This is a genomic window from Sporocytophaga sp., assembly GCF_017745095.1.
Taxonomy (GTDB): Bacteria; Bacteroidota; Bacteroidia; order Cytophagales; family Cytophagaceae; genus Sporocytophaga.
Window position 1 is genome coordinate 173015 of the sequence record NZ_JAGHZZ010000002.1, and the last position, 115343, is coordinate 288357.

A 115343-nucleotide genomic window follows, 5' to 3' on the forward strand; every position below is an offset into this window, starting at 1 on the left:
ATTTTGTCATAATATAAATTATTGTATTTCTTACACAAAAACACTTGGTTAGTTAGGGTAAGTAACTTATCTTTACATAACAATACTCGTGCCCTTTAAAGGCAGCTACTACACGAACTCATTTTCTTATGAGACTTAGTGACTAACAATCTTCCGGAAACAATCTCGTTTCCTCCAATCCTCTCAATAAAAGGATCTGCAAAGCTTCTAGACTGTTCGGATAAATTTATATTTGATCTGATAAAAGCCGGAGCGCTAAAGCCCTATTACTTCGGAGATAGAGTCTACATCTTTACTGATCAACTACTAGAATCACTAAAAACACATGATTCTAAATGGTTACTCAAAAAAGAGCCTGGTGTTCATCCAGCTAAAGATTCATACTTAAAAATATGAGTGGGATCGATTGGCGTTTTTACATCAATGATCAGCTCATAGACGAGCCGATAGGTTGGGATGCAGTTGAACTTTCATTGCAAAGGTCATCTACATATTATGGTTTAGACATCATTTATGGGAAAGATCTAACCTTTACTGGAATTGGTGCGGAGCTAATAAAGGAAGCTTTCTCAATAAATGATATAGACGCTGAATTAAACTTCTTAGTAACTTCTACATGTGACGACTGGAATACATCTTCATTATTTTTTGATGGAATAATTAATTGCACGTTCTATAAGGAATCAGAAAGCGAAGTATCTATCTTAATTGAAAGCTCAGGATTGCAGAGAGATTTTAAAAACAATCTTTCTATTCCTGTAAGCATGGATGCTTTCGAATCTCTTAATGGTAGCACACTGACAAGCATTTATCCTTATGATATAGGACTCCATTCTAAAGACCTAATAAAACGAACCAAACTAGCTGGAGGGTATAATTATTCCGATTCTTATACAATAATTAATCCTGATAACTTATTTTGTATTTTGCCTTTCGGAGAGATACAAGGAGATGAACTTGATGGAGCAAACCTGGCTTTATTCCCAACTATAACAAGTGATAGACAAAATACTAATCCCGGCTATGTCTTTAAAGCTAAGGAAGCTGTTGACCTAGAAATATCCTATGATTTTGTCGGATCTATTAGAGAGAGATTTGCAGCAGATCGAAGCTATTATTTAGCTATTCATTATCGCATAGGCCCTCCTTTTGAAGGTCCTCATCCAACTTTAATTGACTTGGGATTAAAAGATTTATTTGGCAATACAACAATGAATCAGCCTATAAATTCTCAGGGCACTTTAAATATTTCATTACCTGAAGGAGGTGAATTTTATATTTTCATTCAATTCTTTCATTTTTTCTATTCAACATCGGTTGTTCTGAATTCGACCATAACTGTAAACTTTTCAAAATGTGATCTTACATTCAAGGCTGTTACTAAAGAGAAACCTTCTATAACAAAAGGAATTCAATTATATGAAGCCTTTTATAAAATATCAGAATACATCACAGGAGTTACAGATTGTTTTAGATCTAATTTCTTCGGCCGGTTAAACTCAGTTATTCCTTATTCTCAAAATGGTTGCGGGGCTTGGGTCGCTTTAACTAATGGTTTGAACATTCGGAATATGTTAGATAAGGAGGGTAATAAATTCCCTATTGTTTGCAGCTTTGAAGATTTATACAATGCATGTAATGCTATTTGGCCACTTGGCTTAAAGATTGAAAGAGAGAACGGAAAAGAATACATAAGAATTGAGCCAAGATCTTACTTCTTTAATCCACAAGCTATTATATCTCTGCCAAATGTCTCCGGGATAACGACAAGCCCAAATCCTGAAGATTACTATAATCAATTTGAATGTGGCTATTCTAAAACTAACCTAAATACAGGAGGAATAAATGGTATTGACGAATTCAACTCAATAAGAAATTACTCTATTCCAAAGAATAAAGCTCAGAAAAAATTGAGTGCTGTTTCTGATATAGCAACGTCTGGCTATTTGATTGAACAAACTCGCAGAGCTCAATTTTCAGAATTGCCAACAACAGATTTTGAAACTGATAATGATCTTTTCTTTATCTGCTTAAACACTAGTGAAGTTACCTCTGACCTTTACACTGACCCTCCAGAAGTCACAACATATCAGGCCGGAGAAGTCTCTGAAAGAGATGAGAATTTCTCTTCTATTACAAATTTGATAAGCCCAGAGACGGTTTATAACCTCAGAATTTCTCCTGTAAGGATGGCTAAAAACTGGTATCCTGTAATTAGGGGGACGATAGTAAATAAAACTAATCCCGTACTTAAATTTCTTTCAGGCACATTTAACTATCAGGTTGAATCTACATTGCTTTATGCATGCAACAATTCAATAGGTACTGACAAAGAAGACCAAGACCTAAACGATTCTGTAGTTGAAGATAGTACCCCAATATATGAGCCCATCATATATGAGTTTGAATACCCGCTTTCTTTTCCTGAATTCAACTCAATTGCAAACAATTCTGAAAAAGCTATTGCATTCTCGTGTAACGGTTCAAACTATCAGATTGGTTTTATAAAGAGCTTATCATATCAACCAAATACAGAAGGTGGAATAGCTTCATTTAAGCTCATAAAAGGTTCGTGTGCAGTGGGCTCTTTTGATGAAGGGTTTGATGATGGATTTAACATTGGAAATTGCTAAAACAATATGAATAAATTAAAAATCAATAACAAAGAATCTGACTTCATCCAGGTGGATGATAAAGATGCAACTTTCGGCTATAGCATGAGGCCAGATAATAGCTACCTAATTTACGGACAGGATCAGGGAGGTAATGTTTCAATTGAAATCCATGATGATTTAAACAATGGTATTGCAGCCATGAAAGGAAACTTTAAGGCAAAGCAAGAGCAATTGACAAAAAGTATCTCTGACGCTTTAAGAGCCGAAGCAGAAAGGCAAGAAAGATCAAAAGAATCTTATGCTATGAAAACATTTAGAGAACAACTAAAAAAATCTATTGAAGACCAAAATGAAAAAGCTTATTTACAAAAATGAGAAAGGAGCCTCGGCTCTTCTTTCTTCTCTTAATGAAAGAGCTGCAAAATATAACGCAGCATATCAAACATTTTCAAGATTAAACCTTGGAGACACCACTCTTGAAGAGATTCAATTTGCAATTGCAAACTTTTCTAGAATAGAGACATCTGAATTTATCAGAGAGAAAATTTATGAAAAGAATTCAACACTTAAGGCACTTCCTTTAAATAAAGTAGATATCCTTAAGATGATTGAACTGCCAGAGGGGTTTAAAAACTTTGCTACAGCTGTTGAGTCCTTGGTTCTCCCTTTCGGTTCTAAATATCCTCCTATTGCATTCTTTAAAATTGAGGATGACAAGGTTATACTAAATGAGGAGTTTTTGAATAACTACATTGATTCTAAATTCTGCTACTACCTTGAAACAAAGGAAGAAGAGGATGCATATGAGTTAATGGTCGAAATTCAAAATCTTCTCAATAGAGCTAAGCCACATTTTGAAGATCAAATGGCAAATATCCTGATAGGAAAAGGAATCACTGCGGTCCTTAGTGATGCAGAAAAAGAGATAAAATTCCAACCAAAAGCATTCTTGTACCACATTAAGAAAATAAAAGATATACACAATGAATAACGAAATGATTGTTGCAAAACCAGTTCTCGGAAAAGATAAGAGAATTGAATCGTATGTTGAAGTTTCTGTACCACGTGAATTAGCAGAATACCAATTATCCTTGCCTATTGAAAAAAGGAACTCACATTGGCGGGAGGTTAAGACTGTTGAAGATTTGAAAGCTGAGAGAGCTAAGATAAAAGAAGAGATCATAAACAGCCTCTCTGAAGATGAGCTCCAAAGGCAATTAAACGAAATAAAAAAGCAGAAAGGTAAGTAATGGAAAGAGCTTATAAAATAGCCAACCTGGAAGTTGCCTTCGATGACACCGGAGACCTTCTAACTAAACTCGAAGAAACAAAAGCCTCAAGACTTAAAAAACTTGGGGCTAATGCTGATCTAAAAAGGTTAGATGAAAAGCTTTTGAAGTTAACTTCATTGAGAAACGAGATAGAGAAGCTTATTGAATCTTATTATAAAGGTCCCGTGCTTAATGCTAGTCCGGAACTCAAATTCCATTTAAATATGATCTATAAGCCTAATATTTATAATGGAGACAAATACTGGTATGATAAAGTATAACTATGCCAAAGTACAAAAAGAAAACAGTCGATCAGATTTGCAGCCTATTATCAACTGGGTTATATACTATTGAATCAATTTGTAATCAGGTGGGAATACATCCGGACACCTTCTACGATTGGCAAAGGAATAAGCCAGAGTTTGCAAATCTAGTTGAAGAAGCCAGAGCGGAAAGGATCAGCTCTCTCAGAGAGATTGCCCTTTCCAGTCTGGTTAAAGGATTAACTGGATTTAATTACGATGAGGTTACATCTAAAAATGGTAAAGTTGTTAGGACTGTGACAAAGTTTGTTGCACCTAATCCAAACCTAATTATGTTCACTTTAAAGAATACGGCTCCGGAGCAGTTTAATAAAATGGCCCCTGTTGGCGACACTCCTATACAATTACCTCCTGTGAGAGAAATAGAGGATGCGCCAGACAAGCCGGACGGAAGCAATAGAGATTAAGAAACCCCATGAAGGACAAAGACAAGTTCTCGATTCTCTCTCCAGGTTTAAAGTTGTCTGTTGCGGTCGGCGATTTGGTAAAACTGAACTTGCAAAACGTCGACTGATACTTCAAGGGTATCAGAATGGAAAATCTGTAGGATATTTCTGTCCAACCAATAAGATGCTATCAAAGCAATGGAACGCCATTGTAAAAACCTTAAGTCCTGTGATACTTAAGAAAGATGAGCACTTTAGATCCCTCCTTCTAAAAACTGGAGGTATTATTGATTTTTGGTCTCTTGAAAACTTTGATACGATTAGAGGTCAGGCTTATCACGAAGCTATTATTGATGAAGCTGCCTATGTAGAAGATCTCCTAGATATTTGGGAGAAAACAATTAGACCAACTTTAACCGATTACCGAGGTTCTGCAACATTCCTATCTACCCCAAACGGTTTTGATAACGACTTTAAAAAGCTCTTTGACTTTCAGGAAAAGTTTAATAATTGGGAATCCTTTAAAATGCCAACCTGGACAAACCCTAGAATTCCTATTGATGAGATAGAAGAAGCTAAATTACAATTACCCCTAGACGTTTTCAGACAAGAATATGAAGCTGACTTTATTCTATTTACTGGGAAGTTATTCATGGATCATTTCCGTCCTGATGTTCACATTGATGCTGATGTTACTCTAATTCCTCATCTTGAAGTATACTTGGCTTTCGATTTTAATATTACTCCTAGTTGCCTGATAATTCAAAAGTCACAGGGCTCTTTACATGTTATCAGAGAAATTCACGAACCTGGATGGGATCTTTTTAGGCTCTGCTCAGAGTTAAGATCTGATTATGGAAATCATAATTTAATAATTAATGGGGATGCTTCGGGTTATGCGAGAAATGCATTAACCCAAGGTAATATAAATGCCTATGATATTATCTCATCCGAACTAGGAAGAGACTTTGAAGATTTTAACGTACCGTCTCATAACCCAAGTTACATTAATAGTCGTCTTCAGTGTAATTGGGTCTTAAAGAATATATCTGTTAAAATACATCCTTCTTGTAAAAGATTGTTACATGATATTCAAAGTTGTAAAATTGATGAAAAACAAAGTATTGAAACATGGAAGAAAAAGAATCCTGAAGATGGACATGTTTTCGACTGTTACAGGTATCATATAAACGCCGAATGGGCAGATAGACTCCAATATGTGAGAAATGATCTATAAGTGGTTGGAATAGTTTTTCGTGACTCACTCACACATGAATTATTGAACCTGTTTTAGAGCTTCCCGAATAAAAGAGTTCGATTCCTCGTGGGAATAACCATAATCCACTTAATGCACTATAAATAACCCAATTAATAAAAGATTATTTCATTTAGTTATGGAATAGGTCGAGCTATACCCAAAAATAAAGGGGCACATTAGGCCCCCATCTTAGTCTAAAAATGATTCATTTCTGCTTATCCTCCCATCAAAACAGCAAGGAAATAGTCCATTGCAAGCTGTTTTAGGTCTTCATCCGATGGTTCACTCCAGATCAGTGGAAGAAGCGTTTATAAGGCTTTATAATAGGATTCTGGACGTGATATAGTTTCTTCTATTTCTGGAGTGACTCCAAAAACCCCTACTCTTAAATCTCTTTCATTAACATATACCACTATATCAAAATCCTTGTTAGCATAAAAATCCTTAAAGGGATATATTCCACATGCATTAAGGAATGCAGGCAAATCAAAGTATTCTTCTAAATCTTCTAATCTCATTGTATTTCGTTTATTATTGTTTGTAAATCTGTTTTAAATGCTTCAAAGTCTTTAGCTATTAGATAATAGCCTCCAGACTTGATTATCTCCTCTTGACGAGCTTTTTGATGTTCAGACTGCCTATCTTTACCTATTTTGATTTCAACCCCTATAAAGCGACCTAATAGAATAATCTGAATATCTGCTAACCCTTTCTTCATTCCGGAGTATCTCCACTTTTTTGTTCGTGGATCATATTGCCCTTGGCTGTTTATTCTATAAGCCTGACCTCCTAATGATTGTACATACTTTATAATCTGATAAGTCAGTTCATTTGCTGGGCTCTTCTTCTTTCTGGTTGTTGGGATTCCCCACTTAGGCACAGAAGGATATTTATTAATTAAATATTCTATTTCTTCTTTAGTCTTTTTCATAATAGATAGTAATAATATATATAGGAAGTAATGGAAGTATAGATAGTAAAGGAAGTGAGGGAAGTGAGGGAAGTAAACTTAATATCCACTTCCCACTTCCGTTACTTCCCATATCCCCCTTTACTTCCCATTTTTCTATATTCGTTTACTTGAGCTACCACTTTTGGAGAAACATGGAGTAGGTCCTGTATCTCTTTGTATTTTTTACCTTGGTCTAATAGATTAATAATCTCATCTGTCTTTTCGTGCGATGGCTTAGAACCATTAATAAAGTCCTCTTCATTAATATGTTCCTCTATTAATTGGAAGAACACTGAGCCGTCAATATCTTCATCCAGACTTATCAGCTTATTATGCCGTCCTCGCTTAAGGAATCTTGCCTTATCAATGATCAATAACCTTTCCGTTCTTTCTTGATCATAGGCATAGCGAAGAAATATCTGATAATCCATAAAGTCTCTAATAGCACTTGGGCCAAATCCTAAATCTCCAGATGTTTTCTGGTTCTTAGCGCCTTTGTTGGTATGGTTGATAGTAAGTGTTGTTACTCCGTGCTTTTCCCTCCAGGAATTCAATACATCAAAATAAAGGTCCGCATTAAGGTTATTTAATTCTCTCTGTTTTCTATCTCTCATAAGGCGGGATACACAAGCTTTAAAGCTGTCTATTATCACCAGCTTTATTTTCCTGTCTTCTATGATTTGAGATACTTCGTCAATAGTAAGGTTTCTGTTTTTGGCAAAACTGAGAATAAATAGCTCGTTAATTTTACGTGGTGATTTCTGGATAAAATTACGTTCAATTGGTTCAACCATTTCTTTGAATAAGTCTTCAGTTATCTCATAATTCAAGTAAAGAACGTTACCTTCATGGTCCAATTTGTTTCCCAAGTATTCACTATAGCCATATTTCAGAGCCATTGCAAGACTTAGTCCTAAACGTGTTTTCCCAGTTCCTCCTTCTGCAGTTAAAAAGTTGTTTGCTCGTTGGACAATAAAATTCTCCCAGGTAAAACGCAGTTGAAAGTCTTTGTACTTTTCATAAAGTTCCTCAGTAGTTAGAGTGCAATTATTAAACTTAGAACTAGTATCATTTTTAAGTTCTTTTATTTCAGGCAAACACCCTTCAATTATTGCATCTGCCAAATCATAACTATCGGTTCTTCCCTGGAATAGGTCTACCACTGAATGATCTATTTTATATGACTGTAATTTCTTTATGGTCGAGTTTTCTCTACCTGCCTTGTCTGCATCTTGGATATAAAAGACTTTTCTATTAAAGAGTATATGAATATTCTTATCTGTAAGTCCATTACTTCCGCCAGTTGCAAGCCAATCAAATTGAGGATAAGACTTTCTAGCAATGATTGCAGTCTTTTCACTTTCTACGAGACATATAGTTTTATTATCAGAAAGTAGATGTTCCAGGAATAAACAGCTTTGAAACTGTTCCCCTTCTTTTGGCTTAAGAGAAAATGGATTCTTAGATTTGTTCCGCTTTATCTCATTGTATTCAATGAATTTTACATTAACATCTTTGCCGTCCTTGCTCTTATAAATGAAGGCCGTTAATGTATCTTTTGTGCCAACTCCAATTGATTCCCATTCCTTCCTATTGAAGCCAAGGTTAGATTCACAATAAAGATGGAAAGGTGAGGTAATATCATTCTTGATCCTTAAAATATCTTTTGGATCTGGATACACTACTTTCTTATCAGGCTTTGGACTAATTATAGGAGCTTCCTGAATCTTGCCGCGTGGATCGTTATGATAACCGCAATTATTGATTCTCTCACATTTACCGTATTCATGCGAAAGACCTTTATAATAGCGAAACTCTTTATTATGGCCACACTTAGGACATTGACCTTTTGGAGAAGGGGATTCTTCAAACTCAAATCTCATTTGTCTGCCCCTCCTCAGCAATGATTAAGTTAATATCATTGTTAGTGCAATATTCAGCAATCATTGAATAAAGCACTTTCGGACTGACCTCAAGTTGAGAACAGATATCGAGCAAATCAGGAAGAGAAAATGAATAGTCTTTGCCTTTAGTTATAGCCGTTAACCATTGGCAAATAGCATGGAATTTTGTATCTTGCCCTTGCTTAGGAGACAAGAATACTACAGGGGTAATATCCATAAGGTGTTACTCCTTTTTTATTTATAAGGGTCTTTGGGAGATTCTGAAAGTGCGGCTATCACATCAGAAATTAGAAAATAGGGCTTACGAAATCCGGGGAAGTATCTAGGTTTTAATACTCCAGTTTCGATTAAACCATAAACTGCCCTGCGGCTCATTAGAACCGTTAAGTCTTCGACATTAACAATGGGAAGGGCTCTGTTTGAAAAAGGATTGTTGTTTGATTGGGTTAAATCCAGCTCTTTTGCAGAATTTAATTGGACTGAGAAAGTCCCTGAATTAATACTCTTAGACATTGATTGTTCATATGCTAAAAGGTTTGGTCGAGTGTCGCTCGTACTTCAATCCTGAAGAAGTCGTTATGCCAAGCTAATCTAAAAAAGTTGTCACTTTTCACAGTGGGTTATTACTAGTTCTTATCAGCTAGAAAGTACATACTATTAATATAGTTCAGGCATATACTTCCTTACACAATTATACAAGTTTGTGCCGAGCTTTCATAATATTTGTAATAGTTTTTAACCTCATTATTGAAAGAAAATTATTTAAAAGTGCCTTTAAGGCTTTCGGAAGGTTTTTCCGAAGTGGTTAGAACCTTTTCCATTACTTATAAGCCAATTTACTTTCTTTGCAACTCGCTTCTAAATCAGATATAATCTTTTTTAACTGCTGATTTGTAACACTTGTATAGCCGCTAGAGTATTTTTCAATTGAGTCCAAAATTAAATATTTACTTCCCCCTGCCTGCGCTGTCGTTATTGTTAAACCGTCAAAAGTAATGCTTACTCCTTTGGGTTCTGTATTTAGAACTTCCAGGCACTTGGTTAATAACAAATGAATATCTTTTAGACCTCCATACTTTAAGGTAACTGATTCATAAATCTGAGTATATCTGCTATCTCGTCCAAACATATAGTATGTTGTATCGACCGGCTTATTTGAATTATCATATTGAATAGCCCCGTGAACTGTTATACATCGCCCCTCCACTAAATCAAATCGAGCTACTTTTTGGCTTTGTGCTTTAAATGACAAACCTGTAATAAAAATAATAAAAAGGACTAGTCTCATAATATCAATGCATTTAGTATTAAACAATTTAATGGTCAATATAAACGATTGGTTATTAATTACATGAAGAACTTTAAAAAAATCTTTGTTTTGTAATATAACTCTTTAAAAAGTGATATTAGAATAGCTAAGTATTTTATTTTTCACTTTCCTTTTCCGTCATAACCTCCAAAATATTACTGATCATAAAGTAAGGCTTCCTGCCAAGATACTTAGGTTTTAACTTCCCTTCCCGAATAAGATCATAAAGAAATGTCTTGGAACAATCTAACATTTCGATTGTCTTATTAATTGACCAAAAAGGGACTGTATGATTATCTAGCCCCATAAGTGATGAAGGCTTATTTTCAAGTCGGCTTACAAAAGCCTCTACAAGCTCACCGACTGTTACGTCGATGAGCCTTTTAGATTTTATTTCTTCGTACATAGTTTTCATCTGGAAGCAGTAAAGAAGCTTAATTTACCATTTTGTTTCTTAAGTGCCCTTTTTTCTTCCTTAAGCTTAATCGTTTTAGCTCTATATTTCGATAGTTCGTCCAGCGCATCATTTCTTTCTTTTATCAAGTACCTCTGATTATCTTTTAGTTTTACTATCTCCTTTTCTAGAAAGAATACCTTATTTACTAGAAGGTCAAAATCCTCTGTTCCACTCTCTACATTTGGAGTATTATGGGTATTGGTTCTCAGATTTTTCATTTTCGTTTGATTCTTGAGTCTTTTACAACACGCAAATGATTTATACTCGGATCTAATCCCCGTGCAGCTAATCGCCGTTGCAAGTCAATTACAACATTCATATAAAAAATAAGCTCCCGTTGAGTTTCTAGCAACTTGTCTATTGAATACTCTTCGTTTTCAGATTGAATGTTAATTTTATTTACACTCATTTTTGATTTGATAGCCTTAGTCATAAATTCAAAATTTAAGTATGAGTTAAATTCCCCCGAAATCGAGGGAATTAATTTAATTAATGCGGAATGATACCTTACAGAAGCCAAGTTTAACCTAGAGTATATCTCTATAATTGGCCCTCTCAGCCTTTGATTACTTTTTAGGCGTAATTATATTTGCCCCATGTTTGTCGCCACTTTGCGAAGGCTTCTTTTGTTATCCTTCTTTTCTTTGGCGTCCCCTCCATAGGTAAAGGGTTGATAGGGCTTTGCAGGAGTTTATAAAATGTTGTGTTGCATACTCCCAATTCTTTCTTCACCTCTTCTGAAGTCAAATATTCCTCTTGGACAGGCTTCACATTGAGCTTCTTTAATGTTGAGGTAATTAAATCTTCTCCAAATTGACGAAGTTCATCCATTGTCATTATGATTGTTTCTCCTGATTTGACTGGCATAATTTTTTTATAATTATAGGATTATCTAGTAATCTTTAAAGGGGTTATTGGTATATTATTTAACCTTTGATATAATTGTATAACTTGATCTTTAAGCTCATTAATTTCCTCTAAATCTTGTATTCTCTGTCTTCTCAATCTTACTGTTTCACTAATTAGATCTAATACCTCAGGATTTTGGTATACCACCAAATGGTTACCATTTGGACGGTTTTCCTTCATAAATTCCTTTCTTCCCTCAATCATTTTGTACTCCTTCCTTTGTTTGATTACGGATATCGTATAATACCTCTCCTTTAATTGAAAATAAATGAGCTATATCAATGAGACATTTTAGTGCAGCAACTTCATTATCTTCTGAGAACATTGTTTCTGCTAAAAAGTATTTTACAATATTTTTTGTGTTATACTTTACTGTCAGATTACAAAAATTAGTATGGTCGAATTCGTCACAACGCACATATCCTCCCGAATAAATGCTGGCCAAGTCCTCTTTGAATAGTATAATTCCTATAAGAAGAGATTTTAAGTCTGTCGACTCTGAATTGCCATATGCTAATTTTTGTAAAACATCATCAATTACTTTATGCAGACAGTCTTGTGAATACAGGGAGAGTATTTTATCAAACGTAATTCTAATTGCTTTGCCTTCGTCTGTTATATCTTCAGGCCAATTCTGTAGTGCAATTGCGTTATTTGATTTCATTAGCTCCTCCTTTCTGTTTATCTAATGATCTCAGTAGTTTGGTATAAAAATAAAGATCTTGGTTATGGATTGTTAAGCCGTCAGCAGAACAGGCAAGACTCAAAATTTCATAAATGGATTCTTTAATTTTATCAAACTCTTCTTCACAGCCATCAATTTGAATTGTGATTAAATCGTTTTTTTTATCGAACATTACCATTACTCGACTCCTCCTTTCTTCACTCTGGTGGATTCAAAAATTTCAAGAAGATCTAAAAAGAAAGGAATACAGTCTTTGTCATAATTTTCAATTAACCCTTTTAATAATGCTTTAATGGCCTTACATAAGGATTGATTTTCGTCAAAGTCATAATCTACTCCGTAACTTTCTTTAATTTTATAATCGTTGAGAATCTCCCACATCATCCAGGAGTAACAATTAGTTTCGTGTGAATCTGCACTGCCGTCAGTTACTAAAGAGGTAAAATATCCATTAATAAATAAGGCGGGAGGATCGGGGTATTTAGAGAAGAACGTAGCAAGTTTTTGTTCTACTTCCTCTTTATAGGAAATATTTTTTGGTTTTTCTTTGGCAATAACGTTGCCTTTCGCTAATTTTACCATTAGTTAGATTTGTTTAGTGACAGTTTAACAGAACCCCTAAAAGTTGCCGCTTGTAGGGGTTATTTTTTTATGTATAAATAAGATTACATATTCTTATCTGCAAAAAAGATATTTTTCTATTTCACTCAATTTTACATGATACTTATTGTCTCTCCCTTTCATCCCTACTTTTCCATTGTATGCCCATTCTTTTAATCGCCGTGGTGTTAAATCAGGGAAAGCCTCAAAAATCTTCGCATCATTAATAAGGTACGACCTTTCACGAACTGAAATTTTAGACTTTAAGACTTTTGCAATTGCTCTTTCAGCTACCAATTCCGCAAACTGCATTATTTCAGGGGTTACAATAAATTCCTTCGTTTCCATAATTGTTTATTTTACCACCAAACTATACCGCTTTTAACTGAGATTCAACAGCCCCGAAAGCACGCTGCATTTCCATTTCAATAACTTTGTTAGTGGTACCGTAATAATGATCTAAAAGGACCTTTACAGTCTTTCCGGTTATTTCAGCCGCTACTTTAGGGCTAATTCCTCTTTCAGCGCAATGGGTGATAAATGTTTTAACTGCAACGTGTGTTGTTACAAGTTCAAACTTGAAATACTTTTTATATTCTTTCTTTCCTCCCTGATAAAAAGGCACTTCAACTTTAGAAGTTAGGCCAGCATCAGAACATAACTCTTTTAAATACTGATTTTGGAGTTGCTCAGAAATTACCGGGAGTTCATAATTGTACTTATCTAAAATTGCCAAAGATCGCGGCGTTAAAGGCACCTGAATATCCTTCTTTGTTTTGTGTGCTTTCAGCCTGATCACGTTATCTGAAATATGTTCAGAACCCACCCTTTTAATATCGGAATACCTCAAGCCTGTTGAGCATTGAAAAACAAATAGGTCTCTTACCCGATCCAGCCTCTCACAGTTTGACAAATCCATATTGCATAGAATCTCTAGCTCCTCCTGAGTAAGATAAATGACAGTCCCCTTTTCTTTGTTAGCTTTAAATTTCTTGTATGAGTCATTCACTTTGAAACCCATTGTTTCCATATAACCCAGGAAGGTTTTTAGATTCTTTATGAGGTTACCAACACTATTATTCTGTAAACCTGCTCTTTTAACCAGCTTTCCGGATCCATCCTTTCTTTGAATATCTTTATACATGAACTGTATGAAGTTTTCATAGAATTTATGATCAATGTTTTCCAGGGTTATTTTAAACCTGTGCATCTCGCTATAATCTTTAAGATGTCCCCTTAGGGTTTTATAGTGCTTATAGGTAGAAAGTGCCTTCAGATTCTTTGTTACACCTAAATATTCATCATAGTGAGTAAAAAAGTCCTTTTCAACAATCCTTTCCTGCCTATATTGCTTTTCAAACTCCTCCTTTACTACGTGGATGGTTGGATCCTTCTCTTCATACTGTATCTTCCTCACTATTCCCTCAACTTTTGCACGTAATGATTTTAAAAGTGCATTGGTAAAAGTATCAGTTCGCCCCAGGTCCATTAATAAATCCTCGTTTGCTCTAGTATTCTTAATCCCCCTTTTAGAATCAACTATTTGTTTCTTTTCATTCCAGTACTCAGGATTAATTTTTACACCTGTTGAAATCAATGTTGTTTTAGCATGATGACCATATTGTATATATATAATAGTTTCCCCATGCTCATTAACTAAAGGCTTTCCTTCCCTTCTTCTAATTATTGTTCTAAGCGTTGCCATATCTGATGTTCCTAATTTTCATCTAAATTACGGCAGGTAATATATTAGGTCAAGCGCACCGCTGCGCAAGTATGTAACACGGGAGACTTTTATTTAATATAAACCTTTAATATTGTGCATGTTCGAGCATGCCCGTAACGCTTTTTTCCTCCCTGCGGCTCCACAATACATTTGTAACAGTAAACAGTAAGACACTAACTGTTTACTGTTACTGTTTTTGCAATTCAACCTATTTCATTTTTTTTTTACAACCTAAGCCATTTTCCCATTTGAAAAACTTTTAGTTTATTAAAAAGCCTCCCAATTAAATACATCCATATTTAAATACATAAAAGATTCCCCTCAATTGCCCGGCTGTTTAAAAATCAGTTAAAAAGCAAGTCTAAGTATAATGCTGAACGTTTGCTGAAGGCATTGGATAAAGAACTCCTAAAGATCTGGAGAATTTCTGATTTTTTTTACAAAGAATCAGCCTTTAAAAGCTGTTGGTCTAGTGCAATTCATAGGTGTATCAAGGAATATAAACAGTGAAGGTTAAGAATACACTTGATAACAGTTTCTTTTCACTGTTAATGTTAACGGATTACTCTATTTCAACTCTCTCACTCTACCTTAACACCCCATTAACATTACGTTTACCTGCTGTTAAAAATCCTGTTAAAAGTCTGTTAAGTTTTCGCTTCATAATAAATTGCTCTCCTATAACAACTACATTTGTCCTGTCAATCATATAACTTTTTCAAATATAACCACGAACCACAAACGCCACTAAAATGAAGCATCGCGTTATACTTACTGCAAGCATTCTTTTTTTTCTCTGCTTAACCCTATTCACAGGATGTAAAAAAGAAAATGTAAATGAATCTAATGATGAAGTCAATGAAGAAGTCTCTGATGAACTCGCATTTGAAATAGAATCGAATTTGTCTTTAATAGATGTAGAAAAACTGATCGAATATACGGCTGCATCTAATTTAAGAACTGAAGGTGACTCTACAGTAGGAGAATCACTAATAGGCATCTGTGATCTTTTAAAGATGAAACAATCAAATGCTCGAATCGGAGAAGACGAGACTCCAGGATATACAATAAATTTTAGCGGTATTACATGCGACAGCAGAAGACAAAGAGAAGGTAGCATGATCATTAATTATCCATCAGGATCAAAATTCAATCTTCCAGGTGGTGCAATACAAATAACGTATGTCAACTATAAAATAACTCTGCTCAATACGAACAAATCTTTTACGATCAACGGAACGAAAAAAATTACTAACCTTACCGGAGGATTAGTAAAAAACCTGCAACCGACATCCCCTCCTATCAGGCACATGGTTGCTGGAAATATAACCATTACTTATAATGATGAAACACAAAGAACTGTTAACCTTTCAAAAATCAGAACTTTGAATTCTCTTAATGCTGGTAACTGGCAAGTAGCTCTGACCGGTAATGGCAGCTATAATGGTAATGATAGCATATCTGAATATGGTGTAAATACAAAGGGACAAAACTATTACGTAAAAATACTTTCACCAATAGTTTTAAACACCTGCGGATCTTTTTGTAAGCCCATAAGTGGAGTAAAATTCCATAAAGCTATTTCTTCCGGAGTTACTACGCTCTATGGACTTGATAAGGATGGAAATGTAAAAAATGATTGTTCTTCCAGAGCCTACAAAATGACTTGGGTAAATAAAGATGGTATTGCAAAAGAATTAATAAAGAAATATTAGTCCTATAAGAAGAGTTAATTTCTATGAAATTACCAAAGCTAAATTTGTTAATTATATGTTTCCTGTTTCTAGGAATACTAGTTAATTCAGGCTGCAAAAAACATCGCGATAAGGTTGAACCCGGCACTGAAGACCCAGAAGATCCTGATAATGAAAACAACATGGATTTTCTCTCTCAGGATGTTGAAATATTCTTTTCCTCGGGAAAATTTAATCCTTCTGACAATGGATTCTTCTGTGGATTAAGCACAATAGATAGTACAACCAAAAGCATCTGGAAAATAAGCTTTAATGGCACTTCCTGCAATAGCAAAAAGAAAAGAGAAGGTATGATAATAATCTCAATTGAAAAAGGTACAAGATGGGAAGATAAAGGGGCTATTATGTCTGTTCAGTTCATAAACTATAAAGTAACGGATTTATCGACTAACAGAACTGTAGAAATGGTAGGCACACAAAAAATAATGAATGAAACTGGAGGATCTATTGTGAATATGATAGATAACAAGCTAGTCCATGTCATAAGAACCATTGGTTTAAAATATTTCTTTGATGGCAAACCTAAAACAATTAATGAAGCTAAAAGAAGAACTTTTTATAAAGTAGGAATAGACTATCATATTGAGAACTCCGGAGATACTATAATTAAAGGTTATCCATATCCTGATGTTGCTGAGTGGGGAACTACAGTGAAACTAATTCCTTATCAAGTAAGTTATCTGGAGCCTTTAATAGCAAATACATGTGGGGGAAAAACAAAATTTATTTCAGGAAAAAAATTCCATAAAAGCTCATCTTCCGGTACAACTACCATATACGGTGTCACAAGGGACGGTGATTTAGATCATACATGCGATGCATGGGGATACAAGGTGACATGGATAGACAAATCCGATGTCACAAACAAAAGGATATATAAATACTGATACTTTAACAAATCCTTAACGCTATCATAATCTCAAAAGTAAGCTGGTAGTGCAGATTTAAATATCTTTGTATAACCTTTAGGTTTAAAGTTATGCAAAGATATTTTATTTTTTTAGTATTTGCAGTTATACTGACTTCATGTATTACCAGAAAAAAAGTGGTCTATTTTCATAACCAGGACAAGACCCAGCTGATAGATACTCTCAATAACAATTCATATACTATTAGCTCCGAATACAAAGTCAAAACCGGTGACATCTTATATATAAAAATTAATGGTATAGAAGGTAAAACATCTTCTTATTTTAATATTGACGGAGACGGAACATATGCATCATATAATGAGGCATATGTTTATCTTAATAGTTATACTGTTAATGACAAAGGCGAAATTTCAATTCCTGTCTTGGGTTCATTAATTGTTAAAGAAAAAACTCCTGATGAAATAAGAATAAATGTAGAAACTATACTCAAGCAACAGCTAACAACTTCCTCTGTAATTGTAAAACTTATTTCTTTTCAAATATCGATACTTGGTGAAGTAAATAAACCTGGTACTTTTACGATCTATGATGATAAAATTACGATTGCAAAAGCGCTTTCACTGGCAGGTGATCTAACTGAATTTGGCAATAGAAAAAAAATAAAGATCGTCAGAGAAAACAATGGAGTAAATGAAATACATTTTGTCGATCTGACACAACAATCCACTATCAATTCCCAACTATTCTATCTACGCCCGGGAGATATAGTATATTCCCAACCAATGAACATTAAATTGCTCAGTACTAACCTGGCTCCTATAAGGACAATTTTACTAGGTGGTTCTCTTCTGATATTAATTTTACGACTTTACAAATACCTATAATGAAACCGAATATTCACCAGGAAGAATTTATAAGTATAAGATCAGTTTTAAACAAGCTGATCAAAAACAAAAAGTATTACCTCCTATCCATAGGTATCTGTATAACGCTTGCAACTATTCTAATCCTTTACATATCGCCTCAATATGCTGTTAACTCAAGCATACTATTGAGGCTTGACTCCAAAAACACACCCAATATAGAAACTTATCTTAGTGGTACAGACCTCTTCAAGAGGGATAAAAATCTAGAAAATGAACTCGGCATCATTACGTCATACAACCTAATATATAAAACAATTGATGAGTTAAACTTTAGAGTCTCCTATTATCAATCCGATCTCATTAGAATCAATGAAATTTATAAAAAATCCCCATTTGAAGTTATAGTAGATACATCACATAATCAAATAGTAAATTTTGAATTTACACTTACACCTCTTGGAAATAATAAAATAAGAATTCAGACAGATGGAAGTGATCTTAACATGTACAATGCTCAAAATAAGAAAGTAATTAAAGAATATATTTCTGAGTTTTCACTAGATGATACATTAACCTACGGAGATGAAATTAAAAATGAATATATCTCATTTAAAATAATCAAATCTATATACAATTATGATTTCTCTGAAGCTATAATTTTTAAGATTAATGATCTTAATAAAATGACTGAGGATTATAGAAAAAACTTATCAATCCAGCCTCTTAGCAAGGAATCAACAATATTAAAACTATATCAGATTTCCAGCACTCCGGACAAGACTATAGATTTCCAGAATAAACTATTGAATAACTATTTAAATAATGACCTGAATGAAAAAAGGCAAATTGCAGTCAATACAATTGCATATATAGATACCCAACTTGAAGGCATATCTGATTCATTAAATCTGGCCGAGGGTGATCTTGAAAGATATAGAAGTGCAAACACGGTAGTAGATCTCAGCTATGAGGGCAAAAGTCTTTTCGATAAGTTTAAAGAACTTGAAACCGAAAAAAGTAAAGAAATATTTAAGGAAAAGTATTACGAATACCTGTTGAATTACCTTATAAAAAATACAGATATCAATAGCATGACGGCTCCATCAACTATTGGAATTATGGATCCTTTATTGAATACCCTTGTAAGCGAACTGACCTCATTGAATAACGAAAAAGCTGCATTGAGTTATAGCACAAGGGCCGATAACCCAACCATAGCCATTACAAACCTTAAAATTGAAAACATAAAAAAAGCACTTACCGAAAATTTAATCAATATAAAAAACTCTTCCAGAATTTCTCTTGACAATGTAAACAAAAGAATGGCAGAGCTACAGTATCGTATGCAGAAACTTCCTTCTAAAGAAAGAGCTCTACTGAATATACAAAGAAGGTTTGCATTAAATGATCAGACTTACAATTTTCTATTGCAAAAAAGAACTGAGGCAAGTATTGCACAGCTCTCAAATATAATGGAAAACAAAGTCATTGATTATCCAAAGACTAATACCGAAGGCCCAGTTTTCCCCAATAATAAACTTTTATTTGCTGTAGCAATTATTCTCGGATTCATTATCCCTACAATTGTCATACTTTCAAGATCTCTATTGACCAGGAAGATAAAAACAAGGAATGAATTGATGAAACACACCAATATTCCTGTAATTGGAACAATTGAAAATTTCAGATATAAAAGTCCAAAGGAAGCAATTAATATAAATGATTTTTTTACAGATCAATTCAGAAACCTAAGACTTAAGATTAAAAATGATTATGGCCAAAATCTATTGATTCTCGTAAGCACGCCACAATCGAATCAATACAACCTTCCAACCACTATGGCCATAGCAGGGATCAATAATGCAGCCTCAAAAAAGACATTAATGATTGATGGTAATTTTAACCAACCGACTTTGTCTAATTTATTTTCAGTTAAATCAGAAAGGGGACTATCAAATTTTTTGAATTGTAGTTCGGATGGCAACGATATAATTGAAACAACTTCATTTACCTATCTTGATTTAATAGCACCTGGGATAGCATTAAATAATATACCTGAATTAGCTGAACAATCAGAACTTAAAAGCTATTTCAACATGCTAAAAATTCGTTATGACCTGATCATAATTGAAATAGATGGGGTAAACAAAAATCCAATTTATAATATTCTCAAAAAATATGCTGATGTAATTCTTATCAATGTAACCTCTGACTTATCTATAGATGAACTAGGCGAAATAGTAGAATCAATAGATAAGTCAGAAGAGAATAAGACAGGTATTGTATTTTACACTAGTTAAATCTTCATCAGAATAAACTGACCGTTTTTAATCATAACAACTTTAACTTTTCCGGAAGCAACAAACTCGTCTACAGCTTTATTAACTCCATCTTTCCACCATCTGTCCGAAATGTAGTCGTCACCGGCAATGAAACCACCTTTTTTAACTTTAGGATAATAACATTCAAGATCCATTTTAACATATTCATAAGTGTGGTTACCATCGATATAAACCCAGTCGAAATAATCATTATTAAAACTCTTACTAACAGCATCTGAAAGCCCTCTGTTTATAACAACTGAACCACGAAGTATATCGATATCAAATCTACGTTTCACATTATTAAAAATAGCTTCCATTATATCCTGGGAACCTGCTTTACCTCCATACAAAGCATCTTCATATTCCTGCATATATTTCCAAGGATCAATAAGATGAAGTCTTGAGGGCTTTACAGTACGAAGTATATCTTTGGAAAAATCACCTTTGTAAACTCCGATTTCAGCACAAACAGAGCCCTGAGGCATCGTTTTCAATAAAAAGTCTCTTGAATTATTAGTACCAAGAACAGACCTCTTTGCTTTCTTTATTAGATCTAAAATCATAATAATAACATTTTTAATTTAAGTTAAACTTGCTAAAGTAAACTTAAACAAAAAGGGGTAATGAATTAAGTACATGAACGTTTATTAACCAATACTTAACACTTCATTAACCATAGTCTTTTCAAAAGAAGTAACTTTGTAGTCTAATATTAAACAATAATTAACCACCATGTTGTTTAACACTATCCTGTCAAAATCCGGCATAAAAAAGGCACTGCGCAGTGATAAGGACCTGTCAGAGCTATTTTGGGGAAGTGCTACATCATTGATAATAAAAATATCTTCTATTGGTATTAGTTACCTCTTCACTCTTTTAGTATTATACCTATATAATCCATCAGAATGGGGAATTTTTTCACTATCACTGGCATCCATGATGATTTTCGCAATACCAGGCAGACTTGGCCTTGATACGGCTATCGTCCGATTCACTTCTGAATATCTGACAGAGTCAAACGTAAATAAACTTCAGGACTATTATCAAAAATCCTTCATATTAGTATTATTAAGTAGTATTGCCTGCACCATACTTATGTATTTCTTTTGTGGATTTTTGGCAGAATCTTTATTCAAAAAGCCAGTAGTAACACAAAGTCTGAAAATAATGTCATTGGGAATTATACCAATGAATATATTATTTCTTAATGCTGAATCATTAAGGGGACATAAGGAAATAAAATTATATTCATTTTATAAAACAGTTGCTTCATATGCATTCTGCATACCCTTATTGTATGTCATAACAAAAGCTGCTGATATAAAATTTAACCCAGAAATAAGTTATGTTATTGGATTATGGATTTCAATGGTTCTAAGTATAATATCATGGAATAAAAAACTGAAGTTAAATTATACATTAAAAAATCAGGAACATTCTTTTTCCGAGATAATAAAGGTCGCATTTCCAATGCTTCTAACCACCTCTTTAATTTTCTTATTAGGATGGACAGGCTCATTTGCCATTGGAATATTTCGGCAAGATCCGTCCGAAGTTGGAATATATCAGGTAGCATTAAGACTTTCAGCCCTGACTAGTCTTCCAGTCTTAGCAATCAACTCTATTGCTGCTCCGAAGTTTGCTTCACTGAACTCATTAAAAGATACAGAAGGCTTAGAGAAAGTGATCAGGCAATCGACCAAAATGACGTTCTGGGTATCACTTCCCATTTTATCAATCTTCATAGCATTTCCAGAATTTATTCTTAGCCTTTTTGGCAAAGAATTTAAGTCAGCTGCCCTGGCTTTAATATTTATATCAATAGGGCAATTTATAAGTTCAATTTGCGGATCCGTCGGTAATCTACTCCAGATGACCGGCCACCAGAATAAGATGCAAACGATAATTTTAATAGGTACAGCAGTCAATATATACCTGAACTATCTCTTGATTCCAAAATATGGTATTGCTGGGGCAGGCTTTGCAAGCATGATAGGAGTTGCTGTGTGGAACCTATCTGCAGTTTATGTCATCTGGAAAGAGATGAACATTACGACCATATATATTCCAAACATCAAGAAGATAGGCAAGAGAATAAAAAACTTTATTTAAACAAAAAAATATGCGATTACCAGATTTCCTAATTGTTGGCGCTCCTAAGTGTGGCACTACTACAATGCACGAAATATTAAAACAACATTCACAAATCTTTCTTCCATCAGAAAAAGAAATTCATTTTTTTGATAATAATAAAAATTTCAGCAAAGGAATAAACTGGTATAAAAATTACTTTAAAAATGTCGCCCATGACAAAGTTGCAGGAGACATAACACCTTCATACATGTACTACGACTATGCAATAAAACGTATCTATGATACATTCGGAAGTAATGTCAAAATAATATTTATGTTGAGAAATCCAGCTGACCGTGCATTTTCAGAATATTCATATAATTTATCCAGAGGACTGATCAAGGAACAGAACTTCGAAAAAGCGTTAAGTCTTGAAGTTATAAACAAAGATCTGCCTCCATTTGAAAGAAGATATTTTAGCTTTATATCCAGAGGCTATTACGGTCAATATATACAAAACTTTCTTGAATATTTTCCAGAGAAAAATTTACACTTCATTTTATTTGAAGATGAATTTCTAAAGGATCCTCAAAAATGTGTTAAAGAATTACAGGAGTTCCTAGGTGTAAAATATGAAAAGTTAAACACAGATCTGAAGAGTAACACGGGTTTTGTTCCTCATTATCCAGGAATAAATAAGTTAATATATGATCCAAATCCTATACGATCTGTGCTAAAGAAAATGATACCTGTATATACTTTGAGAAAAGAATTAAAAGAACTGGTCAAAGAAATAAATTCTAACAAAAAGGTGAAACAGGCAAAACTTTCAATAGAAGTAAAAAACAATCTGTTACAAGAATATTACCAACGTGATATAATAGCTACAGAGAAGTTAATATCAAAAGATCTATCGTCCTGGGGTATAAAAAATAAGGGATATGAAAGTTAATACTATAATAATCGGAACACAAAAATCCGGTACTACTTCCCTTTACTATTATCTAAAGCAACATCCTGATATTTATTTTTCAGAAGTAAAAGAGATAACATATTTTGATAATGATAAATTTTATGAAAAAGGAATTAATTACTTTCATTCCTTTTTCCCAAATTTTAAAAATCAAAAAATAATCGCAACGGCAGATGTCCATTTACTGCCATCTGCAACTGCACCAGGAAGAGTATTTAAATATAATCCCAATATTAAAATAATTGTCCTGCTTAGAGAGCCCGTAGACCGTGCGTACTCTGCATTTAATTATGCTAAAAAAAATGGATGGGAAAATTCTGAAATATCTTTCTTAAAAAGTCTTGAGAAAGAAGAAGAAATAAGAAATAATAAAGGGCTAATCCGAAAAAACGACCTCTTGTATTTCTGGAATGGCTTATATCATCATCATTTAACCAACTGGTTTAAGTATTTTCCCAAAGACTCATTTTTCATATTTAAAGATGAAGAGCTTAGAAATAATGGTTATATTAAAATAAAAGAACTATTCCAATTTCTAGGAATATCAGAAAATCAAGAAATCAATACAAGCAAGGAATATAATAAGGCGGGAAATGTGAAGTCAAAATTTATTCAGAAATATATTCTAAGCAAAGGATCACCGTCAAAGAAATTCATAGGAAGTATTTTACCTTCTAAAATTAAAGTATTTATAAGATCAAAAGTATTCAAAAAATTAATCGAGCTAAATAAGATAGATAAAGAGAATGAGCCTCTTCAAGCACAGGATAGAGTAAAAGCAAGACAATACTTCAGAGATGATCTGCTCAAACTTAAAGAAGAATTATCAATCACATTTAATGATTGAATATGAACAAACTGATCTTAATTATCATTTCTGTAGCATGCTTTCTTTTTGTTAAAGAGGAAGAAAAATATGAGCTATACAATCCTTCAAAAGAGATCATTCAACAATCCAAATTCAAACAAGTAGAATTTGGCTTTAACCTTGGCTACCTTGCAAGAATAAAGAGCTCTGAAGTGGCATTAAACAAAATTTCTAGCTCCGGACAATTCAAGTATATAAGAATTTATGAGCCTTTCGGAAGGACATTATACAATAATTTTGATGATATCTATTCCAAGATTAATCAAATAACGTCAAAAGGATTTACCCTATTGATTTCACTTTCTGATTATCCATACGAATCAGAAGTTAAATCAGATATCAATGAAAAATATGAATATGAAGGTTTAAATGACGAAGCTATAGAAAAAATCTATAGATACTCTAACAGATATCCTCCTGCAGACCTAAATAAATATAAAGTATACTTAAACAAGTTTCTTTCTGGTCTACAGAATAAAAACTTATTGGATAAAGTTTATTTCGAAATAGGTAATGAACCGGATTCAAAAAAATACTTCTGGGGAACCCCAGAACAGTTTGAAGAAATCAGAAATGAAACAGTTAAAATCTTAAATCAATATAACACAAAAATCATCTGTTGCGGATATACCGCATCCTTATTAACAAGCACGCCGGATGACAGGAGAAAAAAATATATAGAATCCATCAAGCGGAAAAATTCCATTAACCATCCTCCTCTATCTTTTCATATATATTTCAATTCAAACAATCAAAACAGAGACTTTGACACCATCACTTCTACATACATAAAAAATGGAACGATCACTGAATACGGCATATTCAGCAAAATTACCGACCAGACAGTAAATAAAAACAAAATATACAACTCTTCAGAATACATGTATTGGTTTGGAAAACTATTAAACTTTACATACAAAAATGACATCTTAAGAGTTTTTCTATGGAAGCTAGCTGATGATCCGTCACAAAAAGGAATGCCCGGTTACTTTGATGGCAAAGGATACGAAAAAGAAAATTATAGATATCTTAATATTGCTCTTGATGTAATAAAAGATGGTTACTATGTTGAAACAGATGATTCAAAACTAAAAATTACGGGAAAGAATAAAACAATACTAATAGCTTTGAAGCCTATTGAACTTGACAACATTCAAAGCTCCACATACTCTGAAGTAGCGAAAATTCAAAACAAAAGCATCCGGCTAACAGAGAAAAATTGGATCATTTACAACAATAAATAAAGTTGAAAATGATAAATAAAGATAAGCTCATTATATTAATCTTCCTTCTTGGTCCATTTTTTATTGATCAGGCCAATGGCTTGATTAAAGAAAAACTTAATCTGGATATATCCATTAGCGTCTATTACAAATTTTGTATCTATATAATTCTAATTGTTTATATCTTCATTAATGACCAGAAAAAAAAATATAGTCTTGGTATTCTGATTTTATTCTTACTTTTTATCATAAGTGTATTTGCCAATTTAATAACATCTCAAACCGACATCTCCACAATTTCAAAGGATTTCACGTTCATAGTAAAAATCGTTATCCTGCCTCTCACCTACTTCGCTGCCAATATTTACTTTAGCAATAACACAAAGTTACTGAATAATGATCAAGCTACTTATAACCTATTTACCTTTCTTTTAACTATGTTATTTATTGCACAGATCCTTACTCCATATGGATTTGGCCTGTCAACATATGGAGAAAACAAAGAAGGAGAAGCAATAGGCTGGTCTGGATTTTTTATTTCGGGAAATGAGCTAAGTGCATTTTTTATTCTAATATATTCCTTGACCAGCTTTTTCGCTTTATATAATTATCATAAAATAAAATCACCACTGATCATAGTTATGGGCATAATGTCGGGAGCCTTCCTTGGCACAAAAACCGCTATACTTGGATCATTTCTAATATTGTTTATGAATTACGCTTTAATCAAGGCATATAACAGAACCTTACTTAACATTACAAAATTTGACATCACTCTTATCAAACTCCTATCAGTCGGTATCTTGATGGGAATGATATTCATTGGAAAAATAATCGAATTAATGACTCCTCTGTACAACCGATATGTTTATTTCTCTGCTATTAAAGAAAATGCAGTATATGGAAGTAGGATTGAAAGGTTAGAACCTATCATTACAGAATATAAAGATTTTTCATTATTACAACAACTCTTCGGGAGAGGATTTGCATTTGCCAAAAGCAGAACAATTGGAGAAACCAGATTCACAATAGCTGAAATAGATATCATAGATCTATGGTATACTTTCGGATTTATAGGCATGTGTGCCATATATGGAGTATGGATATATTTATTTATTAAAACTGCTGGTTACTTCTTTTATAAAAAAGATATCCTTGCAATTCCAATAGCTATATCGCTAATTATACTCATCATGAACAGTGTAGTTGCCGGACATATAATGTATGCAACCCTCACTCATATTTTTCTGGGATACATTCTAGGATATCTTTATAAATCCTTTGAAAACAAACAGTTAATTAAAGCCAATGAAAATTCTACTAATTTCTAATATGTACCCTTCCGAAGAGAAGCCATATGCAGGAATATTTATAAAGAACCAATATGAAAGACTTAAAACAATTATGCTCAATGATGAGATACATTTGTTTTATATGAAAAGGAAATATACCAATACATTGAGTAGTATTTTAAAATATGCCAATACATTTATAAAGTTTATTCCAAATCTATTTAAGAAATACGATATCATCCACGTCCACTTTTTTTATCCTTTGATCATACTCGCAATACTTTACAAAAAGCTCCATAGAAAAACAAAAATAGTAGTGACATTTCATGGAACAGATATTACACAACATGTTCAATCGAGGATCAATAAAAAAATATATTCAGTATTTGCAGCACAGGTAGACATCATTATTGCCGTAGGTAGAGACCTTGCAGAGGAAATAGAAAATAAACTACGGGTAAAAGTCAATGTAATCCTAAGTGCGGGAATAGATGAAAACACATTTTACAAGGAAGAACAAACAAACAAGGAATTCGACTATCTGTTTGTAGGATCATTCATTAGCAGAAAAGGTACGGATATATTGATTGAAAGCATTAAACAAATAACCAATACAAATATCAAATACTGCTTTGTCGGATCAGGAGAATTTATAGGTGAATTACAAAAATTAAACAAAGAGCAGGTAAAAATATATCAGAATTTAAATCAGCAACAGTTAAGAACAATTTATAATAAGTCAAGGTTCTTTGTCTTGCCTTCTCGGAATGAACCTTTTGGACTAGTAGTAACTGAATCTATGTTCTGTGGCACTCCAGCTATCGTTGCACCCAACGGAGGGCTTACAGAACAGGTTATTGATAATAAGAATGGCTATATAATGAAAGAAAATACACCTGAAGTACTTTCGGAAATTATTAATAAGACTATTGCAATGAACGAAGATGAATACAAAAACATTTCTGAAAATGCTTATCGTTCAAACAAAACCCATAGTCTGAATAACATTTGCATGGAACTCAAAGAAATATACAAAAACATTTATGTTAAATAAAGTCTCCTATTTCTTTTATTATTTAATAATAAAACAGCTTCCACATAGCCGGTATTTAACTTTATCAAATACCATAAGAGTTTTATACATGAGCAAGGTAATGAAAATAATGCCTTACGATTCTAAATCAATGATACAAAACAATGTTTATATCAGTTCTCCCGGAAAAGTTAGAATTGGGAATAATTGCCAGATCAATGAGAACGTTTTCATACAAGGAGCTACAATCGGGAATCATGTGATGATTGCTCCAAATGTTGCATTAATCTCTAATATGCATAATCATAACCTGACTGATATTCCAATGAACCTTCAAGGAAAGGTAACTGGTAATAAAATAACAATTGAAGATGATGTTTGGATTGGTAGAAATGCTATAATAATGCCAGGAATAGTAATAGGCAAAGGAGCAATTATTGCAGCCGGAGCAGTTGTAACTAAAGATGTCCCGCCCTACACCATTGTAGGTGGAGTACCAGCAAAACAACTTAAAAGGAGAAAATAAAATGAGACTGGAAAAGCCAACTATACCTGAAAAAAAAACAATTGTGTATATCATTGGAGCCGGAAGAAGTGGAACTACACTGCTAGACATACTGCTTGGAAATGGCGCAGAATATACCAGCTTAGGAGAAATTAACAGATTTCCCAAACGGGATGGTATTCCACCCAAAACTTCCACTGCATCTGATAAATATTACTTTTGGTTGCAGATAAGAGATATTGTCATGGCCCAAAACAATCAGGTGAAGCTGAGCTATATTCATACATTACATAAAAAGTTTGAGTATCATACCGGATATCTGTTTAACATTTTATTAAAAAAGTTTAAAAAACACGAATACAGGATATACACAAAATTTTTAACGAATCTCTATGATGAAATTTTCAAATATACTAAAGAGAATACTATCATAGAGTCTTCCAAATATCCGGGCAGAGCATGCAATCTTTCCGAAATATTACCATATGAAATGAAGTACATTTACCTACAAAGAGATCCAGTTGCTGTTGTAAATGCTTTTATGAAGAAAAACATAGAACAACCTTCCAAATCATGGCTATTGGCAAATATCTATTACTTCTTTGTAAACCTACTATGTAAGAGAACAATCAGGAAACTTGGCAAAAAACACAATGTTATAACCATCAAATATGAAGATCTGCTCGCCCATCCAGTTAGGGTATTGACAGATATTGAGAAAAAACTATCGATGGACTTATCCTTGGTTAAAGAAAAACTAGAAAAAAAAGAAGCCCTTAAAGTAGGGTACTTATTTGATGGAAACAGAATACGCACCAATGATGTTATTTCATTTCAGCCAAGCAGGTATGATTATGAAAAAACTTTTAAAAATAAAATTACGAGATATATTAACCTTTCACTTTATTCATAATGTTAACTTTTGTTAATATTCACTTAATATCCAAATAATTTGTTTTCTATACCTTTACATCAGAAAATAATATTAACCACCTGATATTTTTTGAAATGAAAATAAGTGTATTTGGTTTAGGTTATGTTGGTATTGTATCCTGCGCATGCTTTGCTAAATATGAGCATGAGATAATAGGGGTTGATACCAATGAAGAAAAAATAAAGCTTATTCAGAATAAAAAGTCAACTATCGTTGAAGAGGGTTTAGACGAGCTCCTTATTGAAGGAATAAACAAAAACCTCATCACGGCTACCAATGATTTTAATTATGCAATATTGAACACTGATATTTCTATCATATGTGTTGGTACTCCAAGTCAGCAAAATGGGAATATCGATTTGAGCTACATCTATAACGTAGTGGATCAAATAGGTCAAAGCCTTAAAGAGAAGGACACATTTCATACTGTGCTTATCAGAAGTACCGTTGCCCCTGGCACAGTAAGACACTCAATAAATAGGATCGAAGCCATATCAGGAAAAATATATGAACAGGACTTTGCAGTTGCCTCTAACCCAGAATTCCTGAGAGAAGGTTCTGCAATTGCAGACTTCTTCAATCCACCATACACCATTATTGGAACAGATTCAGACAAATGTGCTAAAATAATTACTTCCCTATACAGCAGTATAGAGGCCCCGATATATACGCTACTCCCTGAAGAATCAGAAATGATTAAATATGCGAACAATAATTTTCACGCTTTAAAAATTACTTTTGCTAATGAGCTTGGGAATATATGTAAAGCATTAAAAATAGATGGAGAAAAGGTCATGGATGTAGTATCGAAAGATACCAAACTAAATCTTTCCCCTTATTATATGAAACCAGGCTTTGCATTTGGAGGGTCATGTCTACCGAAGGATGTAAGAGGTCTCTCCTATCAGGCAAAAGTTCTCGATGTTAAAACGCCTTTGTTGAATAGCATACTTGAAAGCAATGATCATCAAATCCAAAAAGGCCTTCAATTAATTTACGCAACAGGAAAAAAAAGAATCGGAGTATTGGGTTTTGCCTTCAAAGCTGGAACAGATGATTTAAGAGAGAGCCCAATGGTTACTTTAATTGAAACACTAATTGGAAAAGGCTATGAATTGCTGGTTTACGATAAAAGTGTAAACCTGAGTAATCTACTTGGTAAAAACAAAGAATTCATCAATTCTCATATCCCTCATATTTATAAATTAATAAGAGATCATATTGAAGATATAATAGAACATTCAGATGTAATAGTTATTGGAAACAAATCATCTGAATTTAAAAGCGCGCTTCATTGTAATCAAGACAAAACCATCATTGATCTGGTTAGAATAGATAAGGCGAAGACAACAGAAAAAGGATATGTCGGCATTTGCTGGTAGATCTTCTAAAGGTTCAATCGCTAACAAAGTCTGAATAGAGCTTATCCAATCCATATTAAACCACCAAACCACCAAGAGTATGGAAATTACAAGTAATTTAACCGACATATCCTTTAAGGTAGCTATTCCTCAGGTTGCACAATCTGAATTTAAAGACAAACATATATTAATCATAATTGAAAACCTTCCCGCTCCTTTTGACAGAAGGGTTTGGCAGGAAGCATCCTCATTAAAAAAATATGGAGCTAATGTGTCCATCATTTGCCCAAAAATGAAAGGTTATAATAAATCCTTTGAAACAATTGATGGTATTGACATTTACAGACATCCTATGCCTCTTGAGGGAAGTGGCCTTAAAGGATACCTACTTGAATATTCTTCTGCTATCTTCTGGGAACTAGCACTTGCCTTTAAAATATATTTCAAGAAAAAATTTGATGTTATCCATGGATGTAACCCACCGGATTTGATATTCCTTACAGCCTTACCATTCAAACTTTTCGGAGTAAAGTTTGTATTTGATCATCATGATATAAACCCTGAGCTATTCATTGCAAAGTTCAATAAAAAGAACATTTTATATCGCGCAATGCTTTTCTTTGAAAGACTTACCTTCATGACGGCAAATTACTCGATAGCAACGAATGAGTCATACAAATTCATTGCACTCACTAGAGGAAAAAAAGATCCGGACAAAGTGACAATAGTAAGAAGCGGACCTAATCTCAAAAAATTGAAAATATCAGAAGGCAATCCAAAATATAAGAAAGGCAAAAAATATCTTGTTGGATATGTTGGTGTAATAGGCGAACAGGAAGGCCTTAATCTCTTAATGGATTCTATAAAAATAATAAAAGATCAAAAGGTTGACGTACACTTTGCCATTATTGGATCCGGAACATATCTGGAGAATATAATTAAACAAGCCAGAGAATATGGGATAGATGACATGGTTGATTTCTATGGAAGAGTGGAAGATGATTTAATGCTGGACATTTTAAATACATGCGACGCATGTGTTAATCCAGACAAGCCCACTGAAATGAACAACCTTTCTACTATGAACAAGATCATGGAGTATATGGCGTTAGGAAAACCCATGGTTCAATTTAACCTTAAAGAAGGAAAATATTCAGCAAAGAAAGCTTCACTTTATGCAGAGAATAATAATGTTAAAGATTTTGCAATGAAAATAATTGAATTACTCGAGAATCCTTTCCTAAGACAGCAAATGGGAGAATATGGCTATCAAAGAGTAAAGAATGAACTTTCTTGGGAAATAGAAGAACAAAAACTCATCAAGTTCTACAAAAAAGTCTTAAACATAAATTAAGAGCAAAGGTAGCATTACACGTTCCTATACCATGCGTACAAGATTTTCCAAATTTATTAAGATCATACATTTATTTGGAGACTTAACACTTTTAAATTTATCGTTTGTCTCTTCCTATTTATATAGGGTAAATGAAGATCTATTCGACGACCACTATGTATCTTTATTAGCTGTTTTTAACCTTGCTTGGTTTATTTGCATATATACACTTAAGGTCTATAATATAGACAGAGTGACTAATATGTATAAAATTCTAAATAATTTATTCATTTCTTTCATACTGCATGGATTTATTATTTTCTGTTTTATACTGGCTATTAAAGGATATTACTATTCACGATTTCATTTACTTATAACATATATCCTCTTCTTTCTTGGGCTTCTTTTATGGAGGTTTATATTTCTTAAATCATTAAAGATGTACAGATCCAAAGGATTAAATTATAGAAATGTAATCATCATCGGAGGAGGATCTGCGGGAAATAGAATGTATAATTATCTCAAATCAGACATGTCCCATGGCTATCGCTTCATAGGTTTTTTCGATAATGATATTGAAAAATGTTTATATAAAGAGAAAGTTATAGGAAAGATAACTGACCTACCCGAGTTTATAAAGAACAATAAAATTGATGAAATATTCTGCGCCTTGCCCTTCTCATCAGCCAAGAGCATAAGGGATTTAATGACTATTGCAGATAACAGCTTAATAAGATTTAAGATAGTCCCGGATTTCAGGGGATTTCTAAATAAAAAAGTAAATATCAATTTCTACGAAGACGTTCCAATACTTACTCTCAGAAAAGAACCTCTAGAAATCATAACCAATAAAATAGTCAAACGTACTTTTGATATCATATTTGCATTGGTAGCACTTTTAATAATCTTTCCTCCTGCATTTGTCATAGTAGGTATCATAATCAAAGCTACGTCTCCAGGCCCTATATTCTTTGTTCAAAAGAGAAACGGAAGAAACAATGAGGAATTTAAGTGTTTTAAATTCCGAACTATGAGAATTAATGATGATGCAGATAAAAAGCAAGCCGTGCCAGGTGATGAAAGAATTACACCAATAGGAAATTTTCTCAGAAAATCAAACCTAGATGAGTTGCCTCAATTTTATAATGTATTAATCGGAAATATGTCTATAGTAGGCCCAAGACCTCATATGATCAAGCATACACTTGAATACTCTGCCCTTATAGACAAATTTATGGTAAGACAACTTGTAAAACCTGGGATCACCGGATGGGCACAGGTTAATGGATACAGAGGTCAGACAGAAGATAAAAAGAAGATGTTAAAAAGAGTGCGTCACGATCTTTGGTATATAGAAAATTGGAATCTATTACTAGATACGCTGATTATTATCCGTACTGTGTTTAATATGGTAAAAGGGGAAAAGAATGCCTTTTAAAATTCTTAGCTCAAATGAAATTTATAACCAATCTTCTTAACAGTATCAATATAATCATCACCAATCTTTTCCCTTATTCTACTAATATGAACTTCCAAGGTTTTGGAGATCTCAGATACTTCAGAACCCCATATTTGCTCTATAAGCTCTTTGCGTCTGAATGTTCTGTTAGGGTTTTGTGATAAACAACATAGAAGTTCAAATTCCTTCTTTGATAAAATAATAGTTTTATTCTTTTTAAGCACGACGAAGTTTTCTACATCAATGGTCAAATCATTTATTGTTATCTTATTATCCTTTTCAGATTTTACTGAGAAATTATTTTTATTTCTTTTTAGAAATGCATTCACACGGCAAACTAAAAGCCTGGGTTTTATGGGTTTGATAACATAATCATTTGCTCCTGTTTCAAATGCAGAGAGCTCAGTTTGTTGATCATCTAAAGAAGACAAAAACATAACTACACAATTTTCCAACGCTGGTACCTCTCGAATTAACTTGCAAGCACGCAGACCATCAAATTCATCAAGTTTAACCTCCGTTATGATAAGATCAGGTAAAAAAGATTTTGCTACCTTTACAAGGTCCTTTCCACTCCTGCAGCCTTTAACTTCATAGCCTTCCTTTTGAAAAATAAATTCAAGTATATCTATAATCTCTTGGCTTTCGTCTGCGACTAGTATTTTAAAATTCTGACTCATAAACAACTTTTTTAATAATGACAAAGCGCTCGAACAGCATATGCAAATACATTTACTGTAGCTTAGACCATTATGTTTCCATCTGATTAAAATTAACAAAATCTATCATTAGTTTAAATTTTATAAAGCTAGATCCATAACATTTAATTCAATTTTAATTCATTCTATTGAGGGCTATTTAAACCTATCTCATAACCAACATTTTACTAGGCCCAAAGATGAAAATAAATTTGACATTTAAGTTTAGTTTACCATTACTCAGTAAATATGCACCACATACCTTAATACTATCTTAACAATTTGATAACACAAATTAATTGCAATATAGATTCATAAAAAAAGAAAATCCCCTTTAGGGGGACTTCCTTAGCTTCAAAGTCAGAAAAAATTAAATTAAATTAAAAGAAAAGACAAACAAAGTCAGATTGTGATTACACTAAAAAGTATACTTGAAGAAGTTAAATTTCAAATCTTATATGTTGTATAATATTACCTATGATCAAATCAGTGCATTTGGAAATACTATCAATATCAGTACGTACAGTTAATTGAGAGTTATCTGGTACCTCAAATACAGAATCCATTCCGGTGAACTGTTTTATATCACCATTACGTGCTTTTTGATACAAGCCTTTAGGGTCACGTTTCTCACACTCTTCAAAGTCACAGTCAACGAAGACCTCAAAGTAATCTGACTCTCCAATTATCGCTTTGGCCATTTCACGCATCTTCTTGGTAGGACAGATCAAAGATGTAATAGTAATGATGCCATTGTTAACAAATAACTTTGCCACTTCGGCTACACGTCTTACATTCTCCATCCTGTCAGCGTCCTGAAAACCCAGGTTTTTATTGATACCTGTTCGAAGATTATCACCATCAAGAATTTTAGTAAAATAACCTTCAGTATGTAATCTGCTTTCTAAATTTTTTGCAAGTGTACTCTTTCCTGAACCAGATAGACCGATCAACCATATAGCAATAGACCTTTGCCCCAATACATCTTCTTTGGCCTCTCTGCTAAGTGTGATATCAAATATCGGATAAATATTTTCCATAGTTTCCTTTTACACAAAAGTGATAAACAGATATTAAATAAATAAACAACAAAAGTTAAATTACAATTATATTTTACTAATTTTGAATATTATTTTTTATAATACCATCAACTATGCAACCCAAGAAAATAGCTTTGCAAGATGTATCTTATATTGCGGAAGAGGCGGGTGTAAAGATAATGTCGATTTTTAATAATATAGAGGACTATCCTTATATAAAGAACAAACTTGCTGTTGAAGAAACAGCCACAATTACTTCATTGAAAAGTATTATGCGTGGCCTGAGATCAATACATAAGAATGTTCCGATATTCCATTCTCAATCCACTAAATTGCCATTTGAGAAAACCAATTCCCTTAAAAGGTTCTGGCTTGTTGATGAATTAAATGGTTTAAAAAGATTCTCCAATAAGAAAGAAGACTTTACAATTAATATTGCTCTCATTGAAAGACAAACACCTGTGTTAGGTATGGTTTACGCTCCTGCACATGAAACATTATACATGGCTTCTGAAGAAGGTGCATACAAGGTGAAGGAAGGCAAGAAACAATTATTATACTCCAGTAAAAAGCTCAATAATCTCATTGCAATAGGCAATAAGGAAACGATTAACAACAATGATAATAAGATATTAAAAAACTATCCGATAAGCGACTTTCTGGATATAGAAGGACCTTTGTCATTTTGTATGATTGCAGAAGGCAAAGCAGATATCTACTATTGTAGCCAGCAATTAATGGACAGAGAGTTTGCAGCAGGAAGTCTTGTACTTGAAATAAGTGGTGGAAAAATATTTAATGAGAAGTGCCAGCCTTTGGTGTATAATAAGCCATTTATCAAGAAGCAAAATCTTATTTGTATTGGTAATCCCTATGTATTCAATCCACCGGCCTAACAATTAAAAAGCACTTATAATTTGGACAACCAAATCAAAAGTGCTTTTTGAAACTAAATTTATTTGAGAAAATTTATACCAATAAAGTTACATAATTATTGAATTGGTTTCCAGACGGCCATGCTACCATCCCTAACTTTTATTGTATCTGTTCCATTCGTGGAAAGTATATCAAATTCAAAGGTAGCATTCAGATATTCTACTTCTTCAAAAGTATAAAAATCTCTGACTAATAACTTCCCTTGTATTGCTTCCATATAATCTCCCGACGGCGGAACATAAAAACAAGAAACTCCTTTCGTTTTCACATCAAGTGTTTTTCCAATTTGAAGTGAGTCTAATTTCATATCACTAATATATAGTTCCATATTAGAGGAGTTGTAACCATCAACAGAATTAGAAGATTTAATATCAATAAGTGGATAGTAACCATCAATCTTAGAAGACCAATATTTTCCGTTAATATAACATTCATAATGTAAATAAATAACAGAACTTGCCCTTCCTTCTAATACTTCCACTGTACCTGAAGAACCGGTGGCATTGAAAGAAAAATTTGCATCAATAGAATGTGACACTGTATCTATTTTAATAATCTCTACTGATCCGCCTATAAGGTCCGGAGCTGTGGAATATTCTCCAGAGCTTTTGAATCTGGCATAACTCTTAGAACCTTTCTTAAGCTGGTAAACACCTGGCTTATTTGCTTTAACAACTATGATAAGGGAGTCGCCATTGTCTGACTTGCATAGCAATGTAACAGATTCTTTTGTATACAAAGCCCTACCAGCCCCTTCCCACTTTTTACCGTTAACAGAAGCCTCCACTTGTTTCTTTACAGGAGGAGGAGGAAGAGGACCGGGGAAATCCAGGTCTCCATCCTCTTTATAATTACAAGAGTTTAAAAGCAGAACTACTAAACTGAATTTTAAAAATGATCCTGGATATTTCATCTTTGAATTATTGTACGATCAGCTTAATGGTTTCTTTGTCTTTATTCTGAAGGAAATACATTCCTGGCTGCACATCAAACATATCAATTATTTCAGTGTTATCAACCTTCTTAAGTACTACACCATTTGCATCAAAAAGAACAACATCTGTTTTCTTATTCAAATTTAATGTTCTTTGAACAGGATTAGGCCATGCATTAAAGATGTTTAAGTTCTGATTAAGCCTAGGATCTGATACAGATGCTACATCAGGCTCTGGATCAGGATCCTCTTCTGAATAATGTTCAAAGAAAGATTCCTGCATTCCTGTGACTGCAATTAGTACAGATTTATTAAATGGAGCTGCATTTTCAGGATTCGGATATTGAATTGCCATAAAGCATGTATTGATTGACAATGGTGCTTGAATTCCATGGACAATAGAACCGGCTGGCCCTACAGCAAACCTTCTCAGACTATTTATAGTCGGATTTTGATTATCCAAGCTTAAAGTATAAACTTCATTTATTTTTTTATCGATACTTCCATTCTTTCCACTTCTCCCTTTATCGACACCTTGAACATTTTCAAAGATATACAGGTAGTCTGTTGGTTCTCCTCCTTCTCCGAGATCGCCTTCATACCTTCCAACAAAAAGATCATTAGGATTTGAAAAAACCGTTTTGCCATCAGCTCCATAACCACCTTCAATCATCGTATTTATTCTTGGACTTTCATAATTTCGTATAGTAAGAATTCGTCCAAATGGATCTGATATTATGTTATCTTCACTACCATCCTTTCTGTCCATAGATTTAAGATGATGAGCCAGTTGCCCATTATAAATTTTAGATTGATCAGAAAAATGATCAAATGAATAGTCGGCACCAGTTTCACTAATAACTAGAAAATTATTTGTAGAGACAGGATCATTTGCGATACAAAGATTACCAAGATTGTTAAACATAGTAGCACCCTTCTTCAGAGCCACCTCCATAATATTCTCAAGAGATTCTAAACTATAAATACCATCATCATTTATATCCAATGAATCGTACAAAGGAACCCATCCTCCTATTGAATTTTCAGTAGGTCCTTGTTTATAAACTTTAAGTGTACCATCTGAGTAATCATCTTTTTCAGATTCAAAGCTGAATAAAAGTGAAGGCTGATATCCAGCAGTAAGGTAAACACGACCATCTCCGGCTACCACTCCATGAAATGGCGCTCTGCCAAACAAATAACATTTATTAACCGCTCCAGCTGTGTTTGGGTCCACTTTAGTAACCCAATTCATATTCCTGAATCTTTCTACAATTTTCCCAGACTCAAGTCCTCTGATTCTAGGGGTAGCAGGAATCGGATAATCATCCATAGGAGAAAAACCAGAGAGACTAAGCTGTGCGTTATTTGTTATGCTCGAATCTTCAATTACAAAAAATGCCTTTTTATCTTCTGTTGAATTAGCAACACTTGAATAAACAATTCCTCCTACATTACTGGTATTGTTTTGAAAGTTAACATCTCTGAAATATACTTTTTTCCCAGATACTGTTTGTTGAATCACCTTCCAATGACCTGCATTATCACGTTGCAACTTCATTTGTGTTGCTCCTCCTCCATCTTGTAGCATTGAATGATTTTGAGATATTCTATGTGGCAAAATCAAAATCCCCGTTTCAGGATTTAATGGATTCGTGTTTGTTGATACATACCCTCCTGATCCAAAACCTTCCCTTACTGCTCCAGATTTATTAATTCTATTATCATAAGCAGTACAATCCTGGGCTACCATTAAAACATCGTAACTGATTGGACTAGCAGGTATGATGATTTCTTTTGTTACAAAATTTGTATCTAATTGCTCATAGAGTTTTTGAGAAAAGCCATCAAAAGCCAAGAGTACTAAAAAAGAAAATATTATATAGATTTTTTTCATGATAGTATTTTTTATGCAAAAGTAAGGTGGCTATCACTTCAGGTAAACTTATTGTAGTTATCAAATTGTTAATAATTTAACTTTTGTTTACATAAAGTTTACAATAGTACTATACCTTCCTGGACAATATCTCGGTGATAAAAAAATAAATGAATTAACGACGGAAACTTTCTAAATAAACGACACTTTCATTATCAGAAAAAAATAAAAGCTTGTATTCTCCTCCTTGCAGTGTTTGCTCTAACTTTATATCATTCACACCAGCTCTGAATATTCCGTCTGTCCAGAATACCCTTTCCCCTGGTGTGTTATGTAATTCAATCTGCAAATAGATTCTTTCATGCAATGTAAACTTTAAATAATCTTCGCCTTTCTTCTGGCGTATTGATACGTAGGAAATTTTCACACCGGCATCATAGTTAACGGTATCCGGTATCCAGTTAGTCCAGTCACTCTGAAAATCAAACCGGGAGCTGTCTCCACCTCTTTCGGGAACTACCTCCCAGAAGGGATCTTTCAAAGTCGGTTCATCGAAATCAAATTCATATTGATCTTGAGCCCAAACACAAGTAACACTTAAACTCCAAAGAGATATTACAAGCAGCCTTAAAATAAAAAAGGCTCTGCGATGCAGAGCCTTTTCTTCAAAACCTTTCCATTGCATTGTTACAAGAATTACTTAGTAACAGATACTTTTACAGTTTGATATTTTTTACCCGCTTTAATCTTTACAAAGTAAAGACCAGAATTCAGGTTGGCTGTAGAGAATGCTACTGAGTTCTCACCTTCAGACATAAATCCGTTTGCAAGATCAGCAACTTTTTCTCCATTACCATTGAAAGCAGCAACTTCAACTTGAGCACCTTCAGCAAGAACGAAAGATACTACAGTAGCATCAACTGTTGGATTTGGAACTGCAACAGCTCCAAGAGTTGACTCAACTTCCTCAACACCTGAAGTTCTGAAATTTGATGGAGCTGGGCAGTAGTGAGTAGTATCTGCGCAGAAGTTACCCCAAGCATTTTTAGTCCAGTCAGTTAGGTACATTGCACCTCTATAAGTAACAACTTCGAAGAACGGATCAAGAAGTTGTGGTTCAGTGAATGATCCACCTGAATCAAGAGTTGAAGATGGTTTTATACGGAATACAGGAGCATCAGTACATCCGTTAGTACAAGTTTTTCTGTATCCAAGAGAAGCTATACCAGGAAAAGTTTCGTTTCCTATCTCCTTGCAGGCTACTGCTCCGAACCCTTTGAACCAGTTAGACAATGTAGAAGAACATCCTGCAGGCCAAGTTGCACCACCACCAAGTGCAAGTGGAGTTGTATTTCCGGCCAATATGTTATGAGCAAAATTTAAAGTGTTATTTACGTTTGCATTATTAACAGTTAACTGGCCATCAAGAAGAAGACCCGTAGGCCATCCTGCGATAACAGAGTTAAAGATAGAGATAGAAGAATTTCTCCTGATCTGGGCACCGTTTTTGAATTCAGCATGCGCAGTTGCATTACAAGACAGAGGTCCCATAACTGTATAGTTAGAGAATATAGCTTGAGTCTGAGGAAGATCAGTTGTTCCAGTAGCATTGTTGTCAGACTCGAATCCGTTTGAACCAGAAACATCATGATAGTTGTTATCTCTGATAGCAAGACCGAATTGGTTTAATCCTGAGTATCCGAAATCTGTATCAAAATCGTCATCTCTTGTTTTGTAAGCTACTAGGTATTTAGTGTTAACTGTACCACCGAACCACTCGAAAGCGTCATCGTTAGCATAAGAAACGAAGATATGGTCAATTTTTGTACCTCTACCAACAGAAGCAAGTGTTAAGCTGTTGATTTCATTGTTAGCAGAAAAAGCAATACCAGCATACTCGATTCTTGCAAATCTTAAAGTACCGCTGTTATCGTTAGGATCTGTACCGCCCGCAGTGATAGGAGTACATGGACCTTCTACAGTGAACTCTCCACCAGGCTGGTTGTTAGGAGCTTTACCAGCGATGATGATACCACCCCAGTCACCTGGTTGTCTTGAACCTACTGGTTGATTAGAAGTGAAAATGATAGGAAGAGTTTCTTGTCCTTGAGCGTTGATTTGAGCTCCCCTTTCGATGATCAAAGAACCTTTGGAATCCTTATCACCGAATATTTTAGTACCTGCCTGAATACCTAATCTTGCAGGAGCTTTTACAGTGTAGCAACCTTTTAAAAGATAACATTTAGTGCTAACAAGGGTTTTATTTACAGTTTGGTTTCCTTCCAGAACCTCGCAGTTACAAGGGTTCTGAGCAAAAGAAGCAACAGCAGCAAAAAATGCTAGCGAGAACGATAATAGTTTTTTCATGATCTTTTTTTCGTTGAAGAGTTTTGTTAAGGTTAAATGCAACTTGTGGTTTTGATTGCATCAAAGGTAAGTAGCGATAATTAACTGAAGTTAAACTCAATATTAATTATCCGTAACATTAAATCAATTATTTGTAAGACCTATTGTGTCACATAAAGAACATTTTGAATTAATAGCTAAGACCTGCTTACATAGCAAATTGAATTTTATGTAAACAGGTCTGTCTTATGGTAGCTAAAATCTAAAATACATAGGTTACTCCTAAAGTATAATATGTTCCTGTTCTGAATGAAATAAAAAACAAATCGTCTTTCCCGCTCCTATCAAACTTCCCATCATTATTCGAATCTTGCATAAATCTACTTGGAGCGTTTAAGATATTTTGAATCCCTCCAACAACTGAAAAACTCTTGATTAACTCTTTAGAGAAAGTCAAATCAAGAGAGTGACGAGGAAGTTCGTATACTGGGTTGAATTGATAATTACCTACCGCAAAAATTCTTCTTCCTATAATATTGTATATAAGTGAAATTTTCGTCTTTAAACTATCATTAGTATAATAAAGACCAGAATTTATAATATAAGGTGATTGATTTGCCATTGGCCTTTTTGTGTCCTCTGTAGAAGCCCTTGCATCTTCTAAACGTATTTCACTTTTAACAACTGTCACATTAAAATTAAAGCTAAAATCGTCTAGAAAATTCTTTTGATTAAAGAAAGCTCCCAAGTTCTTTCTCACTTCAACTTCTGCTCCATAACTGCTTCCAGATATAGCATTATCAAAAGTATAAATTGGTCCATTTGATCCTGCGTTAACAATTTTCTCTATTGGGTTTACAAATCTTTTATAAAAAAAACCTAATGAATATGTTTCTCCAGGATTTGGATAAATTTCATACCTGACATCAAAATTATGAATCTTGCAGGTTTTTAAATCAGGACTACCATAAGTTTCTGTACCTGACTCAAAATCATAAAATTTCAAAAGTGACAACTCCCTAAACTCAGGTCGGTTCAATGACTTTCCATATCCAAGTCTGATAAGAGTCTTAGATGTAATATTATAAGAAATGTTTGCAGAAGGAAGGTAAGAAATCAAAGAAGTATCAAGATTTACTTTCACTAAATTTGTACCATCTCTAAAAGTTTCAAGCAATTGTCGGTAGCTCTCAACACGAACACCTGATACAATGTTCAATTTTTTAGTTATTGGAAGAGTGAAGCTGATATAACCTGCACGTATATTGGCCCCCGCGCTATATCTGTCATTCGGTCCTGTCACCTCTCCGTAATAAAGGGCAGTATCTGCCTGGAAATTTTTTTCTTTAAAGACTTCCTCAAGTGGTAGACCAGAATAGTAATTGATATATTGGTCCTTTGTAAAAATACCGATGCTCCTAACCTGTGTTTTTCTCCGCTTATTTTCAAAATAGAAACCTGCTTTAACTATTGGTTTAAATTCATTAATAGAGATAAGCTTTTCAATTTCCCCACTAAACATCTTCATATTTTCATCTGTCTTATTGTAAACTCGTCCAAGAGCTTCTTCCAAACCTGGTTGGGACCTAATAAGGGTTGCCCAATCTCCCTTAATGCGATTATCGCTATCTTTATCTACAATGAGAGCATATCTTCTGAAATCAGGTTCATCTCTCTTATTTAGAGAATATCCTGCTGTCCATCTTACATGAAAAGTATTTATTTCATGACTTCCATTCAGTTGACCTGAATACAAACTTCTGTCAAGGTTTCCTAATCCAAAAATATGCTGATATGTGTCTGAAGGAAAAGTGCTTGCATAGCCATTAAAATAACCTGATTTCCTCTCATAATAAGTTGATGACTGTATATGACTAAATAGATTTTTAAAATCTAATTTGTGATTACCACCTATAAGAAGAGAAAAATTTTGCATTGCACCTGTCCGAACAGAGTGATCATAAACTTTATCAGAAATAACAAGCCCAGGTAATGTTGTAATTTTATCAGTAGGAGCTTCTCGGTACACCTTTCTGTAATTCCTTGAATTAGTATAATTAATTGAAGTAATGCTTCCTAAAATGACCTTTGAAGAAAGGTTAATTCTCCTTGTTGCCATAATATTGATCCTCTGATCAGGCATAGCTATGTTTTTTTCAGGAAACCAATTATTATTAAAGTACTGACTATTATTTCTGGAGTCATTATCCTTCGGAAGTATTTCCGGTGTCCCTTTCTTAAACTTATAGGTATTGTCATAGCCCAGCCACGCATTTTTGCCATGCTTTTGCTCATAAAAGGATTGAAAAGTCGTATTTTGCCTATATGAAGCTGAATAGTTTATTGAAATTGAATTTGTAAGAGGTGCATTCTTCGTATATACTTTCACAACACCTCCAGCAAACTCTCCAGGCAATTCAGCGGCAGGTGTCTTATATATCATAATTCTGTCTAATACTCCTGAAGGTAAAATATCAAATGAAAAAGCCCTAACTTCTGCTTCAGAACTGGGAGCTATAGCATTATTTAACATTACGGTATTGTACCTTTGTCCAATTCCACGAATGATAATAAATCTATCGTCCGCAATAGTTACTCCAGGTATTCTCCTTGTAATCTCAGCAGCATTCCGGTCTTGTGATTTAGACATTTGCTCCGAAGATATCCCACTCACCACGTTATTCTCCTTCCTTATCTCATTAACAACAGCTACGTCTGTATGGGTAGTTCTAACCCCCACCACACTTACAGTTTTCAATACCTGTTTCTCTCCTTCAGCTTTATCCTTAGAAATTGGAAAATCGATTGTAGCAGTTTCTCCAGGCTTCACCACTACATCCGCAAATACCTTCTCACGATATCCTTCAAAGGTTATCTTCAATGCATGAATACCTGAATCAATAGGTATCACAAATTTTCCATCAATATCTGTAACTGTACCTTCAGAGCGGCCAACTACTGTGACAACTCCTCCCACAATCACTTCATTATTCAATGAATCTTTAACTGTACCCGATATAAAGCCGCCCTGGCCGAAGGAATAAAAAGCAGAAATAAAAAATAAGATGATAAGGTAATATTGCTTGCCCATTTGGTTTAAGAATTTATCGAGCAAAGATAAATTCATAGGAGAGTTAAAGTTTCATTATTCTATTTAACAAATTGTTAAGTGTTATTAAACTGAAAATAAAAATTCAACAACTTAGTTAACCAGAATAATGAAACGAATTACTTAATGATACTTTTATTCTTCTGTCAGCTTGCGTAGCTCCTGGCCTAGCTTCTGGATGTTCCAGAAAATTTTCGCCTCAAGTATTTTATAGTCTGCCTGAGGTATTGATGTAATCTCAGGATAATACTTCACGGCAATTGATTTAACAAGTTCTTCCAACTCAGTAGTCAGAAAGTGCAGACGGAAATCACTTATCATTTCCTCATTACAGCTTAATTTTAAGCTCTCAAAAGATTCATTTTCCATTGGTGGTAGTGGTAAATGGTAAAACCTCTAATTATTAATTAACCTTCTATATATAGATAATCAAAAGAACTAAAAACTGAGTAAAGATATACCTATCTCGTTGACAAAATCAATGCCTTAAAAACATTTAATAATCAATTAATAGAAAGCTCTATTACTATGGATTTGACAAACAATGATGACATTATGATTTTAAATTTCACAGCAAATTAACATGGAGATAATCTAAATCAACATAACCTTTAACATCACGCTTGCCAAGAGATTTATTAATTCTGCATGAGATGGCGCAGCTAAAAAACCTTAATTAAACTTTAACAAATGTTTAACCAAATATTTCCAAAGTTGGAATAAGTTTTTTCAAGCTTTGTACTATTAAGAAAACACAAAAAGTAAACCTATGAAAAACGCATTTATCACTGCAGCTATGTGTCTTGCATCACTAGGGGCTTTTGCTCAGACTCCTTTTGCTCCTCTAGACACTAACTTCTCTACAACAAAAGTTATCGTGCCTGCGTCTCCTCTTAAGTATGACGCTTTATTCGTTGGTAATACTGACTATGTACACATCAACGGATTAGATAGTGCTCTTGCAAAACAAAATCATGACTTTATAGGCTATGTTCCTTCAGGGAATAACTCTAACAGAGGTTGGATGATAGTAAACCATGAAACCACTGCTAAAAACCCAAAGCTTGGTGATGGTGGCGGACAGACATCATTTGAAGTAAGATGGAATGCATCTGCTAAAAAATGGGAAGTACTTCCAAGCATCGCTGGTAAAAAATTCCATAATGTAGATTTCACAGGTGTAGGCGGAACGCTTAATAACTGCGGAGGAGCGCACACACTTTACGGAACTACATTAACTGCTGAAGAATATCCGCCTGCGGACAACAAAGCACTTTCTTCTGCTGTATCAGACACTTCTGATTTTACTATCCCTGCAGGAAATGGTCCATACTCCGGAAAAACTATCAAAAAATATCAAAACTATGGATGGATGGTTGAAGCTAATCCTAAAACTGCAAAAGGAATCAGAAAGTACTACTCAATGGGTAGATATGCTCACGAAGGTGGTTATGTAATGGCTGATGGCAAAACTATTTATCTGACAGATGACAATACTCCTTCTGTATTCTTCAAATTCGTTGCTAAAAAAGCCAACGATTACCGCACTGGACAACTATATGCCTACAAGCAAGGTGCAAACGGAATCGGAGGCTCTTGGATTGCACTTCCTAATCAGCTTGATTCTTTGCTTATCATAAGAGACATTGCCCTGAAAAAAGGTGCTACTTCATTCACAAGATTAGAGTGGGTAGAACTTGCAGGAAACGGAAAATTCTATATCACTGAAACTGGAAATGATAATGCTAACCACACTTCTGCAATAGCACTTGGTGGTAACCTTGCATACCATAATCAAATCCTTGATACTCTGGGAGGGCAAGCTAAAGATTACAAATATGCTGATTACTATGGTCGTGTACTTGAGTTTGATTACACTACAAATACAATAAGACCATATATAAATGGAGGAAATGGCTCGAACCTTAAGACCAATTTCTCTAACCCTGATGGCCTTGCATCTACTACAATAGATGGTCATCATTTCTTAATGATCAATGAAGACTTAAACGGAGCTTCTCAAAACAGAATGCCTGCTGGTCCTAACAATGGAAAAAATATCTGTGAAGTTTATTTCATTGAACTTGATAAGACCAACCCTACTGTAGATGATCTTAGCAGATTTATCATAGGACCTGTTGGTGCTGAAACTACCGGAGGTAAATTTACTCCAAACGGGGGCACTTATTTTGTAAATATACAGCATCCTTCTTCTACTAACGTTCCTCCATTCAACAATTCAACAACTATTGCAGTAACCGGATTTGTTCAATACATCAAAGAAAACAAACTTTACAAAGAAACTTTGGAAGCTGCTAAAGTAGGTGATGCTAAAACAACAGAAGAAGATGCTTTCTCAATATATCCTAATCCTGCAGCAAGAGAACTACATTTCAATAAATCTACGGACATCGCTATCTACGATGCAAGCGGTATGATAGTAAAAGTTGAAAGAAACACTAATATAACTGATATATCAGGACTTCAGCCAGGAATATATTTCGTTCAGACAATATCTGGTGAAGTACAGAAACTTGTTATAGAATAATTTTTTCTAAACCACCTAATTGAGATGAAGGAACTTTTGTTCCTTCATCTTTTTGTTTTATAAACTATGTAACTATGAGAAATAAACAGATTGTTTTCCTCTTTTCATTTATTATCTTTTCTACCATTTTTCTAACCTTTCTCCTCATTTCCGATTCAGATGCTCACTTCTCAGCTTCAGGCACAGCTTCTGAAAAAATAAAAGTCAGCTTTATTTCAAATATTGATCATTTAATAGACTCCATAAACAGTCTAAAGAAAGCCTCCGCTTATGGCACAGAGACAGAGATATCAGAAGCATTTTATGCATTAAGATCTGCTTATAAAAAAACTGAATTCCTCATTGAATATATCGATCCTGAATTCACAGCAAAAAATATTAATGGTGCCAATCTTCCAAAGCTTGACAATAATCCATTGAATCTAGTCCCTATAGCTCCTAAAGGAATGCAAGTAATAGAAGAATATATATGTTCCGGAGAAGCCCTTTTAGAAAGAGACCAAATTAAATACCATTGCAATTCATTACTCTCTGATATCAATTATTTCAAGAACTACAGTAAAGATATCTACTTTACTGACAGAATGATTTTTGAAGCAATAAGAAATGAAACTTTAAGAATCATGACGCTCGGGATTACTGGTTTTGATTCACCGGTTTGCAAAAATTCTATTAAGGAAGCTGTTGGATCATTGATATCCATCCAAGAGGCAATTGATGCGTATAAAGCAGCTCAAACCAACCAAGATAAAAATATTGAACAGCTTTATAATAAGCTCAGTGCAGCGGTTCAATACCTAAAAAAGAATAATGATTTCAATTCATTTAATAGGTTATTCTTTATAAAAGAATTCGGTAATCCTATATATAAACTATCCTTATTAGCACACAAATCTCTCCAAATAGAGACCAATACAGTATCAAGCCCCTTCACACCTCCAGTAAATTATAATGCTGAAAACATATTTTCATCCGATTTTCTTAACCCAAATTTCTACAGTAAGGCAAAGATTACAAATACTTCAAATGAAATAGTAGCGCTGGGAAAGTTATTATTTTTTGATCCGATTCTTTCATCCAATAATCAACGAGCTTGTGCTTCATGCCATCAACCTGAGAAGGGCTTTACGGATGGACTTGTCAAAAGTCAGGCATTAGACCATGAAGGTAGCGTAAGCAGAAATGCTCCTACTCTTCTTAATGTTGCTTTTCAAACTTCTTTCTTCCATGATTCAAGAGCTAATACGCTTGAGAACCAAATTGACCACGTAATATTCAATAGAAAGGAATTCAAAACGGACTATGAAACCATTATTACACGTTTAAAGAACAGCGAAGAATATACCAGTTTATTTAACAAAGCATTTCCCAAATATCCCGGAAGTGTCGTAGATGGATATACACTCAACAAGGCTTTGGGAGATTATCTTAGAACATTAAATACTTTCAATTCTCCTTTTGACAAATATATAAGGGGCGAAACCTTATCCATTCCTTTAAGTGTAGTAAACGGATTTAATTTATTTATGGGTAAAGCTCAATGTGCCACCTGTCACTTTGCTCCAGTCTTCAATGGCACAGTTCCTCCAGGATTTATAGATACAGAATCTGAAGTAATAGGTGTTCCGATATCTTCTGACACATCAGTAAAATTAATTGATCCTGATTTAGGTAAATATTTGATCAGAAGTTCGGAAATTAACAAAAACGCTTTTAAGACTCCAACATTAAGAAACATAGCACTCACAGCTCCATATATGCATAACGGGGTTTACAAAACGCTTAAAGAAGTGGTTGAATTTTATAACCGTGGTGGAGGCGCAGGGTCTGGTATAAAGGTCGACAATCAAACACTTCCTTCTGATCCTCTTGGGTTGACAGAGAAAGAAATAAACGACCTTGTAAAATTTATGGAATCTTTAACCGATACAACTTTCAATAAGTCAAGACCAGAACATTTACCTATCATTCAAGATAATAAGCTTAATAATAGAGTGATTGGTGGAATGTATTAAGGTCTAAAGGTGAAAGTTTAAAGCAAAAAAAGAATAAGCTCCTTTCATTTAGCACATGCTATTAATATTTCCAATTGCAGTCAATTTTAATTCTTATCAAAGAAATAAAGTAATCATATTAAGCAAAAGCTTAATATGATTACATATTTCTATTAGGAAGGACTGAATTTTATAGCTGTTGAATCAATTGAATACTTGAAAGAATAAAGCTGCCCATTCATTAGGATGATAATCTACTATCCGCAAATAGGCATCTGAAAAAAAGAACCCTGTAATAGCCCCGACTAATCCTGCAGCAGCGAGTAATGCTGCTCCTGCAATCCAACCTATACCTGGAATAAATAATGCGATTATAGCCAACCCAACGATTATTCCAATGGCACCTCCTGTTACTATGTCTTCGATTCCTACGTCATCTCCCATAGCAGTTATGTCATGTTCCCCAACTCCGCAATAGTGAGTACAACAAAAAGGTGATATTGTTCCTGGAGCACACCTTAAAGGGTTCCAGTCAGCATTCCAATCATGCGGAGTAGGGCAAGTTGGAGATGGGATCGGAGGCTCACTTGTTCCCATAGGGTGGCATAAGCCCAAGGTATGTCCAGTCTCGTGGATAAACACAATGGAACTAAAACTTCCAATCATAGTAGAACGAGATACAATAAGGCTCTTGCCAGGTCGATCGGCCCTGCCATTATGACTACCGCCCATACTAGGTACAAACAGGGCATACCGGTAATGCTTTTGTCTTTCTTTCCAATGGTGTTGAGGATAGTATGTAAACTTCATCTCATTAAAGGTGACTTCATCCTTGTGAGGAAGTGATTCTCCTCCATGAAGATACCCATCATCAACGCGAGGTAATATGGAGTGATAGTAAAACTGGGAAGCATATTGCTGTTTGGCATCTTCAGGCAGATTGTCATCATTTCCTACGGCATCTACTTCTATAAACAAATTCCTCTTAAAAGGATCTGCTAGTCCGTCATATCCATTTACTTTCATCTCAGTTGAAGGCCTTAAACTATCAGTCTGAATAGAAATCGCGAATTCCATTCTGTCGGAAAGTCCATCTTCATCAAAATCACCGGAAAAGTGTATAGGATCCGGATCCATAAAATTGACAAAAATTCCTTTAAAGCTTAATCTATAGTGTCTGCCATCTTCATTTATATCTATCACTTTGGAATCATTGCGTGTCCAGGAGATAGTAAAAGACTTAAAAGTATCATCAAAAGGTTTTTCCATAATCATGATATCAGCCTCACGAAGTTTAATACGGGAAGAATAAACCGGTACAGCATTGAGATCTGCTGATACCCTGGTGTCTATTATTAAAAAAGGCTCCACTTTGGTGTCATCATCCATTTCCCAATAATTATCAAGAGTAGGACTCAATGGAAAACGTACATCTTCAGAAACAAGATACGTTTCATCACTGCCAATTTCAATTGTACCGTCTTCGTCTAGGCATTCAACTTTCGTAAGAATAAGCATATCCCTTTTGTTACGATTATCCAACCATCCATCTCCATCTGAATCCGGATTATTGGGATTCAGACCATTTTGCACTTCATAGTTATCCGGAAGACCATCTCCATCTTGATCGGGTTGGTTAGGATCAAAAGAGGTATCCACCTCATCCGGAATGCCATCACAATCTGAATCCAGCTTTCCATCTGATGCAAGAGTCTTGGATACATTAGCAGTCTTCTTAAAAAAAATAATAACGCTATCTGCATGACAAGGAGGAAATGGAGGAGGATCTGGAAGGTTCCATCCTTCGTCTCCAATGGTAGAATACCATTCACGATGATCACCGTCCAGCCATTTATTGATAGATGAATTCACAAATACAGGTGTAGAAGTCGGATCATTCAACCATATTTTAATCCCAGCAAATAACCATCCACCACCAAAATAGCTATCACCCGTCTTGACAATACCTATTTGACCGATAGCTTTAATAAGCTCTATGGTAAAATCAGGCTCGTTGACAGAAAGAACGAATTTATCTGAATTGTTTCGTTCAAAGTCATCATGATTAGGATTATCAAGGTTGAAATCTTTTCCTCCGATGAAAAAATGTACGGGGTCATCCGTGCCAGCAAAGCGCTCGTCTCCTGTCTTTATCTCCACTATTATGCTGGTTACTACTTGCGCGTAAGAACTAGTCGCGAAAAGGAGCAAGAAACAGAGCTTGCTTACCTGACTAAAAACAAACGGTTTCATAGGCGATATAATAAAAGGATTACATTACATAATATTTACATAATATAATTTTTTATGAATGGAATAAAAAACAATCACCTATAAAACTTCAATGTTACAACCTACAAATCAATCAAATACTTAACAACAAGAGCTAAATCAACATTCCTTTTTCAATTAGCCGAACTCATCAAGGAATTTTCGACCATAAAAAAGCCCCGGCTTTTTGCCAGGGCTTTCAATTGAAATAAACACTTAGGTAAAAATAAACACTATTTAGTAACTAACAATTTCAGATATATCTTTTGCTTCCCTCCTGAAATCTGAACAAAATAGATTCCATTTTCAAGAGATCTAACATTGATATCCTGACTTATTGAAGATTCTTCTATTGTTCCTTCAAGGACTTTATTTCCAAGAACATCATAAATCTCATATCCAAGGGCTTCATCTGTTGCTTTTGATAGTATCAGTTTGGTCTCAGAAGATACGGGGTTCGGTACTGCTGTTACATCCAAAATTCCATCGATATCAGCAAGAGCTTCTAGTCCTTCTCTAGTAGCGGCAGCCTTTACAGTTAACGTTCCTGCAGTAGAGATCAATTCTGCATCTTCACAATTACCAGTCACAATGCAACGGAATTTATATCTGTTCAGATTGCTCTTAGCATTGCGGATCACAAGTTTAGAAGTAGTTACATTCTTAAATGTCGGACTAGCAACCACATCAATGAATGATCCTGTTGGACTTGACATTTGCCATTTGTACCCAAGACCTGCTCCTGTTGCGGCCACAGTGAAACTTGCATCATCTCCAAGTATCACAGTTGAACTTGCTGGCTGAGCAGTAATAGCTGGCTTTCTTAACACTTTCAGTATTTGTGCATCCGACAGCACCAGGCCGCCGCATGTGCTATTCACTCTGCATCTATAGCGGAAGTTATTTAGAGAATAGTCTGCATGGTTAATAGTAAGTTCAGATGTCTTACTTCCCGAATAATTGCTATTATCCTTAATATTCAGGAATGATCCAGTACCTGGTCTCTCCTGCCACAGATAAGTAAGATTTTCTCCGATTCCGTTAACACTGAATGTTACAGATTCACCTTCACATACATTTACGTTTATTGGAGATGGTCCAAGCTGTACACCTGGCTTAACGATAACCTCAAGCACATTGGATATAGATGAACAACCGCCATCACTAGTGATGTCAAGTTGATATGCTCCTGATTGTTTAGCCACAATGACGTTTGAATGCGCATTTGCTAATATAGCATTATCTTTGGTCCAATTGTAAGTAGCGTTTGCCAGTAAAGCAGAAGAAATTAAAACAGAATCACCTTCACAGAAAGTAAGAGATCCGCCAGCTGTAATAGCAGCTAAAGGTAAAGCATTCACATTGACAGCAACTGTATTCGAATTTGCCAGGCATAATCCTGAATTTACTGACACAGAATAAGCACCTGGAGTATGAGCAACTAACTCAGCTGAATTTGCACCAGTGATAATAGTACCATTTAATTTCCACTGAATGTTTGTCAGTGATGGATTATTTACAACTAATACTGTTGAATCTCCCTGACAAATATTTGAAGGAGTTGATGCCAAAATAGAAACTGTTCCGCAAAGATTTAATTTCACACCTGATGGTAATGTGTACACATACAAGTAAGTATTCACTCCGTTAGGTTGAACATTTCCATCAGCATTGGGAGAAACAATACCAAAATCGTTATCATTGATCACAGCAATAGTAGAGTCATTAATAATAGTCAATCCTTCTTGCTTCTCTATCCTAGCATCATATCCATTGGCAATCAAATCCACCAGCAATGTCTTGCTAACACAAGTCACACCATTGGCCTGCGCAGTAGTAGCATCCAAGAACTGCTCAAATGATTTATTACCTGCAGAAGGATATAAAGCTTGAGTAATCGGTGTTGCACCAGCAAGGTTGATCTTGTATATTTTCGCATAAGAGTCAGAACCGTTTATACCGTGCTCAAGGATCAGGAATTCATTGTTGTTTATAGCGACAGCATCACCTATGTAACGTTTATCATGTTTAACAGTACTTCCATTTCCTGAAGCAGGAATTGCATCGTGCTCATATCCGAACATTTTGGTTTCACCTGTTACAGGATTAATTTCAACAAATCTGTGAAGTCTTGTATTTTTCTTAAGGTTAGCATCTGTAGCGGGGAAAAGAATAGTATTCTGAATAAATGAATACACTTTTCCGTTTGGAGCAAAGGCAACTCCTTCTAGTCCTTTGTTTGGATTTCTATACTTAAAGATTGTATCTATCGCAATATCCTGAGGTTGTGCCCCAGGCACATTGGCAAAAGGAGCATATCTCTTTCTAACTTTTCCCGTAGCTTGATCTACGTTCCAGATACTTGTTCCATACTCTTCGCTAATCCAGAAGTCATTGTCATTTCCTTCAGTAATACCTTCTGAATCTATTCCCCATACATCAGGAGTTCCTCTGTGACCCGCAGTATCGATTAATGCTATTTCCCCTGTCCCACCTAATCCAAGAGGATTGATCATACCCGTTACAGCTGCTCCTGATGGCGTTTTTAAAGGAAGCCTTGAAAGTATTCTTAATGAATCTTTTTCGGCTTTCAACCTTAGAATTTCAGGAGTAAATGAAGGCAGTGCAAATAATTTAGCATCAGCTGCATGGGGGTCGCCCTGAACATGGATATTAGTATTGGCATCAAGGTTTGGACCACGGTCAGTTATTGTAAAAAACTCGTTATCTGTTCCTTTGATATAACTTAATCCTGAAGCCCCCCCCAGATAAATTGTCTGGCCATTATAGGCACCTAATACAGGATTTCCTTTAAGCGTGTATTTTTTTAGTGTATAAGGACCAAATGAAAAAGAGTAGTTTCCTGCTGATGGGAACACTGCAGTATCTGATCCATAAGCTTCGATACTGTATTTAACGATTCCTGATCCTGACAATACAGGTATCTGGAATGTAAACAGATCACCCGACACAGTAGGATTAACAGCATTTAATGCTCCATCATTAACACTATATAAAAGTTTAGCTGCAACAGAAGGTAAACCTTCGATATGAGCTTCAATTATAAAAGGACCATTTCCTTTCGTATCTGTCAAAGGAGTATGAGTGATAGCAGTAGGAACAGGAGGAACAAAATTAAGTCCTATCAAAACAGGATCATGGTCTGAAGATCTATAAGCATCTCCTGCATAAACATAGGCAGGATTAAACTCAGTATTATAATCTTTAAGTCTTGGTTCATCAGCATTGATGTGCCATTTTTCTGCTCCAGTGACAGATCCAGCCAAGCTGGGAGTAGCCAATGCATGATCTAAAGAACCTGACATACCGTCAAACACATAAGAATAATTACCTGAGATAAGATTAACAAGGCCTCCAGCTCTCAAAATATCAATAGGATCCTCCTGCTCATAACCATTGTAATCACCTATAGTTATTACATCTTGATCTCCCGATATCTGTTGAATATGATTGATGAAGTTCAATAAGCCAATAGCTTGAAGTTTTCTTCTGTTATTATAACAGCTTTGACCATCCTCCCGATCAGTGTCCAGCCCCGCAGAGCCATCACATCCTTTTGATTTAAAATGGTTGACAATTACAGAGAATTTCTCTCCGTTACCATTAACTACAAAAGTCTGAGCAAATGGAAACCGTGAAAAACCATTCACATTAAATGCTTCAGTAGTATCTGCATGAGCCGATCCTGAAGGACTTACTTTAGAAACTTTGTAAATGATAGCCGTTTTGATTGCATCGGTTCCCACTCTACCATATACACCGCCTGTAGGATAATTTACATAAGCATAAGTACCGGCACCATAAATAGTATTTAGTCCGTTTGTCAGATCCGCGATTGCAGAATTAGGGCCATCCCCGTCATTTTCCATTTCCATTAATCCGAAGACATCTGCATTGAGCTGTCTCATAGCCTCTATGATCTTCGTTCTTTGGCGAACAAACTCTTGTTGAGTATTTGCTCCCCTTGCAGTTGGAAAGCCACCACCAAGGCCATCTCCGTTGAAATAGTTCAGCACGTTAAAGCTGGCAACTTTTACATTTCCTAGGCCCACTGAAGGCACAGCTGGACGCGATTCATAAACAAATGCAGGAGCTTCTGTCGGCTGAATCCTATAGACTCCAAAGTTATAATCAAGGATTCCTGTAAGGTTATTGATTGTAGAACCTGTTCTCAAAGTATTATTTATAGGATCAACAAAAGGAACAACTACAGGATTCTGAATATTGCTTGCATCATCCAATAAAATTCTGTTTAAAGTATCCAGCCTTAACTGCGCATTGATTGCAGCAACATTGCTGCCTCCGGAACTGTTATTTCCATTTGCTGAAGCATCGTTAGGGTCAATAAAATTAGTAGGAGTAATTTGACGACCACTTGCAGAGAGCACTAATTCTCCATATCTGCCAAGGTTATAGTTCTCTGTTATAGTTAAAGTCTGAGAGAACTTTACCAGCATGCCTTCGTATTTTTCATGATCTCCTAGATAAGATACCGGTAAATTAACAATAGTAGGAGTAACAACATTACCAGAGCTTAATATAGAAACAACAGTTAGATTTTTAATTTCTGTAGAAGAATTAAATTCATCTACTTCACCATTAATCTGGACTAAATCTCCAACAGACACGTCCACACCAAAACCATTGTCATAAACAAAAATTCCATCAGAAGTTTCAGGGTTTCCATCTCCCGGTACACTTTGAATATAAAATCCTTTTAGTTGGGATGCTCCTTGAAAATCTGCTGTGACAATACCTTGAGTAGTAACAATACTTCCATCGTAAGGGCTGGAAACACCACTCCCCTGAATAGTATAGACTGGAATAATTGATGTGCTTGAACCGCTAACAGCCACCGAGCCATTGAATACTCCACTTGCACTGGTTACATTTCCAGCATGAATTCCAGCAACTGAAGGATTATATCTGACATATACTGATACTCCACTATTTGCTGCTGAAGCACTTATTGACAAAGCAGAGGTATAAGGTCCTGAAGCACTTAGAGAAACTTCAAACTGAGAAGGTGCTGTAACTTGTACACTCTCTGAAAGGCTTGATCCTTGAATTGTATAACTTTGAGCTGAAGAAGGATTTCCAGCAGAAGCGATAAAACTCAAAGTAGAAGGAGAAACATTAAGCCCAGAAACAATTGATAGGCTTATGGAAGAAACTCCACTTGTCATAGTTGTAGTTTTGCTCCATACCCTTGGGCTTGCAAAAGAGTTCATTGCAGGATTAAAACTACCACTTGCAGTGATAATTTCATCCGAAGCAGCATCACTCACAAGAAAACTGTTAGATTGGAGTTTTCCACCTGTATAACGATCGTTCACTGGCAATTGATAACCGTCGGCACCGCCATTTACCAAGGCGGACCCGATTCCAGTGCCAAAAAATATAGCATCTACCGGAACCGATGAGCTTGTTAATGAAGTAATAGATGTGTTAAATACGGCAACACCATCGGCATTGCCCCCGCCATTTCCTAATACTCCAGAGCTATTAGCAGATCCCAATCTGTCTCCAGCTGTTGTACCTGTATTGATTGTTCTGATTTTGGTTCCTGTTGGAAGCATTGAAGAACCTCCTACATAAACTACATCTCCGGCGTTAACTGTACCGGAATTAATATTAAAGCCATAAGTAATCGCACCTCCGGCAATCCATCCTGCAGTCGTACCATTGCCATTGTTACATACTACAACACTGTATGGGGATGCCGAAAAGTCAATATTTTTCGTTGCTATCAATTCTACATATTCAAATGGAGAATCGGTCCCATTAGGATTCGGAAGTAATTCCGAGATCAAAAGGTCCTGTGCTTTTGCAGACTCATAAAAAAATAAACTCGCAATAAGCAGCCAGACAAGGTTAGGTTTTGTTTTCATGGTTTCTTGTTGGTGAGAAAGCAAAAAAACAAGTCAAATATAATAGGGCAGTTTGTCAAATGTTAAGAAATTGTTAAGATTTACCCTCAAAAGTTAAATTAAATAAATGAGCCACAAGTAGTTGCCCCTTATACACAAAATCAAGTCTGTAACGCTGAGATGGAGAAACAAGTAAAAATTTCTAATTTAAAAATAAATTAACAATTACATATTTCTTATGGAGACCATTATTAAGAAACATTTCAAATCGCTTATTAAGGACAATAAAAATCTTTACATCTCAATTTTTTCTGAAGGTAATCATACAACCTTTGCTCCTTTAAAAGCGAAATATGAATTAACAGGCAAATTAAAGCCGAAGTATCAGTGGAATAAGGTTTCCGTTGAAGACAGTTCACTGGTGTTAGATCTTGAAGGTAGCGTGATTTCAATCTACTCATTAGCAGCAGCAAAAAAAATTGAGATTAAGAAAACTGAAGAAGGGATAAGATTATTAGACATTACTCTTTAATACTATTTCTTAAAAACCATCTGTACAAAAATTTTCATTAAATATTGTATGGATGGTTTTTATTTCTCGATTTCATTCTTCTTTCAAACATAGAATAATATAGCTCATTGTACTGCAATGAAATCTTATCCCAACTATACTTTTCTAAAAGCGTTTTCCTGATTAGCTGCCGCTCTTTGTTAAACTCGTCTGATTTCTTTAATGAGATATTATTCTTTATAAGATAAGCCAGTTCTTCTCCTCCCTGACAATGTGGATCAAAAGGAATGAACCAATGCCTTACTTCCGGATCAAATTCCTTTTGCAACTCCAATACTGAAGCACTATAACCAATTATTGGAGTACCTGCCCATAAACTTTCGAGATAGACCAATCCAAATGGTTCAAAATTACTTGGCACAACTAACAACTTTGATTGTTGAATTTCCCTTAATAGTGGACCACTTTCAAGATACCCAGTAAATTTATACTGAATAAGATTGCTATAATTATCAAGACTTATGGCTCCTGTTCCTGCCCAGACAAATCTTTTAACCTCTTTATCCAGATACTTAGTAGCCTCACAAAGAAATTTTATTCCTTTTCTTTCTGTGATCGTTCCTGCAAAAATTATTTGATCTTCTATAATTTCAGTCTCTTCAATTACCTCCAGATTTACTCCATTTGGTATAATGCAATCAGGTATCGACCATTCAATATGCTGCTCTATTGCACAATGCTTAAGATGTTTTGCAATCCATACGATTTGATCTGCATGTTGTAACTGCTTATTAATAACTTCTACTTCATAATTATTCAACGCTCTTTTAGAATTCTTCCACAGATCATGCATTGAGACAATTATAATGGTTTCAGGAGCAACCAATCGGGCTATCATTACCAAAAAACTTGAGACATGTTGTATATGAAGTATACTGAATTGAAGTTTTGACTTCAAATGAATAAACGAATACAGTGAAAGAAAAAAAATACATTTATCTCGCGTTGTCAGATTGTTAATTAGAGTTAAATTCTTTGTAAAAATCTTTAAGCTTTTGTAAAGAGCATATATTGAAAGACTTGATCCATATAACTGTATACCTTCAACTTTTTTATCTCCACCATAGTACTTATCTATCCCTTGCATAGCAAAGCTTACAGAATTTTTTCTATGCGAAAGTCCAAGGCTCCAATTTGCTTTTGCCAGGCCATATTTATTTTTACTTCCTAAGAAATATGGTAATGCTCCGGCTAATATGACTTGGAAACTGACATTTGACATAACTTTTTTTATTTAGTTTAGCGATCAAATATTCAACTCTGAACCACCATGAAAGTAATACTAGCAGACACACATGGTTTGATCCTTGGAAAAGCACAAACCAGTCCAAATCTCGGTTTATTGTACCTTGCTTCATATGCACGGCAGCATATTACCAACATAGAGTTCCATTACATACCTCAAAAGTATACAGAAAATTATCATTATGAAATGGTCGATAAACACAGACCCGAGGTTTATGCTTTATCATGTACATCTTATGGCGCAGCAACAGCATACAGGCTTATCAATAACCTTAAAGCTAAATATCCTAAAATGCTTATCATAGCAGGCGGAGCACACGTTTCAGCAGTACCTAAAGATGTTCTGGAATTCTGTAAGGCAGATATAGCAATTATAGGAGAAGGAGAAATTACCTTTACAGAAATACTTCAGAATCTTAATAATCTAGAAGAAGTACTACCTAAGATTGACGGCATTGGTTACATGAAAGACGGGAAATACAAGGCTACCAATGGACGTAATCCTATTGACAACATAGATTCCATTCCTTTTCCGGCAAGAGACCTGGCTCAGAGAGAAGATTTCATTGGTATACCATTATTAAAGAATACTCCAAGCACAGAAGTAATCATCACAAGAGGTTGTCCGTTTAGATGCACGTTCTGTGCTAATCCTGTATTCAGATACAAGGAAGGTTTACCACTCTATCGCAGAAGAACACCGGAGAATATAGCAGAAGAAGTAGAAGAGCTTTATCAAATGGGATATAGAGAATTGTATCTTCACTCTGATGAATTAAATGTAAGTCTTGAATGGTCGATAGATGTTTGTAAGGCATTAGCTGCACTTGGACATACGGATTTATATTTCCAATGCAATTTAAGAGTTATTCCTATGTCTGAAGAATTTGCCTATTGGTTAAAAAAGGCAAACTTCTGGTTAATCAGATTTGGTGTGGAAAGTGCAAACGACAGAGTTCTTACTGGTATAAAGAAAAAAATGTCTGTTGAAAGAACCCTTAATGCTTGCAAGGTTATATCAGATCAAGGGATAAAGGTTCTTGGATATTTCATGATGTATCAATTCTGGAGAGATGAAAATGGAACATTTCAATATGAGACTACAGAAGAAGTAGAAAGAACGATCAAATTTGCCGAAAAAATCTGGAAGAACGGTTGGCTTGACTACATAGCATTTATAGTATCAACGCCTGTTCAGGGTGCTGAAATGTATGATGTCGCAATAGCTGAAAAAATGATAGATAAAAGCTACATCCCTGGAGATACATGGATTCCCAGTAAATACATAGAAGGCATTTCAGATAAAGACTTTCATAGACTTATGAGAAAAGGAAGATTCCTACAGATGAAAATGGCGCTCTTCAGCGGTGGTGTTAACTGGAAAAACATAGATGGATTATTAATAAAAATAAGGGATCTGATAACAGGGAGAAAAGGATTGGCTGTTGATTAAATACTTAATATAAAATATCACTTAAGGCTGCGCCTCATAGTAGCCTTAAGTGATTAATTCAGTTTAATAACAACTATTAATAGTACTGAAGACAGCTATAGAGAAAACATACATTCTTATCTCCTCCAATTCGGGATTTATCTCCTGCTCCATACTTGCAATAAAATCCTACTTTTGCTAATGTCCTTCCAAGCAACCAAAAGCGTTTTCTATATTAATGTATTATTAAATATCCTTTAAGTAAGATTGAATGAAATTTCAAAATATTTTAACTTAGACGATAGAAAACTAAAAGTAAGATGAAAAAAAGATTTTTTATTCTGTTGTTGTTAATCGGAGCATTTAATTTAACAACTAAAGGTCAAATCAGTATTCTGGAACAAAATTTTGACGATCCTTCGCTTGAAGCATTTAACTTCCCTTCCAATATGACCATTTGGTCAAAAGGTGGAACCTGGGATTATGTAACAAACAATAATTTTAATGGATCCAAACATTTAAAATTCACTAATCAATTCGATAGGAACTGGTACTTTATAGTTTCAGAACCAATTAACACAACCATGTATGATAGTCTGGTTATTACCTTTGATATCTTTTGTAATAATAATTTGACTTATTTTATTTCAGAAGAAAACAAAGATCAACCCTATGGAAACCATTATAATTTTAATGATAGCACTAAGTCAAATATTCTATATAAAGGAAAGGTAAACAGTTCTACTTCAAAATTTTATGCAGTAGTTTATCCTTCTAAAGGAATATATCGGTATCAGATAAGCTTTGTTGAAACTCCAGACCTTTCGATTCTCGAGCTCGATAACATTTTAATTTCATCATCAGAGGCAGTTGTTTCAGGATTCACAAATCCCAAACCGGAAAAATCTGATGAAATACATTCTGTTTATTCTTTAGATGGTAAAAAGCTGGAGATAACCGATCTTAAAGAAGGCTATATTTATATCTTTAAATACAAAAGCGGCAAAACGATAAAGACTAACTGGAATTAACTTTAGACAGTAAAAGAAAAAGCCACTCATGAGAACCTGAGTGGCTTTTTAATAATTTTATAAAAGAATTTACTTCACTCTTTCCACATACTCCCCTGTCTCAGCATTAACCTTTATTCTCTCACCAGCTTCAACAAACAATGGTACCTGAACGGTCGCACCTGTTTCAACCGTTGCTGGCTTCAATGCTCTTGTTGATGTATCTCCCTTTAATCCCGGCTCTGTATAAGTCACTTCCAATTCAACATGTGTTGGAGGCTCAGCATATACAGGAATATCATTATCATCAAACTTTACAAGAACAATGGTATTTTCTTTTAGAAACTTAAGAGAGTCACCAAACAACACCATTGGTACAGGTAGTTGTTCGAATGTCTCAGGATGCATGCAGACCAGAGAATCACCTTCCTGATACAGATATTGCAATTCGCGGGTTTCCACTCTTACCAGTTCAATTTTTTCTCCCGAGCGGAATCTGATTTCACTTTGTTTGCCGGTTTTGACATTGCGACTTTTTACAGTATAAATCGCATTACCTTTTCCCGGCGTAATGTGAGTATAATCCGTAACCATCACCAATTCACCGTTATATCTCAAAAATGCGCCTTTGGAAATATCCGAAGTAGTAGCCATATTTTTTTATTTTTAAGTTAAAGCAAATTCAAAGCTACGACCATTGATCCATTCAACAAAAAATCTTTTAAACTATGTTGTGTAGTCTCCATAAATTTCCTTGCAAAAGGATTTTTCAACGCAATTTGATGTTAAGGACACGTTAAATTTTAATTTTCCAATATTTTAAACCACTGGTGTTTCAACACACAACCGCTTGATTGTCATAAATTTTCATAAAAAGCATTTTTTCAATAAATGGTAGGAAGAAATAAAAAAGCCTAAAACTATACTTCAGTAGACAAAAATAAGTTTCAAATAGACGAAACTTACATTATCTTGGAACCGTAAAATTATTCAATTTGAATACAAAACATCAAAAATTGTACTTTTCAAATAAAGATAATTTAATTTTCAACTCAAAGAGTATCAAAAATGGTTACAACAAAAGTATTTCAGGAAGCTTACTGCGAAGTTTTGGAAGGTTCTAATGGCATTATCTACGCAAGATGGAGTGGATTCTTAAAGCCTGAACAAGTTAAAAATGGCTGTTCAAAAATTACAGAACATGCTAAAAACAATAAGATTACAGTTCACTTGAGTGACCACAGAAATCTAAAAGTTCTTTCGAAAGAGGTACAGGAATATCTTGCAAAAGAGTGGTTTCCTGAAGTAGAAAAGATCGGCATGAAAAAAATTGCTGCACTGGTAGCACCTGATTTGTTCGCAAAGGCAACTGTTGATAAGGTAAACAAAGATGCCCATGTCGGAAATCTTGTAATAAGAACTTTTGAAAGCGAAGACGAATGTATTAAATGGCTCTTAAGCTGATAAAACGATGACCCCGGAAACATTAAAATCCCCCCTACTATCCGAAGGAAGTAAATGGAAAAAGATAAGTCAGGAAATTGACAAACTTGATCCAATACAAATTGACAGGCTAGTTCCTTTCATTCATAAGCTCAACAGAGAAAAGAATGTGCAGGCACTTGCCGAAATTTTATACAAACATTTACCTTACCCGGAAAGGCTTGAAAGATTCACTTACAATGAATCGATTGCCTGCATGAGGGATATTGGAATATTTCTGGGGTCATTAAAAAAACACGGTACAGAACCAGTAGAAATAATACCTGAGTTGGATTATGTATTGGATGTACTAAGTGACAAAACCAATTTACCTCCAAGAGACACGCTTTTTCATTATACAATATGGAACCCTTCAGGTCTCCGTGTAAGGACCTATACAGGTCTTAGCGACGAGATCCATCTTATCGAAAGCGTTAAGATGTCGATGTTCCCACTAGTCGATGCGATCTATAATTTAATAGAATTGCATCAAACGCCATTGAACAGCCCTGCTTTTGAAGAGCTTTGCAATGTAGCAGAAGAAAACCTTTCAGGAATGATCAATGGAATCGTTTATGCAAAGCGTAATGTTTCTCCTGCTGTTTTTGCGAATGAATTAAGATTTTATTTTGACCCGATTTCATTATACAGAAGAGAATTTATAGGTCCTGGAGCTGTAGAAATGCCGCTCTTCGTATTTGACCATCTTCTTTGGAGCTCTGAAACTACTGATGAAGAATATGTGAAATTTAAGGTAACATACCTTCCATTTAATCAGCCGGATATAAGAGATATTTATTATAACTACGATAACCAGCCTTCACTTGCATCAAAAGCGATTGAAGCATTGAAAAAAAATCCTACCTATTGCCCTCAAACTTCAAAATCTGCAAGAGCTTTACTTGCTTTGTGCAACAGATTAAAAAGCTTTAGAATGCCTCATAAAAAACTAGCGGAAGAATCTTATGCACAGCAAAAAGACAGAAGTCATGGAAGCGGAGGATATTCTACTGATATCCTGAGTCATATCATTTCACTTAACCTGAAAACAATTGCTGATATTGAGCTTGCGATCGCCAGATATGGAAGATAACAAAAATTAATATAATATTATTTTACAACCAGCGTATGAAAAAACCACCCGGATTCTTTATTCTTCGGGTGGTTTATCTTTTTACTTTACAAGATTTTCATATTCCAGAGGAAAAAGTATTTTAAACTCACTTCCCTTTCCTTTTTCACTCTTAACTTCTATACAGGCATCATATCTTTCAAGCATTTTTTTAAGATTATAGAGTCCCAGACCTGTGCCTTCTGCGTCCTCATCATTATGAAGTCTGCTGAAAACTTTGAACAATTTAGATTGTTCTTCTTCCGTCATGCCAACACCATTATCTCTTACAGTCAAAACTTTATAATTTTCAGTAATCAGAAAATTAATCTTAATTGAAGGTAGCCTATCCGGATGCTTATACTTGATTGAATTTGAAATAAGATTAAAGAGAACGCTCTTAAAACAAGTTCTGTTAAAATTAAAATCAATTGTGCCATCAATATCAGAACTGATGGTAGCATTGTGGGTTTTGATTAATTGTGAAATACTGATCTTCACTTCTTCAAGCACTTCGGAACAATTGACAGGCTCTATGGTTCCATTATCCAGCTGCTGGCTTCGGATAATACTTATCAAACCATCAATTGTGTCGCGCATCTGCCCAGTCGAGATATCAATCATATCTATGATATTGAAACAACTAAGACCTTCGATATCCAGTTCTTCTCTTAAAGCAGCTACTAGTCCTTCGAGATTTGCAACAGGCAATTTAAGATCATGAGAAGCTATGTAAACAAACTGATCAAGGTCTTTATTCAATGCCAGCAACTTTTCATTGTATTTTCTCAATTGCTCTTCAGCAATCATCCTTTTATTAATTTCAACTTTTAATTCTTCATTACTTTGTCTTAAATCAACAGTTCTGCGTTGAACTATTTCTTCCAGATTTTTGTAGGCCCTCTCCAATCTTTTCTGTTCAAGATAAATGGAGATAAAAGAGTTTACCTTAGATCTTGTAATAAAAGGATCCAACGGTTTGAATAAATAGTCCACTGCACCTTTACTATAGCCTTCTGCCACGTATTTGCTTTCATGTGTAAGTGCTGTGACAAAAATAATAGGGATGCTCTGAGTTGTTTTCTTTTGTTTCAGAATAGTAGCGACTTCGTAGCCATCCATACCAGGCATCTGAACATCCATCATAATAAGCGCTAAGTCCGTTTTATAAGCAATTTTCAAGGCTTCATTTCCAGAAGTTGCTCTCAGGAAATTTATGCTTACACCCTCTTGAATCAGCAGATTTTCAAGGCTATAGATATTTTCATCTCTATCATCTACAATAAGGATATTAACAGGTATGTCATTATTCTCTAGACTCATCTTAATTTGCGGTAAAAATTGAAATGATCAATTAGGAACCTTTAAAATTATTTTTCTTTAAAATGGATTTAAGATTCTGGAAAAGCTTAATCAACAATATCATTACAATATTGTTCTGAATGCGGTTCAACTTTGTAGTTAATTAATTCTTCTATATATCTTTTCTTTATGATCTATTACCTGAAAATATTTTTCAATTTTGCTGAACCTTAGTGATTCCTTGTTACCCAGAGCAAGAAAACCAAATACTGGAAGACTTTCCATGAATAACTCCAACACTTTTTCCTGTAATTCTTTTTGAAAATATATCAGTACATTGCGACAAACAATGAGGTTAAACTCATTAAATGATCCGTCGTGTACAAGATTATGAATTGAAAACAGAAAGTTTTTACTTAATTCAGAATCCATAATGGCTCTGTTATATCTCGCATGATAGTAGTCAGAAAGAGAATATAAACCTCCAGCATCAATATAATTCCTGGAATATTCTTTCATGCAGGATATAGGATAAATACCCTCCTTTGCTGTCTGCAACACTTTACCATTAATATCTGTCGCATAAATCCTTGATTTTTCCAAAACAGATTCTTCTCTAAAAAGCATTGCAAGCGAATATGTCTCTTCACCTGTTGAGCACCCCGCATCCCACACTCTTACATAGGGATATGTCTTCAGATATGGCACTACATTTTTCCTGAGAGAAAGATAAAACGAAGGATCTCTGAACATCTCTGTTACATTCACTGTAACCTCTTCCAAAAAAGATTCAAAATACTCACTATCTGCAAGTATCCTGATTTTCAGTTCACGCAATGATTCCAGGCTTTCATTAATCATAAACCTGCTAATACGCCTGTACATTGAAGCCTTGGAGTATCCGGCAAAATCATAACTATATCGCTCCAGAATTGACATGAGCAAATCCTGATATTCTTCATCTCCTATTTCTATGGGTCCCATCACCGACAATTAACTTTTATATAACCACACACGCATCAGAGATAATAATTTAGGTAACTCTATAGGTTTTGATATATAATCTGAAACACCCGCTGCAATGCATTTTTCCTTATCGCCTGTCATTGCTTTTGCTGTAATTGCAATAATAGGAAGGTTACGATATTCAGGTTTAGATCTGATAGATTTAGTAGCATCAATTCCATCCATCTCAGGCATCATAATATCCATTAATATAATATCAGTGTCCGGATTTGCATCCAGTTCATCAATTGCTTGCCTTCCATCATAAGCCACCACTACATGCATCCCTTGATCTTCCAATACATTGGTCAGAGAATATATATTGCGCATATCATCATCGGCAATTAGTACTTTTTTATCTTTCAGCAACATATCTCTCTGTATAATTGAAGACCTCGATGACTTCTCTATGCTTGCCCCCATATTGTGCATAAAGAGTTTAACTTCTTCCAAAAGTCTTGTATATGAATACTCTGTCTTAATAATTATAGTATCTGCATATCTCTTGAATTTAGCTTCTTCATCTATCGAAAGATCTTTTCCTGAATAAATAATGACAGGCATTCCTTTTAGATCTTTATCCTTTTTTATAAACTCTAGCAGATCATATCCATTGTAATCTGGAAGTTTTATATCTAATATGATTCCATCGTACCTTTCCTTCTTCAAAAGGTCAAGAGCTTCAGCTCCATTAAAGGCATTATCGGATTCGATGCCCTGAGATTTTAAAAGGTCCTTTACAGCCAGGCTCTCATTTTCATTATCTTCCACAATCAACACCTTCATTATATCCCTGTCGATGCTGACACTAATTTTGTTGAATGCTTTATCAAGGGACTCAAGAGCTATAGGCTTTGGTATAAAATTTTCCTGTCCCATTTGGTTATGATAGGCTTCCTTATCATATGCAGACATCATGTGTACAGGAATATTTTTTAACAAAGGATTATGCTTAAGTCTTTTAAGTACATCCCATCCATTGGTATCCGGCAACTGCACATCGAGCAGTATGGCAGCGAAATTATTATCCTGCGCAAGCGCAATTACTTCATTTCCATTATGAGTAACGGTGACATCATAACCTTTACTTTTAGCATAGTCTTCAAGAATCTTGGAGAAGTAAATATCATCTTCTACAATCAAGATACTCTTCGACGAATTTCCGGTAGGAATATTTTTTGAAACTGGTAATACTTTGGATACTGGAGCATATTTCTCTGGGGCTAATACAGCTTCTTCCAGATTGGTTTCATCAGCTCTCTCCGGAAGGTATAATGTGAATTTACTTCCGTTACCAACTGTACTTTCAACTTGAATTTCCCCACCTAGCAAAACTGCTATATCTCTGCTGATGGTAAGTCCAAGACCAGAGCCTCCGTATTTCCTGGTTGTGGAAGGATCTGCCTGTTGAAAGGCCTCAAATATAAGATCCAGCTTATCCGGAGGAATTCCGATACCAGTATCTTTTACGACGAAGGCTACCATCTTTTTAGTATTCAAATCAGGATTCAAAAATTTCTTATTAGACTCAGTAACCGGCTTTATAACGTATTCAACAATTCCATTATCTGGAGTGAATTTAAAAGCATTAGATAATAGATTCTTGAGCACCTGTTCCACTCTGAATTTGTCAGTGTAAATAAAATCAGGAAGGCCCTTTTCAATAGAGGATTTAAAATTTACATTTTTCTCTCTTGCAAGCTCTCTGAACTGATCATCCATTTTAAACTCATACGGTCTGAAATCTCCTAATTCAAGTTTTACTTTTCCAGACTCTACTTTTGCCAAATCAAGAATTTGATTGATGAGCTTAAGCAAGTCATTACCTGATCGCTCAATAATTCCGGCTTGTTCAACTTCTTTACTGCTTAATGATTTGTTTTTATTGTCTTTTAAAAGTCCTGAAAGTATTAAGATACTATTCAGTGGAGTCCTTAACTCATGAGACATGTTGGCAAGGAAATCTGATTTATATTTACTAATTACCTCTACCTGATTCATTTTTAATTGTAATGCCTGTCTTGCATCCTCAAGCGCTTTATTTTTTGAATTAATAGCCTCATACTGTAATTCAAGCTCTGCATTCTTTTCTTGAAGTTCTTCTTCACTCGCTCTTAACTCTTCGTCAGAAGCCTGTAACTTATCTCTTTGCTCTCTCAACTCATCATTCATAGTCCGTAGTTCTTCCTGTTGTGTCTCCAGCTCCTCTGCCTGATTTTGTGTTTCTGACAACAACTCGAAAGTCCTCATCTCTGATCTTACTCCATTTATAAAAATGGATATTGTACTTCCTATCTTGTAAATAAACTGGAGATCAAGTTCACTGAATTTTTCTTTGCTCAACAGCTCAACTATTGCAACAGTTTTTTCAGAATGATAAAACGGCACTATTAAGATCTCTGCAACCTCAAATACTGCAAGGCCTGTATTGATCTTTATATTTTTAACCGACACATCATTAATCAACTGAACCTTTTTCTGTAAAACACATTGCCCAAGCAGGCCTTCTCCAGGATAAAATTTCTTTGGAACATCCATACTTTTCTCCAAGGCATAAGTGTCTGCAAGATGAAAACTGCCATCTTCCTGTGCCAAATAAATTACTCCTGATTGAGCCCTCATAAATTCTGTCAGGAATGTCAATACCTTTTTGCTCAATACATCTAAATCTCGTTCGCCTCTTAGCAAATCATTAATCCTGCTATTTGCCTCCAACAAGTAATTCTGGTTATAAACTTCATTTCTATTTTTAATCAATTCCTCATTGGAATCCTCAAGACGACTATTAAGAGCTTTTAATTCCTCCTGAACAATTTCTCTGTTTTTAATATCTCTGTTTATAAAATAAAATGAAACTCCCGCCAAAACAATAGCAATGAGAGAAGAGACTATAATAACGATCGGTGATAACCTGTAATACTTATTGACAGCTGCAATCCTGGTTTTAAGTAGTCTCTGCTCTTCATTCCGCATATTTGTATACATAGTACGAATCTCATCCATCAATTTCTTACCAACAACCATATCACTGTAGCTGATTTGCGTCTTGTCCTTTCTGAATTTCTCCAATACCTCAGCCAGCCTGTCAAAGCGCTGATCCAACAGCCTTTCCAATGTATCTATTGATCTCCTTTGGTATTCATTATCAGCAGTAAGTTCCTTCAACTTAGCTAAATTAACTTTTACTTTGCTTTCCGCATTTCGGTATGGTTCCAGAAATTGCTCGTCTTCTGTAAGAAGATACCCTCTCTGGCCAGTCTCCGCTGCCCTCAACTGAGAAATAGTTGATTCTATATTGAAGAGTACTTCATTTGTATGATCTACCCAAGATGACTGCTCTATCAGTTTTAAAATTGTATAAAATGAGAGTGATGAAGACAATATCAGTAGGACAATAGAGAATCCTAAACCCAGTCTTATCTTTTTATTAAGACCAAATTTTTCAAAAGGCAACATATTCAATTAATTTAAATTAACACAAGCCTGTAATAGCTATTGATTCTACTATTACAACTCTAAAAGTAAAACTGAATACAACAATTTAAAAATGTATATGTTTAAAGAACTGAATATAAATTTTATTCTATTCATTTAGGGCGTATGCTATCGATTGGACAACTCTCTAGCTATCAAAAATATAAAAACACACATGTGGAAATATTCCACAAAAAAATTATCTACTCCATTCTAATAGATTGAAGTCGGTAACGAGTCTGCAAATTCTCCCAGCATTATCAAAGCCGACATAAGACTGATATATATCATCTCCATATCCGGTAGTAAATATGGCGATAGTCTCTTCCTTTGATTTCCACATGTACCAGGTTCTCGTGTCTTTATAAACTTCATCCATTTGATCAAAAATTTCCTCGTGGTATTCCTTATTTTTGTTAGCATAATATTCATATGCTTCCAATGCAGAAAGATCCATAAAACAACCAAGACCTGAATCTACTGCATATCCGAATATTTCCCCTTCCTGCAATTCTTCCATGTGCTGACCTTCAAGCAGCGCGAATTCCCAGCGGATCGGCTTCTCTTCTGAAAATTTTATTCTGGCAAATGCTATACGTTCATCTGTTTCAATATCTGCAATTGCTAGTTCCACCGGAAAACTCCCTATAGGAAACAAATTAACAAACGCATCCACCTCTTCTGTATTTAAGGGATCACACGTCAGGATCTTTCCAGTGGAGACATTTATATTTCCCATATCCTGACATTGAAATGAGTAGTTAATACCTTCTTCAATAATAGAATATCCCTTACTAAAACTGTCTTCAAGAAAAGATGGATAGGTAATCATATAGTATTCAAAAATGATGAAGTAACAAAAGTACTACTAAAGAAGGATATTATTCCATATAAATTTTGCTATGTGGAAAACAACCTGAGTATTAACGCGTAAATATTTGCGATTTCAGAGAATATTATTAATTTTTCATTAAAAGATAAACCTATGAAAATAAGACCTATACTGTTTAGCTTAATAATTATAGCCTTGTTAAGCTCCTTTACCATGCATGTGTTGAAAACCAGTCTGAAAGTAACAGTACGCAATGACCTGGGTAATTTGGAAAACGAAGCTTCTGTAAGCCTCTATAAAACTAAAGAAGATTATGAAAAAAGTGTAAATCCAGTAGATACTCAAGTAACTGATGAAAAAGGAAACGCTGTATTTGAAAATCTGGAATCTGTGATTTACTACGTAGGTGCAGAAAAGGGTGATAAAAATAATTTCGGAGCTGGTGAAAAAACTGAAAAACTGGTAGAAAACAGACAGAATAAAGTAACCATTATAATTTCGGAATGATGCAGATGAGACAAAGCAGCCTTACTTCAAAGCTGCTTTGTCTCAATTAAATTCAAATCAGTTCAGGAGACAGCCGAGTCGCGACTGCTATTCTGTTCCACCCATTAATAGAGACAATAGTCATAATCAGCTGTGCAATAAAGTTTCCATCAAAATATTTTTCAGCTTCTCTATAAACCTCGTCAGAGACTCCATTATTAGCTATTAGTGTCACTTCTTCTGTGAGTGCAAGTACGACCCTTTCTTCCGGTGTAAAAAAAGGTGTTTCTCTCCAAGCAGATAAAGCATAAATACGCTGCTCTGTTTCACCTTCCAATCGGGCATCCTTAGTATGCATTTGTATACAAAACGCACATCTGTTTATCTGAGAAGCTCTGATTTTAATCAGACTTTTGTAAGTCTTTGAAATATTGGTAGAAGAAAGATATTTTTCTACTCCGTACATTGCCTGATAGGCATTTGGCTCCAGGTCTTTGATTTTGATTCTGCTTTCCATAAGAACATTCATTTTCCCAATAGACAGAACCAATCTGATTTTGTGACAAAAAATTTAATTTTTATTAAAAAATATTTTTTCAGGATTTCTGATCAAGAATATATCATCGATCCCATCATTAACAATTTCAGGATATAAAACAGAATGAAATTCTCCATTTAATTCAATCTTTATACCAGCCTTTCCATTCATGTATATTTTATTAAACTTAAATTCTCCTCTCTCGCTTTTAAATATTCCCTGAAAAAACTTCATAATATTTGTAACTCCATAAATAGGATTAATTGCTGCCGCAGCTTTGCCACCACCATCTGAATAAAGGATTGCATCATTCTTTAGAAGCTCTGTGAGCCTATTAAAATCCTTACTGTCAATCGCCTCTATAAAAGCTTTAAACAACTCCTTCTGCTCTTCCTTGATCTTGTATTGTTCAAATGTGTTTTTCTTAAGCTTCAGGCTAGCCCGGTGATATAGCTGTCTGGCATTCTCCTGACTTGTCACTAGCAGCTCTGATATTTGCTGATAAGAATAACCGATCAACTCTCTGAGCACAATCACAGCGCGTTCATATGGATTGAGCTTTTCCAGAATTACTAAAAAAGCATAATCTATAGTTTTGTCATCAGAAGGATCAATTTCTGTTAATATTGGTTCTGGCAACCATATACCTTTGTAAGCTTCTCTTTCCTGTTGTATCTTTTTTAAAGTATCTATTGCCTTGTTAACTGCTATTTTACTCAGATATGATCTAACATCTCTGATCTTATCATGTTCCAGCCCAAGCCATTTTTCATAAGTATCTTGTACAATGTCTTCAGCTGTTTGTATATCTCCTAGTATATTATAGGCTATTACAAATAAATATTTATGGTATTGAGTAAAACTTGCTTGAGTCATCTTTTTAAGAACAGATATTTCATACATCAATAACTTTCATTATTGATGTATGAAATAAATTAACAGGTCTTAATTTAACTAGGATTAATCGTTTTAAAAAATATCTATGTTAATCATTTCAATAGAAGTTACGGTGAAGTAATTGATTATAATGATTAACAGGATTTTCAATGGTCAATGATTATTCAGGGTTTATATATTTTCTTTTTTGGTTAAAAGAATATACACAATAAAATAGGATGCAATCATAAAAGAGGTAAAAACCCCCGTAACCAGGATTGCTTTAACTCTGAACATATTAACTACTATATCATTAAATAACAGGCCTGACTTTGTTAAAATATCCCAGCTATTCCATCTTAGAAATCTTCCAAGGTAAATTCCGTAAGAGCATAAGATCGATACAATACAAATGAAGAACCAGGAAAACCTTCCTCCCGAATATTTCATAAAATGCTGATGCACATAAAAAAGACTGACCAGCCCACTTATCAGTCCTGTAAATGCAAAAGAAAACAATATCAATGCATCAAACCACATGGGGATAATTGCTCTTTCTTTTAGGTGAACTATATCGGTAATCAGATATGGTGCATTCGGGAAAAACAAAAGCCAGACAATACCAAGGATGATAAAAGAAAGTATATTAATTGATTTTTTATCATTCAGAGTACTGATTATAAAAGACAATATTAATGGAATCACTGCCAGAAGCCAGTTCCAGATCAGAAATAAAAAACTATGACTTCCGGAAATATGAATTCTAAGTGCAAGTAACATAAAACAAAATACAGATAGTAAAACAATTCCTGCTACTATCTCTTTCTTACTGCTATTCATAGTATTCAGGCCGTTTGATAAATTTGCAAATTTTCTATTTTGATAATCCTTCTGATAAACTTATCACAATATAATAAAGGAATGATTCCAATTGCGCCAAACATACAGTCTATCACTCTCCAATAAAAAGGTATGCCTCTGATTTCTCCTGCTATGAATGCCAGAGGAAAGACAGCAATACATGCAATCATGCCAAAATGAATTACCCAGATGTTTTTGACCGGATCCCTTAAAGGTCCGATAAATACAATGGCAATTACTATATGAGCAAATGCCAACCAATCTGTCCCATATGCAAGAAATGGATGGCGACTATTCATATCATTTAAACCTGTATAGACCTTATCGATCCATGCATATATTGGATTGTCCGGTTTAAGTATTTCCTGTGTCAGATCTTTTAGAAAAAACAGTTCCGTCTCCAATGGGAATGCAGTAAGGCCACTTAAGACTAAGCCAGCTATAAAGAAGCTTATCAAAACTCTTACTCTTGTTCTTAGTTTTAAAGATTCAGTTTTCATTGTTATACTATTTTAGTTTACGACTCAATAACTTCTTTGTCCTAAGCCCTTCTCACAACTAAGAGAAGGGCTTTAAAAATTGGACTAAAAAATCCCAGGTTAATTTTCCATCGATTTTAATTTGTGGTAAATATCATTATCATCCATATTCCAGGATTGCCAATCGCGATTTTCAAATTCTTTTATAAAAGCTTTTTTCCTTATATCAAGAGCGATAAGCATACTCTTATTATCTTTCATCTGATGAGGATTTTCCCTACAATAGGAAATCAAGTCAGGCAAGACTATGTCAGAGAGGGATTCATTGTAAACGAGGTCTGTTTTAGCTGCAATACCTGAAAGATTGTATTTCACTATCAGCATATCCCAATTCCATAGGCATGATAACAATAATACAGCATAGCCAACCCAAGCATTTTTTCTAAATAAAAACCAGTTACTTTTTGCTGATACAATTTTTATAAATGTTGTCAACAGCCCGGCCAATGTCATAATCAGGTAGATGTACACACCAATTCTTTTGTATGTTAATCCATGCTCATCGATATAATGAAAATTTTTGATGCCACAGGTAACTACCAATATGGTGTTTTGAATAATCCATAGAACGGCAAGTGTCTTGATTGCAGTATTGCTTTCATAAAAATTCAAAGATCCTCTGAAATAAAACAAGATAATAGCAATTGCAATAACAATGGAAAGTATTAATGAATTGATCCCCTGATGTACTACCTGAGAATAATGAAACCCTTCAGGAAATTTTTTAATAACTGACAAAGAATATACATCAACAATATTTACTATCAGTAGCAATAGATTCAACATCACAAATAATACTATACCTGAAATATTTTCATTATTAATATTCAACAAAGGCTTTGAGAAAGTAGATTCATCATTAATAAGTCTATCAGGAGAAGTAATATCCTTATATACGAGAGAAAGGATATCCATCTGATTGAAATAGCCATAAAGCAGCACAAATCCTATAATTGTAAAACTAATAAGTCCCCATGAAAGAAAATCAAATCTTATATTGGCAACTAATTCATCAAAATATGGATTAGCACTTCTGTAGATAAAGAAGAATATCAATGTAACAATAACAGGAATCACTGTTACAAATAGTAAACTGTAAGACTGAGGTGCTCTCTCTTCTTTCCTTTCACTGCGTTCGAAGAACCTTGCGAAAATATTTATCAGTGAGAAAAAATAACTGTATGCAGAATATAGTAGCGCAAAAATCAAGGAAGAATCTTTTCTTATTGAAAAACTGGCAGCCATGCTTAATGAGATGATATTGGCAAACACAGGAAGGCCCGTGCCATGCAATAAGGCCATAGCTCCACTAACCAATGCTCCTGTAGAGGATATAAGCCAAAGTCCATTGGAAAACAAATTATTGTCTTTCAATGCCATCAAGAAAGTTATCACAACTGAAAATAAGAATATGTTGATACCCGAAGTTTGATCATAAAACAGGTAACTATAGATTAGCGTCGCTATTACAATTATTATATCGTTCTTTTTCATATATATTTTAGGTTTTAATTTTTTACATCTCACATCTTTATTTTGATGTTACCTTAGGTACCTTCTGAGATCCCTTTTAATGCTGACTGGATGCCCATTACTTCTTTGAGCAAATAAGTTACATGTAGTTCCTTTATTAGCACATAGCAATTCCTTTTGCTGTAGTGGTCACTCATCGATGAGGTCAATCTCTTCTCCATGTTCATCCTGAATTATTGTTTGATCAATATAAGACAGACAGGAAACAAGTGTCGACAATCCAAGAGGATGGTATAAAGAATATGTAACAGGCATCCCTCAAGGACTTTTAGTTTCATTTAGTGTTGGTAATATAAATTCTACTTTCATATTTTTAAAAGTACTTTGTATTTCAAAGTTCAAGGATAAAAAAAAACTACTTCAGTTTTTCTTTTGCATTGATAAGGGCTTCTAAAGCATTCAGATGTTCTTTAAATGCATTTTTTCCTTCTTTAGAAGCTCCATAAGATGTATTAGGTTTTTTACCTATAAATGATTTTCTCACTTCTATATATTTTATTTTCTCAAGCGCATTAAGGTGACTTGCCAGATTTCCGTCAGTTACATCAAGGGTTTCTTTCAAGGCATTAAAATCCACCCAGTCATTGACCATCAGAACAGACATTATACCTAGGCGGATTCTGTTTTCAAATGCTTTATTTAAATTTGTTATTAGACCTTTCACTTCTCGTATTTGAAATACATAACCACTCCATATACTATGTGCAATACGCCAAAGCCCACTGCCCAAAAAAGTATACCGTATCCGATAAATATTGTGGCTAATATACCTAATATAATTTCACAATAACCAAGATTGCGGATATCATTCAATGTAAAATTACTTCCATTAAGCAAAGCTAAACCATAGAAGATTAATGTACCAGGAGCAATGAGACCAACTACACCATAGTATAATAATGCAAGACAGAAGAAACCTCCGGTTGCTAATGGCACTGCTACACTGATGATCAACCTTTTGCTTGTTGAGTCCCAAATGCGCAGGCCTTTCTTCCTAGTTTGTCTAATGGTAAAAAACAATCCTGATCCAATTGCCAGCAGAATCACAAGGAATGCATCCATAAAAAGAAAGATATAAATTTCCTCTACAGACATCCATACTCTCCCGCTCTTTAGTCCCTCTATTAATATATATGCAAATCCCGCTCCCAACAATGCAAATATACCAGCAAATACTCCGGAAAGGCCACTGAGAGAGATAAATCTCGAAGAGCGCTCCATCAAAGAGCGAATTTCCTTCAGGTCGTTTAAATGATCTAATGTTTCGGACATAAAAGTACTTTGTTTTTCAAAGTTAAAAAATGAAATAGAAAAAGAAAATATTTTGAGGATTTTTTTTCTGAATATCAAAAGTGGCTAAACAACAAAGGGTGATCTAATAGATCACCCTTGTCCCCAAGTAAAAAATTTGCATTACTGGAAAATCTCTGAAGATTTTACATACTGTTTCAGGAATAAGCATCCAAGTTTAATCTCCCTATTAATAACCGGATTCTCTAAAAATTTCCCATTTACAAGTTTGTCAGTCCCCTCAAGAGATTATATTTTAAAAATTAAAATTCTGCGACTATTAAATAAATGACTATCAGAGCATTAATTTATACCAAAAAATAATTAACTGTTACTCTGTCACAAATATGATAAAGAAGTAAAAGTTTGGCTATCCCGTAAACTGGTATTTTTTTTCTCTACCGGTTTACGGGATAATATTTTTAACTATCCTTTAAAAAATATGATTTTTCTAATGAAGCTTGCAATAATAGGAAATGATTTTTCGGATCAGCTCAAAAGTGAGCCGCAAGGATACTTCAATTGAGGAAAGGAATTAATCAATAAGATTATTCTGAATACAATACTTGATAAGTCCTACGGTATTTTTCACACCCAATTTCAATATGATATTCTTTCTATGTGTATCAACAGTGCCAGTACTGATAAATAATTTCTCAGCTATGGTGTTATTGGAACATTCCTGAACGATTAGTTTTAATATCTCTAATTCTCTTTTTGTTAATACATTGTCAATGCTGGAAGACTTTAAACTAAAGGCAGGCATAAGATCTTTGGTATTTTTGGCGCCGCTTGAAAAGAGTTCTTTACTAATATACATTTCTCCCTGAGATGCCATTTTAATTGCGGTAAGAAATACTTCCTTCCCTTCGCTTTTATAAAGGTAGCCATGAATACCATATTTAAGCAGCTTGGTATAATATCGGGTCCCGTGGTACATTGTCAGTATTATGACTTTCAGGTTTGGATATTTTTCACGGATTTCCTTTGTAAGAGCGACGATATCAGTATCAGGCATATTGATATCAAGGAGAATGATATCAATACTTTTGCTAGCAAGTACAGAGAGTACCTCTGCCCCGTTTAGTGCCTGGCCAGAGATTTCTATCCCAGGTTCGTTTTTCATTAAACTTGATAACCCGTCAATAAATAACTGGTGATCATCGGCAATTAAGATCTTTATCATAGATATAGGGATTAATCTATTTTTACTTTTAATGGTATACTTAAAATGACAGAGGTCCCCCTTTCAGAAGAATCGAAATTAACCGTTCCCCTGAGGAAATTCACTCTGGCAATAATATTGTTTAAGCCTCTGCCCTTTTTCCGGGATTTAATAGTCGCCTCAAAGTTAAACCCTTTTCCGTCATCTTCCACAGTTACCACAAGATAATCATTCTGATTTACGAACTGAATATCCATATTTTTTGCTCCGGAGTGTTTTAATGCGTTATTGATAAGCTCCTGAACCACCCGGAAGACTTCAATCTCAAAATCTGTTCGGAATTTTCTGTTTATATTAAATGACTTAAAGTTAATGGTTACTTTACCTGTGCTTGTAATCCTTTTGCAAACAAAGTCCACTGCGAGGACAAGTCCATATTGAAGCAAGACATCCGGCATAAGGTTATTAGAGATTGATTTCAACTCCTTAAAGGCATCTTCGAGAAGATTTAATGAGCTTTCCAGATATCTTTCACGGTCATCTACACCACTCTCTTTAAATGCTGTAAGATTTAATTTTAGTGTGGATAACAAATAACCCATTCCGTCATGCAACTCTTCTGCAATTCTCTTCCTTTCATATTCCTGGGTTTTGATAACCTCTTTTGAAAGAATTGTTTGCTGAATATTGATCTTCTTAAGCAGATTTTCTCTCTCTCTGAATGCTGCTATTTTCTTTTCTTCATTCAATGCATTTTCAATTGACACTGCCATCTGACCCGACAGCAGCTGAAGGAATTGAATCCTTTCAGGAGTAAAGGCATTTGATATAAGATTATTTTCCAAATATAGAATGCCCATAAGATTGCCGGATTTCAGGATTGGCAGACATACTACTGATTTAAGCTTTTTTTCCTGAATCAGTTCATCTGAAGAAAATTTAGGATCCTCTACTGCATTATCTATTACAAGACTATCTCGTGTATGCAATACGTACTGAAAAATAGAATTGGGGATAAGTCCTGATTCTTTAAAATCAATACTCTTAAGCACAGTTACAATTGGGTCACTCAGCGCTCCTTCAGCTTCTATATAAAATTCCTCATCTTCATTTTTAAGAACCAGAAGTCCCTTTTCTGCTCCTGCATTTTCCAGCACTATCCTGATCATCTTTTCCAGAAGTCTTTCTAGGTTAATTTCTCCGGATATAGCAGTTGATGCCTTCATGATACTTTTGAGGTCAAAACCTATTTCATCACCAGAAGCTTGCTCCTTTTCGATCATTGTCGAATGATGGCCTCCAGCTGTTTTTCCGAACTTTAAAAAGGAAGGATATTTATTTTCCAGTTCTTCAACTTTCGCAATCGCTCCCCAGTGATAGTAACTTTCTCTTGCCTTTTGTATGTAAAATTCCCCCTGGACAGGCTCTTTGCGGAACAGATGGAATTTACCCATCATCTCCAAAGCAAGCGCTTCTTCATGCAGATATTCATACTGACGGGCAAATGAAATCGCTTTTATGTAATTAGCATGAGCCTTTTCATTTTTACCTTTGACTCTGTTTAACTCTGCCTCTATGATATAATACTTATGCAGGTAGTTCATTGGAGCGCTTTTGGAAAGCTTAGCAAGCTTCTTCTGATTATTCAGAACGCGGTCAAACATACCTTTTTGTTCCTTTGAACTCTTTCCATTTATCACAGCCAGATAGGCAATAGATTGGTAGAGATAAAATGAAGGCACCAATGGATTTCCAACGGAGTTGGCGACATATTTTTCTGCTTCGATAGCATATTTGTATGCCTCTTCATATTTACACAGAAAATAGGAAAGTATAAGCTTACAAATAAAATAATCAAAGGTTGACGACTTCGTGATCGAACCTTCTTCATATGGATTTACCTTTGACTCATCAAAAAATTCGCCGACGAGCCATAGTGGATCTTTAGGATTATCGTGCAGATTTTGAGCTGCCTGAGCAAACAAACTATGACTACACAAAGGAGTAGTCTGCTGCAACTGAATGATTCTTCTGGTCCTCTCCCTCATAGAACCTATACTGTCTCTCAACTTATTCCCTGATATGAATTCATTGATGGATTGTATAAGCACCGAATATGCAGCGTACTCAAAATCTCCCGCCTGCACACCTGCTTTATAGGCTTCTTCGAGAGGGCTTATGGTATTTTTCAGGTGATCTCCCACATGCGCAAGAAATGTATTGGAGACCATTCCAACTCTTGCCTTGTGCTGCTCAGGTGGAAAGTATTTCTCCTGTTCACTTGCAAGTCTTACCAGTCTTTTACTGGTTGCATAATCTTCAAATCCTCCTGAAATGATCAGTGCATAGCTAACAGAAATATATGATGACATTTCACAATTGCCATGTTTCACCATCAGAAGAAATGGCTTTGTAGCAAATAATGGAAACAAATCAGGAAAAGAAAAATAGGAAGCAGAGGCTACACTTGCAATAATTCTTATGGCAGCAAATACCTTTGGATTATTCATTTTCTTATTCTTCCAAAGGCTATCAAGGGACTTTGTACCTAAAGCTGCCTTAACTTTAAGAACATCCATCACTACATGTAACTTGTTTGGCTTATCAGGAAATTTAACTCCAAGTATTTTTAGAACCTTCAACGCAGTAACAACGGCTTCTTCAACTCTGGACAGGGCTGTATAGGCTCTTATCCTGATTTCATATACCTTTACCTGATCAAGTGTTATCTCCGTATTATCCAGAACATGTTCAATCCAATGTTCCATTTTATCATAATTCCCGCAGAGATAAGCACTTTCCGCAGCTTCACTATATAATGCCAAGCTTAAATCATAACTTTCTTTCCAAGAGTTCCCGGATAGCAAGTCTATACCTCGAATCAGATAATCCAAACTTGAGGAGTATGCAGAAGCTCTCTTGGCCTTTTTACCTGCAAGCACAAAGAGTTCAGCTGCTTGTTTCCTCTCTTGATCCGATCCAAGCGCCTTTATTCCTGATACAAATTGATTGGCAATATCAAATATATATTCTTCAACTTGATCCCTGGAAAAGTGAGCAAGCAAAACTTTTCCTAACTGAAGGTGAATCTTACCTCTTTCTTCTTCATTGATCAGCGTATATACCGCCTGCTGTACTTTATCATGTGAGAATTTATAACTTCTTTCTACCGGAATTACTAGATCTTCTATTAACCCGATCTGAATATCCTGTGCCAGATCATGCTCAGGCTTATTGCAAATGATAGAAAGTAAAAGAAGATCAAAGCGGTTGCCTAGACAAGCAGCAAGCTTAAACACCTTCTGAGTTTCTTCAGGAAGCTTTTGTATTCGTGCAGCAACAAGATCTACAACATTGTCCGTGATATTGAGTTCTTCCGTACCTTTGATATCAAGCTCCCACTGACGTTTTATAAAATCAAAATTCAGAAGTTTTTCCTCATATAAAGATTTAAGGAACTGATGTACAAAGAAAGCATTACCCTTGGTTTTATTATATACGAGGTCTACCAGATGATTCTTTTGTGATTCAGTAATCCCAAATGATTCATTGATCATACAACTTACATCATCAAAAGAAAGATTTTGAATATGGATAGCTCTTACTGGTATTGATGATTTTATTTCATTTACAACTTTGTTTAAAGGATGATATTCCTTCACCTCATTATCTCTCAGCGCCCCTATGATCAGTAGGTTATTTGTTTCTTTACCGGATAAAAGTAACTTAAGCAACTCCAATGATGCATTGTCTGCCCATTGAAGATCATCAATAAATATTACAAGTGGGCTATCTTCAGTAGCAATAGATTTAATAAAGTTTCTTGTAACGAAATTGAACCTATTAAGTGTCTCTGCCGGAGTAAGAGAAGGCACTTCTGGTTGAACACCAATGAGTAGTTCCAGGTTCGGCACCACTTCCGTAAGTACTTTTCCATTGGCCCCAACTGCCATGCTAATAATGTTTTTCCATTGGGTAAGCCTCTCATGCTTTTCCTTTAGAATAAAATCTACAAATTCTCTAAATGCAATAATAAAAGCATAGTAAGGTATATTTTGTTGTATCTGGTTAAATTTCCCTTCTATAAAGCATCCTCTTTTATCAATAACCTTTGTACATATCTGCCTTATCATTAAAGATTTTCCAACACCTGAGTACCCTGTAACCTGTATGAATCCTGATCTTCCTGCACATACTTCATCAAAAGCTTCCTCAAGTTGTTGAATTTCCGCATCCCTACCATAAATCTTCTTTGAGATCTGAAAATTGGAGGAATAGTCTGTGCTGCACAAAGGAAATACCTCTATCGTACCGTTGTTAAGTAACTGTTCATAACAATTTTCCAGGTCATCCTTTATACCGCTAGCCGACTGATAACGATCTTCAGGATTTTTACTGATCATTTTACCTATCATGGAAGATAAAATATCCGGAACTTCTACTTTCAGCTTAGTGAGCGGTCTGGGACTTTTCGCTATATGGAAATGTATTATCTCCATTGAATCCTCCGAATAAAAGGGATTTAATCCCGCAAGCATTTCATAAAATATAACTCCAAGAGAATATATGTCACTACGACTATCGGTCTTCCATTGCACCCTTCCACTCTGCTCTGGAGAAATGTATTCAAGTCTGGCTTCACCGGTTACAAAGTTAAGATTGGCAACTTTAGACTTTGAATGAGTTGAGCTGCTAAAGTTTAATATTTTAATATCAAATGTATCAGGAGAAATAAAAAGATTATAAGGGTTAATAGCATGATGAACAACCCTTCTTTGATGGAGTTCATCCAGAAGACCGCAGATATTTATACTGATCTTAAAAAAAGAATTTAAATCTATCGGTACTTTTTTTATAAACTCAGAAAGCCTTATTCCTTCAATATCTTCAATAAAAATGCCAGCAAGAGCAGATGTACTTTCCAGATGTATATGTCGTGGCACCCCAGGAAATGAAATTTCATTTGCAATAGCAAACTCATGTCTTAATCTTGCAAGACTATTCTGATCACTTGGTGATTTTAATGCTTTGAGAAGAAAAGTTTCAGAATTAACCGCAACCCGATAAAGTACAGTGCTATAATCAGATTGAATTTCTTCTACTATGCCATAGGATGGAAATTCCATTTCGAATGAATATTTAGTTTAATACCTGAAGATAAAGTGATAAGACCTGCCTAAGAGATGTTAAATTTATAAAAAATGGAGTAAATAAGCTTTATGTACACATAATTAATTCCAGAAAAGTCCTATTTTTAAAATAAAAAATCGGAAATTTACTAAAACCATAGTAAAAATCTACAATTCCTTCCTCATAACCGGTCTGTTATCTCATAAATAACGCTTAGCGGGGAACCTCTAAAAATATTGAACATGAAATTCGAAGAATATTCAATTCCACAAGAAATAAAAAAAAGTCTGGAAGAAGCAGGACTTAAAAGACCAACTGACATTCAGTTCAAGTGTATTCAACCTATCCTGAATAAAGAAGATGTGCTTGCAATAGCACAAACGGGAACTGGTAAAACGGCAGCATTTGTAATCCCTGTTCTAACAATACTTCATGAATCCAAATATAAAAACAATAACATCAAGTGTCTTGTAATGGTGCCCACCAGAGAGCTTGCTGTGCAGATCAACGATGTTTTTGAAAAAATTGGGAAATACACCAAAATAAAATCCTTTGCGCTTTATGGAGGTGTAGAACAGGAAACTCAAATCAGGGAATTAGAAGGGAGAATAGATGTACTAATTGCCACACCTGGTAGAATGTTTGATCTTGCACATCAAGGACATTTAAATCTGGAAAACATAGAAATACTGGTTCTCGACGAAGCAGATCATATGCTCGATCTTGGTTTTATCAAAGATATCAAAGATGTCAAGCAGATGCTTTCCAAAAAGCATCAGACGCTTTTCTTCTCTGCTACAATTGATAAGAAAATTAAAGAAATTGCTTATTCTCTGGTAAGAAATGCCATAAGGATACAGATCTCACCTAAAGATCCTGTGTCAAAAAAAATAGACCATTTTGTAGTCTTTGTTGAAATGGATGATAAGAGGTTTTTTCTTGAAAGAATTATAAAGGATAATTCTCAAAAAAAGATTCTGGCATTTGTAAGAACTAAGGTGCGTGCCGAACGATTATTAGCCGCAATGGAAAGAGCAGGAATCGCAGCCCTTACCCTTCATGGAGATAAAGAGCAAGAAGACAGACTTAAAGTACTGAACTTATTTAAGCAGGGAAAATCAAAGATACTTATCGCAACAGATGTGAGCGCGAGAGGTATTGACATTTCTAATGTAGAAATTGTCGTAAACTATGATCTTCCTGAACAACCGGAAAATTATGTTCACCGGATCGGAAGGACTGGTCGCGGAAATGACAGAGGAAGGGCAATATCATTCTGCAGCAAAGAAGAACTCTCATTGCTTGAAACCATTGAAGAATATATAGGAAAGGAAATTACGGTAATGGAGATCAGCAAACAGGACTATATTGAAACTCTTGAATCTACAGAAGAAAATAACACAGACTGGAAATCTTTAATGAAGAATGCTGAAGATTTAGATTTTGACAAAAATCATCAGAAAGGAAAGCAATCAAAAAAGAAAAAATAATTTGACAACTTAATTCATCCTAAACTATGTTATATATTGAAATGACTTATAGTTAATCAACTTTAAACTAGAGGTTTCTTACTAGTTAAACGCCAATCAGCATGGACAAAAGAAAGAAAACCTTAGACACAAAAATAAAGAGTGAGAAAGGCAGGCCTGCCTTTCCTCAAAGGATTGTCTTTAGAATAAAAGCGGAGGCTGGCGCTTTCTCTATTTTAAAGACAATACTCACCACCATTTTTAACATATATAATCAGCCTTCAGCCATCATACTGATTGACGATAATTTTAAGGCGGAGAAAGTACAAAAACTAAAAAAGTTCCTCCACAGCCATAATCATTCTTTACATAAACTTATCAACCAGTCTTCTTTAAAAGCTGATAAGGTTTACCTTATACCTCCGCAAAATCAAATTGATATTACTGAAACAACACTACAGATAGCAACTTATCCAGATATCTTTTCCAATGGCAATATATCAATTATTGAGATAGCAGATGGCAAAATAAACTTTACGCCATCATCTTATACTCAGATTAAAGAAAGCAGATACAAGATCAGACGATTTAAATTATGTATTTCAAAAATCAACAGGATTAATCTTGAAGCTAAGAAACAAAAGGGTTCAAATTCATCAGAGACAAATTCAGGCTCCAACCTTATCTCAAGCTATATACTTGATAACATCATCGATTCTACCAACCTGATTATAGTTGGTATAAGCGAAAACGGAATCATCCAAATCTTTAACCGAGCTGCTGAGGTTACTTCAGGATTTTCAAGGAAAGAAATTATTGGAAAGAAGTGGTTTGATTATGTAATACCTAAAGATGTTTACAAATATTATGATGATAAATCAAAGTCTACTTTCAACAATTTTGAAAGTTCCATTATCACAAAAAACGGTGTGGAAAAAGTTATTCACTGGCAGATCAATGAAGTACATTTTGGTGGGGAACTGATGGGTACCCTAGCTCTTGGTATGGACATTTCTGGCCTTATAAAATATATTAATAAGCTGAATGAAGGATATGAAAAATTTAAAGCACTCGAGGAAAATAAACTTGTCGGTATTGTAAGAAGATCGCCTTATGGAAAATATATATCAGCTAATAATACGTTCTGTCAGCTTTCTGGATATACGCAGAGGGAACTTAAAAGTCTAACGCTTGACGTCCTCACTTATCACGAAGATCTTGATAAAGAAAGGATATTAATAGAGCAGTTAGTTTCTGGCAATATTCCTACCTACAAAATTGAAAAACGCTTAATAACGAAATCAGGGAAACTTATCTGGGTTGAAGTGAATGCAGCACCATTCAAAAATCTTTATGGAAAAATTGAATACATCATTGTTATTATTGAAAACATAGATCAAAGAAAAAGAGCAGAATATTCATTAAAACAAAATGAAATAAAATACAAAATCCTAGCAGATAACCCCACGATCGGCTTTGCCTGGGCCGACGACAGAGGCTTCCTGATTGAAAGTAATGAAGCTTTCCACAAAATGTTAGGTTACAAAAAAAATGAATTACTTGGAAGAAATTTTAGAGACTTCACTTATCCTGATGATGCAAAAAGAGAATATGAATTAATTGAAAAAATATTTAAAGGAGAGATCAATGAATATCAGATTGAAAAGAGATACATCAATAAAAACAATGAGGTATTCTGGGTTGATCTGAATTTAAGTTCTGTCAGAAACGAAAAGAATGAAATTCAGTATTTCATTGGGATTACTCAAAATATCGATGCAAGGAAAAAAGTAGAAGAAGCTTTAAAACAAAGTGAAGAACAATATAGATTCCTCGCCAACACTGTCCCTCAGATATTCTGGAGTGCAGATGAAAATGGTATCGTTAATTTTTTCAACAAAAAATGGAGAGAATTTACTGGGCTATCCGATGAAGAATCCCTTAATAATGGATGGATATCAGCTTTATATCCTGAAGATGCCGCATCGACTGAAAAAGAATGGTTTGATACTGTTCATCAGGGTGTGAAATATGAAAGAGAATTGAGGTTAATGAACAAGGAAGGAAAATATAAATGGTTTCTTTCCAAAGCAACACCATTAAAGGATTCCAAAGGAAATATCATTAAATGGTTCGGAACCTGTATAGATATTCATGACTTAAAAATCGCCATTCAAAATCTTGAAGATGCCTATAAAGAATTAAAAAAAGCCAACGTAGATCTTGACAATTTTATTTATACTGCCTCACACGATCTGAAAGCTCCAGTATCAAATATCGAAGGGCTTGTAACATATCTGGATCAACTTCTCAAGGAACTCATTTCTAAAAACGACCGGAGAGATGAAGTTAACGATCTGATCGAAATGATCTACCAAAGTATAGGCAAATTCAGAAAAACCATTGAAGATCTCTCTGATGTAGCCAAAGCACAAAGCAATGGTAAATCTGAAGATTTAACAGTAATCAACCTTTATGATGCATTGGAAGAAGCCAAAATTACGCTAATGAATGACCTCAACAACTCCAAATGTATCATTACCTATCAATTGGATGCCCCTGAAATTGAGTTTTCGATGAAGGATCTCAGAAGCATCTTATACAACCTGCTTAGTAATGCTATTAAGTACAGATCCAGAGAGAGGGCATGCAAGATTCTGGTTAAAACATACTACCATGGGGACGCAATTATTCTCGAAGTGAAAGATAATGGTATTGGCATCGACCCTCATAACCAGGAAGGAATGTTTCAGATATTCAGAAGGGTTCATAATCAAAAGCTTGATGTTGAAGGAACAGGAGTCGGGCTGTATATTTTAAAAAGAATAATGGAAAATAATAATGGTTCAATACGGGTAGAAAGTGAAATCGATAAGGGAAGTACATTCATACTAACATTTTCTAAACAAAAAAATAACCTGTGAAATTACTTTCACAGGTTACCAATAAACTTATTACCTAGAGAAAATTATTTTAATTTTATTATCATACCTGCAGTAATAGAATCCTCTTCAAGATTATTAATCCTTTTCAAATCTTCTACAGAAACCCCATATACTTTTGAAATAGTTTCAAGTGTATCATATGGCCCAACTTTGTGTACTTCAGGTTCGATAATTTCTGTTACCTTAATTTCAGTTCTCCTGTTGTACTGATGCTCTTCCTCATTACAATTAATTCCGTCTTTGCAGTGATTCATAATTTTACTTTCACCATAGCCTTTAGCTACTATAGCATCAGCAGGAATTCCTTTAGCAACGATGTACTGAACTGCAGCTTCTGCCCTTTTCTGAGAAAGCTTCATATTGTATTCATCTGAATGCCTGCTGTCAGTGTGCGAAGAAAGTTCCATTTTAATATTCGGATTTTCTTTTAACACTTCCACCAGTTTATCCAGCTCAAGTGCAGCATCATATCGAATCTCAGACTTATCGAGATCATAATAAATATTTCGGATTACAAAAAGCTTATCCTGTTCATTAAAAAATACATCTTTAAGAACAATAGGTTTGTCTATTTCGATTTCTTTTAGTTGAATAGCAATATTCATTGTGTCTGCTGTATTGCACTTTGCCTCTATGGTCGTAGAATGAGAGAAGAAATTATTTTTAGCCAACTTTAGTTCATATTTTTCTCCTGGCTGCAATTTAAAGAAGAATTTACCTTCAGGATTTTTTACTACAGCGCATGGTTCATAAGATCTCAGACAAATCTTCTTTGCAGGCTGTCCATAAGTTCTTTCATAGGCTATAACATTAGAAGTATCCCCCATCTTATAAAGTTTTACCAATACGTTCTCCAGTGGTTTTTCTGACTTATCAACTAAATGTAACGTAAGTCCTGCAAGCACGCAGGTAGGATTGGAAAATTTATATATATCATCTTCGCCTAATCCACCTTCTCTGTTGCTTGAAAAGAAACCTCCGTTCAACGTAGTATCCAGTGTAATACCAAAGTCATCTTTTGGTGAATTCATTGGGAACATAAGATTTTCAGGTCTGTCCCATTTATCATGTTTCCCGTTTGTCACGAACATATCAAGTCCGCCAAGACCAGTATGACCGTTGGATGAAAAATAAAGCTTTCCATCAGGAGCAACATAAGGGAATACTTCCTTTGCCGGAGTATTTATATATTTACCGGCGTTTTTAGGAAAACTCCATTTTCCATTGGCCTCCATGGTACAGAAGTAAATATCTGTCTGACCAAGAGAACCAGGCATGTCTGACACAAAATATATAGTTTTTCCATCCGGAGAAAGGGCTGGATGACCTACTGAATAGTTCAAGACGTTATTATATTCAAAAGGTAATATTGCAGACCATGAGCCATTTTTCTTTATAGAATAATATATTTCAAGTCTGTTAACAAAGTCAGGGCCTTTCTTTTGGCCATTAATTTTACCTCTGTTACTAACTTTGTTCGTTCTGGTAAAGTAGATAGTATCTCCTTTCTTTGAAAATGTTGCAGGTCCGTTATGATACATTCCATTTACTCCTTTAAGTTTATTTTTAAACTCAATTTTGAAGTTTGTATCAATCTCTGCAAATGCCAGGTTTAAGAAAGGTGTTCCAGTCCATCCGTAAATCTGCTTGTTGGAATAATCTGTATCATCAAACTTTCTATCCGTTGCAAGGATAAGCTTGTTATCAATGAGCTGAGGAGAAAATTCAGAATAAGCAGTATTCACAGATTTTACATTTTCAATCTTAACCTGTACTGGATTAGACATCCATTCCATTGCCTTTTCACAGTTTTTAGCAAATGCTTCCGCCATCTTTTTTTCAGAAGGAAAGAGTTTACCATACTGGATATATTGTTTTCTTGCCTCCTGGTAATCTCCGTTGTTTCGAAGTGCCTCAGCATAGAACAATAAATTTGCAGGTTCAACTTTGGAAAATTTAGTCAATAAAACAGCATACCATTTTTCTGCCTCTTCTGACTTATTCATTTTTCTGTAACAGTCTGCTATCTTCTGTACAATTTCCGCAGACTGCCCTTTCTTTTCTGCAATGACTTCATATTCTTTAACAGCAAGAGAGTAATTGAATTGATTAAAGTTTTTATCTGCCCTTGCAAGAATGCTCTGCCCCGATGCTGCGTAGCTTTGGATCAGACTATACAATAGGATAAGTGATCCGGTTCTGATAAGAAGACTCATAATTTTATACATTAAAAGTATCTTGGTGTTAACATTTTTGATCCGCCTTTTCTGTTAATATTGTATCCCGCAGATATTTCGTGGGTAGCAAAGTCTTTATAACTATTTAAGGAAATATCATAAGAGTATCCCAACCTCAGATTTGGAATGGGGAAGACTTCCGCCATAATTACGACTGCATCTTTTGCTGATCCGACATCCTCGACATCATTTTTATTAAAGACTCTAGTTCTGTAAGAGCCTCCGAGCCAAACGATATCATTAAAAATAAAAAAGACGGAAGCATCACCATTAGTAGGTCCTTTCAAATCTTCCTTAATCATTATACTTGGTCTGATCTTTACTTTTTCAACGATTTGAGAAACGAAACCAGCTGCTAGAAATAAGTGTTTTCTTTGAGATGGAATCATATCGGATCCTTTACTCATGTTTACCACCACGTTATTCAATGATAAGCCTACAAAGAATCTATCGGTATTAAAATAAAGCCCTCCCTGAAAAGCCGCTCTGGTTTTTGCTTCACGCCCAATAGGCACAGCCGGATCGTTTGGCTGATCAGTTGTTAGCTTATTCCCATCTATACCATAATTAGTGATACCAGCAGCCACTCCCAATGCCAACCTTCCTTTGGTTGATACTTTTATCCTGTAGGCAAATGACCCAAAAAAAGAATTCTGAAATTGGGCACCTAGTTCATCATGAATAAAATAAGCCCCAACTCCTGCTCTATTCCAGTAAAGCGGCATATCTCCACTCAGTGTTATAGAGTTTGGCTCTCCATTTACCTTTGACCACTGCTTTCTGTAAAGGCCATTAATATTAATTGCTTCTCTGCTTCCTGCATACGCCGGGTTTATTACTACACCATTGAACAGATACTGACTGAATTGTAATGTCTGCTGGGCATGGCAATGAACAGAGAACAAAAGAATTACGGATGTAAATAATTTTCTCATCACTTATCTTACAATGGTTAAATAATTAACGATAGTTTTTTCTGAGTTACAAAACCTGATCTTCAGCTTAAAGTAATAGGTACCTTCATTCAAATTGCTTCCATCCCAGGTATTTTTATATCCTCTTTTCTTATATACTTCATTACCCCAACGGTTCAAAACAACTAGCTCATTGTCGGGAAAGTATTCTATATTTCTTAACACCCACACATCGTTTATACCATCACTATTAGGAGAAAATGTATTAGGCACATGCACTGAATAAATCGTTTCATTAGACTCAATAGAAGCTTCGCCACTGGCACAATTTGCCATACTGTTGTTGGCCTTTACAGTAATTGTTCCTTGCTTCATTTCATTGGATTCCAATTCGACAAGGTTCGTACCTTGTCCACTTAAAATTTTCCATCCATCGGGAACTTTCCATTCATAAGAGCTTGCTCCAGGTACTGGATTTACCATAAATTCAAGCTTTCCGCATGCAGAACTTAAATCCAGAATTGAAGTAGGATTTGCAAGCACTTCCACAAAACTGACTTCCAAAGTATCTGTCAATGTATCTTCAGGTAAGCAACCATTCACATTGAAAACTTTAACAGCGTAAAAACCTGATTCATGAACTGTTATTTCAGGGGTAGTTTCTCCTGTACTCCAGACATAATCACCTTGAAGAAAAGGACTTTTAATAGTTACTTCCTGACCGCACAATGTAGTATCTTTACCAAGGATAGCTCCTAAGTCATCTCTGATAAATAGTATAACAGTATCGGAAGCGCTACACGAATTACTATCTATTACTTTTGCCCACACATTATTCTCTCCTGTTTTGCAATAAGATATCTGTTGAGAAGTTTCACCTGTACTCCATTGATATATCCCTCCTGCCACTGTTCCGGCGTCAAGAGAAAAACATCCGGTACATTTTTTATCAGGGTCAGGTCCGAGGTTTACGACTGGTAATTTATTAAGCGTCACTGTGATAGTATCGGAAGTTGTATCCGCAGGATTACATCCAGGAATATCCGTAATAGAGACATAATACACACCGGAACTTTTCACTATGATTGAATCTGAAGTTTCTCCGGTATTCCAAACTATTTTCCTTCCTATATCAGCGGAGTGAATGATCAAACTATCACCACATAGTGTTATATCATCTCCCAAGGAAGGATCATAACCTTGTTTGATATTTATCTTTATCGTATCTGCATCGAAGCAACCATCTGCAGTTGTTACCTTTACACATACACTTGTAAATCCTGTTTTACAGTAATGGATAGTTGAAGTCGTATCTCCTGTACTCCACCAATATTTTGTATTACTAAGATTACCAGCATCAAGCAACACACATCCCCCACATTTTACATCCGGATCAGGTCCAAGATCGACACTTGGAGAACCGCTTAATTTAACATTAATTGTATCACTTACCGTATCGGCAGGGCTACAACCAGGAATATCAAAAATACTTATGTAATAAATTCCGGACTGTTTCACGACGATAGACTTATCCGACTGACCGTTGCTCCACTTGAATGTACCGCCAAAGGAACTTTGAGGAGAAATAGTTATGCTATCTGCACATACTATGGTATCAGCTGATCCGAGATCAATACCGTATCCTGGCTTCACTGAGACCTCAATAGTATCAGAAACAGTACATCCAAGATCATTCGTAACTGTAGCCCATACTTTATTCACTCCAATATCACAGTATTTTACTACCTGAGAAGAATCTCCAGTACTCCAGAGAACTTTTGCTCCCCCCTGATCCCCTACATCCAGCGTGACACAGCCGCCGCAGCGTGGTAATGGATCTGATCCTAAATAAACAATTGGACTTTCGAGAAAAATGACCGGTACGGTATCTACACCTATACAACCTACCTTATCGACTATTACTGTAAAAGTATCTGTTTTGGTAACAGTTATCTGCTTTGTAGTTTCTCCGGTACTCCAGAGGTATGTTGCGTCGGGAACATTTGCGTCAAGAATAATTGGTCCTTTACAGGGATCCGCTTCTTGCTCTATCACAACTCCGACATTTACCTGCAAACATTGTCCCAGTACATTTGCAGTAATAAATAAACCGGCAAGGATAAAAAGGAGATTTTTCATGATTCTATAAATTCAGTAAGACCTCTAGTGATTTTAAAACTTCAATCTTAACTAGGCTCTTTTCAATTTGTTTTTACAAAAAAAAAGTGTTATACAAACTCCCTTACATAGATAAAACTTTGCCGAAAGAACAAAGCTTACTTAATAATATGTTACATAATAAAGGTGTATTATGGAGAAGGATGGTTTCAGATTCAGAGACATAGGAAGCCTGTTAAAGGAAACCATTATTAAGTGGAACAATGATGATGCATTTACTCATGCAGCTGCTGTTTCATTCTATGCTTTGATATCATTGCCAGGGATATTGATTATAATCGTCAATACCATGGGAATCTTTCTTGGCAAGAAAGTCATTGAGGGTGATATTGCAGAAAAGATTAATATGTTTATGGGTAAAGATACTGCTAAACAAATTCAGCAGATAATAGTAAATGCTTCTCAACAACCCAGCTCAGACATATTGGTAATAGTAGGTATTGGCGTACTTATGGTAAGTGCAACAGGAGTATTTATTCAACTGCAAACCTCACTCAATCAGGTATGGCAGGTCAAGGTAAAAAAAGAAGCAGGTTGGATCAAAATATTACGGGACAGAGCTGAATCGTTTAGCCTTATACTTATAGTTGGTTTACTACTATTTTTATCCATCATCTTATCTTCGGTTGTTTCATCCATTAGCTCTTTTCTAACCCTTATCATTCCAGGATTTTCGATATATATATTTTACCTTTTTGATTTTATAATTTCTTTTTCAATACAGACAATCCTCTTTGCGTTTATTTTTAAATATCTGCCCGACATAAAGATTAAATTCAACGCATTGTGGGTTGGAGCTTTTCTAACTACTATATTATTTTATCTGGGAAAGATATGTCTTAATATGTACTTCAACAAAGTATCACCTGAGTCGGTGTTTGGTGCGGCAGGATCAATTATTCTTATTCTCTTGTGGATCTATTACTCCTGCTTGCTTCTCTTATTTGGCGCAGAGTTTACACAGGTTTATGTAAAAAGGTACAATTATACAATTATGCCTTCCAGCATGGCTTATTCCCTTCCACAAGTAAAAGAGGAGTAGTAAATTATAAGTATTAAGTTTAACCTTGAAATATACAATGCAGTCTTTTTTAACTTTCAACTTAATACTTATAACTTAAGACCAATTATAGCTTTCCTTCTTCCTTTAACAAAGAAAGTAAAGCCCATATAAACGCGGGTAACCAGCCTATAACTGTTATCTGCAACACTAGACAGATGATTCCCGGAACCATCTTTTTTTGTAACATAAGGGACAACCAGGGTAGAAAGAAAGCTATAATATATTTTACCATATTAATTTCATTTTAGAATTTAATACCAAAGTCTAAAGCAATTATATTACTTTTTATCTTAACACTTGAATTAACTTTTGTTCTATAAGGATCATTAAATTTTAGATTCGGGTGAATCATATTTACTAGTCCTTTATTCAAACTTAACCCTGCATAGAGACTGATTTTTTCGCTTAGAGCATAATCTGCTCCCGCACTGAAGAAAAGTCCTAAATCAAAAGGATTAAACAAGCTCTGAGGTCTGTTATCGCCGTTTCTTCCACGAGAAGGATCATCCCAGAACTCATTTTTAGCAAGGTTCCAGTAATGTGCACCATCTCCTCCGTTTATATCTTCCGAAAGCTTAAAATCCAATGTAGGTCCGAAAGCAAATACAAGCTTTAAATTATCTGTAATCTCGTTTGTATAATACTTACCAATCAATGGAACCTGCATGTAAATGAGATTATATTTGGAAACACCAGAATAAGATCCATCTGTATTTCTGATAAATATATTTTTTGTAGTAAGCCAGAGACCTGGTGAAAATGCAAAATTATCATTCACAAAATATTCAAGGTTCGCGCCTAGGCTAATACCTCCCACATTTCCCTCCTTTGTTGTTGAACCATCTGCCACATAATAAAATCCAGACGGAGTAGGATCTGGATCTTTCACTGTTGCTACATTCAGTCCGGGTGCGAATCTAAATGACCAGTGTATATTTCCCTTGGATTGCGAAAAAACCCTTGTGCTTCCAAGAAGCAAAAATAAAAGGGCAATCAAATAAACTTTTTTCATACTCTTAGTAGTAAAACTTAAATCAATTCAAAAGTATAGACTTTAAATGAAAATAACCACAGGCAATCAAGTTTGCTCAGCTTGCAATCGGGCTCTTCTCAAACTAAATCTTTTGAATAAAATACAGGAGAAGTTTAAAAAATTTGGATTTAGTGCACAGAAATTAATACATAAATCCCTTAAACCATTAAGTTCATTTTTAAATTAAAAAAATTTTGATTCTACCTGAAACTTTGGTCGGAGGACAAAATAGAGTAATGATTATCATTTATACTCCCTTCCATGGAATAAATTCTACTACATCCCCCTCTTTAAGCTGCTCAATTTCTGCCGGATGTACTGCCAGACCAGAAGAACGCGTAATAGAAGTAAAATCACCGCTTCCATTATTTTTAATTTGTTGAAGACCTGTCGTAAGTCCAAATGGAGCCAAAATGCAGGGGAAATATTCTTCAAAGGAACTCTTTTTCCTCCTATCACTGGTCATAGCCAGCTTTATTGTCTGACATAAAGGAAGTCCAAAGCAGGCCCTAAGAAAGGGTTCTATGAATACCTTAAAAGCAACCTGACAAGACACAGGGTTACCAGGCAATGCGAACACAACTGTTTGATTATCCCGGATGCCAAACCAAAGAGGTTTACCTGGTTTGATCTGAACTTTGTGAAATATTGTTTTAACACCACATTCATTCAGTACTTCCGGAACAAAATCAGCATCTCCCATAGAAACACCGCCAGAAAGAATAAGGATATCCATATCCTTCGAGCTTTCAATGGCGTGCTTAATCTCTTCCTTGCGATCTGATACTAGTTTCCTTGATGCTATATCAATATTGTAATGTTGGAAAAATGAAGCGATGGTATAAGAGTTACTATCCCGGATCTGATGAGGCAATACTGAATCACCGACCGCTTTTATTTCATTTCCTGTAGAGACAATAGATACCTTTGGTAAAGAACAAACGGTAACGTTATTTCTTCCCAGTGAAGCCAGGAGTCCAGAGGTACTTGCATTAATAATGGTCGATCTTTTCAACACCAATTCTCCGATCTTTGCGTCCTCTCCCTGCAAAGCTATGTTCTGCCAGATCTTAGATGAAAGAGATTTAAATTTCACTATATCATTATTTAATTCAGAATCCTCCACACGAATGACTAGATTTGCACCTTCCGGAACAGGTGCCCCTGTCATTATCTTAATGCATGTTCCCTCCTCGGTTAAAATCTTAATACTCTCTCCTGCCAGCATTTCTGCCACAAGTTTGAATTCTGTATATTTCTCTATGTCTTTTAATTGAAGGGCATAACCATCCATTGCAGAACGGTTAAAAGGAGGATAGTCACGGTCTGCATAGATATCTTCAGCAAGAACTCTATCATATGCTTCAGAAAGCAAAATTGTTTCAGTTCCAAATGATCTTGACTGTTGCAGTATCAGATTTCTAGCTTCGGCAACTGTAAGCATAAGGTTAGTGTGCTCCTCCTCTTAGCATACTTTTAGCATGAAACACTGCAGGCAAAATAGCTTCCAGAGATTCCTTCACTCCATTAGTACTTCCGGGCAAGGTAACAATCAATGTACCGCCAATGGAACCGGCAATGGATCTGGACATCATCGCCAGTGGCGTTCTCATTCCTCCATATACCCGCATGGCTTCAGCTATTCCCGGCGCATCTCTTTCAAGGATTCCCTGTACTGCATCCACTGTGTAATCTCTCGGCCCCAGTCCAGTTCCACCTGTGGTAAATATAAATGCTATATCCTGCTTCACCCAATCTTTGATCTGTTTCTGAATCCTATCCTTTTCATCAGGAATAATCTGATAATCCACAACTTGTGTATTATGAAGTTCCAGCATTTCTTTAATCTTTAACCCCGAGCTGTCTTTTCTTGTACCAGCAGCGGTAGAATCCGAACACACCAATATGGCTGCCTGATGTGGTCTCTTAGAAAATTTAGCTCTGTCTGACTTACCACCGGTTTTATCAAGGAGCTTGATCGAAGATATTTCTATCTCTTTATTTCCCAAAGGTTTTAATAAGTCATAAATTGTGAGTGCAGCAACAGATATGGCAGTAAGCACCTCCATTTCAATTCCTGTTCTTCCTATCGATTTACCTTCGGCAAAAATAACTACTCCTGACTGATCCTTAAGCTTTCCTTCAGGATCATCCTCTTCGGTAAGTTCATCAATAAATTTGTAGGATATATTCAACCCGTCGATAGAAACCGGGTGACAATGCGGGATTAGGTTTTGGGTATTTTTTGCAGCAAGAAAAGCGGCTGCTCTTGCTACATCAAAAAGATTTCCTTTCGGAAGTTTGTCATTTCTAATCAGTTCAACAATCTCCTTAGCACAAAGAACAGCTCCCATACCTTTGGCTGTCCTTAGGGAAATTTGCTTTCCTGTAATATCTCTCATAAATGTTATAGCAGAGGTTTGTTATTCCAAACCTCCAATATACACATTTCCTGCTTCAACTTTAATAGGATAAGTCTTAATGCTGTATTCTTCTCCATTAAGGTTTTCTCCCGTCTTGAGTGAAAAATTTTTCTTATGGTAAGGACACGCAACTTTAGGTTCACATTCTTTATCTCCAATCATTCCTCTTGAAAGGATCATTTGTTTTTTATGCGGACACATATTCTGTGTTGCATACCATTCATCTCTTTTTTTAAAGTTGAATATCGCAATCTGCTCATTTTTATACATCACGCATGATCCACCATTTGCCGGAACATCCTCTTCCTTCGCCACCAGGACCCATTTTGTTGTTTCTATTGAAGTTACTTGCATAATAATAGTATTTAGATATTGAGTTGTTAGAATTTAAAGGAAAAACTTAATCTTAATTTTTCTCATGGTTTAGAAGGCCTCACTATAACCCCCTCTCCTAAAAAGAGGAACTTTAATGCATGCTTGAAATTTTCTTCTCTCAGGACTTAACTTGTTAACAAGAAATATTTCGCAGCTTTTAACTTTAGTCTTTGCACTTTCAGCTTTAAGCTTCATCATGAAAGAGAAAAACTTTTAACTTTATAACTTAAGACTTATAACTTACAACTTTTATGCTCCCCATTCTACTGGCTTCTTCTGATCTCTCATAGCCTGGAATTTGATTGTTGGGTCTGCAATTGTAGAGTTAACAAAGTGAGTAAATCTCTTTCTCTTTGAAGGATCCTCCACAACGTCTTTCCATTCACACTTGTAGGTATCCACCATGTATTGCATCTCCATTTCCAACTGCTCTCCTATACCAAGAGAATCATTCACGATCACATCTTTCAAATATTCTATACCACCTTCCAGTTTATTGAGCCATGTTGATGTTCTGTTAAGCGGCTCTGCAGTACGTATGTAGAACATTAGGAATCTGTCGATGTATTTGATGCAGGTTTCTTTATCAATATCGGAAGCTAGCAATTTAGCATGCTGAGGTTTTGCCCCACCATTACCGCACACATACAGATTCCATCCCTTATCCGTGGCAATGATACCAAAGTCCTTACCCTGTGCTTCTGCACATTCACGTACACAGCCAGATACAGCACTCTTAAGTTTATGAGGAGCTCTCAGACCTTTATACCGTTCCTCTATTTCTATAGCAAATGTAACAGAATCATGTAGACCAAATCTGCACCATGTAGAACCTACACAGCTTTTAACTGTCCTTAAAGATTTTCCATATGCATGGCCGCTCTCAAAACCAGCTTCAATCAATTCTTCCCAGATTAAAGGTAATTCATCTACACGAGCACCGAAGAGGTCAATTCTTTGTCCACCTGTAATTTTACAGTATAGGTCATATTTTTTAGCTATTACTCCAATTGCTATCAATTTTTCCGGAGTGATCTCACCACCAGGTATTCTTGGCACTACAGAGTAAGTTCCTCCTTTTTGAATATTAGCAAGGAATCTGTCATTAGTATCCTGAATTGTATCCTGACTCAGGATCATTTCATTCCATGTACTTGCAAGCATAGAGGCCACAGCAGGTTTACAAACTTCGCAACCATCTCCACTTCCATACTTCGCAAGCAATTCATCATAAGTTTTGATACCGGTAGATTTGATAATTGCCAATACCTCCTGTCTTGAGTATCCGAAATGTTCACACAAAACTTTATTTACTTCTTTACCAGAAGCCTTCAATGTAGCAGTAAGAAGGTCATTCAGCATGGGAACACAACCACCACAACCGGTTCCTGCTTTGGTACATTTTTTTATACCGGCAACATCCTCAAGATTGTTATAGGTTACTGCAGAACAAATATCTCCTTTGGTAACATTTTCGCATGAACAGATTAAAGCTGCATCAGGAAGACTTAAAACTCCGCTACCTACTGACTCAGCTCCACCTCTTGGCCCCAGAATAAGATCTTCGGGTGTAGGAGGCAGAATAATTGCATTCTTATAAGTCTGCAATAACATATTGTAATCTTTTGCATCACCGACAAGAACTCCACCAAGAAGATAGTTTCCACAAGATGAAATGTTTACTCTTTTGTATATACCTTTTGTTTTATCTTCATACACGATGTGCTGATGTTCTTGCTCTGAACAGAATGGATCTCCAAAGCTTGCTACGTCTACACCAATCAGCTTAAGCTTAGTAGACATATCATATGGAGCAAAGGTTTTTGATCCACCCGCAAGCGAATTCGCAACAACATCTGCCATTTCATAGCCCGGAGCAACCAAGCCATAAATCATACCTTTATATAAAGCCGACTCTCCGATTGAATAAATATCAGGATCTGTTGTCTGAAGTAAATCATTTACTACGATACCTCCTCGCGGTCCGACTTCCAGGCCAGATTCTCTTGCAAGTTCATCGCGAGGTTTAATACCTGCAGAAACTACAATCATATCCGTCTCCAACTCACTTCCATCTGCAAAAACCATCTTTGTAACTTTTCCTTCACCATCGATAGATTTGGTATTCTTATTAAGGTGTATAGAAATGTTAAGAGATTCTATTTTCTCTTTAAGCATTATCGCACCCTTTTCATCCAGCTGCCTTGGCATAAGCCTAGGGGCAAACTCCACTACATGCGTTTCAAGACCAAGATCCATCAAAGCTTTAGCTGCTTCCAACCCAAGAAGTCCACCACCAATAACAACTCCCTTTTTGGACTTAGCTGCATATGATTTTATATCATCGAGATCTTCAATAGTTCTGTAGGCAATTACTCCGTCTTTTTCGATACCTGGTATAGAAGGGATAAAGCAACTCGAACCTGTTGCAAGTACAAGTTTAGAGTATGAAATCGACTGACCTTTTGAAGAAATGATTGTTTTTTTCTCTCTGTCAATTTTTACAACAGGGTCATTTAAATATAGAGTAATGCCATTTTCTTTATACCAGTTTGCAGGAGCCATCAAAAGATCCTCTGCAGATTTGCCAGAAAAATATTCGGACAGATGTACTCTGTCATAAGCTGGTCTTGCCTCTCCTCCGAATACAATTATATTATATTCATCCTGCACCTTCTTTTCAATGAGCTTTTCGCACATTTTATATCCAACCATTCCATTTCCGACGATAACAAGATTGTTTAGCTTCTTCATAAAATTTATTTAATAAGGTTGCCAGAAGTAATTCACTTAAATCAAATATATAGAAAAAAAATACAACTAAGTAATATTACGTACAAATTTATCAACACATACGTAAAGTTCTTTTTAAAACAACATACTCACTAAATTAAATACCATTTGCAAATATTTTTTTGTATTTTTAAGAAACAACACTTAAAATTTAAGCATGTTTACAAACAAAAACTATAATTTTTTAAAAAATAGGTTTGATTTTAAAGTAATTTTAAAAAATATAACTACTTATATAAGAATAAGTAATTACCTACGTACAATATTCTATATACTTTGAATTAACTGAGTGTCTTATTAAATTTATATTTTAAGTAATCGCGTGAAACCTAAAAAAGAAGTTCTGGATGAAAAAACGGGGAATAACTTTACCCGAATGTACATTTTCGCCCTTACAGCGGTTGCATTATTAACCCTTACCGGCCAGTTTTTAATCCAATCATCAATAAGTAGTCAGATTTCAGACTCCCATGTGGTAAATCTGGCAGGAAAGCAGCGATTTAAAAGTCAGGAAATTGTTAAGCTATGCCTTATATTATATGCAGATCTTGACCATATAGAATATAAAGACAAAATAAAGGAACTGAAGAACCTTGTTGAGTATTGGGAAAAAAATCACCTGGGCCTGCGATATGGCAATAAAGACCTCAACCTTCCGGGAAAAAACAGTGTCAAAATCGAAGAAATGTATGACGCTATTGATCAGAACTTTTACAATGTACTGAACGGAGCACTTACTATTATAAATCTCAAAGAAAATCCATCCGAGCCAACTCAGAAAAAAATGGACGCCGCCATTCGGAGAATCCTGAGCAACGAAAGGACATTTTTAAATGGCATGGATGAAATTGTACACCAATATGATGTAGAAGCTCAGAAAAAAATGGCGCTTTTAAGAAAAATAGAGCACTTCTTACTAATTATCACCCTTATTATACTCATATTTGAAGGCCTGTTTATATTCCGACCTGCAGTACTACAGATCAAATTAACTATCAGAGAATTAATTCTCTCAGAGGAAAAGGCATCAGATCTGGCAAAAAAACTGACACTTGCCAATAAATCACTTGAAAGATCTATCAGAGATCTTAAAGACATTCATTTTGCACTAGACCATGCATCAATTGTAGCAAAAACAGACAAATATGGTATCATTACGTATGTAAATGATAAATTTTGCGAAATTTCGAAATACAAAAGAGAAGAGCTTTTAGGAAACAGATTTCATATGATCAGTGGCCATTATCATTCCAAACAGTTTTTTGATAGAATGTGGGAAACCATATCCTATGGCAAACTTTGGAATGACGAGATCAAAAATAAAGCTAAAGACGGAAGTTTTTTCTGGCTGGACACCACGATTGTACCTGTCTTAAGCAATGATGGAAGCCCCGGAAGTTACATTGCTATTTATACAGACATTACCCAAAAATTCAGACAAAGCATTAACGAACAGAAAATTAGAACATCGTCGATAATCGAAGGACAAGAGAAAGAGCGAAAAAAAATAGCAAGAGAATTACACGATGGCCTGGGACAAAAATTAACAGCATTAAAATTTAATATTGAAGGACTTAAAGGTGCAGCATCTAAAACCGAGAAATCCAGGCTAACTGAAATAAAAAACATGCTGTACGAGACCATAGTCGAGGTCAGAAGAATATCTTTCAATCTGATGCCCAGTGTATTGAGCGATTTCGGCATAATACCCGCTCTTAAAAATCTCAGCGATCAGGTTTCTAAAAGCTCTAATATTGATGTGGTTTTTGAAAATGAATCCAACATTCAAAGATTAAATAAAACAGTAGAAATAAATATCTATAGAATTATACAAGAAGCATTAAACAATGCAATTAAATATGCTGAAGCAGATGAGGTAACAATCTTCGTATCAAATTCAGAAACCTGCCTTACCATCTGCATTTCAGATAACGGAAAAGGATTTAATACTTCTTATCTTGATTCAAAAGTAAGATCGGCAAGTTCAGGAAACGGAATAGTAAACATCCAGGAAAGAACAAGCCTTATAAATGGCGAATTCCGGATTGAAACCGGAATCGGCAAAGGAACTAAAATAATGATAAAAGTACCTATAGTAAACGCTTAGGAATATGATAAAAATTTTATTGGTTGACGATCATGGCATTGTAAGAGATGGAATAAAAGCCACTCTAAGCAGTGAAAAAAATATAAAGATAATCGGAGAAGCTTCTAATGGAATCGAAGCAATTGAGCAAGTAAAAAAACTCACTCCCGATGTTGTCATAATGGACATTTCAATGCCGGAAATGAATGGCATAGAAGCCACTGCAATCATATCCGATCGTTACCCCAATACAAAAACTCTTGTCCTTTCTATGCATGACAATGAGGATTATATTTTAAAATCCATAGAATCAGGAGCTTACGGATACCTTCTAAAAGACACGGGGAAGGAAGAATTCATAAAAGCAATAACTACAATTTCTAAAGGAGATAAATATTTTAGCACTCCCGTTTCAAGCATAATAGCAGAAGGTTACTTACAAAAAATCAAAAAAGGATCCGCTCCCGATGATGATTCTGATGATTTTGGCCTTACCAAACGCGAAAAAGGTATTTTAAAAATGATCATCAATGGAAACAGCAATAGAGAAATCGCCGATAGTTTTACAATAAGCATCAGAACAATTGAAACCCACAGATTTAATATCATGAAAAAGCTTAAAGTAAAAAATGCGGCAGAACTCGTAAAACTTGCTTTAGAAAATAAGATAGTTTAACATAAAACTTAACCATAAAATAAAAATGCTCCTTATACCAAGGGGCATTTTTGCTTTATATAATTTCAAAAATAAAACTACCACCTACTTTCTCACCCCATTATTTTTGTCATCAAAACAACATACCTCCTCCCACTTGGTTAAATACAATTAAAATACCAAAACAATCAAACAGAAAAATTAAACCTACTTTCAAAAATTTTATATATTTTTAAACAATTTAAGTTATTTTTCAAACCTACTTTTAGCATTAACTTACTTTTAAATAAAAAATAGATCATTTTTCAAACCTGTTTTAAGAAAAAACAAATAAAAATATAACTTTTTCTATTTACCTTTTTCTTAAAAAAAGAACTTTCACGTTTTACGTAAGATTTACGTATTTTTACTTATCAGTCTAATTTTTATTACATACATTTGATTATATACTTCAACAAACTGAAAGGAGGCCCTCAAAAACATAATCCTTAATCCCGAAAACTAACCTGAGAAAGAAAAACCTAACAAGCAATTAAACAAATCTTAAATCCCTTTAAATCCCTGGAATATGAAAAAAAGATTTTTACATAAAGTGCTTTTAATACTCACCTTATGCTTGTTTGCACTTGAGAAGGAAGGATTTTCTCAATTACTTATAAACGCCCAACTAAGAACCCGTACTGAAATTCGTGACGGACAGGGCACCTTACCACTACCACATCAAACTCCTTCCGTTTTCACATCGCAGAGGACTCGTCTGAACATTGGCTACGGTATGGATAAGTTAAGGCTCTTTACATCCATTCAGGACATTAGAGTTTGGGGGCAGGACGCTTCTACAATATCCAATATTGACGGGAATAAACTGTTCCTGCATGAAGCTTGGGGCGAAATCGTATTTAATGACACAATTCACTTCAAAACCTTTAAAAACGTATCATTTAAGCTAGGTAGGCAAGAGCTTGTATATGATGACGAACGTCTGCTAGGAGGCTTAAACTGGCTTCAACAAGGTAGAAGACATGATGCTGCAGTACTAAAGTTTGCCAAAGGCACATGGACTGCAGATCTTGGAGCTGCATTCAATCAACAAAGGGAACTAAAAAATACAGGTAACCTATACTATGGCGTTCCTGGAACCCAGATTGCTACAGACAGCGCAAACGTAGCTGCACCTGCTGGCACTAACTTTATAGGAACCATGTACAAAAGCATGCAATTCTTATATGTATCTAAAGAAATAGGCTTTTCAAAAGCAACATTCCTGCTATTTAAAGATGACTTTCAAAAACCTATTGCAGGCGGAAAATTTACGAAAGGAACTAACAGCCGTGTCACTGTAGGAGGTAACATCTTCGGTACTCTGATGAGAAAGCACAAAATAGATGCCTCATTCTTTTATCAGGGAAATAAAGACAAACTGGGAAATAAAATGGATGCTTACATGGCATCATTATCAACCATGTTTGCTATTGACAGAAAGTTAAGTTTAGGACTTGGAGGTGACTACCTTTCAGGTAACAACACAACCAAAAGCGGAGAAGTTAACCACAGATTCGATCCGCTCTATGGCACACCGCATAAGTTCTGGGGATACATGGACTATTTCTACGTTGCAGATGCATATGGAGTACAAGGAAATGTAGCGAAAAATCCAGGTTTAATAGATCTATTCTTGAAAAGCAGATACAAACTAAAAGACAATTTACTTCTAAGCCTTGACATCCACGAATTCTATGCTGGAAATAAAGTAGCTGACGAAACTGCTCCTGGAAAAACCCTTGACAGCAGATTAGGTACTGAATTTGACTTTGTATTGAATTACAACTTCACAAAACAAATCGGAATAGAAGCAGGCTACAGCCTTATGCTAGGCACCAACACCCTGGATAGATTAAAGAGAGGTGGAAATCAGGGCGCAATAGCAGCAACAGCAAATGCTCCATACATCAACAAAAGAAATAACGGCAACTGGGCATATCTGATGATAACCATAAGACCAGACTTGTTAGGTCAGATCAACGACAAACTGGCATCACTTGTAAAATCAGTAGATGGACTTAGAAAAGATGTAGACACGTTGAACCAAGCAAAATAACCTTACTAAACAATGACCTTTATGAAAAAATTACTAAATAAAATAGGCGTAGCATTTCTTCTTGCAATTGTACTGCTCACACTCCCATCAGTAACAAACGCCCCGGCATCAGAGCCAAAAGAAAAACATTCTGTAATAAAACTGGGCTTCATTCCCCTTACAGATTGCTCACCTATTGTGATGGCAAAAGAATACGGACTATTTAAAAAATATGGTGTGGAAGTAGAAGTTTCAAAAGAAGCTTCGTGGGCAAATGTGAGAGATAAGATATTAACCGGAGAGCTAGATGGAGCACATTGTCTGTTCGGGATGCCCTTCTCTGTATATACAGGCATAGGAGGCAAAGCTGGCTCTGAAATGAAAATAGCTATGATCCTCAATGTTAACGGACAAGCTATAACATTATCTAAAGAATTCTGCGGCAAAGTCGGCTTTAAACAAATAAGCAAAGTAAGCCCTGCGATTTCCGAAAAAACAAAATCTAAAGAAGTCATAGTAGCCGCCACCTTTCCCGGAGGAACTCATGATATATGGATGAGAAACTGGCTTGCAATGGCAGGAGTTAACCAAAATTCTGTTAAACAAATCACTATCCCTCCTCCGCAAATGGTGGCTAACATGAAAGTTGGCAATATGGATGCTTTCTGTGTAGGTGAACCTTGGAACGGAGTTGCTGTAAAACAAGGCGTCGGTTTCACACAGATTGCAACTCAGGATATGTGGAAAGACCATCCGGAAAAAGCTCTTGTAGTAAATAAAAAATTCTCAGAAGAACGTCGTGAGGATCTGAAAAAAGTAATGATGGCTATCATTGAAGCTTGTAAACTACTTGACAAAGCTGGAAACAGAAAACAATCTGCTTCAATCATTGGAAAGGTAAGTTATGTGAATGCTCCATCTGATGTGATTGATAACAGACTGGCCGGCATTTATGACCTGGGCTGCGACCAGGGACAGGAAGTATATAAAGACTATATGTTTTTCCACAAAAATGGATCGGTGAACTATCCAAGAAAAGCACATGCCATTTGGTTTATGGCCCAATATGTAAGATTTGGCCTTCTTGATGCAGCTCCTGATTATAAGGCTATAGCAGACAAACTCATCCTTCAGGATCTGTATAAAGAAGTAGCTGCAGAAATGAAAATCCCAATCCCTGCAGATGATATGAAACCATTTTCTTTAACCTTTGACAAGACAGTGTTTGATCCTTCCAATCCGGAAGCGTATTTGAAAGTATGTAAGAAATAAAATAACAACATTAACCTTTACTAAATAGCATTAAAATGGACAAGTCCAATCAACAATTAGGAGCCGCGACTTTAAAAGTCGTCACCTACAGAACAGGAAGGTTTTTATATTTCCTTCTGGGGATGTCATTCATGTTGATCATCTGGCATGTAGCAAGCCTTTCCACAGATGGAGAACTTCCCGGCCCGATACAAACGTTCTCTGTATTCTATGACCTTGTAAGTCATCCTTTTTACGACAATGGGCCAAATGATAAAGGGATAGGCAATCAATTGCTAAGTTCATTAGAAAGAGTCACTAAAGGGTTTATAATTGGTTCAGTTATAGCAATCCCTCTCGGACTTATCATGGGTTCAAGTACCCTGGGAATGAACCTTCTGAATCCAATGGTACAGGTATTAAGACCAGTATCCCCTCTAGCCTGGTTTCCGATTGGACTTGTTGCATTTCAGTCTGCTCAGACATCAACTGTGTTCGTAATCATCATTACATCACTTTGGCCCACGCTTATTAATACGGCCTTTGGAGTGTCAACAATTCCACAGGATCATAAAAACGTAGCCAAAGCATTCGGATTTTCTACTTTCAAGTACATAACAAAAGTATTACTTCCGTTTACCTTGCCACATATTATAACAGGATTAAGACTAAGTGTAGGTATTGCCTGGATGGTTATTGTAGCAGCAGAAATGCTTTCCGGTGGAGTTGGTATCGGATTCTTTGTATGGGACAGCTGGAATGCTTTAAGTCTTGAAAAAGTATTTTCTGCAATATTAATCATCGGCCTTGTAGGCTTCGTTCTTGACAAAACTTTTAAATCACTACAAACCAGATACTCCTATGATAGCTAATACAAATATCCTTTCAGAAGATAAAGTAAAAGAGAGCATCCTGCTTCGTCCGGTAAGCATTGAGGTAAAAGATGTAACTGTAAGCTTCCCAACTCCCAAAGGCGAATACATTGCGGTAAAGAACATAGACCTTGAAATAAGAAAAGGTGAAATCATCTCACTTATTGGTCACTCTGGTTGCGGAAAATCCACTCTGATGAGCACTATAAGTGGAATGGTAAAACCAAGCAAAGGAGAAGTGATAGTTAACGGTAAAAAAGTAACCGGTGCTGGCCCAGACAGAGGAATTGTTTTCCAGAACTATTCTCTATTACCCTGGCTTACGGTATACGAAAATATCTATGAAGCCGTTGATTCATGCATAAAAGGTATTTCAACAGATGAAAAACACGCAATCGTTGAAGAAAATCTTGCAATGGTAAACCTTACTCCTCATCAGGATAAACTTCCTAAGCAACTATCAGGAGGTATGAAGCAAAGAGTAGCTATAGCAAGAGCGTTTGCAATCAATCCTAGTGTCTTGCTTCTGGATGAGCCCTTCGGCGCTCTTGATGCATTAACCAAAGGAAGCATGCACGTAGAGCTTTTGAAACTCTGGAATCTGGACAATAGAAACAAAACTATTATAATGGTTACTCACGATATCGAAGAGGCTATCTTCTTATCAGATAGAATCGTTGTTTTAAATAATGGTCCGGCAGCAACTATAAAAGAAATTGAAATAGTTGGTTTGCCAAGACCTAGAAACAAAAAAGATATCGTAAATTTACCTGAGTATAAATCCATAAGAGAACGACTCCTTAACTTGTTGGTAGAGAAATTTTCGATTGAGGACGACGGAGTTAAATTTGAGGAATAGAACCTTGTTCAAGGTTAGTGTAAAGGTTAGTACAAATAAGCTGTGGGCATTTATGCCTGCAGCCTTATTTGTTAATATAAATGCCGGATGCCTGCAAAAAAAAACATATCAAAAACAACCTGTAACTATTGTGGATCAGGATGCGGTGTTATCGTTAAAAAAGATACCACCGGCAAAATCACAGTATCAGGTGACCAAGACCATCCGGCAAACAAAGGAGTACTCTGCTCAAAAGGAATTGCACTCCATAGCAAAATTTCCGACCATAGCGACAGGATATTATATCCTGAAATGCGATGGAACAGAAATATGCCAAGACAAAGGGTAAGCTGGGATACAGCTCTGGAAAGAGCAGCAGCTGTATTCAAAACTTTCATTTCCAAATACGGGCCCGATTCAGTGGGTTTTTATATTTCAGGACAATGCCTTACCGAAGAATATTATTTAATTGACAAACTCGTCAAGGGCTTTCTTGGAACAAACAATATCGACACCAATGCCCTCATTTGTGCAGGATCAGAATTCATTGCAAACAAACTTGTTTTTGGTGCGGATGCCATTCCGGGATCCATTGAAGATCTTGAACTTGCAGACTGTTTTTTCATTACCGATGCCAATCCTTTCCGTTCAAACCCAATTGTATTCAAACGACTGGAAGCATATAGAGCCAGCAATCCTGAAGTGAAAATAATCATTGCAGATTCAAGAAGAACAGAGTCTTGTGATATCGCAGATATTCACCTTCAATTGAAACCTGGCACTGAAATTATCCTTTACAGGGCCATAGGAAGGTTTCTTATAGAAAACAACCTAATTGATAAAAACTTCATAGAACAGCATACAGAAGGCTTTAATGAATATAAAAATAAAGCGATGGAGAAGTCGCTCGAAGAAGCTTCTGCCATATGTGATATCCCTGTTCACGACTTAATACTTGCAGCAGAATTTATAGGCAAAGCCAAAGGCTTCATACCTATGTGGTCTGCTGGCAATAACCAAAGTGCAACAGACATTAATAAAAATCTTTCATTAATAAACCTTTCTCTGATAACCGGCCAAGTCGGGAAAAAGGGCTGCGGGCCCTTTCCTCTTTCAGATCAGCCAAACACAATTACAGGAACAGAAGCCGGAGGTCTTTCCAATTTTCTTCCTGCTCGCAGAAGCATAGTTAATCCTGAGCACAGAGAGGAGATTGCAAAATATTGGGGAGTACCATCAATCTCTGATAAAAGAGGATACACAGACACAGAACTTTTCGACAATCTGCTTTCCGGAAGACTCAAAGCTATCTGGATTATCAACACAAATCCTTTGGTGAGCTTGCCTTCTGCAAGAAATGTCGAGGTTGCGTTGAAGAATGCAAAGTTTGTAATCGTACAGGACATATCTTTAAAATCAGAAACAGTACCATTTGCAGATCTTATACTGCCGGCAGCTGGCTGGCTTGAGAAAGAGGGTACTGTAACCGCTCAAGGAAGAAGAATAAGTATTGCACATAAACTTAGCAGTGCCCCGGGAGAGGCTATTCCTGGTGTTGAAATCATATCCCGATTCGCTTCTAAAATAGGATTTGGAAATGTATTCAACTATGAAAAAACCTCTGATATATTTCTTGAATATAGCAGAATAACAAAGCAAACGAACTTTGATATCAGCAATATTAATATTGAACTCCTTCTTCAAAAAGGATCAATGCAATGGCCATTCGAATCTTCTTCAGGAAACAGTACTAAAATATTATATTCAGATCATAGATTTAACACAGCCTCTGGTAAAGCTAATTTTTACTCAGTAGCCAAAAGTCATATTCCATATGAACTTAGTCAGAACTACCCTTTAATCCTTACCTCTGGGCAGACTAAAGATCATTGGCATGCCTTTAGCAGTTCTGGAAAACTCGTAAAAGTGAACCAACAGACTGATAAGCCATTTCTGGAAATCAATAAAGATGACGCATTGAACCGAGGCATTAAGAATGGTGATGTTGTAGAGGTATTTAATGAAACAGGTACTGTGAAAGTGACAGCTCAGTATTCTACAGATATAAAAAAAGGAGTTGTTTTTCTTCCATTACAGTGGGGGAATATTCTAAATAACGATTTGGAAAGAATGTCTGCATCTCCCCATACAGGACTTGATCAAATGGTTACTACCTCAGGTTCTGGATTATCAGTCGTTCAGGTTAAAAAATATAATAAGAAAAAAGAAAAGATAATAGTCATTGGGGCGGGTGTGGGCTCCAGTCAATTTGTTCGAAAATATCGTACACTAAATCCTGATGATGAAATCCATATTTTCAGCAAGGAAAAAAATCTTTTCTACAACAGGATCATGCTTCCAGGCTATATAAGCGGGAAACAAGACTGGAATAATCTTGTCAGGATCAATGAAGATGAACTTAATACATCGAAAATCTTTCTTCACAGGAGCACTTCCATAACTTCGATTGACCCTGGAGATAAAGTGATCACAGACCATACTGGAAAAATTCACTCTTATGATGTTTTGATCATCGCTACGGGCAGCAGACCTGCACTTCCGAGAGAAGTTCCCAAAATTCAGGGAATATTTACTATGAGGAGTAAAGAAGATGCTGATAAATTTAAAAGATCTATTTCCCCCGAAAGCAATGTAGTAATAGCAGGTGGAGGATTATTAGGGCTCGAACTTGCAGATGCGCTTACTCAGCTTTCTATAAAAGTCTCCGTTGTACACCGGTCTTCAAGACTGATGAACAAACAGTTAGACGCAACTTCAAGTAGTTTTTTGCATGAAGAACTATCCGATAGAAACATTAGTTTCTACTACAATGATGAAGTTCTTTCTCATTTGGGAAAAGATAAAATTACGGGTGTAAAATTAAAATCAGGAAAAGATCTTAGTTGCGATGTACTCGTATATACGATTGGTACGAAACCCAATATTGAACTTGCCCAATTAGCAGGACTAAATTGCAACCGAGGAATCGTTGTTAATGAATATCTGAAAACCAACAATCCTAACATATTTGCAATCGGCGAAGTAGCAGAGTTTGATAAATCCTTGTTTGAAAGCTCTACTGCAGCTGAGGAGCAGGCAGATGTTGTGGCGGGATTTCTAAATGGTGACGAAACGAAGTCTTATTCAGGAACATTACCCGTCAATGTACTCACAGTTTCAGGCTTTGATATTTGCTCTATAGGCATGATAGAAGTGCCAGGAAAGAAGGAAGATGAGTTTGAAGAAATTGTATATATTGATAAATCTAAAAGATATTACAAAAAATGTATAGTGCAGAATGACAGACTTGTCGGGGCAATACTAGTTGGTGACAAATCAGAGTTTCCTGAATTTAAAAATCTGATACTACGCAAAGTTGAACTCGCAGACAAAAGAGTTTCTTTATTGCTTTCAAATAAAAACAAGCACGCAGAATCTGATCAAATTACCTCCTTTGATCTGGGACATACATACAGATAAAGCAAAAGATCCTAAGAATAGAAATGAGCAAAGACATATTTATAAGGCTCTTTATTCCCGGTGGAATATTATCTCCCGGAGATTTGCGCAAAGTAGTTTCATCAGCATACCACTTTGGCACTAATTCTATTCATATAAGTTCAAGACAAGAACTACTTTTAAAATGTAAAACGCAATATAAACGATCTCTTGAACAAAGGTTCAGCTTCCTTCAGTATAAATTTGAAACTGAAAAAAGTCAAAAACAAAATATAGTAACCTCCTATCCTGCTATTCATTTACAGGAAACTACCAATTGGTTATCAGAAGGCACATTTCATCAGATACTTTCAAACTTTGACTTTCAGCCAAATTTAAAAGTCAATCTAGTAGATCCATTACAGTCATTAACACCTCTATTCATCGGACAATTAAACTTCATTGCTTCCGAGTTCAGAGGATTTTGGTTTCTTTATCTTAAAATTAAAAATAAGAAGGGATATGATCTTTGGCCTTTTCTGATAGAGTCAAATGAAATTCCTCCACTTTGCAAAGCAATAGAGCAAACGTTTGAGAAATTCCCATCGGCTTCCTTCGAATACCTTAAAGATGATGTGCTCAATTTCAGTAAATGGAATACTATACCAATCATCAATCAACTTGATTTTCCACCTTATCATCTTCCCTATTACGAAGGGTTCCATCAGCAGGAAGATCATAAATGGTGGCTGGGTATTTACAACTCGGAAAACTCTTATAATGTTAACTTCCTGGAGTCCCTTTGCCTGTTGTGTTCTGAAACGAACAACAACTCCATATATCTTACATCAAACAGTTCTGTTATTATCAAGAACATAGAAAGAAAAGATATATTTGAATGGGAAAAACTTCTTGGAAAATATAAAATCAACACTGGTCATTCTTCTCTTGAACTGAACTGGCAGATACCTGATCTTGATAAGGAAGCTACGAAACTAAAAAAGTTTATCACCAGATCATTCATTAAAGAAGGTCTAAGAACAAACGGATTGATCTTCGGAATCAGGACTACTGATGTTGATCTTGCCTGTTCGGTTATTATCAGAAGAAAGTTCAGGATAGAAATTGGAAAAATAAAGCTGTTGGATTTTTATAACATCAGTTATAAGAAAAACTTTGATATCAATTCAAGAGAGGCTATATCATATGCTAATTATGTCAAGAAGCGGGATGTGCCAACTGTATTAACATACCTTACAGAAGTATTTTATAAGAAACTTAATTCAAGTGCTGCACAATCTGAATCTGATTATTTGCAGGAAGAAATTGAAATTAATCAGCGGACATATGAAGAGGTTGAATTATTTCAGTGTCAAAATTGCCTGACTATATATGACCCCAGATATGGAGATGACATCGGGGAAATACCCGTAGGGAGGCCTTTTGAAGAGTTACCGCCTTCGTATAGATGTCCTGTATGTGATTCAGAAAAAGAATCTTTTAAATCAGTAAATTTGGAAATATTACTTTAAAAAATATAATTATGTTGGCTGATAAATATGGTAGAACATTTAAAACATTACGGGTAAGTCTTACCAATGCCTGTAATCTGTTCTGTAACTACTGTACAGATCAGCCTGCAAGTGAGAAGTCTTCTCAACCCGAAAGTAATGTGCTCTCAACAAATGAATATATTAAAATTATTAATAGTTTACACACCCGTCTTAACCTTGAAACAGTAAGACTTACAGGTGGGGAGCCTCTGCTATACAAAGATATCAGCAATCTCATTGAAGGTATCAGAGAAATTGGCATAAGAAATATTAAATTGACTACCAATGCAGTTTTCCTGAAAGAAAAAGCTGTGCCTCTCAAGAATGCAGGTATAACCAATATTAATGTCTCACTAGACAGCCTGGATCCGGATTCTTTCTTTAAAATATCAAAGAGAAGAAATCTGAAGAAGATCCTTGAGGGTATTGATCATGCTATAGCTATAGGCATTCCTGTAAAACTTAATACAGTTGTGATGAAAGGAATGAATACTGATCAAGTCCTTCCATTACTTGAATTTGCAAGAGAAAGAAGTATCAGTATACGTTTTCTTGAGGTAATGAAAATGGGACATCTTCACAATAGTTATCAGGACCTGTATTTTTCACAGGAAGAAATACTTGAAAAAATTGCCGAGCAACATCAGTTCATACCAATGGACAGAGAACACGGAGCTACAGCTACTTATTGGATAACTGATAAAAAACAGATCTTTGGAATCATAGCAAATGAAAGTCATCCCTTTTGCGGAGATTGCAACCGATTGCGGCTTGACAGCTATGGCAATATCTATGGTTGCTTGAGTAATGATAATGGTATTAGTATAAAGGATCACTCAGATAATTCATTAAAATTAGAACACTCCTTGCAACAAGCGCTTTTACAAAAACAAGAAGTTCAGTTTGCAGGAAGCGTTATGTCTATGAGGTACATTGGAGGATAAAAATGAAAATGAAAATTAAAATACAAGTATTTGCTGCCTTGAAGGACTATCTTGATCCCCAGTTCTATCTTGAGTTGCAAGATGGCACTACGGCAAACGAAGTACGTTCCCAATTATTAACAGAGTATCCGATGGCAGAAAATATTCTCCGCAAATCAAAGCTGGCAGTAAACGATTGTTTTGTTGAAGGAACTTATACCCTGAAGGACAATGAACATTTATTAATTATTCCACCATCAAGCGGAGGCTGATATGAATTTAATTACTGAAGATCCGATAGATTTGATAAAGATGTTTTCTGAAGCACATGACCCCAAAGCTGGTGCAGTTGTACTGTTCAGCGGAGAAGTCAGAAATCACAGCCATAAAAGAGATGTAGATTATCTTTTTTACGAGTGTTATGTTCCGATGGCAGAGAAGATAATTAAAGAAATTATTGAAACCAGTTACACCAAATTTAAACTGCACAAAGCCCTGTGTTGCCATAGAATTGGTAAAGTTGGTATCAGTGAAAGTGCTGTCGTCGTTATTACAGCTTCATCTCACAGAGAAGAGGCCTATGCTGCGAACAGGTATATTATAGATAGAGTAAAACACGAAGCTCCCATCTGGAAACAGGAGTTTTTCTCTGATGGCACCCATGAATGGGGACATAATTGCAGTTGTTTTGATCATCAACACATTCAATAATTGAAATAAGCTATGGAAGAAAATGTACTTGGAGTTGTAATGGCCGGAGGCCTTAGCAGCAGAATGGGACAAGACAAAGGTTTATTAAAGGATACCTGTCACACATGGGTTGAAAACGCCTTTGCAAAATTAAACCAACTACCTATGGAAGTTATTGTTTCTATTAATGAAAAACAAAAGCTTCCTTACTCTGCCTTATTTCATCCAGAGTTATTGATCGTAGATAAGAACATTGTAGAAGGCCCGCTAAACGGTATTCTCACAGTGCATTCCCATATACCATCAAAAGATCTTTTTCTGCTTGCCTGCGATGTTAGGGATATCAGCACAGACTTATTGAGCAAAATTTATAATGCTCATATTTCCAACTTTGCGGAGGACTATGATTACTACATTCTTAAAAACGATACACAGGAAGAACCACTCATAGGTATTTATAAATCAGACTTTTTGAAAAGAATTATGTTCATGGCCGAAAAGAAACTACTACTCAAAAACAGCCTGAAATATATAATGTCATTTGGAAGAGGATTTTATCTCAATCTCGACGAAAGTCAGAAGAGCTATGTAAAAAATTATAATACACCTGGCGACCTTATGGAATCATTAGCAATACAATAAGTTTCGAAATTATTTTCCAGCTCTTTTCTCGTGATGGTTGATTTTTAAAACAACAACCATCATTATAAATCCTATCCTGCAGAGATTTTACATTTTTT

At 35.2% G+C, this 115343-nt stretch carries 98 protein-coding genes; 46 read left to right on the forward strand and 52 right to left on the reverse strand.

The window, feature by feature from the left end; translation table 11 throughout:
* Positions 1-392 precede the first annotated feature (392 nt).
* The 7 genes from J7604_RS03510 to J7604_RS03540 are packed head-to-tail and all read left to right on the forward strand — an operon-like array spanning position 393 to position 5832.
* Complete coding sequence (locus J7604_RS03510) at positions 393-2633, forward strand: hypothetical protein (RefSeq protein WP_293891115.1); 2241 nt, start codon at positions 393-395, stop codon at positions 2631-2633.
* A 6-nt stretch (positions 2634-2639) separates the two neighbouring features.
* Complete coding sequence (locus J7604_RS03515) at positions 2640-2990, forward strand: hypothetical protein (RefSeq protein WP_293891118.1); 351 nt, start codon at positions 2640-2642, stop codon at positions 2988-2990.
* Positions 2965-3606, forward strand: a complete 642-nt coding sequence (locus J7604_RS03520) for a hypothetical protein (protein ID WP_293891121.1) — start codon at positions 2965-2967, stop codon at positions 3604-3606. Before J7604_RS03515 ends, J7604_RS03520 begins: the two co-directional genes overlap by 26 nt.
* Positions 3599-3865, forward strand: a complete 267-nt coding sequence (locus J7604_RS03525) for a hypothetical protein (protein WP_293891124.1) — start codon at positions 3599-3601, stop codon at positions 3863-3865. The genes J7604_RS03520 and J7604_RS03525 overlap by 8 nt, the downstream gene beginning before the upstream one ends.
* On the forward strand, positions 3865-4167 hold the full coding sequence (locus tag J7604_RS03530) for a hypothetical protein (RefSeq protein WP_293891127.1): 303 nt from the start codon (positions 3865-3867) through the stop codon (positions 4165-4167). Before J7604_RS03525 ends, J7604_RS03530 begins: the two co-directional genes overlap by 1 nt.
* A gap of 2 nt (positions 4168-4169) precedes the next feature.
* Positions 4170-4616, forward strand: a complete 447-nt coding sequence (locus J7604_RS03535; RefSeq protein ID WP_293891130.1) for a helix-turn-helix domain-containing protein — start codon at positions 4170-4172, stop codon at positions 4614-4616.
* A complete protein-coding gene (locus tag J7604_RS03540) occupies positions 4579-5832 on the forward strand; it encodes a terminase family protein (protein ID WP_293891133.1) in 1254 nt (417 codons plus the stop codon). Before J7604_RS03535 ends, J7604_RS03540 begins: the two co-directional genes overlap by 38 nt.
* A gap of 329 nt (positions 5833-6161) precedes the next feature.
* Here the strand turns inward: J7604_RS03540 and J7604_RS03545 are convergent, their stop codons facing one another.
* The 16 genes from J7604_RS03545 to J7604_RS03620 form a co-directional block, all read right to left on the reverse strand.
* On the reverse strand, positions 6162-6371 hold the full coding sequence (locus tag J7604_RS03545) for a hypothetical protein (protein ID WP_293891136.1): 210 nt from the start codon (positions 6369-6371) through the stop codon (positions 6162-6164).
* Positions 6368-6784 (reverse strand): VRR-NUC domain-containing protein, encoded by a 417-nt coding sequence (locus J7604_RS03550; protein WP_293891139.1) that lies wholly within the window; start codon positions 6782-6784, stop codon positions 6368-6370. The genes J7604_RS03545 and J7604_RS03550 overlap by 4 nt, the downstream gene beginning before the upstream one ends.
* Positions 6785-6885: 101 nt before the next feature.
* Positions 6886-8688 carry a DUF6371 domain-containing protein gene (locus J7604_RS03555; RefSeq protein ID WP_293891142.1) on the reverse strand — a complete coding sequence of 601 codons (1803 nt, stop codon included), beginning with the start codon at positions 8686-8688 and terminating at the stop codon, positions 6886-6888.
* Positions 8678-8926 (reverse strand): hypothetical protein, encoded by a 249-nt coding sequence (locus tag J7604_RS03560; protein WP_293891145.1) that lies wholly within the window; start codon positions 8924-8926, stop codon positions 8678-8680. The genes J7604_RS03555 and J7604_RS03560 overlap by 11 nt, the downstream gene beginning before the upstream one ends.
* A gap of 17 nt (positions 8927-8943) precedes the next feature.
* Entirely contained in the window at positions 8944-9222 is a 279-nt protein-coding gene (locus J7604_RS03565; protein WP_293891148.1) for a hypothetical protein, read from the reverse strand.
* Between the two features lie 307 nt (positions 9223-9529).
* Positions 9530-9997 carry a hypothetical protein gene (locus tag J7604_RS03570; RefSeq protein ID WP_293891151.1) on the reverse strand — a complete coding sequence of 156 codons (468 nt, stop codon included), beginning with the start codon at positions 9995-9997 and terminating at the stop codon, positions 9530-9532.
* 136 nt (positions 9998-10133) lie between these two features.
* Positions 10134-10424 carry a hypothetical protein gene (locus J7604_RS03575; RefSeq protein WP_293891153.1) on the reverse strand — a complete coding sequence of 97 codons (291 nt, stop codon included), beginning with the start codon at positions 10422-10424 and terminating at the stop codon, positions 10134-10136.
* Positions 10425-10429: 5 nt separating this feature from the next.
* Positions 10430-10693, reverse strand: a complete 264-nt coding sequence (locus J7604_RS03580) for a hypothetical protein (protein ID WP_293891156.1) — start codon at positions 10691-10693, stop codon at positions 10430-10432.
* A 355-nt stretch (positions 10694-11048) separates the two neighbouring features.
* Positions 11049-11342 (reverse strand): helix-turn-helix domain-containing protein, encoded by a 294-nt coding sequence (locus tag J7604_RS03585; RefSeq protein ID WP_293891159.1) that lies wholly within the window; start codon positions 11340-11342, stop codon positions 11049-11051.
* A gap of 21 nt (positions 11343-11363) precedes the next feature.
* Positions 11364-11588 (reverse strand): hypothetical protein, encoded by a 225-nt coding sequence (locus J7604_RS03590; RefSeq protein ID WP_293891162.1) that lies wholly within the window; start codon positions 11586-11588, stop codon positions 11364-11366.
* Positions 11581-12048 carry a hypothetical protein gene (locus tag J7604_RS03595; protein WP_293891165.1) on the reverse strand — a complete coding sequence of 156 codons (468 nt, stop codon included), beginning with the start codon at positions 12046-12048 and terminating at the stop codon, positions 11581-11583. The genes J7604_RS03590 and J7604_RS03595 overlap by 8 nt, the downstream gene beginning before the upstream one ends.
* Complete coding sequence (locus J7604_RS03600; RefSeq protein ID WP_293891168.1) at positions 12035-12241, reverse strand: hypothetical protein; 207 nt, start codon at positions 12239-12241, stop codon at positions 12035-12037. The genes J7604_RS03595 and J7604_RS03600 overlap by 14 nt, the downstream gene beginning before the upstream one ends.
* Positions 12242-12246: 5 nt before the next feature.
* Entirely contained in the window at positions 12247-12651 is a 405-nt protein-coding gene (locus J7604_RS03605; protein WP_293891171.1) for a hypothetical protein, read from the reverse strand.
* Between the two features lie 93 nt (positions 12652-12744).
* Positions 12745-13017 carry a hypothetical protein gene (locus J7604_RS03610; RefSeq protein WP_293891174.1) on the reverse strand — a complete coding sequence of 91 codons (273 nt, stop codon included), beginning with the start codon at positions 13015-13017 and terminating at the stop codon, positions 12745-12747.
* Between the two features lie 22 nt (positions 13018-13039).
* Entirely contained in the window at positions 13040-14374 is a 1335-nt protein-coding gene (locus tag J7604_RS03615; RefSeq protein ID WP_293891177.1) for a site-specific integrase, read from the reverse strand.
* A 607-nt stretch (positions 14375-14981) separates the two neighbouring features.
* Positions 14982-15104, reverse strand: a complete 123-nt coding sequence (locus J7604_RS03620; RefSeq protein WP_293891180.1) for a hypothetical protein — start codon at positions 15102-15104, stop codon at positions 14982-14984.
* Positions 15105-15147: 43 nt separating this feature from the next.
* Between J7604_RS03620 and J7604_RS03625 the strand changes: the two genes are divergently transcribed.
* The 4 genes from J7604_RS03625 to J7604_RS03640 all read left to right on the forward strand — a co-directional run bounded on the left by J7604_RS03625 (position 15148) and on the right by J7604_RS03640 (position 20187).
* Positions 15148-16110, forward strand: a complete 963-nt coding sequence (locus J7604_RS03625) for a hypothetical protein (protein WP_293891183.1) — start codon at positions 15148-15150, stop codon at positions 16108-16110.
* Positions 16111-16133: 23 nt separating this feature from the next.
* A complete protein-coding gene (locus tag J7604_RS03630; RefSeq protein ID WP_293891186.1) occupies positions 16134-17036 on the forward strand; it encodes a hypothetical protein in 903 nt (300 codons plus the stop codon).
* Between the two features lie 92 nt (positions 17037-17128).
* Complete coding sequence (locus tag J7604_RS03635; RefSeq protein ID WP_293891189.1) at positions 17129-17905, forward strand: polysaccharide biosynthesis/export family protein; 777 nt, start codon at positions 17129-17131, stop codon at positions 17903-17905.
* On the forward strand, positions 17905-20187 hold the full coding sequence (locus J7604_RS03640; protein ID WP_293891193.1) for a GNVR domain-containing protein: 2283 nt from the start codon (positions 17905-17907) through the stop codon (positions 20185-20187). The genes J7604_RS03635 and J7604_RS03640 overlap by 1 nt, the downstream gene beginning before the upstream one ends.
* Here J7604_RS03640 and J7604_RS03645 read toward each other — a convergent pair.
* The gene (locus tag J7604_RS03645) at positions 20184-20774 is read right to left on the reverse strand and encodes a class I SAM-dependent methyltransferase (RefSeq protein WP_293891196.1); all 591 of its coding nucleotides are present in this window, start codon (positions 20772-20774) and stop codon (positions 20184-20186) included. The genes J7604_RS03640 and J7604_RS03645 overlap by 4 nt on opposite strands.
* Before the next feature lie 169 nt (positions 20775-20943).
* On the opposite strand from J7604_RS03645, the gene J7604_RS03650 reads away from it, so the two are divergent.
* From J7604_RS03650 to J7604_RS03700, 11 genes are all read left to right on the forward strand, one after another.
* Positions 20944-22323 (forward strand): flippase, encoded by a 1380-nt coding sequence (locus J7604_RS03650; protein ID WP_293891199.1) that lies wholly within the window; start codon positions 20944-20946, stop codon positions 22321-22323.
* A gap of 10 nt (positions 22324-22333) precedes the next feature.
* A complete protein-coding gene (locus J7604_RS03655) occupies positions 22334-23236 on the forward strand; it encodes a sulfotransferase domain-containing protein (RefSeq protein WP_293891202.1) in 903 nt (300 codons plus the stop codon).
* Positions 23226-24104 carry a sulfotransferase domain-containing protein gene (locus J7604_RS03660; RefSeq protein WP_293891205.1) on the forward strand — a complete coding sequence of 293 codons (879 nt, stop codon included), beginning with the start codon at positions 23226-23228 and terminating at the stop codon, positions 24102-24104. The genes J7604_RS03655 and J7604_RS03660 overlap by 11 nt, the downstream gene beginning before the upstream one ends.
* Before the next feature lie 2 nt (positions 24105-24106).
* Complete coding sequence (locus J7604_RS03665; RefSeq protein ID WP_293891208.1) at positions 24107-25369, forward strand: hypothetical protein; 1263 nt, start codon at positions 24107-24109, stop codon at positions 25367-25369.
* An 8-nt stretch (positions 25370-25377) separates the two neighbouring features.
* A complete protein-coding gene (locus J7604_RS03670) occupies positions 25378-26679 on the forward strand; it encodes an O-antigen ligase family protein (RefSeq protein ID WP_293891211.1) in 1302 nt (433 codons plus the stop codon).
* Positions 26657-27694, forward strand: coding sequence for a glycosyltransferase family 4 protein (locus J7604_RS03675; RefSeq protein WP_293891214.1), 1038 nt, complete (start codon positions 26657-26659; stop codon positions 27692-27694). Before J7604_RS03670 ends, J7604_RS03675 begins: the two co-directional genes overlap by 23 nt.
* 88 nt (positions 27695-27782) lie before the next feature.
* The gene (locus J7604_RS03680) at positions 27783-28199 is read left to right on the forward strand and encodes a DapH/DapD/GlmU-related protein (RefSeq protein ID WP_293891217.1); all 417 of its coding nucleotides are present in this window, start codon (positions 27783-27785) and stop codon (positions 28197-28199) included.
* Between the two features lies 1 nt (position 28200).
* Positions 28201-29091 (forward strand): sulfotransferase, encoded by an 891-nt coding sequence (locus J7604_RS03685; RefSeq protein ID WP_293891220.1) that lies wholly within the window; start codon positions 28201-28203, stop codon positions 29089-29091.
* Between the two features lie 95 nt (positions 29092-29186).
* Complete coding sequence (locus J7604_RS03690) at positions 29187-30494, forward strand: nucleotide sugar dehydrogenase (protein ID WP_293891223.1); 1308 nt, start codon at positions 29187-29189, stop codon at positions 30492-30494.
* A 79-nt stretch (positions 30495-30573) separates the two neighbouring features.
* A complete protein-coding gene (locus tag J7604_RS03695) occupies positions 30574-31827 on the forward strand; it encodes a glycosyltransferase family 4 protein (RefSeq protein WP_293891226.1) in 1254 nt (417 codons plus the stop codon).
* A 31-nt stretch (positions 31828-31858) separates the two neighbouring features.
* On the forward strand, positions 31859-33244 hold the full coding sequence (locus J7604_RS03700) for an undecaprenyl-phosphate glucose phosphotransferase (RefSeq protein ID WP_293891229.1): 1386 nt from the start codon (positions 31859-31861) through the stop codon (positions 33242-33244).
* A 5-nt stretch (positions 33245-33249) separates the two neighbouring features.
* Here J7604_RS03700 and J7604_RS03705 read toward each other — a convergent pair whose 3' ends face one another.
* Positions 33250-33945 (reverse strand): response regulator transcription factor, encoded by a 696-nt coding sequence (locus tag J7604_RS03705; protein WP_293891232.1) that lies wholly within the window; start codon positions 33943-33945, stop codon positions 33250-33252.
* A 458-nt stretch (positions 33946-34403) separates the two neighbouring features.
* Positions 34404-35003 carry an adenylyl-sulfate kinase gene (gene cysC / locus J7604_RS03710; protein ID WP_293891235.1) on the reverse strand — a complete coding sequence of 200 codons (600 nt, stop codon included), beginning with the start codon at positions 35001-35003 and terminating at the stop codon, positions 34404-34406.
* A gap of 113 nt (positions 35004-35116) precedes the next feature.
* On the opposite strand from cysC, the gene J7604_RS03715 reads away from it, so the two are divergent.
* Positions 35117-35899 (forward strand): inositol monophosphatase family protein, encoded by a 783-nt coding sequence (locus J7604_RS03715; RefSeq protein ID WP_293891238.1) that lies wholly within the window; start codon positions 35117-35119, stop codon positions 35897-35899.
* Between the two features lie 95 nt (positions 35900-35994).
* Here J7604_RS03715 and J7604_RS03720 read toward each other — a convergent pair whose 3' ends face one another.
* From J7604_RS03720 to J7604_RS03745, 6 genes are all read right to left on the reverse strand, one after another.
* On the reverse strand, positions 35995-36852 hold the full coding sequence (locus J7604_RS03720) for a DUF6252 family protein (RefSeq protein ID WP_293891241.1): 858 nt from the start codon (positions 36850-36852) through the stop codon (positions 35995-35997).
* Between the two features lie 7 nt (positions 36853-36859).
* Positions 36860-38770: a T9SS type A sorting domain-containing protein gene (locus J7604_RS03725; RefSeq protein WP_293891244.1), complete on the reverse strand. Its 1911-nt coding sequence runs from the start codon at positions 38768-38770 to the stop codon at positions 36860-36862.
* Positions 38771-38924: 154 nt separating this feature from the next.
* On the reverse strand, positions 38925-39434 hold the full coding sequence (locus tag J7604_RS03730; RefSeq protein WP_293891247.1) for a hypothetical protein: 510 nt from the start codon (positions 39432-39434) through the stop codon (positions 38925-38927).
* A gap of 11 nt (positions 39435-39445) precedes the next feature.
* Positions 39446-41116 carry a T9SS type A sorting domain-containing protein gene (locus J7604_RS03735; RefSeq protein WP_293891250.1) on the reverse strand — a complete coding sequence of 557 codons (1671 nt, stop codon included), beginning with the start codon at positions 41114-41116 and terminating at the stop codon, positions 39446-39448.
* Positions 41117-41357: 241 nt separating this feature from the next.
* Positions 41358-44186: a TonB-dependent receptor gene (locus J7604_RS03740; protein WP_293891253.1), complete on the reverse strand. Its 2829-nt coding sequence runs from the start codon at positions 44184-44186 to the stop codon at positions 41358-41360.
* A gap of 153 nt (positions 44187-44339) precedes the next feature.
* Complete coding sequence (locus J7604_RS03745; protein WP_293891256.1) at positions 44340-44573, reverse strand: hypothetical protein; 234 nt, start codon at positions 44571-44573, stop codon at positions 44340-44342.
* Between the two features lie 400 nt (positions 44574-44973).
* On the opposite strand from J7604_RS03745, the gene J7604_RS03750 reads away from it, so the two are divergent.
* Entirely contained in the window at positions 44974-46752 is a 1779-nt protein-coding gene (locus tag J7604_RS03750) for an alkaline phosphatase PhoX (protein WP_293891259.1), read from the forward strand.
* Positions 46753-46826: 74 nt separating this feature from the next.
* Complete coding sequence (locus tag J7604_RS03755; protein ID WP_293891262.1) at positions 46827-48767, forward strand: cytochrome c peroxidase; 1941 nt, start codon at positions 46827-46829, stop codon at positions 48765-48767.
* A 183-nt stretch (positions 48768-48950) separates the two neighbouring features.
* Here J7604_RS03755 and J7604_RS03760 read toward each other — a convergent pair whose 3' ends face one another.
* Complete coding sequence (locus J7604_RS03760; RefSeq protein WP_293891265.1) at positions 48951-50999, reverse strand: PLAT/LH2 domain-containing protein; 2049 nt, start codon at positions 50997-50999, stop codon at positions 48951-48953.
* A gap of 251 nt (positions 51000-51250) precedes the next feature.
* Positions 51251-56929: an ExeM/NucH family extracellular endonuclease gene (locus J7604_RS03765; protein WP_293891267.1), complete on the reverse strand. Its 5679-nt coding sequence runs from the start codon at positions 56927-56929 to the stop codon at positions 51251-51253.
* 217 nt (positions 56930-57146) lie between these two features.
* Here J7604_RS03765 and J7604_RS03770 point away from each other — a divergent pair, with 217 nt between their 5' ends.
* Positions 57147-57440, forward strand: coding sequence for a hypothetical protein (locus tag J7604_RS03770; RefSeq protein ID WP_293891269.1), 294 nt, complete (start codon positions 57147-57149; stop codon positions 57438-57440).
* A gap of 37 nt (positions 57441-57477) precedes the next feature.
* Here the strand turns inward: J7604_RS03770 and J7604_RS03775 are convergent, their stop codons facing one another.
* Positions 57478-58701 (reverse strand): glycosyltransferase family 4 protein, encoded by a 1224-nt coding sequence (locus J7604_RS03775; protein WP_293891271.1) that lies wholly within the window; start codon positions 58699-58701, stop codon positions 57478-57480.
* A 48-nt stretch (positions 58702-58749) separates the two neighbouring features.
* Here J7604_RS03775 and J7604_RS03780 point away from each other — a divergent pair, with 48 nt between their 5' ends.
* The gene (locus J7604_RS03780) at positions 58750-60177 is read left to right on the forward strand and encodes a radical SAM protein (RefSeq protein ID WP_293891273.1); all 1428 of its coding nucleotides are present in this window, start codon (positions 58750-58752) and stop codon (positions 60175-60177) included.
* 299 nt (positions 60178-60476) lie between these two features.
* Positions 60477-61187: a hypothetical protein gene (locus J7604_RS03785; protein WP_293891276.1), complete on the forward strand. Its 711-nt coding sequence runs from the start codon at positions 60477-60479 to the stop codon at positions 61185-61187.
* Positions 61188-61256: 69 nt separating this feature from the next.
* On the opposite strand, the gene efp is transcribed toward J7604_RS03785, so the two are convergent.
* Positions 61257-61820 carry an elongation factor P gene (efp, locus tag J7604_RS03790; protein WP_293891279.1) on the reverse strand — a complete coding sequence of 188 codons (564 nt, stop codon included), beginning with the start codon at positions 61818-61820 and terminating at the stop codon, positions 61257-61259.
* A gap of 414 nt (positions 61821-62234) precedes the next feature.
* Between efp and J7604_RS03795 the strand changes: the two genes are divergently transcribed.
* Positions 62235-62630, forward strand: coding sequence for a hypothetical protein (locus J7604_RS03795; protein WP_293891282.1), 396 nt, complete (start codon positions 62235-62237; stop codon positions 62628-62630).
* A gap of 7 nt (positions 62631-62637) precedes the next feature.
* On the forward strand, positions 62638-63741 hold the full coding sequence (locus tag J7604_RS03800) for a monodechloroaminopyrrolnitrin synthase PrnB family protein (protein WP_293891285.1): 1104 nt from the start codon (positions 62638-62640) through the stop codon (positions 63739-63741).
* Between the two features lie 81 nt (positions 63742-63822).
* Here the strand turns inward: J7604_RS03800 and J7604_RS03805 are convergent, their stop codons facing one another.
* The 4 genes from J7604_RS03805 to J7604_RS03820 form a co-directional block, all read right to left on the reverse strand.
* A complete protein-coding gene (locus J7604_RS03805; protein WP_293891288.1) occupies positions 63823-65082 on the reverse strand; it encodes a hybrid sensor histidine kinase/response regulator in 1260 nt (419 codons plus the stop codon).
* Between the two features lie 138 nt (positions 65083-65220).
* Complete coding sequence (locus J7604_RS03810) at positions 65221-66045, reverse strand: protein-glutamate O-methyltransferase CheR (RefSeq protein WP_293891291.1); 825 nt, start codon at positions 66043-66045, stop codon at positions 65221-65223.
* 9 nt (positions 66046-66054) lie between these two features.
* Positions 66055-69522 (reverse strand): response regulator, encoded by a 3468-nt coding sequence (locus tag J7604_RS03815; protein ID WP_293891294.1) that lies wholly within the window; start codon positions 69520-69522, stop codon positions 66055-66057.
* A gap of 217 nt (positions 69523-69739) precedes the next feature.
* Positions 69740-70372, reverse strand: a complete 633-nt coding sequence (locus J7604_RS03820; protein ID WP_293891297.1) for a DUF4241 domain-containing protein — start codon at positions 70370-70372, stop codon at positions 69740-69742.
* Between the two features lie 153 nt (positions 70373-70525).
* Between J7604_RS03820 and J7604_RS03825 the strand changes: the two genes are divergently transcribed.
* The gene (locus J7604_RS03825) at positions 70526-70879 is read left to right on the forward strand and encodes a hypothetical protein (protein ID WP_293891300.1); all 354 of its coding nucleotides are present in this window, start codon (positions 70526-70528) and stop codon (positions 70877-70879) included.
* A 52-nt stretch (positions 70880-70931) separates the two neighbouring features.
* Here J7604_RS03825 and J7604_RS03830 read toward each other — a convergent pair whose 3' ends face one another.
* The 10 genes from J7604_RS03830 to J7604_RS03875 all read right to left on the reverse strand — a co-directional run bounded on the left by J7604_RS03830 (position 70932) and on the right by J7604_RS03875 (position 82786).
* On the reverse strand, positions 70932-71375 hold the full coding sequence (locus J7604_RS03830) for a carboxymuconolactone decarboxylase family protein (protein ID WP_293891303.1): 444 nt from the start codon (positions 71373-71375) through the stop codon (positions 70932-70934).
* Between the two features lie 54 nt (positions 71376-71429).
* On the reverse strand, positions 71430-72272 hold the full coding sequence (locus tag J7604_RS03835; RefSeq protein ID WP_293891306.1) for a sigma-70 family RNA polymerase sigma factor: 843 nt from the start codon (positions 72270-72272) through the stop codon (positions 71430-71432).
* A 192-nt stretch (positions 72273-72464) separates the two neighbouring features.
* Positions 72465-73112: a DUF1361 domain-containing protein gene (locus J7604_RS03840; protein WP_293891309.1), complete on the reverse strand. Its 648-nt coding sequence runs from the start codon at positions 73110-73112 to the stop codon at positions 72465-72467.
* Positions 73113-73117: 5 nt separating this feature from the next.
* Entirely contained in the window at positions 73118-73633 is a 516-nt protein-coding gene (locus J7604_RS03845) for a hypothetical protein (RefSeq protein ID WP_293891312.1), read from the reverse strand.
* 99 nt (positions 73634-73732) lie between these two features.
* Complete coding sequence (locus J7604_RS03850; protein ID WP_293891314.1) at positions 73733-75166, reverse strand: DUF4173 domain-containing protein; 1434 nt, start codon at positions 75164-75166, stop codon at positions 73733-73735.
* A gap of 168 nt (positions 75167-75334) precedes the next feature.
* A complete protein-coding gene (locus tag J7604_RS03855) occupies positions 75335-75460 on the reverse strand; it encodes a hypothetical protein (RefSeq protein WP_293891317.1) in 126 nt (41 codons plus the stop codon).
* A 100-nt stretch (positions 75461-75560) separates the two neighbouring features.
* A complete protein-coding gene (locus tag J7604_RS03860) occupies positions 75561-75869 on the reverse strand; it encodes a transcriptional regulator (protein WP_293891320.1) in 309 nt (102 codons plus the stop codon).
* Complete coding sequence (locus J7604_RS03865; protein WP_293891323.1) at positions 75866-76477, reverse strand: hypothetical protein; 612 nt, start codon at positions 76475-76477, stop codon at positions 75866-75868. The genes J7604_RS03860 and J7604_RS03865 overlap by 4 nt, the downstream gene beginning before the upstream one ends.
* 553 nt (positions 76478-77030) lie before the next feature.
* Positions 77031-77681 carry a response regulator transcription factor gene (locus J7604_RS03870; protein ID WP_293891326.1) on the reverse strand — a complete coding sequence of 217 codons (651 nt, stop codon included), beginning with the start codon at positions 77679-77681 and terminating at the stop codon, positions 77031-77033.
* A gap of 11 nt (positions 77682-77692) precedes the next feature.
* Positions 77693-82786 carry an AAA family ATPase gene (locus tag J7604_RS03875; RefSeq protein ID WP_293891329.1) on the reverse strand — a complete coding sequence of 1698 codons (5094 nt, stop codon included), beginning with the start codon at positions 82784-82786 and terminating at the stop codon, positions 77693-77695.
* A 246-nt stretch (positions 82787-83032) separates the two neighbouring features.
* On the opposite strand from J7604_RS03875, the gene J7604_RS03880 reads away from it, so the two are divergent.
* Together J7604_RS03880 and J7604_RS03885 are read left to right on the forward strand one after the other, a co-directional pair.
* Positions 83033-84280 (forward strand): DEAD/DEAH box helicase, encoded by a 1248-nt coding sequence (locus J7604_RS03880; protein WP_293891332.1) that lies wholly within the window; start codon positions 83033-83035, stop codon positions 84278-84280.
* Between the two features lie 101 nt (positions 84281-84381).
* On the forward strand, positions 84382-87183 hold the full coding sequence (locus tag J7604_RS03885) for a PAS domain S-box protein (RefSeq protein WP_293891335.1): 2802 nt from the start codon (positions 84382-84384) through the stop codon (positions 87181-87183).
* A gap of 44 nt (positions 87184-87227) precedes the next feature.
* Here the strand turns inward: J7604_RS03885 and J7604_RS03890 are convergent, their stop codons facing one another.
* Genes J7604_RS03890 through J7604_RS03900 form a run of 3 tightly spaced genes read right to left on the reverse strand, consistent with a single transcriptional unit; the run spans position 87228 to position 92494 of the window.
* Positions 87228-89420, reverse strand: a complete 2193-nt coding sequence (locus J7604_RS03890; RefSeq protein ID WP_293891338.1) for an OmpA family protein — start codon at positions 89418-89420, stop codon at positions 87228-87230.
* Positions 89421-89431: 11 nt separating this feature from the next.
* The gene (locus tag J7604_RS03895) at positions 89432-90376 is read right to left on the reverse strand and encodes a type IX secretion system membrane protein PorP/SprF (RefSeq protein ID WP_293891341.1); all 945 of its coding nucleotides are present in this window, start codon (positions 90374-90376) and stop codon (positions 89432-89434) included.
* A gap of 3 nt (positions 90377-90379) precedes the next feature.
* Entirely contained in the window at positions 90380-92494 is a 2115-nt protein-coding gene (locus J7604_RS03900) for a gliding motility-associated C-terminal domain-containing protein (RefSeq protein WP_293891344.1), read from the reverse strand.
* A gap of 172 nt (positions 92495-92666) precedes the next feature.
* Between J7604_RS03900 and J7604_RS03905 the strand changes: the two genes are divergently transcribed.
* Positions 92667-93575: a YihY/virulence factor BrkB family protein gene (locus tag J7604_RS03905; protein ID WP_293891347.1), complete on the forward strand. Its 909-nt coding sequence runs from the start codon at positions 92667-92669 to the stop codon at positions 93573-93575.
* Positions 93576-93660: 85 nt separating this feature from the next.
* Here J7604_RS03905 and J7604_RS27025 read toward each other — a convergent pair whose 3' ends face one another.
* The 6 genes from J7604_RS27025 to nirB all read right to left on the reverse strand — a co-directional run bounded on the left by J7604_RS27025 (position 93661) and on the right by nirB (position 100181).
* The gene (locus J7604_RS27025) at positions 93661-93828 is read right to left on the reverse strand and encodes a YqaE/Pmp3 family membrane protein (RefSeq protein ID WP_367113549.1); all 168 of its coding nucleotides are present in this window, start codon (positions 93826-93828) and stop codon (positions 93661-93663) included.
* A gap of 12 nt (positions 93829-93840) precedes the next feature.
* Complete coding sequence (locus J7604_RS03910; protein ID WP_293891350.1) at positions 93841-94608, reverse strand: outer membrane beta-barrel protein; 768 nt, start codon at positions 94606-94608, stop codon at positions 93841-93843.
* Between the two features lie 268 nt (positions 94609-94876).
* Positions 94877-96073 (reverse strand): gephyrin-like molybdotransferase Glp, encoded by a 1197-nt coding sequence (glp, locus tag J7604_RS03915; protein ID WP_293891353.1) that lies wholly within the window; start codon positions 96071-96073, stop codon positions 94877-94879.
* A gap of 4 nt (positions 96074-96077) precedes the next feature.
* On the reverse strand, positions 96078-97031 hold the full coding sequence (gene moaCB / locus J7604_RS03920; RefSeq protein ID WP_293891356.1) for a bifunctional molybdenum cofactor biosynthesis protein MoaC/MoaB: 954 nt from the start codon (positions 97029-97031) through the stop codon (positions 96078-96080).
* 21 nt (positions 97032-97052) lie between these two features.
* Positions 97053-97406: a nitrite reductase small subunit NirD gene (nirD, locus tag J7604_RS03925; RefSeq protein ID WP_293891359.1), complete on the reverse strand. Its 354-nt coding sequence runs from the start codon at positions 97404-97406 to the stop codon at positions 97053-97055.
* Between the two features lie 270 nt (positions 97407-97676).
* Positions 97677-100181 (reverse strand): nitrite reductase large subunit NirB, encoded by a 2505-nt coding sequence (nirB, locus tag J7604_RS03930; RefSeq protein WP_293891362.1) that lies wholly within the window; start codon positions 100179-100181, stop codon positions 97677-97679.
* Between the two features lie 361 nt (positions 100182-100542).
* Here nirB and J7604_RS03935 point away from each other — a divergent pair, with 361 nt between their 5' ends.
* The 12 genes from J7604_RS03935 (at position 100543) to J7604_RS03990 (ending at position 115245) form a co-directional block, all read left to right on the forward strand.
* Positions 100543-102327, forward strand: a complete 1785-nt coding sequence (locus J7604_RS03935) for a PAS domain-containing protein (protein ID WP_293891365.1) — start codon at positions 100543-100545, stop codon at positions 102325-102327.
* 4 nt (positions 102328-102331) lie between these two features.
* Positions 102332-102982, forward strand: coding sequence for a response regulator transcription factor (locus J7604_RS03940; RefSeq protein WP_293891368.1), 651 nt, complete (start codon positions 102332-102334; stop codon positions 102980-102982).
* A gap of 547 nt (positions 102983-103529) precedes the next feature.
* A complete protein-coding gene (locus J7604_RS03945; protein ID WP_293891371.1) occupies positions 103530-105059 on the forward strand; it encodes an alginate export family protein in 1530 nt (509 codons plus the stop codon).
* A gap of 21 nt (positions 105060-105080) precedes the next feature.
* The gene (locus tag J7604_RS03950; RefSeq protein ID WP_293891374.1) at positions 105081-106310 is read left to right on the forward strand and encodes a CmpA/NrtA family ABC transporter substrate-binding protein; all 1230 of its coding nucleotides are present in this window, start codon (positions 105081-105083) and stop codon (positions 106308-106310) included.
* A 35-nt stretch (positions 106311-106345) separates the two neighbouring features.
* The gene (gene ntrB, locus J7604_RS03955; RefSeq protein ID WP_293891377.1) at positions 106346-107161 is read left to right on the forward strand and encodes a nitrate ABC transporter permease; all 816 of its coding nucleotides are present in this window, start codon (positions 106346-106348) and stop codon (positions 107159-107161) included.
* On the forward strand, positions 107151-108020 hold the full coding sequence (locus J7604_RS03960; RefSeq protein ID WP_293891380.1) for an ABC transporter ATP-binding protein: 870 nt from the start codon (positions 107151-107153) through the stop codon (positions 108018-108020). The genes ntrB and J7604_RS03960 overlap by 11 nt, the downstream gene beginning before the upstream one ends.
* 87 nt (positions 108021-108107) lie before the next feature.
* On the forward strand, positions 108108-111479 hold the full coding sequence (locus J7604_RS03965; RefSeq protein ID WP_293891383.1) for an FAD-dependent oxidoreductase: 3372 nt from the start codon (positions 108108-108110) through the stop codon (positions 111477-111479).
* Positions 111480-111502: 23 nt separating this feature from the next.
* Positions 111503-112969, forward strand: coding sequence for a rubredoxin (locus J7604_RS03970; protein WP_293891386.1), 1467 nt, complete (start codon positions 111503-111505; stop codon positions 112967-112969).
* An 11-nt stretch (positions 112970-112980) separates the two neighbouring features.
* The gene (moaA, locus tag J7604_RS03975) at positions 112981-113934 is read left to right on the forward strand and encodes a GTP 3',8-cyclase MoaA (RefSeq protein WP_293891389.1); all 954 of its coding nucleotides are present in this window, start codon (positions 112981-112983) and stop codon (positions 113932-113934) included.
* A gap of 2 nt (positions 113935-113936) precedes the next feature.
* Positions 113937-114185, forward strand: coding sequence for a MoaD/ThiS family protein (locus J7604_RS03980; RefSeq protein ID WP_293891392.1), 249 nt, complete (start codon positions 113937-113939; stop codon positions 114183-114185).
* Position 114186: 1 nt separating this feature from the next.
* Positions 114187-114624 (forward strand): molybdenum cofactor biosynthesis protein MoaE, encoded by a 438-nt coding sequence (locus J7604_RS03985; protein WP_293891395.1) that lies wholly within the window; start codon positions 114187-114189, stop codon positions 114622-114624.
* Between the two features lie 12 nt (positions 114625-114636).
* Positions 114637-115245, forward strand: a complete 609-nt coding sequence (locus J7604_RS03990; protein ID WP_293891398.1) for a molybdenum cofactor guanylyltransferase — start codon at positions 114637-114639, stop codon at positions 115243-115245.
* Positions 115246-115343: the final 98 nt, after the last annotated feature.

Excerpts from the sequence above, each read along its gene's own strand:
- J7604_RS03615 (WP_293891177.1), bottom strand. The coding sequence starts at position 14,374 with ATGGCAACGCTTAGAACAATAATTAGAAGAAGGGAAGGAAAGCCTTTA.
- ntrB (WP_293891377.1), top strand. The coding sequence starts at position 106,346 with ATGGACAAGTCCAATCAACAATTAGGAGCCGCGACTTTAAAAGTCGTC.
- J7604_RS03900 (WP_293891344.1), bottom strand. The coding sequence starts at position 92,494 with ATGAAAAATCTCCTTTTTATCCTTGCCGGTTTATTTATTACTGCAAAT.
- glp (WP_293891353.1), bottom strand. The coding sequence starts at position 96,073 with ATGCTTACAGTTGCCGAAGCTAGAAATCTGATACTGCAACAGTCAAGA.
- moaCB (WP_293891356.1), bottom strand. The coding sequence starts at position 97,031 with ATGAGAGATATTACAGGAAAGCAAATTTCCCTAAGGACAGCCAAAGGT.
- J7604_RS03730 (WP_293891247.1), bottom strand. The coding sequence starts at position 39,434 with ATGCAATGGAAAGGTTTTGAAGAAAAGGCTCTGCATCGCAGAGCCTTT.
- J7604_RS03810 (WP_293891291.1), bottom strand. The coding sequence starts at position 66,045 with ATGGGACCCATAGAAATAGGAGATGAAGAATATCAGGATTTGCTCATG.
- J7604_RS03795 (WP_293891282.1), top strand. The coding sequence starts at position 62,235 with ATGGTTACAACAAAAGTATTTCAGGAAGCTTACTGCGAAGTTTTGGAA.
- J7604_RS03830 (WP_293891303.1), bottom strand. The coding sequence starts at position 71,375 with ATGGAAAGCAGAATCAAAATCAAAGACCTGGAGCCAAATGCCTATCAG.
- J7604_RS03600 (WP_293891168.1), bottom strand. The coding sequence starts at position 12,241 with ATGTTCGATAAAAAAAACGATTTAATCACAATTCAAATTGATGGCTGT.
- J7604_RS03560 (WP_293891145.1), bottom strand. The coding sequence starts at position 8,926 with ATGGATATTACCCCTGTAGTATTCTTGTCTCCTAAGCAAGGGCAAGAT.
- J7604_RS03545 (WP_293891136.1), bottom strand. The coding sequence starts at position 6,371 with ATGAGATTAGAAGATTTAGAAGAATACTTTGATTTGCCTGCATTCCTT.
- J7604_RS03610 (WP_293891174.1), bottom strand. The coding sequence starts at position 13,017 with ATGGAAACGAAGGAATTTATTGTAACCCCTGAAATAATGCAGTTTGCG.
- J7604_RS03875 (WP_293891329.1), bottom strand. The coding sequence starts at position 82,786 with ATGGAATTTCCATCCTATGGCATAGTAGAAGAAATTCAATCTGATTAT.
- J7604_RS03585 (WP_293891159.1), bottom strand. The coding sequence starts at position 11,342 with ATGCCAGTCAAATCAGGAGAAACAATCATAATGACAATGGATGAACTT.
- J7604_RS03825 (WP_293891300.1), top strand. The coding sequence starts at position 70,526 with ATGAAAATAAGACCTATACTGTTTAGCTTAATAATTATAGCCTTGTTA.
- J7604_RS03970 (WP_293891386.1), top strand. The coding sequence starts at position 111,503 with ATGAGCAAAGACATATTTATAAGGCTCTTTATTCCCGGTGGAATATTA.
- J7604_RS03740 (WP_293891253.1), bottom strand. The coding sequence starts at position 44,186 with ATGGGCAAGCAATATTACCTTATCATCTTATTTTTTATTTCTGCTTTT.
- J7604_RS03685 (WP_293891220.1), top strand. The coding sequence starts at position 28,201 with ATGAGACTGGAAAAGCCAACTATACCTGAAAAAAAAACAATTGTGTAT.
- J7604_RS03870 (WP_293891326.1), bottom strand. The coding sequence starts at position 77,681 with ATGATAAAGATCTTAATTGCCGATGATCACCAGTTATTTATTGACGGG.
- J7604_RS03735 (WP_293891250.1), bottom strand. The coding sequence starts at position 41,116 with ATGAAAAAACTATTATCGTTCTCGCTAGCATTTTTTGCTGCTGTTGCT.
- J7604_RS03840 (WP_293891309.1), bottom strand. The coding sequence starts at position 73,112 with ATGAATAGCAGTAAGAAAGAGATAGTAGCAGGAATTGTTTTACTATCT.
- nirD (WP_293891359.1), bottom strand. The coding sequence starts at position 97,406 with ATGCAAGTAACTTCAATAGAAACAACAAAATGGGTCCTGGTGGCGAAG.
- J7604_RS03540 (WP_293891133.1), top strand. The coding sequence starts at position 4,579 with ATGCGCCAGACAAGCCGGACGGAAGCAATAGAGATTAAGAAACCCCAT.
- J7604_RS03990 (WP_293891398.1), top strand. The coding sequence starts at position 114,637 with ATGGAAGAAAATGTACTTGGAGTTGTAATGGCCGGAGGCCTTAGCAGC.
- J7604_RS03945 (WP_293891371.1), top strand. The coding sequence starts at position 103,530 with ATGAAAAAAAGATTTTTACATAAAGTGCTTTTAATACTCACCTTATGC.
- J7604_RS03845 (WP_293891312.1), bottom strand. The coding sequence starts at position 73,633 with ATGAAAACTGAATCTTTAAAACTAAGAACAAGAGTAAGAGTTTTGATA.
- J7604_RS03755 (WP_293891262.1), top strand. The coding sequence starts at position 46,827 with ATGAGAAATAAACAGATTGTTTTCCTCTTTTCATTTATTATCTTTTCT.
- J7604_RS03595 (WP_293891165.1), bottom strand. The coding sequence starts at position 12,048 with ATGAAATCAAATAACGCAATTGCACTACAGAATTGGCCTGAAGATATA.
- J7604_RS03980 (WP_293891392.1), top strand. The coding sequence starts at position 113,937 with ATGAAAATGAAAATTAAAATACAAGTATTTGCTGCCTTGAAGGACTAT.
- J7604_RS03575 (WP_293891153.1), bottom strand. The coding sequence starts at position 10,424 with ATGTACGAAGAAATAAAATCTAAAAGGCTCATCGACGTAACAGTCGGT.
- J7604_RS03670 (WP_293891211.1), top strand. The coding sequence starts at position 25,378 with ATGATAAATAAAGATAAGCTCATTATATTAATCTTCCTTCTTGGTCCA.
- J7604_RS03880 (WP_293891332.1), top strand. The coding sequence starts at position 83,033 with ATGAAATTCGAAGAATATTCAATTCCACAAGAAATAAAAAAAAGTCTG.
- J7604_RS03590 (WP_293891162.1), bottom strand. The coding sequence starts at position 11,588 with ATGATTGAGGGAAGAAAGGAATTTATGAAGGAAAACCGTCCAAATGGT.
- J7604_RS03510 (WP_293891115.1), top strand. The coding sequence starts at position 393 with ATGAGTGGGATCGATTGGCGTTTTTACATCAATGATCAGCTCATAGAC.
- J7604_RS03960 (WP_293891380.1), top strand. The coding sequence starts at position 107,151 with ATGATAGCTAATACAAATATCCTTTCAGAAGATAAAGTAAAAGAGAGC.
- J7604_RS03700 (WP_293891229.1), top strand. The coding sequence starts at position 31,859 with ATGCGTACAAGATTTTCCAAATTTATTAAGATCATACATTTATTTGGA.
- J7604_RS03605 (WP_293891171.1), bottom strand. The coding sequence starts at position 12,651 with ATGGTAAAATTAGCGAAAGGCAACGTTATTGCCAAAGAAAAACCAAAA.
- J7604_RS03555 (WP_293891142.1), bottom strand. The coding sequence starts at position 8,688 with ATGAGATTTGAGTTTGAAGAATCCCCTTCTCCAAAAGGTCAATGTCCT.
- J7604_RS03865 (WP_293891323.1), bottom strand. The coding sequence starts at position 76,477 with ATGTCCGAAACATTAGATCATTTAAACGACCTGAAGGAAATTCGCTCT.
- J7604_RS03885 (WP_293891335.1), top strand. The coding sequence starts at position 84,382 with ATGGACAAAAGAAAGAAAACCTTAGACACAAAAATAAAGAGTGAGAAA.
- J7604_RS03665 (WP_293891208.1), top strand. The coding sequence starts at position 24,107 with ATGAACAAACTGATCTTAATTATCATTTCTGTAGCATGCTTTCTTTTT.
- J7604_RS03965 (WP_293891383.1), top strand. The coding sequence starts at position 108,108 with ATGCCTGCAAAAAAAAACATATCAAAAACAACCTGTAACTATTGTGGA.
- J7604_RS03550 (WP_293891139.1), bottom strand. The coding sequence starts at position 6,784 with ATGAAAAAGACTAAAGAAGAAATAGAATATTTAATTAATAAATATCCT.
- J7604_RS03750 (WP_293891259.1), top strand. The coding sequence starts at position 44,974 with ATGAAAAACGCATTTATCACTGCAGCTATGTGTCTTGCATCACTAGGG.
- nirB (WP_293891362.1), bottom strand. The coding sequence starts at position 100,181 with ATGAAGAAGCTAAACAATCTTGTTATCGTCGGAAATGGAATGGTTGGA.
- J7604_RS03770 (WP_293891269.1), top strand. The coding sequence starts at position 57,147 with ATGGAGACCATTATTAAGAAACATTTCAAATCGCTTATTAAGGACAAT.
- J7604_RS03760 (WP_293891265.1), bottom strand. The coding sequence starts at position 50,999 with ATGAAACCGTTTGTTTTTAGTCAGGTAAGCAAGCTCTGTTTCTTGCTC.
- J7604_RS03780 (WP_293891273.1), top strand. The coding sequence starts at position 58,750 with ATGAAAGTAATACTAGCAGACACACATGGTTTGATCCTTGGAAAAGCA.
- J7604_RS03630 (WP_293891186.1), top strand. The coding sequence starts at position 16,134 with ATGAAATTACCAAAGCTAAATTTGTTAATTATATGTTTCCTGTTTCTA.
- J7604_RS03620 (WP_293891180.1), bottom strand. The coding sequence starts at position 15,104 with ATGATTGACAGGACAAATGTAGTTGTTATAGGAGAGCAATTTATTATG.
- J7604_RS03890 (WP_293891338.1), bottom strand. The coding sequence starts at position 89,420 with ATGAGTCTTCTTATCAGAACCGGATCACTTATCCTATTGTATAGTCTG.
- J7604_RS03520 (WP_293891121.1), top strand. The coding sequence starts at position 2,965 with ATGAAAAAGCTTATTTACAAAAATGAGAAAGGAGCCTCGGCTCTTCTT.
- J7604_RS03910 (WP_293891350.1), bottom strand. The coding sequence starts at position 94,608 with ATGAAAAAAGTTTATTTGATTGCCCTTTTATTTTTGCTTCTTGGAAGC.
- J7604_RS03940 (WP_293891368.1), top strand. The coding sequence starts at position 102,332 with ATGATAAAAATTTTATTGGTTGACGATCATGGCATTGTAAGAGATGGA.
- J7604_RS03855 (WP_293891317.1), bottom strand. The coding sequence starts at position 75,460 with ATGCCTGTTACATATTCTTTATACCATCCTCTTGGATTGTCGACACTT.
- cysC (WP_293891235.1), bottom strand. The coding sequence starts at position 35,003 with ATGGAAAATATTTATCCGATATTTGATATCACACTTAGCAGAGAGGCC.
- J7604_RS03645 (WP_293891196.1), bottom strand. The coding sequence starts at position 20,774 with ATGATTTTAGATCTAATAAAGAAAGCAAAGAGGTCTGTTCTTGGTACT.
- J7604_RS03695 (WP_293891226.1), top strand. The coding sequence starts at position 30,574 with ATGGAAATTACAAGTAATTTAACCGACATATCCTTTAAGGTAGCTATT.
- J7604_RS03725 (WP_293891244.1), bottom strand. The coding sequence starts at position 38,770 with ATGAAAAAAATCTATATAATATTTTCTTTTTTAGTACTCTTGGCTTTT.
- moaA (WP_293891389.1), top strand. The coding sequence starts at position 112,981 with ATGTTGGCTGATAAATATGGTAGAACATTTAAAACATTACGGGTAAGT.
- J7604_RS03650 (WP_293891199.1), top strand. The coding sequence starts at position 20,944 with ATGTTGTTTAACACTATCCTGTCAAAATCCGGCATAAAAAAGGCACTG.
- J7604_RS03680 (WP_293891217.1), top strand. The coding sequence starts at position 27,783 with ATGAGCAAGGTAATGAAAATAATGCCTTACGATTCTAAATCAATGATA.
- J7604_RS27025 (WP_367113549.1), bottom strand. The coding sequence starts at position 93,828 with ATGGTAAAATATATTATAGCTTTCTTTCTACCCTGGTTGTCCCTTATG.
- J7604_RS03570 (WP_293891151.1), bottom strand. The coding sequence starts at position 9,997 with ATGAGACTAGTCCTTTTTATTATTTTTATTACAGGTTTGTCATTTAAA.
- J7604_RS03535 (WP_293891130.1), top strand. The coding sequence starts at position 4,170 with ATGCCAAAGTACAAAAAGAAAACAGTCGATCAGATTTGCAGCCTATTA.
- J7604_RS03895 (WP_293891341.1), bottom strand. The coding sequence starts at position 90,376 with ATGAGAAAATTATTTACATCCGTAATTCTTTTGTTCTCTGTTCATTGC.
- J7604_RS03850 (WP_293891314.1), bottom strand. The coding sequence starts at position 75,166 with ATGAAAAAGAACGATATAATAATTGTAATAGCGACGCTAATCTATAGT.
- J7604_RS03660 (WP_293891205.1), top strand. The coding sequence starts at position 23,226 with ATGAAAGTTAATACTATAATAATCGGAACACAAAAATCCGGTACTACT.
- J7604_RS03815 (WP_293891294.1), bottom strand. The coding sequence starts at position 69,522 with ATGTTGCCTTTTGAAAAATTTGGTCTTAATAAAAAGATAAGACTGGGT.
- J7604_RS03820 (WP_293891297.1), bottom strand. The coding sequence starts at position 70,372 with ATGATTACCTATCCATCTTTTCTTGAAGACAGTTTTAGTAAGGGATAT.
- J7604_RS03985 (WP_293891395.1), top strand. The coding sequence starts at position 114,187 with ATGAATTTAATTACTGAAGATCCGATAGATTTGATAAAGATGTTTTCT.
- J7604_RS03950 (WP_293891374.1), top strand. The coding sequence starts at position 105,081 with ATGAAAAAATTACTAAATAAAATAGGCGTAGCATTTCTTCTTGCAATT.
- J7604_RS03785 (WP_293891276.1), top strand. The coding sequence starts at position 60,477 with ATGAAAAAAAGATTTTTTATTCTGTTGTTGTTAATCGGAGCATTTAAT.
- J7604_RS03515 (WP_293891118.1), top strand. The coding sequence starts at position 2,640 with ATGAATAAATTAAAAATCAATAACAAAGAATCTGACTTCATCCAGGTG.
- J7604_RS03640 (WP_293891193.1), top strand. The coding sequence starts at position 17,905 with ATGAAACCGAATATTCACCAGGAAGAATTTATAAGTATAAGATCAGTT.
- J7604_RS03565 (WP_293891148.1), bottom strand. The coding sequence starts at position 9,222 with ATGTCTAAGAGTATTAATTCAGGGACTTTCTCAGTCCAATTAAATTCT.
- J7604_RS03720 (WP_293891241.1), bottom strand. The coding sequence starts at position 36,852 with ATGAAATATCCAGGATCATTTTTAAAATTCAGTTTAGTAGTTCTGCTT.
- J7604_RS03745 (WP_293891256.1), bottom strand. The coding sequence starts at position 44,573 with ATGGAAAATGAATCTTTTGAGAGCTTAAAATTAAGCTGTAATGAGGAA.
- J7604_RS03705 (WP_293891232.1), bottom strand. The coding sequence starts at position 33,945 with ATGAGTCAGAATTTTAAAATACTAGTCGCAGACGAAAGCCAAGAGATT.
- J7604_RS03765 (WP_293891267.1), bottom strand. The coding sequence starts at position 56,929 with ATGAAAACAAAACCTAACCTTGTCTGGCTGCTTATTGCGAGTTTATTT.
- J7604_RS03635 (WP_293891189.1), top strand. The coding sequence starts at position 17,129 with ATGCAAAGATATTTTATTTTTTTAGTATTTGCAGTTATACTGACTTCA.
- J7604_RS03800 (WP_293891285.1), top strand. The coding sequence starts at position 62,638 with ATGACCCCGGAAACATTAAAATCCCCCCTACTATCCGAAGGAAGTAAA.
- J7604_RS03715 (WP_293891238.1), top strand. The coding sequence starts at position 35,117 with ATGCAACCCAAGAAAATAGCTTTGCAAGATGTATCTTATATTGCGGAA.
- efp (WP_293891279.1), bottom strand. The coding sequence starts at position 61,820 with ATGGCTACTACTTCGGATATTTCCAAAGGCGCATTTTTGAGATATAAC.
- J7604_RS03835 (WP_293891306.1), bottom strand. The coding sequence starts at position 72,272 with ATGACTCAAGCAAGTTTTACTCAATACCATAAATATTTATTTGTAATA.
- J7604_RS03525 (WP_293891124.1), top strand. The coding sequence starts at position 3,599 with ATGAATAACGAAATGATTGTTGCAAAACCAGTTCTCGGAAAAGATAAG.
- J7604_RS03530 (WP_293891127.1), top strand. The coding sequence starts at position 3,865 with ATGGAAAGAGCTTATAAAATAGCCAACCTGGAAGTTGCCTTCGATGAC.
- J7604_RS03625 (WP_293891183.1), top strand. The coding sequence starts at position 15,148 with ATGAAGCATCGCGTTATACTTACTGCAAGCATTCTTTTTTTTCTCTGC.
- J7604_RS03690 (WP_293891223.1), top strand. The coding sequence starts at position 29,187 with ATGAAAATAAGTGTATTTGGTTTAGGTTATGTTGGTATTGTATCCTGC.
- J7604_RS03580 (WP_293891156.1), bottom strand. The coding sequence starts at position 10,693 with ATGAAAAATCTGAGAACCAATACCCATAATACTCCAAATGTAGAGAGT.
- J7604_RS03775 (WP_293891271.1), bottom strand. The coding sequence starts at position 58,701 with ATGTCAAATGTCAGTTTCCAAGTCATATTAGCCGGAGCATTACCATAT.
- J7604_RS03675 (WP_293891214.1), top strand. The coding sequence starts at position 26,657 with ATGAAAATTCTACTAATTTCTAATATGTACCCTTCCGAAGAGAAGCCA.
- J7604_RS03805 (WP_293891288.1), bottom strand. The coding sequence starts at position 65,082 with ATGAGTCTAGAGAATAATGACATACCTGTTAATATCCTTATTGTAGAT.
- J7604_RS03905 (WP_293891347.1), top strand. The coding sequence starts at position 92,667 with ATGGAGAAGGATGGTTTCAGATTCAGAGACATAGGAAGCCTGTTAAAG.
- J7604_RS03655 (WP_293891202.1), top strand. The coding sequence starts at position 22,334 with ATGCGATTACCAGATTTCCTAATTGTTGGCGCTCCTAAGTGTGGCACT.